Source organism: Rhizobium sp. CIAT894 (genome assembly GCF_000172795.2).
GTDB lineage: Bacteria > Pseudomonadota > Alphaproteobacteria > Rhizobiales > Rhizobiaceae > Rhizobium.
In genome coordinates this window covers 173,015-273,667 of sequence record NZ_CP020949.1, presented here as the reverse complement: position 1 = coordinate 273,667, position 100,653 = coordinate 173,015, and the positions used below count along the sequence as shown (strand labels likewise).

Below are 100,653 nucleotides of genomic sequence, written 5' to 3'. Positions count from 1 at the left end.
TCAGCTCACCTTGCGATATCCTTGGTCGTTTGCCTTTAGCAACGACATCAGCATTGGCCCAAGCGAAAACTCCCCCCGATCCGAGCGTTTCGTCAGGTCGCGCAGATAGCCACCGGCGGAATTGATAAAGTTTGAGCGTTCCAAAATGCACGCCATCGCCGCTGCGGCATTTTCCGGTCCCATGGCATTGCAGGCCTCCTCGTAGGCCGATGGGCTGACACCCAACATTGAGCGGACTACGACGGCCGCCGCCATTAACTCCCGCCAATTCGAAATGCCGCCGACCGGCCCATAGTCAGTAATCTGCGGGCAGGCTCGAAGCACCATTCCCAACGGGAACGCCCTGATCTGTTCGAGTTTAGCCTTGGTGTCTCGGGGCGTCACGCTCTTTGGGTGCGGCTGTTCCGCCAAGTTTTCGCCCTGAGCCTTTCCAGTGCAAGGTTCAAATTCATTTATAGATTCGGTATTTGAATTCTGTATGTGGCGGTCATTTTGAATGGCATTGCCCTTCAAATTATCGGTATTTAGTTGAATTTCCAATATATTGAGTACCTCTTCGCGCAGGAGCTCCATTTCATCAAGCGCCGCTTCGACTTGTGTCCTGCCGGGATAGCGCGGAAGCCGCGCGAGGATACCAATATACGCCGTTTCAACCTTCCCCCAGTTGCCTGACGCACCCTCCTCGATCGCAGCCGAGATTAGCTTGCGGACATCGCGTCTGCAGATCGTGAGAGCTTCCTTTGCTCTCCGAAAGCGCATACGTTCTGCGGCGACGTCTTGTGCTAACATTGCAAGCTCCTTGGCGCGAGCCAAGAGTGGCGTTAGATCAAAACCATATGCCTGCTCGATTTCACCATCGCGATTGCGGTGTGCGTACCGCTTACCATTTGGACTGTCGCGGCGCTGGATGAGCCCGGCATCGACGAGTGCGCCGAGCTGCCGGCGGAGTGTGGTTTCCGTAATCCCGTGAGCGCGTACGGACAGCTGTGCATTGGACGGAAACACTACAAGGCCGTGTTCAGCGTCAAGCTCCCCATTGGGATAGAACGTCAAGAGCGCATCGAGAACCGCTAGCGCTCTGTCCTGAAGGCCGAAGCGTTCCCGCGCCTCGCAAACGTCGCGAAATACTTTCCACTTTTCAATACGCGCGCCTGGACTTGAATCTGCGATCGCCATCTGGCCTTTGACCAGGGCAAGCGACATCGGCCGCCGCCCAAAGGGCGTCGTTACATGTCCCGTCTGCATTTTTCTCTCACCTTTCGTTAGGCAAAAGAAATCCGCTCACCAAATCGGCGCCAAGACTCTTGACTGTGATTCCGGGAAATGCGATTCTCGATCCTGCTAGAGATGACGAGAGAGGCTTCCACGGTTTACCGTTTGGGGGCCTTTTTCTTTTGCGGCTTAGTCTCCGTCGGTTTTTTGTTTCGATCCTCTGTACTCGTCGTACAAACGATCCATGTGGGCGGAAAGCCAGTCGCTGAAGGGCTTCGCCTCGACATTCGAAAGCTCAATGGCAACCTTCTTCGACTTCGCGTTCATCACGAAATTCAGCGACCGATCGCTCGACGTCCAATCCTTCGCGGGCGCAGCTGTCTTCGGCGTCTTTGCAGCCGATTTGACCTTGTATCGCTTCAGGTAGTCATGAAGTTCATCGAACCGCTCGTCTTCATCGAGCTTCAGGAACTCAGCGGATCCCGAATGCTCCACTGCGACCTTCGACAGGGCAGGGGCAAGAACCAATTGCCGAAGGCTCAGCCATCTGTCGCGGCCGATCTTCTTGGATGCGCCCAATGCTTGGATAATTGAGGCCGGGACCGTCTCGACAACTCCGAGCATCTTGGAGAGCATCGCCTCATCGATTGCGAGCGACGATCGAACCACATCCTTGGTCATTCCCGACGCAAGCAGGTTCTGGGCGAAGTAGGCGCGCTCTATGAACGACAGGTTCGAACGGGCTGCGTTCTCCTGCCCTTGGACAATCGCCGAGGTGATGTCGTCGAGCTTCTTGACGATGGCTTTGACGGGTAGGCCCAGTTCCCGAGCGACCTTGAGGCGACGATGGCCGAAGACGACCATATATCGCTTACTGTCCGTAGAGCTGGGTCGAACCAGGATAGGCGTTGTTTGACCAGATTCCTTGATAGCTTGAAGGAGTTCCTGAAACTCCTCCCCATCGTCCGAAAGACGGTCGGCAATAAAGGAAGCGTCAATCAGCCGTGGATCCAGATCCACGATCACCTCGCCCTCCATAAGCTTCTTGGTGTTCTCCGCCATATCTTCAATGGAACGAACAACCGTCTTTGCTGCTCCTGTCATGCCGTAGCCGGGCTTCGTCGGCGTCTGATTAGCCGTAATCGAAGCCATGTCTAATTTTGCAAAAGGATTCTCACGAGACATAACCGCCCTCCAAGCCTGTGCTCAACCATGATAAGGCGTTGGCACCAATAGGAAAAATGCCGGAAAAAACGGCTGACAAGCGTGTCATTTCCGTCCCCAAGCGCCATGAATGAGATCGACGATTTCACCGTTAGCCGCATTCAAGCTTTCCATCGCTCGATCGTAGGTGGACCTTACGAAATCACCTCGCTCGACCTCGTACAACGTCTGCTTCTTGATGGAAGCATCGGAAATCGCCGTCGATTTCAGAACGTGGTTTCGCAACATTTGCTGAGCAAACATGGATTGCATAAACCCGACCATCTGGGCCTGCGGGATATCCGTCGGCTCGAAACGCGTGATGAGGTAGCGGAACCATTGTACCCGCATCTCAGCACCCGCCTCCGCAACCGGACCCATAATGCCGCCCAGCATCATCAAGAACTGGCTCATTGACATGATGTCCAACATCTGGGGATGGATCGTGATGAGAATCCCGGTCGATGCCATAAGGGCGGTGATGGTCAAGTAACCCAGTTGTGGGGGGCAATCGATGACGACCACGTCATATCTCTCATCTACCTGCTTCAAAGCGCTGGCTATTCGCATGTAGAAGAGGCGCCCATCCTCTCCCTTTTTCGAAGAGATCGCGAGCGGCACATCGTACTCGTACTCCTGGAGAACCAAGCTCGCCGGCACGACGTCGAGGCCCGGAATGTTTGTTGACTGAATGACATCCGCAATCGACTTGCGCTCGTCATCGAAACGAAGCGCCTCGTATAGGGACGCCGTATCGTCCAGTTCTGGCTGGATACCGAACAGAGAGGTCAGGGATGCCTGAGGATCGAGATCGACCGCCAGCACGCGATGGCCAGTAAGAGCCAGATATTGTGCGAGGTGTGCGGCGGTCGTGGTCTTACCGCTCCCACCCTTGAAATTTACGACTGAGACGACCTGCATGGGTTCGCCCTCACGGCGCCTGGGAACGTAGTACCTCTTGTCGGATTTCTTATTGGCTTCAAGATAGTCTCGGAGTTCCAACATCTGGTCAGCCGTATAATATCGGCGTCCACTGACCGACTCTATCTCTGGTCCCTTTCCGTCAGAATGAATCTGTCGAAGGTGAGTCTGGGTGACCCCCATGAACTCCGCGACTTCCCCCAATTGAAATTTCCGCAGGCCTTTGCGAGCGTCAGGGGGATACTGCTGGCTGCGCAGCATATGCAATGCGCTTGAGATCTTTGCCCCTTGTTGGGCAATCTCGATATCGAAACGATTCGGCTGCGAACTGCTCATTTTGCGAACTATATCCTGGAGGTCTTCACTTTCGAAAAAATGGCCACAATGCCATCATTTGCGAAACTATCTCCCGATTCCCACAGTGTCGCAAGAGGTTTAAAGTTAACAACAGGTTAACAATATTCGCCCGACTTAGCTCTCTCTGCCGAATCTGCAATAACTTTCGGTTAGTTAGGCAGAATTCACTTGCGGCGTACAGCCGACCGAAACTGCAGATCTGCAGACGTTGACGTGGGTTTTACACACTATTTGGAGCGTTCAGACTCTCAAACCCAAACCAGGCGATAGAATCAGCCTCTGCAGATCTGCAGATAGCCACGCAGCTCCTCAGATGGTCTTTCTCCCCGCATGTCTACATCATGCGGAGATTGATATGCAGATTTTGACCGTTTCCCCTAATCGATACGTCGATCATATGGATCTCCTGAAGCAGATGCATCGTCTGCGCGCGGCAGTTTTCCGCGAGCGCCTTGCATGGGATGTCACCATCACTGAAACCGGCGAGCGTGACGAGTACGACGACTTCGATCCGACCTATATCCTTGCGGTCACAGACGGCCAAAGGGTCGTCGGCTGCGCGCGCCTGCTGCCGGCATTGGGGCCAACAATGCTGGAGCAGACATTCCCGCAATTGCTGGCGTCCGGTTCGCTCGGTGCGTCGGCCAGCATTGCCGAGAGCTCGCGCTTTTGCGTCGATACGTCCGTGGCTGAGCGAAGGGGAGGGGGTCAGCTCCATCTCGCGACGCTCACCATGTTTGCCGGGATCATCGAATGGGCGATGGCAAACGGCTACGACGAGATCGTCACGGCCACTGACCTGCGCTTCGAGCGCATCCTGAACCGGGCCGGATGGCCTATGAAGCGGCTTGGCTATCCTGTGGCGATCGGCAATACCGTGGCCGTCGCCGGAACCCTGCCAGCCAATCAGGAAAGTTTTGAACGCGTTTGCCCGCAGGGTTACCACTCGATCGCCGAACATCACGACCGTCAGATCCGGAGCGCTGCGTGACCCTGCTCCGTTCCCATCCCCGCCTGGTCCGCAAACTGCAGGACGCCCTTGGCGACCAGCTCTGCGTCGCGCTCGATGACACGACCGTGGTCGAAATCATGCTCAATCCCGACGGCCGTTTGTTTATCGAACGGCTCGGGCACGGCGTGGCACCAGCCGGCGCGATGACCTCTGCCGCCGCTGAAGTCGTCATTGGCAGTGTTGCCCACGCCCTGCAGTCGGAAGCCGACGACGAACGGCCGATCATCTCCGGCGAACTGCCGATCGGTGGACACCGCTTTGAGGGGCTGTTGCCACCGGTCGTTTCAAGTCCGGCATTCACCATCCGCCGTCGTGCCTCGCGTCTGATCCCGCTCACGGAATATGTAAAGTCAAAGGCGATGACTGAAGCACAGGCTTCCGCCATTCGAAGCGCCATCGACGCGCGAATGAACATCGTCATTTCCGGGGGCACCGGGTCGGGCAAGACCACTCTCGCCAACGCCATCATCGCGGAGATCGTGACTGCCGCCCCGGACGATCGGATGGTTATCCTCGAAGACACCGCCGAGATTCAATGCGCCGCCGAAAATGCCGTGTCTCTGCATACAAGCGACACCATCGACATGGCGCGCCTGCTGAAGAGCACGATGCGCCTGCGGCCCGACCGCATCATTGTCGGCGAGGTCCGCGACGGCGCGGCCCTTACCCTGCTCAAAGCCTGGAACACGGGACATCCCGGCGGTGTCACCACAATTCACTCCAACACGGCGATGTCGGCCTTGCGCCGGCTGGAGCAACTGACGGCGGAAGCCAGTCAGCAGCCGATGCAGGAGGTGATCGGCGAGGCCGTCGATCTCGTCGTCTCCATTGAGCGAACGGGGAAGGGGAGGCGGGTCCGCGAGGTCATCCACATCGAGGGATACCGCAACGGCCGCTATCAGACCGAACACTATGCCCAGATCGATGAGGACAGCCATGTCGCGTAGAATCAATATTCTTCTCACCTGTGCGGCACTGGCCGCCGTTGCAATTTGCCTTCCAGATTCAGCACTTGCCTCTTCCGGCGGTGGCAGTCTCCCGTGGGAGGCGCCGCTCGAGCAGATCCAGCAATCGATCACCGGGCCTGTCGCGGGGTTCATCGCGCTCGCCGCCGTTGCCATTGCCGGCGCCATGCTGATCTTCGGGGGCGAGCTGAATGATTTCGCGAGGCGGCTTTGCTATGTGGCGCTGGTGGGTGGCGTCCTGCTTGGGGCCACCCAGATCGTCGCCCTTTTCGGCGCGACCGGCGCATCAATCGGCGAGGCTCATACACAGGCCGAGCAAAACACTCCCGAATCGACGATGACGCCGGCCACAGTGGGGGAGGGGGCTCATGGCTGAGGTGGGCTCTTCTCTCGAACGCTCGCGGGTACACCGGGCGCTATCGCGGCCGAACCTGTTGATGGGTGCCGACCGCGAGCTGGTGCTATTGACGGCGCTTGCGGCCATCATCCTGATCTTCGTCGTCTTGACCTGGTATGCGGCCCTGTTCGGCATCGCGATTTGGCTGGTCGCGGTCGCGGCGCTGCGTATGATGGCGAAAGCTGATCCCCTGATGCGGCGCGTTTATCTCCGCCATATCTCCTACAAGACGTTCTATCGCGCGACCTCGTCGCCGTGGCGCAAGTTCTGAGGGGCTGCAGATGGTCGCCCTCAAATCATTCCGGCATTCCGGACCGTCCTTTGCCGATCTGGTGCCGTATGCCGGCCTGGTCGATAACGGCGTCATCCTGTTGAAGGATGGCTCGCTGATGGCCGGCTGGTATTTCGCGGGGCCGGACAGCGAAAGTTCGACCGACGCCGAGCGCAACGAGGTGTCGCGACAGATCAACGCGATCCTGTCGCGGCTGGGCTCCGGATGGATGATCCAGGTGGAGGCTCTGCGGGTGCCGACTGGTGATTACCCAACTGAAATCAATTCCCACTTCCTCGATCCAGTGACGCGCGCCATCGACGACGAGCGGAGGACGCATTTCCAGAAGGAGAAGGGGCATTTTGAGAGCCGCCATGCGCTGATCCTGACGTGGCGTCCGCCCGAGCCGCGCCGCTCCGGGCTGACCCGGTATATCTATTCGGATGCGGCCAGCCGTTCAGCCACCTATGCCAACACGGTGCTGCAAAGCTTTTTGACCTCGATCCGGGAGGTGGAACAGTACCTCGCCAACGTAGTTTCGATCCGCCGGATGATGACACGGGAAACGCCGGATCGCGGTGGGTTCCGTGTCGCGCGATACGACGAGCTCTTCCAGTTCATCCGTTTCTGCGTCACCGGTGAAAACCATCCGGTTCGCCTGCCGGACATCCCCATGTATCTCGACTGGCTGGTAACGGCCGAGTTGCAGCATGGACTGACCCCACTGGTCGAGAACCGCTTTCTGGGCGTGGTCGCCATCGATGGGCTGCCAGCCGAAAGCTGGCCGGGCATTCTCAATACGCTCGACCGGATGCCGCTCACCTATCGCTGGTCCTCCCGCTTCGTCTTCCTCGACGCTGAAGAGGCACGGGCACGCCTGGAACGCACGCGCAAGAAATGGCAGCAGAAGGTGCGCCCATTCTTCGACCAGCTTTTCCAGACACAAAGCCGCTCGGTCGATCAGGATGCCCTGCTGATGGTGGCGGAGACAGAGGACGCCATCGCGGAAGCCTCATCGCAGCTCGTCGCTTATGGCTATTACACACCGGTCATCGTGGTCTTCGAAGAAGCCCCGGGCCAGTTGCAGGAAAAGTGCGAGGCGATCCGTCGCCTGATCCAGGCAGAAGGTTTTGGCGCACGCATCGAGACACTAAACGCGACGGATGCCTTTCTCGGTAGCCTGCCCGGCGTCTCCTATGCCAACATTCGCGAGCCGCTGATCAACACCCGCAATCTCGCCGATCTTATTCCGCTGAACTCGGTCTGGTCGGGCAGTCCGACCGCGCCTTGTCCGTTTTATCCGCCGGCCTCGCCACCGCTGATGCAGGTGGCCTCTGGATCGACGCCGTTCCGGCTTAACCTGCATGTCGACGATGTGGGACATACGCTTATCTTCGGCCCAACCGGTTCCGGGAAATCGACCCTGCTGGCGCTGATTGCCGCGCAGTTCCGGCGTTATGCAAATGCTCAGGTGTTCGCCTTCGACAAGGGCGGCTCAATGCTACCTCTGACGCTCGGTCTCAATGGGGATCACTACCAAGTCGGCGGGGATATCGGCCCGTCAGCGGACGGTGAGTTGAGGCCGCTTGCCTTTTGTCCGTTGGTAGAACTGTCGACCGATGGGGACCGTGCCTGGGCAGCCGAGTGGATCGAGACACTTGTGGCGTTGCAGGGTGTGACCATCACGCCGGACTATCGCAATGCCATCTCCAGGCAGTTGGCGTTGATGGCCGAATCCCGCGGCCGCTCGCTTTCCGATTTTGTCTCCGGCGTCCAGATGCGTGAGATCAAGGACGCGCTGCATCACTACACCGTTGATGGTCCGATGGGCCAGCTGCTCGATGCCGAAATGGACGGTCTTGCGCTCGGCGCCTTCCAGTGCTTCGAGATCGAGGAATTGATGAACATGGGCGAGCGCAATCTCGTTCCGGTTCTCACCTACCTTTTTCGCCGCATCGAGAAACGCCTGACCGGAGCGCCTAGCCTGATCATTCTCGACGAGGCCTGGTTGATGCTCGGCCATCCGGTGTTCCGCGAAAAGGTCCGGGAATGGCTGAAGGTCTTGCGCAAGGCCAATTGCGCTGTCGTGCTCGCCACCCAATCGATCTCGGACGCCGAACGATCCGGGATCATCGACGTGCTCAAGGAGAGCTGCCCGACAAAAATCTGCCTGCCAAACGGCGCGGCACGCGAGCCGGGCACACGAGAGTTCTATGAGCGCATCGGCTTCAACGAACGGCAAATCGAGATCGTCGCAACCGCCATTCCCAAGCGCGAATACTACGTCGTCTCTCCCGAAGGTCGTCGTTTGTTCAACATGGCGCTCGGCCCGGTCGCGCTCTCGTTTGTCGGGGCGACTGGCAAGGACGATCTGAAGCAAATTCGCGCGCTTCACTCCGAACATGGGGCCACGTGGCCTCTTCACTGGCTCCAGCAAAGGGGGATCGCCCATGCCGAGACACTTTTCCCGACATCATGAGACCGTACCCATGGTCGTCGTCGTTGCCACCGCGCTTGCGATCGCCTTGCCGCTTCAGGCTTCTGCCGGCGGTGTGACGGGGGAGGCAACCGAATGGACGCAGCTTGCCAACAATGCCGAGCTGATCTCGCTCGTCGGCAAGTCGGCTGAGCAGGTCAACAACCAGATTACCCAGATCTCGCAGCTGGCCGAGCAGATCCAGAACCAGATCAATATCTACAACAATATGCTGCAGAACACGGCGCAATTGCCAAACCACATCTGGGGCCAGGTCGAAAGCGATCTCCAGAACCTGCAGAGCGTTGTGGCCCAGGGGCAGGGGGTCGCCTTCTCGATGGGCAATATCGACGACGTGCTCAAGCAGCGTTTCCAGAGCTTTGCCGAGATGAAGAGCAACCTGCCTGATGGCGCAAGCTTCTCGTCCACCTATCAGAACTGGTCCGACACCAACCGCGATACGATTGCAGGATCCTTGAAGGCCGCGAACCTGACGGCCGAGCAATTCTCGAGCGAAGAAAGCACGATGTCATCGCTGCGCTCGATGTCGGAGACGGCAGACGGGCAGATGAAGGCGCTGCAGGTTGGACACCAGATCGCCGCCCAGCAGGTCGCACAGATGCAGAAACTGCGTGGCCTCGTATCCCAGCAAATGACGATGATGGGCACCTGGTTCCAGTCGGAGCAGGCGCAAAAGGATCTCGCCCAGGCGCGCCGTGAACAGTTTTTTAGCGGAACCGAGCATGACATCCGCGGCGGGCAGACGATGGAGCCCCGCTGGTGAGCCCGCGTGTCGTCATCATCCTCACGGTTGTTGCCGCGTTTGCGGTTAGTGCCGGCATCATCACGTGGATCGTGCAGCCACATCCGGTCGCAATGTTCGGTGCGGGCGAAGCTTCGACGCAGCCCGCCTCTGCTGCGGACCGCCTCGAACACCGAGAAAAATTCTTCGGCGGTGACACCACCCGCGACATCCGCGGCGGCCAGGAGATGAAGCCGCGATGGTGATTGTTCCTCCTTCCCGGCGCCTCGAACTCGCCTTCGCGACGATTTGCATCCTCCTCATCGTGAGCGCGCCGGCAGTGGCGCAACAGGGTGAGGTGCTCACCACTCTGGAGAACTCCGTGGTCGCTGCCGCCAAGGGCTGGGAGACCACGGTTATGAACGCGGCGCGCTCGCTGTTCTGGATCCTTGCCGGAATCGAGGTTGGCATCGCCGCCGTATGGCTGGCGATCAACGCAGCCTCGCTCGACAGCTGGTTTGCCGAGCTCGTGAAACGCATCATGTTCATCGGGCTCTTCGCCTTCATCCTCGACCAGGGGCCGGCCTTTGCAAAAGCCGTGGTCGATAGCCTTTACCAGATCGGCGCCGGCGGCGGGTCGGCCTCCCCGGCCAACATATTCGATGCCGGCATCCGTATCGCGACCAAGATGTCCGAGCAGGCGAAGTTCGGGCTCTGGGAAGACAATGCGCTGGCGATTGCCGCCGTTTTCGCAATGGTCGTGGTCGTTGTCTGCTTTTCGCTCGTTGCCGCCATCTTCGTCTCGGTCATGGTCGAGATGTATGTCGGCCTGCTCGCCGGCATGATCATGCTCGGATTGGGCGGCACGTCCTATACCAAGGACTTTGCCATCAAATATCTGGTCTACGCCTTCTCGGTCGGCATGAAGCTGATGGCGCTGGTCATGATCGCCAAGATCGGCTCGGACATCCTGCTGGGCCTCGCCGAGGCACCGACAGCCACCTCGGAGCAGTTCATCACCACGCTCGCGATCGCCGGCATCTCGGTCGTCGTCTTCGTCATCGCCATGTATGTGCCGCCCATCCTGCAGGGCGTGGTTCAAGGTGCCTCGGTCTCAGGCGGCATGGAAGCGATCCGCCACGGCGGACAGGCTGCATCCTTCGCCGCAGGTGCCGGCTTCCTCGCCGCAGGGGCAGCGAGCAGAGGCTTCCAGGCTGCAAGTTCGGCGAGGGCAGGGGGTGCATCCCTTGGCAGTGCGGCCATGCGCGGAATGGAGGCCGGGATTGGCGGTGCGGCTGGTGCCGTCGGCTCGGCCGCCAAGGATAAGGCGGTCGGTTCACCCGGCGCCTATGCCGGATCGCTGCTCGGGCTCGCCAATGCCAAACTCGACCAGCAATCGGGTCGGGCCGCACCGACTCTTCCAACACCGCCGATCAACGAGACTAAATAACTGGAGGCCGATCATCGATGGCCGGACACATCCCGCTTGATAATCCCTATCTCGCCGCGCGCAACGAATGGAACGAGCGCTACGGCTCCTACGTGAAGGCTGCTGCCGCCTGGCGCATCGTCGGCATCGCCGGCATGACCATGGCCGTGATCGGCTTTGGCTACGCGCTCTACCAAAGCACCCAGGTAAAGCTCGTTCCCTATATCGTCGAGGTCGACAAGCTCGGCACGGCTGTCAATGCCGGCTTCCCGCAGCAGATCGAATATGCCGATCCGCGGGTGGTGCGCGCCACACTCGGCAGCTTCGTCTCGAATTTTCGGAGTGTGACGCCGGATGCGGTCGTGCAGAAGCAGTATATCGACCGAACCTATGGCTTGCTCAGGATATCCGATCCGGCGACCGAGAAGGTCAATGCCTGGTTCCGCTCGAACTCTCCCTTCGAGAAAGCGAAGAGCTCGACCGTTGCCATCGAGGTCAACAATATCGTCGCGCTCTCGAACCAGAGCTACCAGATGGACTGGACCGAATTCGAGCGCGACCGGCGCGGCAAGGAAACCGCCGTTCGCCGCTTCCGTGGCATCGCCACCGTGACCCTGACCCCACCGCAGGACGAGGGCGTCATCCGCGTGAACCCCATCGGTCTCTATCTACGCGACTTCGACTGGACAGCACAACTTTGAAAGGCATGGCCCGAACATGATCATCCCACTCAGAAGAACACGGACCATCCTGACAGGCGCTCTCGCCTCGGGGACGTTGGCGTCTTCACTGTTCATTCCCTTCCATGCTTCTGCAGCCGATGGCGTCACCGCCAACGAGGCGAAAGGCATGGGCATCTCCACCCAGTGGCGCGGGTCGCGCGGCTTGGTGACCAAGGGTGCCGACGGAAAGGTGATTTTTCTGTATGGCGAGGTCCAACCATCCGTTGTTTGCTCGCCGCTGCAGGTCTGCGATATCGAGCTGCAGGGCGGCGAGGTGGTCCGCGACGTGCTCGTCGGCGACACGGTGCGCTGGAAGGTCGAACCGGCGACCTCGGGCGCTGCCGGCGGTCAGGCCATCCATCTGATCGTCAAGCCTTCGGAGCCAGGTCTTGTAACCTCAATGGTGGTGACGACATCCAGGCGGACCTACCATATTCAGCTCAAGTCCCATTCGACGCAGTATATGGCGCGTGTCGGCTTCGAATATCCCGAGGATGTTTCGACAAAGCTTGCCGACATCAATGCCCGGCTGGAGGCCAGCACCATCCCGGGTGCAGGGATACCCGCCGAGCAGTTGAACTTCAGCTACTCCGTTTCGGGCAGGGCCGGCTGGCGGCCGACCCGGGTCTATTCCGACGGGCTCAAAACCTACATCCAGTTTCCGCGCTCGATTTCCGGTCAGGATGCACCTGTTCTGTTCGTGACCTCCGGTGGGCAGAACCGCATCGTCAACTACCGGATGAAGGGCGACATGATGGTCGTCGACTACCATGTCGATCGCGCGGTGCTTGTCTCCGGCGTCGGCTGGAGACAGGAGAAAGTGACGATCAGAAGGGGAGGGAGGTAATGAACGTCGTGCTCTCCCGTTCGCGCCCCTTGCGAGCCATTCGCAGTTTTACTGCAGCCTGCAGCCTCGCCATGCTTCTTTCCGGATGCCAGTCGATCGGAACCGATGGCATCGTGGCCAGCAGCGCACCGTCAGAAATCTCCGGCCCCGCGGCAAGCGCCATCGCCGGCGACATGGTGAGCCGCCTTGCCGAACAAATCGGGCCGGGAAAGGCGACCGTCGCACTGAAAGTAGATACCTCGGCTTTCGGCCAAGCACTGGAAGCGGCGCTGAAGGGATGGGGCTATGCCGTCGTCACCGATCAGGAAACCGATAGCAGTACGAAAGTCATACAACTCGCCTATGTGATCCTGCCGTTCGACGGTCAAGTGCTGGCACGTCTTTCGACAAACAACGTCCAGATCGGCCGCGCCTACACGGTAACGGCAAACGGTGCGACGCCAGCGAGCGCGCTCTCGCTGATGCGGCGCGGGTGAGGGAGGATCCTATGGTGCATTCTCTCAATCTCGGCGGCACGCAAAATAGCCAAGCCGGGTCCGCCATGCGCCGGATCAACCGGCTGCCGATCATCGTCATTATCGTTCTGGCGGTCGCGTTTCTTGGCGTGATCTTTTATGGCCTTGCCTCCCGCGGGCTCTACTTCGGCAAGGACAACGGTCTGGACACGACTTCGGGCAACCCCGCCTCAACCTTCGCCGACCAGATCAAGCGCGGCGTCACCGATGGTATTATCGGAGAGCCGCAGCAGCAGACCACCTTCCAGCCGACGCCGGTCGAGACAAAACAAGCCGATGAAAAGGACAACGATCCCTTCACGCCGCAGCCGGTACAACGCAAGGTACAGCAGCGAGGTCGAGACCTCGAAGCGGAAGAGGTTTGGCGTGCCCGGCTTAAGCGGGAACAGCAAGAACAGTACTTGCGGGAGCAGCAGCGCCAGCGCATGGCTCGCTTGCAGGCGAACAACGCGGCCTACGACGCGCCGCTTGCCATTGATCGGAGCAAGCTGGAAGCGCGGGCGGAGAGGAATGATGCCACTGCGGACGCGGAAGAAAGGGCGACGACAAAATCGACAAACACGGGAAACACACCCGATCTTTATGCGGCCGCGCTGCGTGCAGGGCTCGGTGCTCAAAACGTCGATCCCAATGCGCAAGGCTCGAAGGAAGACTTCTTCAACGCCGACCTGAAGGAGCTTGGCTATCTGCCCAACAGTGTCGTTCCCCAACAATCGCCCTTCGAGCTGAAACGCGGGTCGGTCATTCCCGCGACACTGATTACTGGCATCAATTCCGAACTTCCCGGCCGGATTACCGCTCAGGTGAGCCAGAACGTCTACGATAGCGCCACCGGACATCGGCTCTTGATCCCGCAGGGAACGAGACTCTTCGGTCGTTACGACAGCAAGGTGTCCTTCGGACAGAAACGCGTTCTGGTCGTGTGGACCGACATCATCTTCCCCAACGGCTCGACACTGCAGATCGCCGGCATGTCGGGGACGGATGCGCAAGGGTATGGCGGCTTCAACGACAAGGTGAACAACCATTATTTCCGAACCTTCGGCTCAGCCGTGCTCATCGCCCTGATTGGAACGGGCATCGACATGGCTGTTCCACAGAGTTCGACGCTCGCCACCCAGGGCACCGCCTCGGATGCGACACGACGGAATTTTGCCGAAACGTTCGGCCGGGTTGCTGACCAGACGATTCAGCGGAACATGGATGTTCAGCCGACGCTTGAAATACGGCCCGGATACAAGTTCAATGTGCTGGTCGATCAGGACATCGTTTTTCCAGGCAACTATCGGTTTTGATTTCTGGCTGGCTCCTTGACACGATGCGACTCAGTTCCCCGTGGAAATCAACAAGATAACGACCGTTTAGGCTTGAGAAAATGTCGTCTTTCGATTTGCACTTAGGTTGGATGCACTCTGTCGGCGTGCACCCCGAGTACAATCCAATTGGCTATCCCACGAACGCAATTTTTCGGCGGTACGAAGCTCAATGGCACGCTCGTGTGCGGCTTTAACACATTGACTTAACAAATGTGGCAGGCCGTGATCCGCCTCCAAGACCGACAAACCCGCCGCTGTCGTGCCATTCGGACTGGTGACCGCCTCCTTTTATTTCTCATGGTGACCGAACATCTTCCTCAAGAAGACGGCCCGGGGCCAACGACGGTTTGGCGCGCAAGCTCTGAAGCCGCCTCAGCACCCAGCCGAGGCTAATTGCAACAGCTTCCAAATAGACTGTGAAGGCGAAGACATAACCTGGCCCGCTGCCCGCGACGGCAGTCATTCTGAGTATATCCCCCTCGCGCTCAAACCATCGGAACCGACCCGGCACTGAACACCCGATCCACATCGCTTCGGACGACACCCGGTTCTTCAGGCTGCATATCCGGTGATCATCCCAGCCCCGACTGCAGCAGGGAGGTTATCCACAACCGCACTTTCATCAACAGTACCGTACCGTTGTCTTTCCTTCGAGCCCCGACTCATACGCGTCCGAGCGCATGGGCCAACTTGCGCGGTGTGACATCTATCTGCCAGCCCGCGCGTGCGCCGGCTCTCGAAGCATTACTGATTCACCGAGAGATCATCCTGATCGCCATCTGACCGGCGCACGCGGCCGATTGCCTGAGATCTACCACGCTGAAATTTAAATGTGTTATCTGGCCGCCATGCTTGCGACCAGATCGCTGAACCTCTCGCCCTGAATGCCGACATGCCCCCGCAGCAGGCGGCGGGCTTCCTCTCCGTCTCCGACAAAGATCGCATCTACGATCGCGCAATGTTCCGAGAAGGACGTCGACAAACGGTTGCGGACGCGCAACTGCAGGCGGCGGTAGGGGCGCAGCCGCCGGTGCAGCTGCGCGCATTGCTCCTCGAGAAATTCGCTTCGGCTCGCGGCATAGATCGCCTTATGAAATTCCTCGTTGTCGTAATAGTAGGCGTCGCTGTCGCCGGCACCGGCCGATTGCTCGCAGCGGTTATGCGTGGCGGTGATCGCCTCGCGGGATGCCTTGTCCAGCCGGCGTGCGGCGAGCGATCCGGCAAGGCCCTCGAGTTCGGCCATCACCTCGAACATCTCATAGACCCGATGCGGCCCAGGATCGATGACCACGGCACCTCGGCGGGGCCGGATTTCGATGAGGCCGATCGCATCGAGCTGCATTAGCGCCTCGCGCACTGGCGTTCGGGAGACCCCGAAACGCGTCGCAAGCACCATTTCGTCGAGTTTTTCCCCGGGTCGGAACTCGTTGGAAAGAATGGAATTTTCAATCTCATCCCGGAGCCATCGGCCGACATTTTCGGACATTCAGGTCGCTTTCCAAATACACAAATTGAATTCTTGTATACACGATAGTTGACCTCGTGTACGAAGAGTGGCAATCTACATACTAGCGATGAAGCCGGCCGTTGGGAAGCAGCGTACCCACGAAACCCGGTCGCCGTCGGAAGAGAGGAGAATGGTATGTCTGAGGCTTCTTTCTTCACCGATATGCTGCAAAGCATCACGGATCGCGGGCGCCAGTTGCTGTTTTCCGGCTCACGCACCCCTCAGGTCGTTGCCGAGGTGGACTTGCGGGAGCTTTGCGAAATGCTCCTATCAAGTCGCGGCGAAGCCTCGGGCATGGCCCTTGCGGCAGAGATCCTCGATCGCTGGGGCGCGCTCGAAAGCGTGTGCGCCCAGTCCTTCCTCAGCATGCTCCATGAACAATTCGGACCCGATACGGCCAGGCTTGAGCAGACGATCGAACACTACCGCACCGACAAGAGTTCTGCCGCGGTCATTGCGCTGCATCAGGCCGCGGAGCCGCGCCGACAGGAGCTCCTACGCCGTTTGAATCACGCACCGAACGGCACCGCCCGGCTTGTCCGGATGCGCGAGCAACTTCTTGCCTCCAAGGATCGGTCGGCAGAATATCACGCGCTTGACGCCGACTTCACGCATCTGTTTGGCTCCTGGTTCAATCGTGGCTTCCTAACGCTGCGCCCCATCGACTGGTCGACGCCGGCTTACATTCTTGAAAAGATCATCAAATACGAGGCCGTGCACGAGATCGCCGGCTGGGAAGAGTTGCGCCGTCGCCTGGCACCGGCCGACCGTCGATGCTTTGCATTCTTCCACCCGCGCCTGGCCGACGAGCCGCTTGTGTTTGTCGAGGTGGCGCTGACACGATCCGTGCCGAGCGCGATCGCCGATGTCCTCGACGAGGGCCGGGCGCAGATCAGTCCCGACGAGGCGACCACGGCCGTCTTCTACTCGATCTCCAACTGCCAGGACGGCCTGCGGGGAATCTCGTTCGGCAATTTCCTGATCAAGCAGGTTGTCGATGATCTGCGCAGGGATCTGCCCGGCCTGAAGAATTTTGTGACGCTTTCCCCCGTTCCGGGCTTTGCCCGCTGGCTTGCCAAGGCGCGTTCTTCCGCCCCCGACAGCCTGCTGTCTGAAGCGGCCCGCGAAACGCTGATGCGGCTGGACGATCCGAACTGGGCTGACGACGATGATGCGGCAGCCGAGGTGGAGCGCGTGTTGCTGCCGCTCGCGGTGCGCTACTTCCTCGCGGAAAGGACGCCGGAGGGACGCCCGGTCGATCCGGTCGCCCGGTTCCATCTCGGCAACGGTGCCCGGCTCGAGAGACTGAACTTTCTCGGCGACCGCTCGGCCAAGGCGATGGAGCAGGCGCATGGGCTGATGGTCAACTATCTCTACAAGCTTGACGACATCGTCGCCAATCACGAGGCCCTGGCGCAACGCGGCGAAGTGATCGCCTCGACGGAGGTCAGGAGCTTTCTCAACCAGAACGGCGACGGTCGGCGCGCAGATAATCGCCAGCAAGGCTCCCGGCCGTTTGCGAACATCATGAACTCAACGCTTGGAGGAGGGCGAAAGTGAGCAACCATCTTTTCGACGCCATAAGGGCCGCCGCGCCCGGGGACGCACCGTTCATCCGCATCGATAGCACGCGCACATGGACATACGATGACGCGCTCGCACTTTCCGGCCGCATTGCCAGCGCGATGGACACGCTCGGCGTTCGCCCCGGTGACCGGGTTGCGGTGCAAGTCGAGAAAAGTGCCGAGGCATTGATCCTCTATCTCGCCTGTCTTCGTAGCGGCGCGGTCTACCTGCCGCTCAATACCGCCTATACGCTGGCTGAGCTCGATTACTTTATCGGAGATGCGGAACCGCGTTTGGTGGTTGTCGCACCCTCCGCCAAGGCGGGCATCGAGGACATCGCCAAGACCCATGGTGCGATCGTCGAAACGCTCGACGCCGATGGTAGTGGCTCGCTGCTTGATCTTGCGCGCGACGAGCCGGCGGATTTCGTCGACGCCTCGCGCTCCGCCGACGATCTTGCTGCGATCCTTTACACGTCGGGAACGACGGGACGCTCGAAGGGGGCGATGCTCACCCATGGAAACCTGCTCTCGAACGCTCTGACCTTGCGCGACTACTGGCGCGTCACCGCAGCCGATCGGCTGATCCATGCCTTGCCGATCTTCCACACGCATGGGCTGTTCGTCGCCACCAACGTCACACTGCTTGCCGGCGCATCGATGTTCCTTCTGTCGAAATTCGACGCCGACGAGGTGGTTTCATTGATGCCGCGGGCAACGATGCTGATGGGCGTGCCGACCTTCTACGTGCGCCTCCTGCAAAGCCCGCGCCTTAACCGGGAGGCGGTCGCCAACATCCGCCTGTTCATTTCCGGTTCGGCTCCACTGCTCGCAGAAACACATACCGAGTTCCAGGCCCGCACCGGTCACGCGATCCTTGAGCGCTATGGCATGACGGAAACCAATATGAACACGTCGAACCCCTATGACGGCAAACGGATCGCCGGAACGGTCGGTTTCCCGCTGCCGGGCGTGACGGTGCGTGTCACCGATCCCGCCACCGGCCTGACGCTGGCTCCTGAAGAAACCGGCATGATCGAGATCAAGGGGCCGAACGTCTTCAAGGGCTACTGGCGAATGCCGGAGAAGACGGCGGCCGAATTCACCGCCGACGGTTTCTTCATCAGCGGCGATCTTGGCAAGATCGACCAGGACGGATATGTCCACATTGTCGGTCGCGGAAAGGACCTCGTGATTTCGGGTGGATACAACATCTATCCGAAAGAGGTCGAGGGCGAGATCGACCAGATCGACGGCGTGATCGAAAGCGCAGTGATCGGCGTGCCGCATCCCGACTTCGGCGAAGGCGTGACCGCCATCGTCGTGTGCAAGCCCGGCGCGGCCGTCGATGAAAAGGCGATCGTCTGGGCACTCCAGAATCGTCTGGCCCGCTACAAGCAGCCGAAGCGCATCATTTTTGCCGACGACCTGCCGCGCAACACGATGGGCAAGGTCCAGAAAAACGTCCTGCGGCAGCAATACGCTGATCTGTACGCCAGGACGTAATGCGAACGTGCCCTCTGGGAGGAGGTTGCGCGACATCCCGTATCAATCTTGCAAACAACAACTACGGCGCTGGAGGCGTCGGAGGGAGGGGAATCATGGGTATTGAAATACTGTCTATAGGCCTGCTCGTCGCTATGTTCATTATAGCGACGATCCAGCCGATCAACATGGGAGCCCTGGCATTTGCCGGCGCCTTCGTGCTCGGCTCCCTGATCATCGGGATGAAGACCAGCGATATTTTCGCCGGCTTCCCGAGTGATCTGTTCCTGACGCTTGTCGCCGTCACCTATCTGTTTGCCATCGCGCAGATCAACGGCACCATCGACTGGCTGGTCGAAGGCGCGGTCCGGCTGGTGCGCGGGCGGATCGGTTTGATCCCCTGGGTGATGTTTCTTGTTGCCGCTGTGATCACCGGTTTCGGCGCTCTGGGCCCCGCAGCGGTCGCTATCCTTGCACCCGTGGCGTTGAGTTTTGCCGTGCAGTACCGCATCCACCCGGTGATGATGGGTCTGATGGTGATCCACGGCGCGCAGGCAGGTGGCTTTTCGCCGATCAGCATCTATGGCGGCATCACCAACCAGATCGTCGAAAAGGCCGGCCTGCCTTTCGCTCCGACATCGCTGTTCCTCTCCAGTTTCTTCTTCAACCTGGCGATTGCGGTGTTGGTCTTCTTCGTTTTCGGTGGCGCAAAGGTGATGAAGCACGGTACCGCATCATTCGGCCCATTGCCCGAACTGCATCCCGAGGGCGTATCGGCCTCGATCAGAGGCCATGGCGGCACGCCTGCAAAGCCGATCAGGGAGCATGCCTACGGTACGGCGGCCGATACAGCTTCGACGTTGCGCCTGAACAACGAGAGAATCATCACCTTGATCGGCCTGACGGCCCTCGGTCTCGGCGCCCTGGTGTTCAAGTTCAACGTCGGCCTCGTCGCCATGACCGTGGCCGTCGTCCTTGCGCTGTTGTCACCAACGACGCAGAAGGCGGCGATCGACAAGGTGAGCTGGTCGACCGTGCTGCTGATCGCCGGCATCATCACCTATGTCGGCGTCATGGAAAAAGCCGGGACGGTGGATTACGTCGCAAACGCCATCTCCAGCCTCGGCATGCCGCTCCTCGTCGCGCTCCTGCTCTGCTTTACGGGTGCCATCGTCTCGGCCTTCGCATCCTCGACCGCGCTGCTCGGCGCCATCATCCCCCTCGCCGTCCCCTTTCTGCTGCAGGGCCATGTCAGCGCGATTGGCGTGGTGGCGGCCATCGCGATCTCGACCACGATCGTCGACACCAGCCCGTTCTCAACCAATGGCGCGCTTGTCGTCGCTAATGCGCCGGATGACAGGCGAGAGCAGGTTCTGCGGCAGTTACTGATCTACAGCGCGTTAATTGCCATCATTGGACCGATCGTTGCCTGGCTGGTGTTCGTTGTGCCTGGACTGGTGTGAAACCGAGCTACATCCCGAAAGCATGCCGATTACCCTTCGGCATGCTTGCACCGGTTGAGAACGACTTCGGAGTTTTGAGGGACGTCGGATTTTTCTATCGGCTGGTCACGCCGTCTCGATTCTCGTTCGCCGTAGAGAGGGGCCTAAGCAGGAACTTGAACTTGGACGGAGTGCACTGCGTTTCTTGCGGCCGATGGCGGCTGTCCTTCGCCAACCTTGTTGGTGCAGCGACATAGCACGACATGCTGGCCGGATGCTGGGGTCCACGGCAACTCGAACCGCTGCCAACTTCTATCCTCGCGCGGACCTACAGTGGCCCGCTGCCACGAGCCTCCTCCGTCAACGCTAACTTCCACGGTTGAGATCTCAAGATCTCCCCAAGCCCAACCCCATATTTTCGTCGGCACGTCAGCCAACAGCAGATCACTCGGGGACGGCGACACGATAACGGACTCCGGGGCGACGCTCCAAACTGGTTTCACCCCAGATGGCGTGGGATCGTTATAGAAGCGCGTCGTATAGGCGCCGCTCGCCCGCCGGTTCGCGGCCGTGATCGAACCAACCCACTTTACGGAGTTGGTGCCGTACCAACCCGGCACAACCAGTCGAACCGGACCTCCGCGCTCCGGAGTGAGCGGCCGGCCGTTGATCTCAAGTGCAAGAAGAACCTCTTCTGCGAGTGCTTTCTCGATAGGCAGGTCTTTTTGATAGGCTTCTTCAATTTCGGCGTATTCGCCACACTCGAGGCCGGACGTCCATACATATGACGCATCGGTGCTGATCTTTGCACGTTCCAGAACAAGCGACAGCGGCACGCCTTTCCAAACCACGTTTCCGATCCTGCGCTTGGCGACTGTCGGGGCAAGCGGGCTTCCAGCGCATTCGTGAAATGACATGTACTCGCGCTGCGGCATGGCTTGAAGATCCGAGAGACGCAACCTCATCGCGTTGCCTACGAGGCCATCGACATCGAGATGCCAATGGTCGGGGTCGATGTTCAGGAACCCCATATGCGTGACCAGAAAAAGATCATCCTCCGGGGTGATCCAGGAGTTGAGGGCATGAACCCCTTCAGCCGGACCTTGGAAGGAGAAGCCCTTCTTTATCATGTGCATACCCGTCCGCGTCATCGCGTTACTCCTCTAGGGCCGGTGCATCGAAGCGGGTTCCATATTCCTCCCGGCCTTCTTGGAACCGGATCGGTTTGCGGCGTGTCCGGTTGACAGTGACGTCGAATATATCGAAACGGTTGTAACCAGCAACGACGTCATGAAATCGTTTCGGTTCAACACACTCGTCAAGATCGATATGGGCATAGCCGACACCTTCATCGATCATTTCATCTCCGATTTGCGTGCCAGTTGGTCCAAGGAAAAAGCTGCTCGCCCGCGGACTGGCATCTATGATCGCCGCGATTTTAGGGTCATCCAAAGCAATAGATCTGCGTGCGCTTTCATCGAACCGACCGGCGACAACGATGCCGAAGCACTTGGCCTCGAAACAATGGGCTGAGGCCCGGATGCGGTTGGCTGCCCGGTTGTCGTAGTTGTCGCTTTCTGTGGGGACGCGAGTGGGCCAGATCGGCGGATAGCTGCTTATATGAACCTGCTCGGCCTGCGTCATCAGACTGTAGCGCGCGAGTGGATTTGTGTTTTCCCCGCAGATGAGACCACCAATACGGCCAATTCTTGTATTTGCGACGACCAGACCTGCGCCGTCGCCGGGATCCCAGACCAGTTTCTCGAAGAAAGTTGCGACCAGCTTTCGATGGTGAATCAGGATCTCACCCGTATCGGAAATCAGGACGTTGCTATTCCACAGACCTGCGACACTTGCCGGGTTGCGCTCGGAGAAACCGACTGAAACGAAAACACCGTTGTCGGACGCAGCTTTCCGCACACGCTCGATTTCAGGTCCATCCACGTATACGGAAGCATTCAAGAAGCGCTTGAAATGTTCGTGCGATTGAATGGGTGAGTAAAGTGCTGCCCAGACAGGGAAGCCGGGAAGAAAGCTTTCTGAAAAGACTACGAGCGATGCGCCATTTCGGGCAGCCTCCGCGATTACCGAACAAGCTTTCTCCGCGCTCGCCACTGGATCAAGATAAACCGGGGCGACGTGAGCAGCGGCGGCCTTGAAGTTCATGTTTCCCATCGACATTCGTCTCCTCATGAAGTTTTGGCGATTGGCCATTTCGACAAGGTCGACGCGATGACCGGGTCACGAGTGCCGTTTTGCCGTTAGTCCGATTTCAATGCGTGCACCAAGGGGCAAGCTGGCGCAGCCGATTGTGGTGCGGGCAGGATAGGGCGATGAAAATCGCGTCGCGTAAATCTCGTTCATCTGAGCGAAGTCGTCCATGTCGGTGAGATAGACGTTGACAGATACGACATCATCCGGCCCGAGGCCTGCTGCCTCCAGGACCTGAAACAAATTATCGAAACACTGGCGGGTCTGATCAGCAACATTTCCGTCGACAAGTTTGCCGGTGCTCGGATCAAGCGGTGTTTGCCCGGAGCAGAACAATAGGTCGCCGGCCCATGTCGCGTGCGAATATGGTCCGACTGCCGAAGCGTTCGAAGCATTCACAGTTCGTCTTGTCATGGTTCCTCCATAGGCGGGTTCAAGGGGATCGAACCTGCTGACAATCAGCATGTCTCCCGGGTATTTTGCTCACTGTACGCTGCACGTACGGCTTACAGGCCAGTTCGAAACTAACAGAAAGAATTTGCGCGCCAATCCGAATAGAATGGACTACGCTGTGCAAAAATAGACGGGGATACTATGGCGACTGCAATCGATCATCTTGATTGGGACGATCTCAAGCTCTTCCTCATCGTCGTCCGGTGCAAGAGCGTGACCGGAGCAGCCCGTGAACTGAAAGTCAGCCACTCCACCGTATCGCGTCGGCTTGCTCGTCTGGAATATACGGTTGGCGGCGCACTCGTCGAACGGACGAAGGACGGACTTTTGCTGACACCGGCCGGGCTGGTTACAATGCGGCGAGCGGAGGAAATCGAGAACGGCGTGAATGCTCTTCGAAGCGACGTGAGCAATCGTGACGAAATTCGCGGCACAGTCAGATTGGCCACCATGGAAGGCATCGCAACGCTTTATCTCTCCGAGCGCCTCGTTGAACTCAGTAGCCGGTACCCTGATCTTGACCTTGAGCTGGTAACATCGCCGCAAACGGTTCGGGTCGCTCGCCGGGAAGCGGATCTGTTCTTAAGCTTCTTCAAGCCCCACGGAACTTCCCTCGACAGTCAGCTGATCGGACGTTTCAAGACTGGCCTGTTCGCTTCGCAGGCCTATCTGGAGCGCAATGGAGTTCCCGCTCAAGCGGCGGATCTTAGCGATCACCGCTTTGTTGGCTATATCGAGGAGTTGGTCCAGCTCGAAAGCGTTCTCTGGCTTGAGGAACTGGTACCCGCCCCGAAAATCGCGTTCAGCTCAAACAGCATGATGTCGCAGATGTTTGCCGCGTCTGCGGGCGCAGGTATTGTAGCCCTTCCCGAATTCGCGCGCAGTCTGAACCTCGGTCTCGTTCCAGTGCTGGACAAGTTGAGCGGCGAACGTGAGATCTGGATGTCGGCACATCAGGACTTGGCTTATCTCCCGAGAGTGAGAGCCGTAAAGCAATTCGTCAAAGAGCAAGTTCGTCGAGACGAACAACGCTTGCTGAGAAACGTACCCTGGTCACGGTGAAATTGCGTAAGTTGGTGCGAGCGGAGCAGTTCTACCCTGCTGAATTAGCAGCCAGTCGCACATAACGAGCAATTTTGCACAGCGGCTTGCGAAAGTATCGGCTGCCGCGACAATGCAAATTGAGTCAACAAGATAACTGGCTCGATCAAAGGAGGAAACCCTCATGTCACAAATCACGAGCGATGCTCGCAAGACTTTGGATCTCCTTCGTCTGCGTGCGGATACCCCCGGCACAAAGAACAGAAATCACCTCAATAACGCTGGCGCTGCGTTGATGCCGAGCGCGGTGATCGATGCAGTGACTGGGTACTTGAATCGGGAAGGCGAAATCGGAGGTTACGAGGCGGCAGCGGAGGCCAACTCCTTGTTAGAGGGAGCCTATGACAGCTTGGCCACATTGGTAAATTGCGCTCGTGACGAGATAGCGATAGCTGAAAACGCGACGATTGCTTGGCAGCGCGCCTTCTATTCGCTTTCTTTTGGACCCGGGGACCGGATCCTGACGGCAAGTGCTGAATTTGCGGCCAACTACGTAGCCTTTCTGCAGGTTGCCAAGCGCACCGGTGTATCGATCGAGGTCATTCCGAATGACGCTTCTGGCGTCCTTGATCCGGACGCGCTGGTGAAAATGATTGATGATCGCGTTCGGTTGATTGCCGTCACCTGGATTCCGACCAACGGCGGGCTTGTCAATCCAGCAGCAGCTATCGGTCGAATTGCACGCGAGAATGGCATTCTCTATCTGCTCGACGCATGCCAGGCTGCCGGTCAAATCCCGATCGATGTTAACGCTCTTGGCTGTGACATCCTTACTGCGACTGGCAGGAAGTTTCTCCGTGCGCCGCGGGGAACGGGTTTCATGTACATGCGCAAATCAGTCCTGGAAACAATCGAGCCAGCGATGATCGACCTTTATGGCGCGCCCTGGACTGCGCCCGGCCGATACGAATTGCGACCTGATGCTAGACGCTTTGAAACGTGGGAGAAGAACTATTCCGTTCGTCTCGGCCTGCGGGCAGCAGTCGATTACGCCCTCGGCATTGGGCTCGAGAACATCGAAGAGCGTTGCAAACACCTTTCGACAAAGCTTCGCGAAGGCCTGAGGGGGATGCCTGCGGTGTCCGTACATGATCTCGGAGCGCCACTTGCGTCCATCATCTCATTCACGGTTAAGGGCTGGGACTCTTCAGCCGTCTTGGCCTACCTGACCAACAAGGGAATCAACGTCTCGGTTTCGCCTCCCTCCAGCACTCCCGTTGACGCCTACACACGACAACTTCCGCCTGTCGTGAGAGCGTCGCCGCACTACTATAATTCGGAGGAAGAGATTGACGCGTTCCTCCAGGCGATCGCCAGTCTCGCCTCGTAGCTCATCTGCCGCAGTGGTTTCGCAAAAAGGACAAGCGAGAATTTGTGTCAACAGGTCGCTGACGGACTGGTCTCGACCTCGGCTGCAGCTAGAGTGGCGGCGGCTATGCGCATTGGTGAAGGCATAACTCGCTAGTTGCCCGTACCGATACTTGCACTTTACCCAACGAGATGTTGCTCGGCGGCATGGGAAACAAGGTCGGTGAGAATGGCGAACCGGTCTGCAGCGAGCTTGTTGACCTGCCAAAACAACGAGACGTCGAGCGGCTGATCAGGGATCAACTCCACGAGCGCTCCTGCCTGCAGGTGGTGGCGGATCAGGTACTCAGGGTTCATACCCCAGCCCATGCCTGCGATACTGGCGTCAACGAACGCCTGCGTCGACGGGAGAAAGTGCGTGGGACAGGCGACGTCGTCTCGGAAGAGCTGCGCGATCCACCGGTTTTGAAGCTTGTCTTTCTGATTGAACGTTAACGCTGGGGCGGTTCGCAAGGTCTCGGAATTGACGCCAGCGGAAAAATGTCTCTTGACGAATTCAGGGCTTGCGGTGGCGCGATAGCGCATGGAGCCAAGTGCGATGCGCCGGCATCCCTGAACCTGTTTTTCAATGCCCGTTAGAGCGGCGATCACTCGGCCACGTTGGAGCCATTCCGACGTATGATTTTCGTCGTCGATGACAACGTCTATGAGATTGTTTGACATTCTCGCGTAAGTCGATAGCGCCGTCATAAACCACGTTCCGAGGCTGTCCGCGTTGGTGGCGACGTGGACCGTTAGGCGTTCAATCAGTTCCCTGGAGGGCGCGAGCGATGGCAAATGTTCATATAAATCTCGCTCCAGAAGCCCGACATTTTCCACATGGCGGCAAACCCATCCGCCACAATCGTGCGGTGTGTACGCTGCGCTTCGTTCAGTGACCACGAACTCCCCGCGCCACATGAATGCGCGGGCGACTGTTTCAACGGTGATTAAGCGAGCATCGACGACGTGGGCTTTTCCGTGGATGACCACCAAGGCGTGGCTGCCACAGCGCTTCAGCACATGATGAATTCGGAACCGAACCCTCACTTCCGAATAACAGAGGAAAGCGCAAATGCCGTGAGCGTATCCCTCACGCCGGGCAGTTCCGAAATCAATTGCCAAATCTGGCGAATGCGGTCGGCTTGAGGCGATTCAACACGCACCAGCAGATCAAAATCACCCGTCATCACGTCACAGGCGACGACCTCCGGAATTTTTCGCAAAGCTTGAATGACTTCGCCGCCCCTCATGCGATCCTGGCGGTAGACGAACATGAGTGCAGTGGTGATGTGACCGGGATCTCCGCCATCGCCGGTGACGATCGTGTAGCCCTTGATGAAGCCTTCGCGTTCAAGCCGTTCGATCCGAACGCGAACAGCATTTCGCGACAGGTTCACCTTAGCTGACAGCTCAGCGTGAGATGCGCGCGCGTTCAACTTCAAGGCGGCAAGGATCTGGTCGTCGACGCGGTCGAGAAGATACTTCATGCCGGGGAGGGCTCCGTTTTCCCGACAACTGCACCAAATCTCACAGATTCAAAGGCGCGAATCGCAGCATCAAGGAGGTAAGTCTTGTCGTTTGCACGGGCATAGCGACTGGCGGCGGACGCCAGGACAAAGGCGGGAAGAGCCGCTGTCTCTGCCTCAGTTAGCAGCCTCACACTTTCATAGCCGGCCAAAATGGCCTGAGCTTTTTGTTCCTCCAACGCTCCGCTCGGCAGGCTCGTCCAGCCAACAAGCACGTCCGCAATCTCGGAAATCAGCACGTCATCATGCCGAAGCCGGAAATTGATAACGCCACTGACTTCGTCACCGAGGAAAAAGACGTTGGAACGGACCAAGGCGCCATGGAGGGCACCAGTTGGCAATTCATCTAGAAAACGCTTTTGGCCACCCTGCAGGATCACGTGGATCCGTGCCATGACGCGGCCGAGGCTTACGCATTTTCCCAGCGTCGGATCATTTGTTGACGATCCTGACACGAAACTCACGATGGCGACAAGGCGGCCGGCCGCCTGGAAGGTGGCATTCCCATCATTCGTCCGCGTCGGTTTAGGACATGGAATACCGCTGTTGTTTAGCATCTCCATCGTGGCAAAGGCGCGTTCCAGATCCAGTGGCTCGGCGCCATTTTCGAACAGCGTGACAATGAATTCACCGTCCGCTGTCCGGAAAAGATAGGTCGTTTCCCTGTCCCCGTCGGCGATACCGATCACCGACGACAACGATGTCATACCGTAGGCTGCGGCGATCGAGTTTCGGTCTTCATCGGATATCTCAGTGAAAACAGCCATCTTTCCCCTCCGTTCAACCACGTGCACTTTTTGAGAAATTCGCAAATTCCGCGGTATCTCCAAAAATCTGATGAGCCTGGCTTTCGGTCAGAACTCTTTCTTCTTCTACGACGTCTCGCAAGTTTCTCTTCTCGACCAGCGCCTTTTTGGACAGATATGCCGCTTTGCTGTATCCGATCAACTTCGCCAGCGGCGTAGCAAGAACAAGAGATTGGTCGAGCAACGCCTTGCAACGATCAACGTCGACTTCGATGCCATCGATGCAGCGTTCCTTCAAGACCACCATGCCTCTGGTCGGCATGCGCATCGATTGGAGGATGTTCAAAACGATGACCGGCTCCATGGCGTTCAGCTGCAACTGACCGGCACTTGCGGCGAGCGTCACCGTCAGATCATTGCCGATGACCTGGAAGCTGATCTGGTTCATCATTTCCGGTATGACAGGATTGACCTTACCCGGCATGATCGATGAGCGGGCTTGAACAGGCGGCAAGCGGATCTCACCCAGACCGCCGCGGGGACCGCTACTCAACAGCCGAAGGTCATTGCAAATCTTCGTCAGCTTGACGGCAATGCGTTTCAGCACGCCTGAAAAGGAGACGAAAACACCTGCGTCCGATGTCGGTTCGATGAAGTTGCGGGCAGGGATTAACGGATAGCCAGATATTCGGGACAGGTGACCGCAGGCCAATTGCGCGAAGCCTGAGGGTACGTTGATTGCCGTGCCGATCGCCGAGCCGCCGAGGTTTATCTCTTTAAGAAGCTTACAGGCGTACTGGACCTGAATGATATCCTCGTCAATGAGTTCAGCGAACGCTTCGAATTCCCGTCCCGCGGTTATCAGCACAGCGTCTTGCAACTGTGTCCGGCCGACTTTCACAGCACTCGAGTATTGCACGGCCTTGGCTCGAAATGCATCGCGAAGCGCGACCTCAGCCGCGATAAGCCCTTCGCATGCCCGTAAGATCGTCAGCCGGATAGCCGTAGGGTAGACGTCGTTTGTCGATTGAGACAGATTGACGTCGTCGTTGGGATGCAACTTGGAATAATCGCCAACGTCAACGCCCATTTTCAAAAGGGCGAGGTTTGCAAGAACCTCGTTGACATTCATGTTTGTGGACGTGCCGGCTCCCCCCTGCATCATGTCCACGGGAAAGTTCTCATCAATATCATTGAGCTCGATAAGCTCTTCGCACGCTTGCGAAATCGCCTCAGCCTTTTCTGGAGAGAGAAGCCCAAGCTCCATATTCGCAATAGAGGCGGCCTTTTTCACCATTGCCATCGACTGGATGAGCTCGGGAAAATCCCTCAAACGCAGCCCGGAGACGTCGAAATTCTGTTCCGCGCGCCGCGTATGGACGCCGTAGAGGACGTGTCGCGGAATGGGGAGCGGCCCGATAAGATCTGACTCGATGCGCTCAGTAAGCATTGTCTTGTCCATCAAACCAGGATTCCCGCATGACGCATGGCGCTGTCAATCTCTTCCTGAACGGAAGGACTGATCGTAACGAGTGGCAGCCGCAGATCACCACGTATGCGACCGAGACGCTGCAAGGCATATTTCGGTCCAGCAGGGTTGGTTTCAAGAAAAAGCGCCCGGTGTAGTGGCATCAGGCGGTCCTGCAGCTTCAAAGCCGAGGCAAAGTCGCCGTTTAGGCAAGCCTGCTGGAAGTCAGCGCAGAGACCCGGCGCGACATTCGCCGTCACCGAAATGCAGCCATGTCCACCATGGGCCATGTAGCCAAGGGCCGTGCCATCTTCACCCGTCAAAAGATTGAACTTTTCCCCGCAGGCCATACGCTCGAGGGACGGGCGCAACAGGTTGCCGGTTGCATCCTTGACGCCTTTCACATTCGCGGAGTCCTCAAAAATGCGGGCCAGCGTTTCGACCTGGATATCGATGACGCTGCGGCCGGGGATATTGTAGACAATGATCGGAACAGTGGCGGCGGCATCGATCGCCTTGAAGTGCTGATAGATCCCCTCCTGGGTCGGCTTGTTGTAATAGGGTGCGACAATAAGAACCCCGTCGGCGCCGGCGTTCTGCGCATGGCGGACGAAGTCGATTGCTTCCGCCGTGCTATTTGATCCTGCGCCCGCAATGACGGGCACACGGCCCTTGGCCGTCGCGATCGTGATCTCGACCACTTGCTTATGCTCGGCATGGCTGAGCGTCGGACTTTCCCCCGTCGTTCCACAGGGAACGAGACCGAAGGACCCTTCCTCGATTTGCCATTCGATGAGGTCGCGCAAGGCGACCTCATCGACATTGCCATCCGCAAACGGTGTGACGAGCGCTGTGATAGAACCCTTGAACATTGAAACACTCCTAAAGTGCACTGATGGATGACCTTAACCTCGGCCGTCAGGTCTTCAGGCGGTTGATGCACACGACCTTCGGCTGCGTCATGTCCTCATAGGCAAACCGGACGCCTTCGCGGCCCATGCTGCCATATTTGAAGCCGCCAAACGGCATTGCATCGAACCGGTAGTCGGAGGAGTCGTTGATCATGACACCACCGGCCTCGATCTTGCTTGCAGCTTCGAGCGCCCCTTCCAGGTCGTTTGTAAAAATGCCGGCGTGAAGGCTGTAGTCGGGGCTGTTTGCAAGATCGATTGCATCCGCCAGCCCATCGAAGGGCTGAAGAATGACGATCGGCGCGAATACTTCTTCGCCCCACACGTCACAGGATGTGGGAACACTCTCCAGTACCGTCGGCGGGTAGAGATTGCCGGCCGGCTTATGACCGCAAAGCAATGTTGCACCGGCAGCGAGCGCCCGTTCGACCATTGCGACCGCTCTGCCGACGGCCTTTTCGGAGATCATCGGGCCAACATCGGTGTCATCATCCAAGGGATTGCCGGTCTTGAGTTTACTGGTGTCTGCGACGAACTTCGCCTTGAATTGCTCGTAGATCGGCCGCTGGATCAGAATTCGCTGCGTGCCAATGCAGTTCTGACCGGCCGCCCAGTAGGCTCCGGATACGCAAGCCTCGACGGCAGCATCGAAATTGCAATTTTCCATGACGATGACGGGTGCATTGCCGCCGAGATCCATGGCAAGTTTCTTGAGGCCCGCAGTCTTGGCAATCGCCTCGCCAGTGGCAAAGCCACCGGTGAAGGAGATCATGCGAACGTCTCTCGCCGCAACAAGGGCTTTTCCAAGCTCAGGGCCGCCAATCGCAACCGTTATGATTCCCTCGGGTAGACCGCTTTCGACCAGGACTTCGACGAGTTTGATGGCGGAGAGAGGGGTAAGTTCGGACGGCTTCAAAAGCACGGCATTGCCGCCGGCAATTGCGGGGCCAAGTTTGTGGGCGACGAGATTGAGGGGATCATTATAGGGCGTGATGGCGGCAATGATGCCCAGCGGTTCTCTCGTGTACCACCCCTGGCGAGACTCCGAGCCTGCGTAAGAATCGAACGGGATAACTTCGCCGGCATTGCGTTTGGCCTCGTCGGCGGAGAGCTTGAGCGTATTGACGCACCGGGTTGTCTCTTTGCGGGCCTGCGTAATCGTCTTGCCCGCTTCTTTGACAATCAGGAGCGCGAACTCCTCGCGCGCGGCCTCGATTGCTGCTGCGGCCTTTTCAAGGATCGCCGACCGTCTGTGACGCGGCAAGGTCCTGGCAATTTGCGCGCCCCGTCTGGCTCGCCCAAGGAGCGCGTCCACGCTTGCAGCACAGGTTTCCACAACCGTTCCGACCAGCGTACCGTCGAACGGGCTGGTGACGGCAATTTCTTCGAGGACGGTCGTTTGGGTGAGTGCAAGGTTGTGCATCATGCAGCCTCCTTGGCGATGGGAGAAGTGCCCGCGGAATGAATGGCGACGATATCGGAAAGAAGCGCATATGCCGTTTCGATGCGGCCAGCGCCAGGTCCGGTGATCGTCACGGCGCCCAGCAGTTCGGTGTCGAGCGATACTGCATTGGTGGCACCGTTGACACCCGCGAGTGGATGATCGAGGCCAAGCCGTTTGGGGGAAACACTGCCGGTCACGCTGCCGTCGTCATTGCGGACCGCAGCCCCGATGAGCTTCCAGCGGCTGTTTGCATTGGCGGCTTCCTGGATGTCGGAAGGCGAAAGGCCGGAAATGCCCTTGCAGCTTACATCCTCAGGCTTGAGATTTGCGCCAAGCAGCTCGTTTGCCAGGATCACGACCTTCAGACGAACGTCGAAACCTTCCACATCTGCGGTCGGGTCGGCTTCGGCGTAACCGAGTTCCTGCGCTTCCTTAACGGCGGACTCGAAATCCAGGCCGCTTTCCATGCGACCGAGGACGAAGTTGGATGTGCCGTTGAGAATCCCCTCGAAGCCCTTCAATTCGGCGCCGGAAAGGGTTTTCTCAGCCATGCGAATGACCGGAGTACCGCTCATCACGGCACCCTCGTACTCGAAGCGTACACCGTTGGCCTTTGCCAGCGCCTTGAGCGCCTGGGCCTCAATGGCGACCGGGCCCTTGTTGGTGGTAACCACGTGTTTGCCGGTCTCAAGCGCCCAGCGGCAATGCGAGACAGCAGGTTCGCCGTCCTTGGGATTGGTGAACGTGGCCTCGACGACAATATCTGCGGGTGCGGTCTTGATAATAGTCTCATTGTCGGCTTCGGCACTTCCCCCGGAAAGCTGTCCAAAGCCGCCCTTTTCGAACTTCGCCTCGACCAGGGTCCTCGCATCAAGACCGTTCGGCGAAATCACCGAGCCAAGATAGAGATCGCTTACGGCGACGATATTCAGGCGGAATCCAAGATCGCGCTCCCAGAGCTGGTTCTTGGCGGCAATGAGTTCGGCCAGAGCGCGATTGACGCCACCAAATCCGATAAGTGCGATATTGTAAACTGTCATAACGATCCTCCAGTAAAGTCTATGAGGGTAAGCATGGGATGCGGATTGCTCTGCAGGAACCACGCAGACAGACCAAAGAGCAGCGCACTTTGCTCAATCTGCTGCCGGACGTAGGTCAGGTGCTGGCGAGCTTCATCATGAGAATTCCCGACACGATCAAGGCACCCGCTGCCAGACGCATGGGTGACGCGGGTTCTCCGAGCAGAAAGGAGCCAACTGCACCGATCCCTGTCCAAACCGTGTAGGCGGTACCGAGCGGCAGCACCTTCATCGAAAAGGACAGCAGCACGCCGCTGGCAATCATCGCAATGACAGTGATTGCCGACGGTAGCGTGAAACCGTCGGATCTCTTCATGTAGAACGCCCAGACGACCTCAAGCAGGCCGGCGACGAACAGGATTATCCAGTGCATAATATCCTTCCTGGCGGACCTCCGGGTCTACCGCGCATCAGGCTTTGACGGCGACATGAATTGCCCGGCGAGGGGCAATTCATGTCCAACTCGACTACGTGTTCAGCTTCGCTCGAACGTCTCGTCGAGGGCGTTGTTGATGTCAGCAATCAGATCCTCGGTGTCTTCCAGACCGATGGAGAGCCGCAGATGGCCGTATTTCTGGAAATCCGGCGGATAACGATCGGAGCCGCCGCGCCCACTGCCACCGACATGGACGATCAGGCTCTCGTCATGACCAAGGGAGACGGCGGACGTGATGACCCTGAGATGTGCGACGAACCGGTTCTGCGCATCAGGATCGCCATCGACGGCAAAAGCCATTACCGCGCCATAGCCCTTGCCAGCGAACTGACCCTTCGCAAGAGCGTGCTGGTCATGGCTGTCGAGACCGGGATAGGTGACATAGGCGACGCGCTTGTCGGCTGCGAGGGACCGGGCGACGATCTCTGCGGATGAAAACTGCTGCTTCAGGCGCAGCGGCAAAGTCACAGAGCCGCGCATGATCAGCCAGGCGTTGGACGGGGAAATCGTGCCGCCGCGATCGACGAGCGCGTCTGCCTTGATGTGATGGATAAGCGGCTTCGAGCCGATGACGACCCCGCCCATCGCGTCGCCATGACCGTTGATGTATTTCGTCAGCGAGTGGATGACGAGATCTGCACCAACTGCGAGCGGGCGGAAGAACGGGGGAGGGGTGAAGGTCGAGTCCACCGACAGGAGCGCGCCCGCTTGTTTTGCGATTGAGGCCAGCGTCGCGATATCGGCAACCTTGGTCGTTGGATTGGCGATGGTCTCTGTATGGATCAGCTTGGTGTTCGGGCGCACGGCGGCTCGGACGGCATCCATGTTGCCCATATCAACGAAGGTGGCTTCGATATTGTAACGCTGCGGCAAAAGCTCTGAAAACAGTCGCCAAACGGCCTCATAGGTGACGTCACCGACAATTACGTGGTCGCCACTCTTCAAAAACGTAAAGAACACGACATGAAGCGCCGCGACGCCCGTTGCGAAGACGGCTGCATCCTCGCCGCCCTCTATGGCCGCGAGCTTGCGCTGCAGGCCGATCTGATTGTGGCCGGAATTGCGCGTATAGGAGGGGCTCTCGGTGTCCGACCAGTCCATTGTAGAAGGGTCGTAAGGAAGTTCGTACGAATTCGCCATCACGATCGGTGTGGGAATCGCGCCCGATGTCTTGTCGATTTCGTTGCCGCCGTGCACCGACAGCGTATTGAAGGAGAGCGTCGATAGATCGTGTTTGTCTGGTCTCGACATAATTAACCTCTTTGTTGAAGTGAGTGGTTGGGCAGTGCCTCAGCGCCTGACCGGGATGGCGTTTTCCAGTTTCTGGAACCCTTGCGTGATCAGGAAAGTCAGGCTGACGTAAAAGACGGTAACGAGGAGGAGGGGCTCGTAGACGAGGAGCGTATCCTGGCGGATTTTGTAGGCAGCACCGTAGAGATCCATCACGGTCACCGAAAATACGATCGGTGTCGCCTTGAGTTGCAGGACGACCTCGCCGGCAAATGTTCAGGTCAGACGGTGGGATCGACCCAGTCGGAAGCAAAGGCGGTGCTACGAGGCTACCAGGCAGAAAGAGCATTGACCGACGCCGAGAAAGACGCTCTATCAGGTTTCGTACTGGCGTCCGCAGCTAGGTATTACGCTGGCAACGGCGACGAGAATCTATTGGCAGAGTTCTCCATGGCAGCATACAGTTCGATATCGCCCGACATGTTCCAATAGACCTTAACCCGACAGCTTCATGAAATCTCTTGATCGCATCGATGAGCAACTGCTGACGGAACTGAAGGCCAACTCCCGGATTTCGCATGCGGAGCTATCCTCGAAGATAAACCTGTCGCGGAACGCTGTCAGGGTGCGGATCGAGCGCCTGGAGCGAGACGGCTATATCAAAGGATACACAATCATCACTGGCGATGGGGACGCCAGCCATAACCGCACTACCGCTCTGATGTTTGTATACCGCCACGACCGGATGCGCGGCGGCGAAGTGCTTCACGCTCTGAGAAAGATACCCGAGGTGGTCGCGTGTGACGTCATGACGGGAGATTTCGACCTTCTGGTGCGCGTTGAGGCTGAAAAGGCGGACCGAATTCGGCAGATTTGGCAACAAATCGCGGAAATGCCGGGAGTACGTGATACCTTGACAGCATTCGCGCTCTCTTCCGTCATCCGGAAGTAAGAGTGGCGGACGTTCCATCCGTATAACCAGGCGTACCCAATCCGAACCGCCTGCAGTTCAACGCCAGATCGGCCATTTGTCACAGCCTCCGGCACCTCCCTCTCCCGCCATTGCACGCGCTTGAAGCTTCGGCGCGTGCCGGTATCGGGTACATCTGTGCAATGGCAATTACGACTTTTGCTGCGGCAATGGAGGAATTCCGAAAAGCTCGTGATTTTGCCGCTCTTCTCGACCGTCTCACCCACCGTTGTCATATCCTGGAAACTGGAAATGACAGCTTCCGCTTCAAAGCCAGCTCGGCCGCCGCAGCCCAGAAGAAAGGAGAAAAAGCCAATCTCTTGACCAAACCCTGATCAGAAAACCATACTTAGAGGTGGCTCACTTCTCGGTGAAAAAACCGGGGATGCGGATAAAAAGTTGGACTGCTTTATAAGTTAAGGCCGAGGCTCTTGCGATATTCGACCGGGCTGAGTGATCCCAGCGATATCTTGATACGCTTCTCATTGTACCAGCGGATGTAAGCGTCTACCTCGGCAACGAACTGTTCGATTGTGATGGCCTTCCAATCTCGTGGATAAAAGAGTTCCGTTTTCAATCGGCCGAAGAAGCCTTCGCATGCGGCGTTATCTTGTGAGCAGCCCTTTCGGGACATCGAGCGAACCAGTTTCGCTTCGCTGATCCGCGTTAGCCAGCCTGGCCAGCGATAATGGGCTCCGCGATCGGAATGGACGATTGGCCGTTCCTCGGCGTCGGTCACGGTCTCAATAGCTGCATCCAGCATAGTATTGACCAGCCCCGCATCTGGTTGCGTTCCAATCGACCAACTGATGACCATTCCGTCGAAGCAATCGATGATGGGCGAGAGATACACCTTCCCGGCCGGGATATGGAACTCGGTGATGTCTGTCAGCCATTTCTCGTTCGGCGCTTTCGCATGGAAGTCGCGATTGATCAGGTTCTCGGGTGCCGGACTTATTTCTCCCAAGTATGATCCGAAACGCCGTCGGCGCGGTCTGGCCACGATCAAGTGCTCCTGCTTCATCAAGCGCTGGACAACCTTTTCCGAGATGATCACGCTCTTCCGGGCCAGTGACGCCTGTAGTCTGCGGTAGCCGTAACAACGACGGTTCGCTTCAAAGATTTCCGCAAGGCTGTGCCGGACGGCGGCATACTTGTCTGCCAGACACATGCGCGTGCGATGATAAAAGTAGGAGCTTCGCGCAATTTGCAGCTGGGCGAGCAGTTCTGGCAAGCGATAGGTGTCTTTAAGGGCGTCAACCAGCTGTGTCTTTTCCCGATTACTCAGGATCTGCAGATCGACGCCCAGTTCTTTTTTTAGGAGTTCATTGGCCTTCTTCAGGAGGTCATGCTCGAGTTGCAACTGGCGAACATCACGTTGGAGGGCTTCAAGCTGTCGCTCGAGTTCCTCGCGTTCCGGCGTCTGCGGGGTGGTTTTGCGGCGTTTCATGGAGGAAGGAGCCTCATGACCGAGTAGCTGGTCTTTCCAGTTGTACAACGTCGGCCTGCAGACGCCCAGCCGGTCAGCCACCTGTTGGGCGCTTTCATCTCCACTACATAGTCCGATGACACCAGCTTGCTTCACCGCTGCGGGATAGGCAGGGCGCCACGATCGACCGACCATCGATGTTCGCGTCTCTGGAAAGGCCTCCCGTACCCATGCGGTCAGAGTTCCTCGACCAGGATAGCCGAGCGCCCTCATCGTCGCAGAGATGCAACGATCATGGGTGCGGTAATGCTCAAGCGCCGCCTGCTTCTGACTCTCGGAATACTTTGGCGCTCGAGCTACCGGCTGAATACGCAGGTCGAGATGCTGTATGTACTCGCGGTACCAACCCCTCAGCGCATTCTTTGTGGGATAACCCAACTGGCGAATGGTCCCGTTAAGTCGCTTGCCAAGCCTGATATAAAGCTCAACGGCTCGACGTCTGTCTGCGTAGGAATACATGAACTACCTCCTGGTGGTCCAAGTTTTCGTCCGCACCCCCACCGGCTCAGTTCCGCGTGGAACGTATGGCCCGCCCTGCTTGCAAGTGTTTTTTTGATCCCTGCCAGTCTGCTTCAACGTATTCGGTCTCACGGGCATGCCGTGGCCAAGATGGATATCCGCACGTCCAGAGCCACGATAACCAACACGGTTTCAAAGAACCATTTCCACGCCTGGGCTATCTGAACGCCGATCAACTGTCAGGCCATCTCCATTCCACTCGCAAACATCGTAGGCTGCGCTCCCGGCAGCCAGTGACTCAGATTGCCGCTACGCCATAGGCCCGTTCATAGGGCTGCCCCTTGCGCAACACCGCCCAGGCGATACGCGCGAGCTTGTTTGCCAGGGCCACGATCACGACATTGCGGTGGACGCCTCGGGACAACATCGTCTGGAGCCATTGCCCGACTGGCGTGTCACTTTGACTGAGCGTGTGCATTGCCGCTCGAGCGCCGTGGACCAGCAAAGTTCGCAGATAGGTGTTGCCGCGCTTTGTTATCCCAAGCAGACGTGCCTTGCCTCCGGTGGTGAACTGTCGCGGCACAAGCCCCAACCATGCTCCGAGGTCTCGGGCATGCTTAAAACTACCGGCGTCACCAATTGCTGCAACGAGTGCCGTAGCGTTGAGCACGCCGATGCCGGGAATCGATGTCAGGCGGCGCATCGCGCTGTTCTGCCTGGCGAGTGCTACGAACTCAGCGTTCAATGCCTCGATCTTCTTGTCAAGCATTCGCCATTCGTCCCGCAATTCGATGACCAGGCTGCGGATGCGCGGTGACAGGATCTCATCAGCTTCGGCAAGGAGACCGTCCAGAGCGCTCTCGAACTTCACGCGGCCCGCGGCGAATATGACACCTCTCTCAAGAAGAACCGCACGGAGCTGATTGATCAAGGTCGTTCGCTCCGCAACCAGCCGGGATCGAACCCGATGCAACGTCTGGATATCCAACTGCTCCTGGCTCTTCAGTTCGACAAACCGCATCGTCGGTCGAGATGCCGCCTCGGCAATGCCCTCGGCATCTCTGTCATCATTCTTCTGCGCCTTTACATATGGGCGGACGTATTCCGGCGACATCAGCCTGATCTCATGGCCTCTCGCGGCAAAGAGCCGGCCAAGATGGTGTGCACCACAGCAGGCCTCCATCGCGATAACGCAGGCTGGCAACTTCTCAACGAATTCAATCAATGTGTGTCGCCGCATCGTCCGGCGGACAACTACAGCGCCGCGGTCATCTACCCCAACAACGCTGCAGCTGTTCTTCCCGATGTCGATGCCCAAGATAGAAATCTGCATGGCTCTGCTCCTTTCCCTTCAAGAAAAGGACATCATACTCGATGTCCTCGGAAGGGCGGGCCATCCCATAACCAACACCCGTGCAAGCCGCAACCCCAAGAGCGTCGGCGACGAGCGCCAGGCATTCGCGGGTGAAGTCGTCAACGACAGCCAGGACCAGAAAGCGACGACCATCCGTGAAAGCGTCGCTGACGACGTCGAGGCTACAGCGGGACGCGACGGCCAAAGGTCCTCTCGTTCCAAAGGCACGCTTGCGACCGCCCCTTTTGCGCGCGGTCAGCTTTTCTTCCCGGTAGAGATGCCGGGAGCTTCTTCAGGTTCATGACGATCCCCTTCCGACCCAGCATGACGTGTATGCGCCGATAACCGAAACGACGGCGCTCGGACGCCACGTCCTCATAGCTCGCCATGAGGAGTGTTCCTCTGTGGGTGTTTATTTACCCCTTGTGGCTTGACGATTCTGCTCTGGTCATTGTTTGAAGACCCAGTTGCGCCGCAGGGCTCATACCGGCGACGCTACGCGGACCTCGCGAAACGACTACTTGCCTGACGGCGAGAAGTAAGCCAGTTGACCTCAGGTCGTTGATCTGTGCATGATCAGCGTGGTGTAAGAACGTGGTAATCGCGGTTGGTCAAGGGTCCATGAATCTAAGGCAGATCCGATATTTCTTGCAAATAGCCGAACTTGGCAATTTCACCCGGGCTTCTGAAATACTTGGCATTGCTCAGCCGGCGCTTTCCAGACAGATCAGGCTTTTGGAGGAAGATCTAGGAGAGGCGCTTTTCATCCGCTCGGGTCAAGGTGTCGCACTCACGGCTGCGGGAAAAGCTTTGAGGGAAAAAGCCACGGCGCTTGTCTACCAGTTTGATAAGCTTCGCGACGAAATAACGGACCAGTCATCACCCCGGGGGCACCTGACCGTCGGACTCCCGCCCGCAATAGCTCACTTGCTGAGCATCGACCTCATAGACAGCTATTGCCGCGAATACCGGGATGTTCACCTCCACATCCGCGAGGGAATAAGCCTCGACCTAATTGCAGGGATTCAGCAGAGCAAGATTGATTGCGCAGTCGTTGTTTCCGATGGAAACCACGCTCTATGTTCAGAGCCTCTCTTCAGAGAGACGTTATTTTTGGTTGCTCCTTCATCTGACAAGTACGATATCACGCGCTTCCTCTCACTCAAAGATGTTGCAGGAAAACCGCTGGTTCTGACTAACCGGATGAACAATTTTCGAGTGGCTGTCGAGGACGCGTTTGGTCGTGAAGATATTCCGATGCACGTGCTGGCGGACAGCAATTCGACGAGCATGATCTCAGGTTTGGTTGCGAAGGGTACTGCTTATAGTATCCTGCCATATTGCGCCATTTATCCCGCGCTCAAACAAGGATTGATTTCCGCAAGCCCAATAGAAGGACTGTATGTCGATTGGGCTCTAGTCCGCCCTACGCAGACTGAGCTAACGACGCCCGCGAGGCTATTTCGAGACATGCTGATGAGACTGCTACGCGACAAAATCCAGGGCGACAACTGGTTAGGGGCGGTTATAACCGCCCATCCAACATGACTTCCGCAATTCAGCCACCAAGATAAAGCTGGCTGATTAGTGCGCTGTCTTGAAGTTCAACGGCCGAGTCAGCGGAAAACGCCACCTTGCCGTGCACGAGAACGTAGCCCCTGTCAGCAACACGCAGAGCTTCTTGAAAGTTTTGCTCGGCCATCAAAACTGTCAGACCGAACTCATCTTTGAGTTCGCGAATTTTAGAAATAGCTTGCGACACCATGATGGGTGCAAGTCCGACCGAGGGCTCGTCAACGAGAAGTATTTTTGGGGAAGACATAATCGCACGTGCCAGGGCAAGCATCTGTTGCTGGCCACCCGACATTGAACCAGAGAGCTGCCGACGTCTTTCCTTGAGAAAGGGAAAGGCCCCATAGCAAAAGTCGAGATTTTTCAATATATCGCGCCTGGCAGCTTTCCTATATGCCCCGAGAAGCAGGTTTTCTTCAACAGATAGCTGTGGGAAAAGGCGCCGCCCCTCAGGCACAATGCTGATGCCAAGTTCCACAACTTCGTGCGTCCGGAGTTTAGTCAGGTCGACTACTCGCCCGTCTATTTCAAGAGTGATCGATCCATGCGTCGGCCGGACGTCGCCAATCAGGCACTTCATCAACGTACTCTTGCCGTTTCCGTTTGTCCCCAATAGAGCTACGGTCTCGCCGCTCCGAACTTCCATCGACAAACCGTGCAGAACCTGCACAGCACCGTAGCCGGCGTAAAGATCACGCACCGTAATCTTAGCTTCCAAGATAGGCCCTCCGTACTTCGGGATTTGCCATAACATCTACAGGGGCACCATCACTGATGATGCGACCCGCTGTAAGACAGACAATCCGCTGCGAGAAACGCATCACGGCTTGCAGAATATGTTCCACCATGATGATTGTGATACCAGAGGCATTTAGCTCCATCAGTATATCCAGGATCTCATGGACCTCCTTAGTAGCGAGGCCAGCCATCGCCTCGTCGCATATAAGCAGCCTCGGCCGGGCCGCAACCGCCCGCGCAAGCTCGAGTTTTCTCAGCTCGACTTGAGAGAGTTGGCCTGCCGGAGCGTTGGTGCGGTCCGACAGCCTCATACGATGAAGTAACTCGCTAGCCTCCGCATGTACCGCGTTCCGGTTGCTCCCATCGACGAGACCGTGAACGATGTACTCGAGAGGAACCATCAGATTCTCGATGACAGACATCGAATGGAATGGCCGCGGTATTTGGAAGGTACGCGCAATACCCTTCTTGGCTCTTTTATAGGCAGCAAGTGCCGAAATGTCCCTGTTTTCGAAAGCGATCGCGCCCTGGTCGATCTGTACAACGCCGGAGATGCAGTTGATCAGTGTTGTCTTGCCAGATCCATTGGGACCGATCAGCCCTAGCCGTTCGCCTTTTGCAACGTTCAGGTTGACGTCAGACAGTGCGGTAAAGCCACCGAACCGCTTCGTAAGAGTCTCGACTCTCAGGAGAGTTGTCATGCCCTCTCGCTCCCTCTCGCAAGTTTGACTTCTTTTCTTCCTGAGCCAACCATCTTACGCGCCCACTGGATCAGTCCTACTAGACCATCAGGGGCCACGATCACGAAAATGACCATCAGTAATCCCACGACAAGCAGATGAAGCTCGGGACTGGCTGAGGCGGCGAGTTGCTGGGTGCTAGCTATCAAAATGGCTCCCAGTACAGGTCCCCACCAACGTGACATGCCCCCGACGACAGCCATCGAAAGCGCCATAACGGAGTAGTTCAAGCTGAAAGTCGAATGGGGTTCGATGAAACTGGTATAGAGAGGGAAGGGGGCGCCGGCAGCCGCCATGAGCGCGCCCGAGAGCGCGCAGGCTAAGAGTTTTAACCGTAGGGTCGGAACTCCGGAACATTCGGCTGCCGATTCAGCATCCCTCAGTGCGTGAAGACCCCGTCCCACCCAGGATTTCTCGATATAGCGAGCGACGATGATTGCAACCACGGTCAGTATCGTCATCACGAAAAACAAGAGCCGCGTATAGGTTTCGAAGCCGAGCGGAACCTCTGGACGAATGACTTGCATCCCTGACGCACCCCCGACGAAGCGCCAATTGAGAATGAATGTCTCGATGACGATAGCCGCTGCTATCGTGGCAATTGAAAAAAATATGCCCTTCAGCCGAAGAGTTAGGAGTCCGGCTCCTATTCCAAGCAACGCGCCGACGATTGCAGCGGCGGCGATCTGTACGAAGAGCGGTGCACCGAATGCCTTCATAGCAACCAGCGCGGTGTAGGCACCGAGCCCAAAGAAAGCCCCTGTACCGAAATTCACATAACCTGCGTAGCCCCCCAGGATATTCCACGCGGTTGCCAGTACTACATACTGTAGTACGACATAAGCGACGTAGAAGTAGTATTCGTTGAGACCAACTTTTGGCAAAACAAATGCGAGGATCGGAAGCGCCAAAGCGAAGGCCCAAAATGAAGTGGAGTTGTTTCTCATCGTCCAAAAAGTCCTTGAGGGCGCAGGCCCAACACGAGCAGCAGTAATCCGAACGCGACCGCGGGTGCCCAGGAAGCTCCAAAAGCAGTGAGAACGAGCGACTCTATAACCCCCAGCATTATGCCCGCGATTAGGGTACCGCTCATGCTTCCAAGTCCGGCCAAAACAACCACGCAAAAGGTCCTGCCTATGTAAACCCTGTCGAGACTTGGTTCGACTGGGCTCACGATTATGAGCAGCGCGCCTCCTATCGCGGTTGCGGCGGTGGCAAGACCAAACGCCCATTGCTTGGTCATAACGGGGTTGGCACCTATTACTTTGAGAGCCCACGGATCCTGCGCAACCGCCCGAATGGCACGCCCCTGGAAGGTCCTTGAAAGATAGAGATTCAAAATCACAACAAGGCCAATCGCTACAAGTAATGCAACAATCAAACGCCACGGGATTCTCATTTCCCCCAGCCCTAAACTGCTGCCGATATAAGACGCGCCCACGCTGCGTTGGTCGAGGCCAAATACTAACGAAAGTATAACTTGCACGATGAAGGCAACCCCAAAGAAGAACGCGATGCCACGCACGCCTGCATCAGTACCGCGTTTCTCGAACGCTTCGTAGTAGAAGCGGTAGACGACAGCTCCAAGCGCGAAGAACGGTATCAGTATGATCAGGCCCGCCAGAAGCGGATCTATACCGTAAGATCCAAGGAGGAACGTCATATAGGCAGCAAGCACAAGAAACGACGCATGCGCTATATGCGGAACGTCCAGAAGTCCGAACGCGATCGAAAGACCAATGCTGACCGCGGCATAGAAGCAGCCAACAAACACACCGAAGATCAATCCCTCGAGCAGAAGATCTATTGACATTTTTCATCCCTCCTAATTCAGACGAAGCTCAATTGCGTTGTGCTTCGCTAAGTGGCGAAATGAGGTCACCAGTGCGGAAGCGGTCTGGATCTACGACGACCTGCTTTCCTTCCTGGCGGAATTGCTCGGCATCTCCGTCCTTGATTGTCCTGAATTGGATCATTACCACGCGCGGCTCCGCCCATTCGCCGTCGGCACTCCAGCGAATGGGGCCGACAATGGTCTGGACCTCGTTAGAACGGAGATATTTGGCGAGTTCGACGCTATCCACGCTGCCAGTTGCCTTTACTGCCTGTTCCAGGATCTGGCCTGCGGCATAGGAAAATGGAGCTACATAAAAACCCAGTGTATCAACGTTCTCGGCCTTTGCTCTCTCGGTATAGCGATCCAAGAACTCACGAACGCCAGGAAACGCCATTGTTTTTTCCGGGACGTAGGTGTGATAGTTGACGATGCCGTTTAGCTGAGAACCTAAAGTGTTCATCACTGCTTCGTATTGAAGCCCGACCATTCCACCGCCGAACAGTTTGACGGACGAACCAATGCCAATTTCACCAACTGCGCGGATGATCGCCGTTGAATCCGCAGGATAAGATGCAACAAAGACCATATCGGGGGCAGCAGCCCTGATCGCGCGTATCATCGCGGAAAAATCGACCGTTGTCGGGGGATAGGTTTGTTCATATACAGTCTCAAAGCCGGACTTTGTAGCGAGCGTCTTGGCACCTGCCAGAATATTCTGGGAAAATTCTTGATCAGCCGCTAGAAATGCGACCTTTTTTACGCCCACCTTTTGGCCAAGTTTGAAGTAGCCGCCCACCCAACTATCCGCGTCGCTCCACGGTGAGTTGTTGAACCACATATCATGATGAGTTTTTGAGTTGATTTGAAATCCGATTTGACCAATCAGAAGACGCTGACGTTCCTTCATCATTGGCATTACCGCTGCCGCCGGTACTGTTCCGTAGGGTGCTATCAAAAGATCGACTTGATCTAGATCGATGAGCTTTGAGAATATGCCTGGACTTTGGGCAGGACTTCCCTGGTCGTCGTAGGTAATAAGCTCAACCTTTCGTCCAAGAAGACCACCTCTCGAGTTGATGTCTTCCACCCACATTTGCAGCGCGAGTCGCGATTGGCGCCCCCCACCGGCAAGCGGACCCGACAACGCCATGCTCGTTCCTACCTTGATGGGATTATCCTGCGCCCATATTGGTTGGGCAATAGTGGCTAATCCCAGGCCAAGCAGCATCGTGCGAAGAACACTTCGCTTCGTAAAATTGGACATATTTTCCTCCCGTTATGTCAGTTCAATTCTCTGTATTCAGCTGGTCGAGCGCCTCCAGCACCCTTTCCGGTGTCATGGGCATGTGGCGGAGACGCACGCCGACAGCGTCGAAAATCGCGTTGGCGATCGCTGGGGCCGTCGGCGATGTTGTTGCTTCTGAAAAGCCTTTCGCTTGATAGGGGCCGTCAAATTGGGGTATCTCGACGATGTGGGTAGAAACGTGCTCGTTTGAAGGTGCGTCCTTTGCCGTCAAAAACCGATAGGATGAGAAATCGCCATTCAGGATACTTCCCTCGCTGATCTGCAACTCCTCCGAGATTGCCTGACCGAGCCCCATGGAAATTGCGGCATGCATTTGCCCTTCACATGACATTGGGTTAATCGCTTTGCCGAGATCATTCGCAATAGCGATTTTCTCAAGCTTGACCTGGCCCGTTTCTATGTTGACTGCCACCTCCACCGCCTGTGCCGCCCTGGTACAGAAGGAAAATATCTTACGCAGACCGTCATTGGCGGCATGCCCAGTTTCAGGGTCGATCTTGCTCGACGGGACCGTGAAGGTCGCCTTGCCTAACAATTCGCCTCCGGCAGGAAGAAACGAACCCGTGAAAAAGACGGTACGGAAGAGGTCTCGGACCCGCATCAAACGTGCGGGGTTGTCTCTCACGAAGACATTCATGTCGGCCAGTTCGAGCTCTTCCGGGGTTGCCTGCATGAGCTCCGAAGCCATCTTTATCACTTGTCTTTTGACATCTTCGCACGCCATTAAGACGGCATTGCCGGCAGCGAAGGTAAGGCGGCTTGATCCCGTTAGCTGATCGTACGGAGTCACCCAAGTGTCGACCTCCGCAGTCCTCACCCGCTCCGGCGTCACCTTGAAGAACTCCGCTGCAATCTGGATGAGAGTCGTTGAGCTCCCTTGACCGATATTGCCGGCGCTGTGGCGAATTTCCACAGTTTCGTCGTTATGAATCTTCACGATGGCGGAGGAGGCTGAGGGCGCGACGCTGTCCTTGTTCGCAAATGCGATACCTCTCCCGCGTCGCCAGGGGCCGTCAACCCGTTCAAGAGGCCCATGGCGCTCCAGACCGGACTTTATTTCATCGAGCAATTCCGCGCCCGCCACGGAATGTTGTATCTCGCCTGCCGCGTTGATCTCGTTCTCGTGGAGGACGTTTCTCCGTCGGATTTCGTAGGGGTCCATGCCGATTGCATGAGCCAACTCGTCAATGTGGGATTCAAGCGCGAAATGGATCTGAGTGTTGCCAAAGCCTCGATACGCCACACCCGGAGGATTGTTTGTGTAGACGACATAATTGTCGAGCTTGAAGTGCGGAAAGCGATAAGAACCGAGCGGGCCGTAACTTGCCTGGCGTGTCACGAGGAAACCGTGTTGCGCGTAGGCTCCTCCATTGACTAGGACGAACATCTCGCACGCAGTGATAACTCCGTCTTTCCGGACGCCAGACTTGATGCGCATTTCAAACGGATGTTGAACTCCAGCCCAGCAAAGCGATTCCTCGCGAGTGTAGACGATTTTGATTGGGCGATAACCTGCGGCGCGCGAAAGCACTGCGCACAAGCCCTCAGCCTTCATCTCAATCTTTCCGCCGAAGCCGCCGCCGACATACTTCGGAATGATGACGCGAATGCGCGAGTGAGGGACGTCAAGGGCCTCACTGATTTGATTGAGCAGGGGATAGGCGGCCTGGGAGGAAGACCATACTGTAATGTTGTCATCCGCACCCCAATGAGAAATGCAGTTGTGTCGCTCCATTGTCGCATGAGCCATCATCGCGTTTGAGTATGTCTTCTCGATGATCGCGTCCGCTTCCTCGAAGCCTTTTGAGACTTCGCCAGTGCGGATACGGTAATAGCCGAATGCGTTAGGGTGCTTCGCGTCGTACTGAACGGGACCAATAGGAACCCGCCGATAATTTGCCTGGTTTTCGTGAATCAGCGTCTTGGGATTAGCCCCAAACGCCTCCCAAGGATCGAAAATTGCAGGCAAATCCTCATAGTCGACCTCAATGAGGTCGCACGCCATTTCTGCAATGGCCTCGCTATCAGCAGCGACGGCTGCCACTGGTTCTCCGATATAGCGAACTTTATCTCTGGCAAGCAGGGGTTCGTCATAGCAGCCGAAGCCGAACAGCGTCTGAGGGCAGTCCTTGTCGACGACCACCGCATGCACACCCGGCAGGGCCTGAGCTCGGCTGATATCCACGTTTAGAATTTTGGCATGTGGCCGAGTGCTCCGCTTGACCTTCGCCCAAAGCATTCGCGGAAACTCGATGTCAATTGCATACTTACCGAATCCCGTGACCTTTCCGGGACCCTCTTCGCGTATAACGTTCTTGCCAACAACGCTGAATTCTTCGGTCGGATTATTCATGAGCGTTGCTCCGCATCTCGCTTGCTGCTGCCAGAACGGCTTCGATGATCTTAACGTACCCGGTACAACGACAGAAATTACCTCTGAGCGCGTCACGGACCTCGGCTTCACTGGGGTTCGGATTTGCTGCCAGGAGAGCGTTCGCGGTAACGATCAGGCCCGGTGAACAGAACCCGCACTGAACAGCACCATGCTCCAAGAATTTCCGTTGAAGCGGGTGCAACTTCTCGCCATTTGCCATTCCTTCGATCGTTGTAACTGACTTTCCTGCAACTTGAACCGCAAGCGTTAAACAGGATCTGACTAATTCCCCATCTACATCGACTGTGCAGGAACCACAGACGCCCTCGCCACAACCTTCCTTCGTTCCGGTCAGGCCGACCTCCCACCTGAGGAAATCGAGCAGCAGAGTGTTGGGCTCGATCTCCGATGTGTGCCGCCGCCCGTTTATCTGAAGCGCTATATGGCTACGCATTCTTTTTCCTCCCTTACAACTTACTGCACGCGACTTGCCGCCGTTCGCAGGGCGTCGCGCACGTAGACTGCAACGAGCCTGCGACGATATTCGCCGGACGCGTAAACGTCGGTGTCCGGCGAACAGTCTTCTGCTGCGATGGACGAGGCCTGGAGAATCGTGCGATCATCGATCCTGGTTCCGACAAGCGCCTCCTCCGCGCGACCAACGCGGATAGGGGTCTCATCGGCTCCCGCCAGGGCAATGGTCGCCCCCGTACACACCCCATCCCGGACCGACAGAATTGCTCCTGCCGCGACTAGCGGGGTTTCCATCGCAGCTCTCCCGGCATGAGCCAGATAGGCCATACCCAGATTGCCCTTGCGCCGAGGTATACGGATCTCACGAACCAGCTCCGTCGCATCCAGCGATGTTGTCATATGCCCGACGAAGAACTCGCTGATGGGCACGACGCGCTCACCGGTGGTGCCAACCACAACAAGGATTGCGTCGAGCGCGAGCAAGGCTGCTGACGGGTCACTCGCCGTGTGACCCACGCAGATGTTGCCGACGATGGTTGCTGTATTTCTGACCGCTGTCGTTGCAATTCGCGAGATGGCCTCGAACAATAGAGGAAATTCGGTCCGAACAATCTCCGAACGCAAGACGTCGGTCTGGGTCGCAGTAGCGCCGATACGCAGGACGTCCGGTTCTTCTTCAACATAACGCAGCCCGGGTATCGCTTTCACGTCCACTAGAAGCTCAGGGGCCATGATCCGGAATTTCATAACGCGCAATACGGATTGCCCCCCCGCTATCAATTTCGATGTGTCGGGTTTGGACTGCAGTGCTGCGCAGGCCTCTTCGATACTTTTAGGAGCGAGGTAGTCAAAAACGGGTAGCGCCATGGTAATACCTCCCTATGCGACTTCTGCGATGCGTTTCACCTTCGTCTTTAGGTGCATGTCATACCAAGCAATGGTTTCAGCGATCACTTTCTCGAAGACATCCGGGTTTACGAACTGATACACATCATAGTGGTCCGCGTTCGGTATAGTGATAAGCTTCTTCGGTTCTTGGGCCTTTGCGTACAGCGCATAGCACTCGTCAATTGGAACGAGCCCGTCGCATTCGGTGTGCATAAAGAGGATGGGGCGAGGAGCTACCGCTTGAACGAAATCCTCAGGCCGCCAGCGGATCGTAGCTTCAGCGTTTTCAAGAGGGTAGCCCTGCGTGTAGGTTTCGGCGGCCTTCACCTTCTCCTGGATAACTTGCCGTGAGTGGGGGTCTCCGGGCATCAGCTCGGTGACGTCAACCCGGCGTGACTCGCCGGTGAGCACTCTCTGGCGACGATCCTCCGCGAGAACGTCCTGGAACTTCAACCATTCCCAATGTTTACGCAAGCTTTTCATCCAACGCTCGCCATTGCCAACAGGGACCACGGAGACAACGCACTGAACGCGATCATCGGTCGCGGTCGCCGCGATGACATTTCCTCCGCCAAATGATGTGCCATAGAGCGCGATACGGTCGGTATCCACAGAGGGCAACGTCGATACGAACGTTATCGCATTGCGAATGTCTTCGACTTGCTCAGGAGGTATCAGCCGAGCACGCACACCGTCGCTCTTTCCAAAGCCTCGGTGGTCAAATGCGAAAGCGACGTAGCCGTGAAGGGCCAGGCGTTCCGGGACGGGAAGGAGATATACATCCTTCATTCCGGTGTACCCGTGGCAGCACACTACCGTAGCGCGCTTCTCCCCTGGTTTCAGGTCGTCGGGCTCGTAGAGGAGACCTTTGAGCTTTAAACCCTCGCTGAAGAAAGTCAGTTCCGTTATTTTTGGCATTTCACATTACCTTTCGATTCAGAGTTTTGACTGGGTCGAAGATCTCGTTATTGGGATTCAGCGGTGCGGGGATTAGGTTGCAGACGGTTGGTCAGGCTTTCAAAGAAGCGGTCTGCAATTTTTTTGCTTGTGCTGGTAATCAATCGCTGCCCAAGCTGAGCAATCTTGCCGTTGATATTGGCTTCAGCTTCATAAGACAGAAGCGTACCCCCCTCGTCGTCCGGGACCAGTTTTAGCGCGGCGCCACCTTTTGCGAAGCCTGCTATTCCACCATCACCCTCACCAGAAATTCGATAGGAGTTCGGCGGGTCCAAGTCCTCCAGCCGGACCTTTCCCCGAAAGCGAGTCTTCAGAGGACCAAGTTCCAGTCGCACGACTGCTGCGAATATACCGTCGGAGCGCACTTCCAGCTCTTCGCACCCTGGGATACATTCACGCAGGACGTCTGGATCGTTCAGCGCCGCGTAGACGACTTCCCGGCTTACGGGTAACGAATACTGTCCGGATAGTAAGACCGCCATTAGAATTCCTCCCTAGATGCTTTCTGTAGGCAAATGCTAGCGCACTAATCTAGTCTTTGGCTCTGCGATCACTCTACGCCAAAACTAAGCTGCCTTCGGCAGCGGACCTCTTCGCGCGGCTTGGGCCGCTTCGATGGCTAGAAACTGAGCAGTCAACATTATCGTTAAAGCTGACACCTGGCGGTAGCGACGTTATCGATTGCAACGGGCACCTCAAACATAGAAAGCTTGGGCGGAGCACCATAGCGTTCGGTCAAGGCTTCACGCCAGGTTGCGTCGAAAAACGATTCTGCTGTTGCACGGGTCGACCAGAGGTAGAAGGCGCCGCCCTGAGTGTCTCCATCGAAAAGATAATATTTGCTTAGAAGCTCGCTGACGTCTCGGAATCGAGGTGCTGAGAGCTCATATGCTTCCCTCATCTGGTCCAAAGTCGTCCCACTAGGAACAGGAAATAAAACCAACGCCGCTATCAAGAATCCCTCCCATTATTTGCTCGCGAACTAAGTCGAGCCCTCCGTCGATTGCGTCCATCGACAATTCTTAGGCTAGTTGAAGTTCTCCGCCGCTTCCAATATCATTTTCCGAATGTGCGATAACAAGCCGCTATAGGGAGGTGATCTCCTTGCGTTCTCTAATACCCTGCACCTCTCATCGACGCTCGTAGAGAGAATCTACTCTACCGTTGCCTGTATGCGGGCAGAAGCTCTACCGTAATCGAAGCGGAAAGCGCTAAATGAATGGGCCTGGTTTGCCAGAGAATTACCGGTTCACCTGGTGTTCCGCGGAGGCAGATGTTCGATGAGCGGCGATGTGAAACCGCCGATGAATTCAGGGGAGAAAATGCCTCCCGGCTTTGTGGCGAGGATAATGATCTTCATGTTCATAGCGAGTAGAGGGAAATGTGCAGCGGTTGACGTTTCGCGTTTCCTGTTCAGAGTGCGCAGGTGACTGGCCGACACGCTCCTTTTCAGCAGGGCTGAGTCGAGCATGGTGGGACCCCGATGCGGCCGGACCGCGGTTATGCCCACGAATCGCAGTGGGAGGAAATCCGAATCGCGTCCGGAACCGGATAGCAAATTTGCTTTGCGACGCAAAACCCGAGCTCGCGGCGATGGATGAAATCGGTAGCCTAGATGATTGCAGGAGGCTCATCGCATGAATCATTCTGACGTCAGTAACGAGCTCACGAAGCTTGATGCTCTCATCGTGCAATCGACGACGCAAAGTCGCCTCGCTAAGGCCCAACAGAGAACAGATCTCCGCTCCAGACCAGCCATGGTCCGGCCGCTCGGCTACGAGCGTGCGAATGCGCGCCGCATAGCTTTGGGCCTGAGCCAGTGGGAAGCAGAGGCCGCTCGATCGCATCCAGGCAAGCAGCTCGGTTACACGATGCTCGACGATAGCGTCCGGCAATTCGTCCTCGTTGCCGAGCGCCGTAATAGCCGCCTCGAAAGCGTCGGACAAACCCTTGCTCATGCGTCCGAGAAGGCGCGCGGGCGCGACGGGATCGCTGCCCTTTACGACACCGAACGTGGCAATGAGCTTGCTGTCGACGGTCAGCCACCGCGCTTCATAATCTCCGTCCTCAGAAGGGGCATTCTCGAAGTCGAAGATATGGCCTTGCGCAATGGCGATCGCTTCGCCCGGATCAACAACGAAACGATGACCCGGGCATTGAATGACCTTGCGGCCCCGATGGACGACGACGATCATAGGAAGCGCGGTGGTGATCGAGGTAAACCCCAGGCGCGTGGCTTGGGTGACGTGGCCGGTCGCGCCGATACCAGTCCGTGCCGCGATCATCTGCCGAGCTTTGTTATCCATGAGAGGCACTGTCCTTCTTAAGCTTAGCGGCCGCCTTTGGCGACGACACTTGCCTCGGCGAGCTTGCTCATATTGGAGACGAAACCGGTCAGTGCACCCGTTGCATTGTCTGGTACCTGCAGCTTGTCAACTTTGAGCGCCTTGACCGCGATCCGATACTCATGAGTTTCGCCGGCTGGCGGGCAAGAACCAAGAAAGCCTGCCTGGGTTGCATCGTTGTTAACCATCCGGGCGCCTTTGGGAAGCTTGGATGCGTCGGAACCGACGCCTGCCGCAAGCGAGGTCACGTCCGCTGGAATATCGACAACCACCCAGTGCCAGAACCCCGAGCCGCTCGGAGCATCCTTGTCGTAGATCGTCACGACAAAGCTTTTAGTCCCCTTCGGTGCGTCCGACCAGCTGATTGCCGGTGAAATATTTTCACCGCTGCAGCCAAAGACATTTGCGAACTGTGCCTGCTTGACCTTGCCATCGGCAAATTCTGGGCTTTCGGCCTTAAAATCTGCAGCCTGCGTAAAGCCTGCCGCGAATAAGGCCGCCCCAGCGATCCAACCAAATTTCATAACGAATGATATCCTTTCTCCGGATGTGATGAAAGGACCCTACGAACTCGACAGTTCGGCTTATATGCCTGCTCTGGTCAACGTTAGTCCCGAACCGATCATTCAGTACTGCGTGCCGGCGGTGTTCATCAACTTTGGAAGGCGGACACGAGATACAGTAATGCGGTACTGTTTCAAAGAGCGGAGATTCGAGCCTGCGGCTTTGTAACGAAGCGCGTTGGAAGTGTTTGCTAGTCTAAGCCGCACTGTTTTTGCATCAGCCGAGGGAAAGGCCAGAGAATTCTCGATCTTGGGGGCCACGAATGCGTTCAGCGATTGGCGTCTGAGCACTCGTTCGTGAATTGGACGTTTAGAATCCGCAGGCGGCGGAAGCACACGAGCAAAGAGTTCGTGCGACGTTGGGTTTGGACAGCAACGCCGTCGTCGATGCCGCATCCGGTGCTGGCCTTACACCGACACGGCTGAGCCGCATCTAGGGACCGGAACACTGTCGTGCCGAACTCGCCGTAGGACCGGCCAACCTTTTCTGTAATGTTTCCACCACGGAAACCTAAGATACCTAAGGTTCGGGCTTTTGCCCACTTTTTCGCGTAGACACCCGATCCTCATCGCTGTTCCCCCAATTTTTCCGCTTTTATAGGTTCTCCGGACACCAAGCAGGAACACCGCCGGCGACCGTCGGCGGTACTCGTGTTTGGTTGTTTTAGGAGAGACTTGTCCGAGCTTCGGATCCTTCGGATCCTATGGAAACGAGCTGCGACATCCCCGAGAACCGCTGCATCATTTTGGTTATTCTGCCGCCGTTCCGTAAGGAATATATCGCCTCCCGTATCGGCGCACGCGGAGGTTCGCCTGCTCGGCGTGACCGACAAAACCTTCGAGGATGCAAAGCCGGGAGCAGTATGCCCCAATCTCTGCTGCGGCCTCGTCCGTCACGACCTTTTGATAGGAATGGGTCTTCAGGAACTTGCCGACCCACAGTCCGCCAGTGTAGCGGCCGGCCTTTTTCGTGGGCAAGGTGTGGTTCGTGCCAATGACCTTGTCGCCGTTTGCCACGTTGGTTCGTGGTCCAAGGAATAGAGCTCCGTACGAGTGCATGTTTTCCAGAAACCAATCGTCCCTGTCGGTCATCACCTGCACATGCTCCGAAGCGATGTCGTTTGCGACCTGGAGCATTTCGTCGTAGGTGTCACAGACGATGATTTCGCCATAGTCGGCCCAGCTCTTGGAGGCTGTGTCTGCAGTGGGTAGAATCGCCAGGATGCGGTCAATTTCGACCAGTGTCTCTTCAGCGAGCGTTTTAGAATTAGTGAGCAGCACGGCTGGCGAGTTGTACCCGTGCTCGGCCTGTCCAAGAAGGTCGGTGGCGCAGATTTCCGCATCGACAGTCTCGTCTGCAATGACCATTGTTTCCGTCGGGCCTGCAAAGAGGTCGATACCTACGCGACCGTAAAGTTGCCGTTTCGCTTCGGCGACGAAAGCATTGCCTGGACCGACCAGCATATGGACCGGTTGGATTGTTTCGGTGCCAATGGCCATGGCACCGATGGCCTGAACCCCGCCCAGGACATAGATTTCGTGCGCTCCACCGAGATGCATCGCTGCGATGACAGCTGGGTTCGGAGCGCCCTTAAAAGCTGGGGTCGCTGCGATGATGCGGGGGACCTTAGCAACGGAGGCCGTCGCCACTGACATGTGCGCCGATGCGACCATCGGAAACTTGCCGCCAGGAATGTAGCATCCGACGGACTGAACAGGGACGTTCTTATGACCGAGAATGACGCCGGGCAATGTCTCGACTTCAATGTCGAGCATCGAGTCGCGCTGCGCCTGCGCAAAATTGCGCACCTGGGTCTGAGCAAACTTGATGTCTTCCATGTCCCTTTTGGAGACCTGGTTCATCAATGCTTCGATCTCACCGGCTGAGAGTTTGAATGATTGCGGAGTGTATCTGTCGAATTTTTCAGAAAGTTCGCGGACGGCTTCATCACCACGCGTTTCGATATCCTTGAGAATAGTTTCAACGATCGTTTTGACCTTTTGGTCGTCCTCCGAACGTTCCGCTTCGGGCTTTCCGTGTTTGATGTGGATGATTGTCATGGCCTTCTCCCTTTCTAAAGGAACGATATGCTGCTAAATTCCCAGTGCAAGTTTTCAATAGCATATTGAAAAAGTTTCAGGAGCTGACAGCAATGAAGCCAACCGCGAAGCAGGTTGCACACGCAGTAGGGGTTTCGATTGCAGCCGTATCACGCGCCTTCACGCCGGGAGCGCCGATCGACCAGGAAAAAAGAAAGAGGATATTGGCGGCGGCGGAGCAGATTGGATACATCAGTCCAGCGAGGCGAACAGCGAAAGTTGTGTCGGCTGGGACAGTAACACTGGTCGCCGGAAGCCTTCACAATCCGTTCTATCCGCTGGTCGTCGACACGCTTGCCCGGCACCTGCAGGAGAGTGATCGACGGTTGCTTGTCTATGCGTTGCCGGCAGATAGCAATGTCGACACGATTACCGAACAGATCCTAGCCGCACGACCTTCGGCGATCATCATAACATCGGCATACCTGACCTCGAACATGGCGCGCGCATGCCGACAGCATCAAATCAAAGTAGTTCTGCTCAATCGCATTCAGCGGGATATTCGCGTCAATGCCGTTTCATGTGACAATTACCAGGGCGGCAGAGATGCTGGGAGGCTTTTGCTGGACCGGGGATTTCAGCGGATTGGGCTGATTGGAGGAATATCCAACACTTCAACGCACACCGAGCGCATTCGCGGTTTTCGGGACGTGCTCACAGAAGCTGGAAAGACCATTCATATTCAGGCATCGGGCGAGTATAACTATGAAGTTGCGAAAACGGCTGCCGTGAAAATTCTGTCAGCATCCGATAGTCCGAACGCAATCTTCTGCTGCAATGACATTATGGCGCTTGGAACGATCGATGCGGCTAGAGAACGAGGGCTTCGCATCCCCGACGATCTTGCCGTCATTGGTTTTGACGATATTCCGATGGCCAGTTGGAGCTCATATCGCTTGACAACGATCCGGCAGCCGGTGGAGCGAATGGTGCAAGAGGCGGTCAATCTGATTGATGACCCGAACGTCAAGGCAGGTGACGATGGTTCAACGCGAATGCTCTCGGGAAATTTGATTATCCGCCACAGCGTATGAACCGAGGACGGTATACTCATGTAAAAACACAGACCTTGGTTTTGAGGTATGCATGAACCCTCAAGAGAGTGATGGGCGATTTGGAACGTGGCCCCGCTAAGCTTTAGCGCCGAGGCACGCGATTGCTTCCAGACCGGGCCTCTGTGTGCTGCCGGTGCGCGACGACTGGAAATGAGGACGAGCGCGTTACCTTATCTCGCGTCGAGAGATCGATGGCTTGGGTTCAGGTCTGATATCCTCGACCGCATCATGAACACAGTATGCAGATCCGAGCTGCGCCAGACAGTCCCTAATCACAGACAGCACATGTTGAAGATGGTATTTCAATTTGTTTGTCATGTCATGTCTCCTTGGAGCAAGAAATAAGTAAGTAATCCGACTAGCTGAACAATCCAACTTTGCTGGGAGTTGAGAGATCCGCCGAGTTCGCGACGATTGAAAGCACTTCGGCTAAGACGGATACTGCAAGTGCTCGTGGATCACGGGAAGATGGGATCAAGCCGATAGGACCCCGGACGCGCTGGAGCTCGCTTTGGTGCACGCCTGCCTCCTCAAGCCGCTTCAGGCGGGATCGTTGCGTTGCTCGGCTTCCCTGCGCACCGATGTAAAAAGCTGGGGTCGCGAGCATTCGCCTGATGATCTCTGGCTCATAGTCGTGATCATGATAAAACAGCACAGCAGCAGTTCGAGAATCTACCTCGACGTCATTGAGCTGCGACAGATGCGATAGTTCGCGCGACGTATTACCAGAAGCTCGCGTGCAGGCCACTGTAGTCGCGTCATGCGAGATGAGAGTTTGTCCGTAACCCAGGCCTTCTACCAGGCCTGCGAAAATGGATGCTTCCGGGCCTGCGCCGAAGGTTACAAACCGAAGTGGCGGCTCGAAGCCAAGGGAAAAGCTATCAAAATTCCGTGCGGTCTTCTTGTAGATGCCAAGGCTTAGGCGGCCCTCACGTCCGATAACCAAGCTCACTGGCTGGCGCAGTTTCCTAACTTTAGTGAGCTGCTCAAGGATGTTGCGATCTTGCAAACGAAAAAGCATCACATCGATGCCACCACCACAGGGAAGCTGGATGTCCTTGAAAGGCGATCCTTCGCCATAACGGAGGACGCGGACGCCACTTGTCGCCCGAATGTCGTCGGCGTTTAAAATCAGATCTGCTTCAATGCATCCTGACGTAATTGCGCCGGCGTATCTACGGTCAGGCAGAATCGCCATCGCTGCGCCGGGAAGACGATAGGCTGGCCCGACCGTCTCAATTAACACTGCCATGACAGCATCTTCGTCGGCCGAAACTGCGAAATCCCATGGGTCCGCTATGGCGGGATGTGCCCCGGAGAGTAAGACTGGTGCTTGCCATTCGCACTGCATTTGTAACTCCTCCCAAATAAAGCCGGACGACCGAGACCTGGTCTGACATTAGAAAAGACCGAGAATCCCCTTCCTTCCAAGAAAACTTATTTATCAAGCGAAAATTAATCTGCTGCTTTGTCAAGCGAAACAAGAATCAGCATCGGAAGACATGTCTAACCATCAAGCGGTCGTACCACCTTAGAGGCTGGCCGAACGGCGAGTCTCCTGTCTTGGTGAACGTTTCCCCTAGTCGGCAGTCCATCCGCCATCGACGAGGACGGCAGTTCCGGTGACTAATGCCGCCGCGTCCGTTGAAAGATAGAGAACTGCGCCGACCACATCCTCAGGCGTACCTAACCGGCCAAGCTTAATCTTCGAAACGATCGCGTCGCGTACCACAGGATCGTCAAGAAACGGCTTCGTCATAGGCGTTTGGATGAATGTCGGACCTACCGTGTTGACGCGTATGCCCGCTGGGCCTAACTCGACCGCAAGGGCTTTCGTGAAGCCCTCCAAAGCCCACTTCGATGCGCAATAGATCGTTCTGTTGGCGGCCCCGACGTGACCCATCTGTGACGACATGTTGATGATGGACCCACGGAGATTCGCTGATGTCATGCGACAACTGACCGCCTGAGCTGCGAAAATTGCCGCGCGAAGGTTGAGCCCTATGACCGCATCGAAATCGTCCAGTGTCACTTCGGAGAGGGGCTTAGGACGGTTCATGCCAGCGTTGTTGACGAAAACGTCGAACGGCTGCAACTCGTCGATCTTCTGCCTGAAGTCTTCAACGTCGCTGACATCCGCAACGAGTGTCAGGGCTTTTAATCCCCTCGCTCGTATTTCGGCGGCACCTTCCTCAATCTCACTTTCGGTGCGCGCGCAGAGTGTTACTTCTGCGCCCGCAGCCGCCAAACCCTGCGCGATTGACCGCCCTAAGCCACGACCGGCCCCGGTGACCAAGGCCCGCCGACCTGAGAGTGAGAACCTTTCAAGAATGTCGAAACCGGACATCGTGTTCGTCACTTGATGGCTTGCGGATTTATCGGCGAACCAGCGCCACCGGGCAGGTGTAGGGGGGGAGCGAGGAAAAAGAACTCGTAGACTTTGTCTTGTGCGCAGTCTTCGGCCAACTCCTTCAAGTAAAAGATCTCGCCCATGGCAATTCCCATCGCAGGAATTACAACCCAGTGCCAAGGCTGGTTTGCTTCGTTTGTCTCGTTTGGCCGCACCTCGCAGCCCCAAGTATCGGTGCAAATGCCGGCAACATCCTTTGCCCTGAGCCAAAAACAGGTGCTGAAGGCCATGCCGGGAGCATCGCCTCCAGCGTATCCGTCCCAGCTTCCTTTCGCCAGGCATCGCTCCTGGTGACCTGTGCGGACAATGACGAAATCGCCTTTGCGGATTTCGACACCCTGTGCTGTTGCGCAGCCGTCAAGGTCCTCTGGGCTGATCCCGTAACCGTCATCCAGCGAGTCAACGCCCTTCCAGCGCGCGATATCTAACAAAACTCCGCGCCCGACCATTTTATCACGATAGTGCTCAATGCCGAGCTTCTTCGCACCCTTCACATCAACGAGCTTTGCGTCGTAGCCGTTGTACATCTTGTCGTCCAAGAAGATGTGGCAGAGAGCATCCCATTGGGTCGAGGCCTGACACGGCATATTGATCGCGTCATCCGCGTAGCGCAGGTAGGGTGCCGGTTCGTCCTGGTTGCCGGCAGCCGCATCTGTGCCTGTCGCAAGCATCGTATGGATCGGGTTCCAGCGCCCGCCGAAGAGGCCCGACTGAATCTGTTCCTTTAGTGATAGGCCGAGAGCAAAGGTCTTGCCCTTCCTGACCAAGCCAGCAGCCGCAACGATGTCTGCAGGTTCGACGTTATTCAAGGTCCCAATTTGGTCGTCCTCGCCCCACCGGCCCCAGTTGGAGACCTGCTTCGCGGCATCGTAAATTGCTTGACGATTAAACGTCATAGTCGTCTCCTCCCGACAATTATCGACTGATAAATAAATCCTCTTCGCCATCGTAGTCAAGTGGTCTTTTTCCATGCTAGGGAATAGGAGCGATTTCTTCCGACACACAGTTTACAGGCCTATGACACCAAAGCAGCCCCCCAAGCGAAGGCGCCTGCCACCGACCGAGCGGCGTGACGAGATACTCCAAAAGGCACTGAACCTGTTTGCGGAACACGGGTTTGAAAGCAGCACGCGCGAGTTGGCCAGGCAACTTGGCATCACCCAGCCCCTGCTTTATCGGTATTTCCCCAGCAAAGACGATTTGATCCGCGAGGCTTACCGGGCCGTCTATCTGGATCGCTGGAACATAGAATGGGATCGCTTGCTGTGTGATCGCAATGTCCCTTTGGAGGAACGGCTCAAGTCCTTTTATGCAAGCTACACGAAGGCGATTTTCACCCGCGAGTGGATGCGTATCTACCTTTTCGCGGGTCTAAAAGGTGCAGATATAAACCGTTGGTATATAGGGCTGCTCGAAGAGCGCATTCTGCAACGCATCGTGAAGGAGTACCGTCATCTTGCCGGCCTCGATGATCAGACCAAACCTTCGTTTGAGGAAATTGAACTCGCTTGGGCACTTCACAGCGGGATTTTCTATCTTGGTGTCCGTGAGCACATCTTCAGCCTACCTCCTTCAGAGGACCGTGACCGGACCATATCGGCGGTGGTCGGTGTTTTCCACAACGGCATCCAGACGTATTTCGCGAAAGCAGCTGTTCCGAAGCCAACCTAAATCAAAGCTCACGCCTAGACCTGCGCACTAATCAACGTTGATGATTCGATCGTTTATCCGGCAGCCCGACGGCATGGTCGCGCGGTTGATCGTGCATTTCACAAAAAATTTTGTCTCTACCCACCCCAGTTGACAAATTAACTTATCAACCGATAACTATAGCGACTGGTGCTTCCTCCCCCGCTGCTCCGGGCGTCATGTTTGACGTTCGAGAGCAGCAGGAGAGAGGACTCTAGCTTTCAACAATACGGTTTCGTCAAGCAGTTCCACTATTTGCCGACCAGCGTAGTCCGTGACCAAGATCGCGGCGCAGGGGTAAGTTCTACAGGATTTTAAGAGGAGGACCCACGCCGCCCGCGCGACAAGCGGATGGCGCGGAACACGCTTTGCCAGGTTTAGCCTGGATTAGGGAGGATAAATGTTTGAGGCGCTCGACCGTCAGCAACTGCTCACGCGCAATCAAAAGGGTTTGATGTTTGCGGGAGCTTTCGGATCGGTCCTGACTACTTTCTCATTGGCTTCATTTTGAGTTCGTGTCCAAGCCTTGGGGCTTAAGCTTTGGTCAATCTTCGATCATTATGCTTTCTTCCGGCGTTGGGGCAATGTTTGGCGCTGCATGGTTTGGACGGATGGCTGACCGGGTAGGGCGTCGATGTCCCCCTTATCCAGGAATTCGTTTCCGCCAAAAAGCGGGGTTTGGTGACTGGCCTGGTAACATGTGCGGTGCCACTCGGTTTCCTTATCGGATCGGCGATGGTTGCTTTCCTGGCTCCCGCGGTCGGGTGGCGAGGGCTCATTGCCGTTTGATTATGTTGAACCTGGGCGTGCTGTGGTGAGGCGTTGGGTGCCGGAATCACCCAGATGGCTCATGCGTCAAGGGCGCGTCTCAGGAGGCTCGCCAGTCAATCGGGTCCTTTAATTGCGGGTGTTAGTCAACCTTTTAGTGGGATACTTGCCGAAGTCATGGTCCTTTTCGAGGTCAGCGCCTCATGATGGTGTTCGGGTCGGGTGCTTCAACGTATGCAAGGGGGTGCCCTAAGATGGGCCGCCAGCCGATTGACCGAAGTCACCTGCGTAGCGGCAATCTAGGTGAGATTCAGCGTCAATCAGGATGAGACTCGCGCCGGGGTGTGACGGAGTGAGGGCGTAGCCCGATCGTAGTCATACCCCGGCGTGGCGCAGATTTTCGGCGTCTCAAGATCGCGGTCGGTTCGGTACATTTGCGGTTTTCTGGATTGGAGAACCAGTTTGTGCCGGGTCGCCATGTAACCGATCATCAGATGAGACTCTTCATGAAGTACCGACAAACGCATTCCGTAGAGGTCGCCGCGGCAAAAGCTTCGATCAGCCGGGCTACGGCCTACCGTCTCGACAAGGAGACGCAGCTTCCATCTCAGAGCAAGGCGCCCCGCGGTCGTCGCCGCCCCGATCCTCTGGAGCCGATATTCGAGACAGAAGTCATCCCGCTCCTGAAGACCGCACCCGGCATCCGTGCCGTCGCTGTCTACAACGAGATGCTGCGCCGACATCCAGAACTCTCTGAAGGTATCCGCCGTACGCTTGAACGACGCATCCGGTCGTGGCGTGCTGTCCATGGCGAAGCGCAGGAGGTCATCTTCCGCCAGATGCACGAGCCAGGCCGGCTGGGCCTTTCGGATTTTACCGATGCCAGCGGTCTTGGTGTGACGGTCGCCGGCCAGCCAATTGATCACCTTTTCTATCACTTCCGGCTCGTCTGGTCGGGCTTCGAGCATGCCCATGTCATTCTCGGCGGGGAAAGCTTTGTCGCGCTGGCCGAAGGGCTTCAAAATGCCCTTTGGTCCGTGGGCGGTACGCCGCTCTATCATCGGAGCGACAGCCTGTCGGCGGCATTCCGCAACCTCGACGCCGATGCCAAGGTCGATCTCACCCACCGATACGATCAGCTTTGCTCCCATTATCGAATGACGCCGACGCGCAACAACAAAGGCGTCGCGCATGAGAATGGCTCGATCGAAAGCTCCCATGGCCATCTCAAGAACGCTGTTCATGATGCCCTGCTGATGCGGGGGACCAAGGAATTCGACGATCTCAGTTCTTACCGCGCCTTTGTCGACGAGATCGTCAGCCGTCGCAACGCTGCCCATGGCAAACGCATTGATGCAGAACGATCCCATCTGCAGGCGCTGCCCGAGCGCCGGACCACGGACTTCGAAGAGATTGTCGTCACGGTGTCTCGGACGGGCGGCTTCACCTTGCGCAAGGTCTTCTACACCGTGCCATCCCGCCTGATCGGCCACAGGTTACGAGTTCGCCTGTTCGACGATCGGCTGGATGTCTTTGTCGGCGGCACGCATCTGATGACGTTGCGCCGCGGACGCGGCCAGCCCGACGGGCGGCACGATCAGGTCGTCAACTACCACCACGTCATCCATTCCCTGCGCAAAAAGCCGATGGCGCTCCGCGGCCTCGTTTATCGCGACAAGCTCTTCCCGCGTCAGGAATATCGCAAGGCCTTCGAAGCCCTCATCGAACATCTTCCCGACAAGCAGGCTTGCAAGATCACCGTTGAGCTTCTGGCATTGGCGCATGACCGCGGTTGCGAGCGTGAGCTTGCCGAAGAATTGGCCAGGACACTCGATGCCGGCGATTTACCGGATCTGGTCGCCATGCGAACGCTCTTCGGCCCGGATCCAGCCAAGCTGCCGACAGTCCATGTGCAACTCGCATCGCTCAACGGTTATGAGGCCTTGATCGGGACGGGAGAAGCCGCATGAAGAACGCCCACATCATCGATGAAGCACGCCTCGGCATCATGCTCAACGAGCTCCGGCTGCCGACGATCAAAACGCTGTGGCCACGATTTGCCGAGCAGGCGGACCGGGAAGGATGGCCAGCAGCTCGCTTCCTGTCGGCTATTGCTGAGCACGAGCTGGCAGAGCGTGCCAATCGCAGGGTTGAGCGGCATCTCGCCGAAGCGCACCTGCCGCCCGGAAAGACCTTGGACAGCTTCGCCTTCGACGCTGTACCCATGATCTCGAAGGCGCAGGTCATGGCAATTACCGCCGGTGACAGTTGGCTCGCCAAGGGAGCTAACATCCTCATGTTCGGTCCGCCCGGCGGAGGAAAGAGCCATCTTGCTGCTGCCATCGGCCTTGCGCTGATCGAGAACGGATGGCGTGTCCTGTTCACCCGGACCACCGATCTCGTCCAAAAGCTCCAGGTCGCCCGCCGGGAGCTGCAGCTTGAGTCCGCCATCGAAAAACTCAACAAGTACGACCTGCTCATCCTCGATGATCTCGCCTACGTCACCAAGGACCAGGCGGAAACAAGCGTGCTCTTCGAGCTGATCTCGGCACGATACGAGCATCGATCGATTCTGATCACTGCCAACCAGCCATTTGGAGAGTGGAACCGGGTCTTTCCCGATCCTGCCATGACACTCGCCGCAGTCGACCGGCTCGTGCACCATGCCACGATCTTCGAGATGAACGTCGAAAGCTATCGCCGCAGAACAGCCCTTGAGGAAAAGCGCCAGCGAGGCCGACCGGCTTCGTTTGCGACAATCAGAACCTCAACGCTGTCTGTCGCGGAGCGGCAATCAGAAAACGACGAAGAACTTGTCAGCGGCAATCAGCATGATAACTTGATCCCGACCGCGACCTAAGAATCTCATCCAGATTGTCGCCACCGTCTCATCCTGATTGCCGCGCTATAGTCACCGCAACCGCCGTCCCGGCGGGGACATCACAGGTTCCGCAGGGCGGGCCAGTAAGCGGTAGATGCCGACTATGCCATTTGTTCGCTTCCCACTCGAACGTCGTGCCGTCGACCCAGATGCAGTCCGGGTAGGGAAGGGCGCACCCCGAAAGGGTCGAGCGCCCTCCGTTTTGCGCCCTTTGGGCACTATTCGCTGAGTTTGTAGATCGCGGCATTATCCTGCTGTTCTCGCAGACCCTTGTATGAGGCATGCCGCAATTTGCCATCGTCGGTTCCTTGCCTCTCGGTTGGCGAGGTCGCAGTTCTCACTTCTCAATCCGCACTCCAATCGCCGGAAACATGAACTTCAGAAAGGGCAGCGTCTCGGAATCGGGTAGAAACCCCTCATCTCCGTCCAGTATTGCCTGTCGTATAACCCGCGATCGCTTCGCCCATTGTCCCTTTTTATCCTGGCTTTCGGTCAGGTCCTCGCATCCATATTCTCGGAGGGCGAAGCCCATAGTCAGCGCATGCTCTGGGTACTGATCGAGTGTTCTATAAGGGGCTATTCCCGAACGCTTGGTGGTGAAGCTCCTGGCTGCGCGCGTTATAGAATCTCGGAGCCTGCCGGCTGCGTTACGCGAAGTTGGAAGGATCTGCTTTTTTGCACTGGCTTTCTCAGCTGGCCCGTTGCGTTCCTGGGCTTGGTTCACTGCCACAGCCTGCTGGGATCAAAATCGAGTTTGGCTGCCTTCAGCTCTTTCAGGAGGGCGGTCTTCCATCCATCGGTGGGGTCCATATCCGTGTAAATGATCCCAAACAGGTCGGAGGGGATCTCAACTTCGCCTTTGCGTAACAGGCAGACACGTCCACGCCCCAACTTCCCCGCAAAATAGCCACGTTCAAAGATGACGTTTTGGCGGGCGCGCTGTCCCCTGACTGGTCGCCGCAGCTGATGAACCGACATCATCGGGTGTCAAAAGCACCACGGCGAAACCGACTTGTTCGGCGCTGGCTTCATACTTCTCAATGATGGTGCGTCGCTGATTCGGTTGCTCCTTGAGGATGACGACCTCAAGGTTCAATTTCTCTAGAAACCGGGCCAGACTCCGTAAAGCTCCCTCATCGTGACCGTGCACGATGAATACCTTGTTCGATTTGGGCATGATTAGCCTCGGTTCTCCTCCGCAATTCCGGGGGTATTTTTCGCTATCGGGAATATAATTCCCGGTTTAGAGATCACTATTTAATTTAGCAACGGAGCGATCCATGTCCGAAAGACTAGGAGACAAGATAGCCCTCATCACTGGAAGTTCGCGCGGTATCGGCCGGGCGGTTGCTCTTGCGTTTGCAAAGGAGGGTGCGGCGCTGAGTGGCGTGTACTACACCGCCAACGCGGATGCGGCCAATGCCACCGTACGCGACATCGAGGCGCTTGGTGTCAAGGCCATCGGTGTGAAGGCCGATCTCAGACAGGGCAAAGACGCGGCCGACAGCCTCTGGGCGCAGTTCAGCGAAGCCGCGCGTACCGAAACGGGCTCGTCCGCTCTCGATATTCTGGTGAACAATGCTGGCATCGCGCCCGCACTGCCGTTGAAGCAGACGAGCGAAGCTGCTTTCGACGAGGTGATGACGATCAACTACAAGGCGCCGTTCTTCCTGATCCAGGCAGCGGCCGACCACATTCGTGACAACGGCCGCGTCATCAATGTCTCCACTGGGTTTACGCGGATCGCGGCGCCGAGCCATCCCGCCTATGCGGCCTCCAAGGGGGCGCTGGAGACATTGACACTGGCGCTGGCACCTGAATTTGCAGCTCGCGGGATTACGGTCAATGCCGTGCTGCCGGGTGTAACGGAGACGAATATGAATGCCGAGTGGCTGGCATCGCCGGATGCGCGCGCCGGCGCCGAAGCCCTCTCGGTCTTCTCACGTGTCGGACAGGCGGAGGACGTCGCCGACGTCATCGCCTTCCTCGCATCGAACGATGCACGTTGGACGACGGGCCAGATGATTGATGCGACGGGTGGCGCCCGGATCTGATTGATCCCGACGCCCCGCTATATTTGCAGCCGTTCAAACGGCGGGAGGATGAATGGTTGACGAGGAGCCGGTTGAGGTCCGGTTCCCCGTCACTCCACCGGACAGAATCGCGCTCGCCGAGCGTGATCTTGCATTCATTCGGTGCGGCGTCTGATCGTTTCGTATGAAAGGCCTTAGGCGGCGGCGAGCTGCATTTCCTTCTGCACCATCGTGCGCAACGTCCCGAGATCTTTGGCGAAGGCGCGGATGCCTTCGGCGAGTTTTTCCGTCGCCATCGCATCCTCGTTCATCATCCATCGGAAGGTCTTCTCGTCGACCGAAACCTTCGGATCCGGGTTGCGGCTATCAGGCAAGAGCTTGCGCTCCAGCTTGCCTTCATCTTTGGCGAGTTCATCGAGCAAGTTCGGGCTGATGGTCAGGCGGTCGCAGCCGGCAAGTGCTTCGATTTCGCCGGCGCTGCGGAACGAGGCGCCCATGACGATCGTCTTGATGTCGTTCGCCTTGTAGTAGTTGTAGATCTCACAGACGGAGATGACGCCCGGATCTTCCTCGGCAGTGTAGTCCTTGCCGGTCGACTTCTTGTACCAGTCGAGGATGCGGCCAACGAAGGGCGAGATCAGAAATACTTTGGCGTCGGCGCAAGCGATCGCCTGGGCCTTGCTGAAAAGAAGCGTCAGATTGCAGTCGATGCCTTCCTTCTGCAGGACTTCCGCGGCACGGATGCCTTCCCAGGTGGAGGCGAGCTTGATGAGGATGCGGTCCTGGTCGATGCCGCGATCCTTGTAGGCGGCGATGATTGCGCGCGCCTTGGCAAGCGAAGCCTCGGTATCGAAGGAAAGATCGGCGTCGACTTCAGTCGAGACGCGGCCCGGGACGAGCTTCACCAGGGCTGCGCCGACGGAAACGGCGAGACGATCGGCGACGGCTGATGAAACGGCTTCGGGATTGCCGCCCTGCTTCTTGCCCCAGGCGACGGCTTCCTTGATCGCGTCAGCGAACATCGGTGTGCCGAGAGCCTTGAGCACGATGCTCGGGTTCGTCGTGCAATCCACCGGCTTGAGGCGTTCGACGGCCTCCATGTCGCCGGTATCGGCGACGACCGTGGTCATGTCGCGGAGTTGGTCAAGCTGGGATGTCATGGTAAAAATCCCTTGTAAACTCGAACTTATCTGCTGATCGGTGCGCGTCGGCGGCCCGGCAATGGGGCAATCTGCAAACAGGTGACTTGCGTGCTTTGGGCGAAAAGGCGCACCTCGGCCACGCAACGAAACAAACATGCACGCTGCTCGGTCGATGCTGCCTGCGGCTCAAAAAGGCGGCTCCAACTTTCCTGTGACGACAAAGTTGTGCTTTCCAAACCACAAGAACGGCTGTGTTGGGCCGACTATCGCCGCTGCACAGAGCGAAAGTCAAGGACATTTGTATATCTAGATTGCCAAAAGTTCCAAGGCCGTCACCATCAACCCTAAACAAGGCAATTGCCGACTTTGGACTTCTGGTGCAAGCAGGGTGAAATTCACATGGGAGAAGACATGGCCAAGCTAAGACGCGGCACGCACACGGCTTACTCCGAAGCCTCCTCGCTGAGGCTGCGCGCGGCCTGGCTCTATTACAATCAGGGCCTGACGCAGAAGGATGTCGCCGAGCAGCTTGGCATCAGCCGCACCACTGTCATCCGCCTGCTCGACGAGGCGATGAAGCGCAGCGAAGTACAGATCTGGATTAACGATTCAATCGGAGACTGTGTCGAGCTCTCAGTTAAATTGGAACGCGCCTACGGGCTTGACGAGGCGATTGTTGTCCCTGCGCCCGTTAAGTGCGACGTCGATAGTCTGGCAAAGAGTGTTGGCCTTGCCCTCGGCCAGTTTCTGTCCGAAGCAATTCCCGACGACTATACGATCGGGGTCGGGTGGGGCCGCACGATGACGGCGTCGCTTTCGAGCTTCCGCCCGCCGCGGCGCACCAATTGCAAGGTCGTCTCGCTTCTTGGCAGTATCGTCGCCGTACACCAGACGAACCCGATCGACTATACGTGGCGGCTCGCAAATCAGCTTGGCGCCGAGTGCTACATGTTTCTGTCGCCGCTGCTCGTGGACTCGATCGAGACCAAGCGCAATCTGATCGACAAATGCGGATTGGATACGATCTACCGCCTGGCGGAAGACCTCGATCTTGCGATCGTCAGCTGCGGCGACATCGGCCCGCATTCGACGTCGCTCTCCGAAGGCTGGATATCAAAGGTGGAATTGCAGCAGTTGATTGATGCCGGCTGCGTGTGCGACACGATGTTCAACTTCCTCGACAAGGACGGCAATAGCGTCGATCACTCGATTAACAGCCGCGTCATGTCGGTTGATCTGGACACCCTGAAGAAGGCAAGGCACATCGTGCTTTCCTCGGGAGGCGCACATCGCGCCGTGGCGATCCGCGCCACGATAAAGCGCATAGGCTGCAACACGCTGATCACCGAGGAAAGCGCCGCTAAGGCGCTGCTGGAATTGGCCGAGAGCTAGGGTGAGGACCTATTATTTGTTTGAGATGCACCATTTTGAGTTCGCCTGGCAGAAACAATCACCTATCCAAACCGCAACTGATGGCAAAGGCCCCGCGATGGGGCGCCTTCGCCAGTTAAGGCTGATTCACCGAGATTTGACGTCAGCCGGCTTCGTTATCAGGAATTCATGCAATGGCTTCAATTTTGCGAGAAGCTCATCGAAGGTGATGACGAGCACGTCGCGCGATTGCCGCGGTAAATTTCGAATGACCGCTGCAGGACGAGTTCGCTTGGATTCGTACCGGCGATAAGGATGCAGGGCGTCGACCACGCCTGAACGTGGTAGCTGCCTTCGTCTTTCATCTTGTGGGCGATACTCTTAATCAGCTTCAGTCGTTGGTCGAGCAATTGACTAACGCCACCGGCGAGCTCAACGGACGGGCCATAGAGAAGGCGGGCGATACGCCTGCTTCGTCAACAATGGTGTCTCAGTCGTCTTGATCTCGGGCCTCTAGCAGGTAGTCGGCATATTTCTCGCCGGTGCTCTCCATACCCGTGCCGCCAACAGAGGCCTGCGAGGGGTACATAACCACGGGGAGCCCGAAGAGGATCTTGAGCACGAACGGATTCTCAAGGAAATAGGCCTGCCAAAACTCTTCCCTATGCCGCTTGGCCATCTCCCTCGTCATGCTCTCGATCAGCATTTCCAACGAGACAACGATCTTCTCGCACAGTTGGAATAGTTCGACGGGATTATCGTGTGCAAGTTCAGCGACCGACCGCATGACGGTGCGAACCGCGGCAGAGGTATTTGAGTTGCGCGACCGTGGCGTTCCTTTTCTTGCCAGTGCCGTACGGACGGTGTCCTGAAGGTCTATAAGATGATGGATAGTTGCTCCTCTCGACACAGCGAAAGCGGCGATCCTATTTGATCGCTCACGGGTCAAGGAGGAGCGCGTTCGGATCATCAAATACTAGGAGTGGCGCGACGCATCCGGATGGGACGATCCCGTCGACGCCGCAATTGCTTGATGTTCTTCAGGACCCCGATCCGCCGCTCTGGCGGCGGTTTTTTTGCGCGCTGCCGTCAGCCCTTCTTTCCCTCCGGCCCCAGAACCTCTACCCCAATCGATTTCGGTGTACTGACAGCACTTCTTGCTGTCCAGGATCGCCGGAATCATGTTGGTTGGCCGGAATGCGACAAATGCAGCATGCGCACTATCGAAGAGTCTTGTTCAAGCGAGTGGCGTGTTACAGATTGGCTCGGGACGCTGCTTCGCGTAATACCTCGGAGACCAGCGCGAGCTCATCGTCATTGCTGTAGTAGTGAGGCGAGAAACGAACGGCGTCGTTCCTGACGCTGCATTTCACGTCGGCAGCATCCAAGTCTGCAAACAGGACGCTGGTGGCCATCTTTGGATTCTTCAGCAGGATGATGCCTGACTGGGATTCTTCCGGCCAATCACTCTTGATTTCGTACCCTGCGGATTTAGCCTGCGTCCGAATCCGTGCTCCGAGTTCCATAACATAACTCTCGATCTTCTCCATGCCGATGGAATCGATCTCTTCAAGCCTTTTGGCCAACCCAAAGATGCCTGCGCCGTTCTCGGTGCCAGGTTCAAAACGCCTAGCGTCCGGTAGATAGTCGAGCACGCGATGGAAGGAGAAGGCGTCGTTCACGCTCAACCAGCCGACGATGCGCGGTTTGATGCGTTCGAAGGCCTTCTCGGAAAATGCGACAAACCCGACCCCGACTGGCCCGAGCATCCATTTATGTGCGCTCACGACTAGGACATCGACGCCGTCGGCGCCCATGTCGGTGCTCAGCACGCCGACCGACTGGGTGCCGTCAACGACCAGCAAAGCGTCATGGTCGGCGCAGATTTCCGAGAATTTGGCGAGATCGACCCGGAACCCGCTGTAGAACTGGACATGGCTTACTGCGACCAGTTTTGTCCTGCTGTCGACCAGCAAGCGAAGATCATCTGGCGCAAGCGCCCCGTCACGCGCCTTCATCTTCCTGACTTCCACACCCTGCTGGGTAAGCGACTCCCAGATGAGAAAGTTCGAGGGAAACTCAAGCTCGGGGACCACTAGGTTGTCACCGGGCTGCCAGTCGATTCCCAGGGCTACGATCGACAGGCCATGCGAGGTGTTCTGGATATAGGCGATCCGTTCCGCGGAGGAACCAACGAGCTTGGCGGCGAGACTGCGTCCTTTGTCGCGTGTCGGCGCGCTCGCCGCCATGATCCCGGACGTGTCCGAAGCATGGAGTGCCGCCTGCCGGGCGATCGCATCCCGTACGCCGATCGAGATCGGAGAGACCGCGGCATTATTCCAGTAGATGCATTCTTCGACTATCGGATACTGGGTGCGGATATCTGCGAGTTCGGCCGCGTTCAGACAGGTCTCGTGTTTCATTGAAGCGTGGGCGTCCATGAGTGGCCTCGGTCAATAGATGGCGCAGTTTCCATACCGGCTCCCGTCGCTCGTGAACGCGGTCGCGGTAAAGAAGCTGAGATGGGCGTGGAAGCGAGCGGATGGCGCTAATCCGCTCGCCAGGTGCTTATTCGGCAATCTGATCGACAGAGGTGATGATACGAGATTTTTTTACCGCCGCAAGCGACATGCCATACTTGTTGAGGATGGTCTTGTACGTCCCGTTGGCGATCAGTTCCTGAAAAATTGCCTGCATCATTTCAGCTGAGGCCTTGTCCCCTTTCTGGACGGCGACGCCCAAAGGTAGAACATCGTAGACTCCTGGAGCAACGACGAGCTTTCCATTACTGGTCTGCTCGTAATATCCAGCCGCGGTGGAGTCGTCGAAACGAGCGTCGGCTCGACCCGTTAACACCGCTTGGATCGTGTCTTTCTGCTCGGGATAGATGACCTTGTCGATCTTCGGGAGGTTGGACTTCGCGCAGTTCTCGCTCAGCGTGTCCGCAGTGAAATCGGCCGCCGAGCCGGTCTGGACCGCCACCCGCTTGCCACACAGGCTCTTCGCATCAGCGATGGAATCCTTCTTGTCCGGGAGAACCATAGCCGCGGTTCCGGACTGGAGAAACGTGACGAAATCGACCTGCTTTAGACGATCTTCCTTCACCGTGAACGTTGCCCATGCCACCTTGACCCTTCCGGCGGCGAGCGAGGGAATCTGAGATGCGAAGGGTATGCGCTGAAGGTCGAGTTTCGCCGAGATGAGCTTTGCTGCCTCCTTCGCCAAATCCACATCCAGGCCAGCCGGTTGGCCGTTTGCATCGACGAACTCGAATGGCGCATAGTCGAGCCCGTTGGCGATTGTGAGTGTACCCGAAGATTCGACGAAGTCAGTGACCGGAATTTCTGCTCCGATCGCGTTATGTGCGAGCGACAGGGCGACGAGAATACCCAGATGCGTGGCCTTCATGATGATCCCCTTTTATTGAACGTTGGCGTTTGCAGGAGTAAGGAAGCACGTCCTTCGCAGTGAATCGAATTGAAAAGATGCATTGACAATATGAGCCGCATTCATGATCTCTAGAGGACGTCGATGGGTTTGACGGCCGACGAAAGTGTCCGAGGATTGCCACATGACCGAGTTCTCTTTGACCCAGATCGATCTCAACCTCCTGAGGACCTTTGACGTCCTAATGCGAGAGCGGAGTGTGACGAGGGCTGCCGACAGGCTCGGACGAACACAGTCGGCCATAAGCCATTCACTGGGCAGACTTCGAGACGTGTTTCAGGACGAACTCTTCACGCGGGAAGCCGGGATCATGGAGCCGACAGCCCGCGCGAAGGAATTGGCGGAGGTTATTTCCCGGGCGCTGCATCAAATCCGGGTGGCGGTCGACCGTCACCTAAATTTCGATCCGGCGACTACCTCCAGAAATTTTCGGATCGGCCTCTCGGACTATACGGCCGTCACCTATTTGCCCGCACTGATCGAGAATTTCTCGAAGTTCGCGCCCCACGCTTCGTTGAACGTGGTCCACGCCAGGGAACCCGACGCGCTCGGCTCATTAAAAAACCGCGAAGTCGAATGCGCGCTCCTTGGAAACCCGAAACTCGATGCCGAGCATTTCGAGGTCGTGGAGCTTTCGAGGGATCGGATGGTTTGTGCCGGATGGACCGGGAACCCGGCCATGGCCGATATGTCGCTCGATCGTTACCTCTCCTCGCGGCATCTTCAGATATCTGCGGACGGCATAGCAGCCGGCGTCGCCGACATAACCTTGCGAAAGCTCGGGCTTCATCGAAAAGTGGTCGCGACGATACCGCACTACCTCGTTGCTCCATGGGTCATCAAAGGCACGGAGCTGATTTCGGTGTTCGGCGACGGCGTGTTGTTGGCGCTCGCTGACGAAAGCGAGACGGCGATAGTTCCTCCGCCCCTCGATCTTCCTGATGTCACGATTTCGATGATCTTCGACAGGTCGAATGAACTCGACCCCGGGCACGTGTGGTTTCGGAACCTGATCAGAGACGTGTCCGAGAAGCAGAGAATGCTCAAACAAGGCGTCTATGATCGACTGGAGCTTTGAACATGCCCGCGGCCTAAAGCCCCGTTCACGGATGACCGCGAACCGGGCAGCTGGCATTGTCAGTTTAGCTCGAACAGGGCTTCCACCTCGACTGCGGCCTGCAAAGGCAGGGAAGAAACCCCGATGGTGCTCCGCGTGTGCCGCCCCTGCTCGCCGAAAATCTCGACGATGACGTCCGAGGCGCCGTTCATGACGCGTGCGTGTTCCGAAAACGAAGGCGTCGCGGCGATGAACCCGCCAAGCCGGACGACCCGCTTGATTTTGTCCAGGTTTCCTAAGCTAGCTTTAGCTTGTGCGACGACATTGATCGCTGCGGCCCGGGCAGCCTGTATTCCGTCTTCGACAGAGATGTTTGCCCCGAGCGATCCCGTCGCCACGAGTGTGCCACCGGGAGACATGCAGAGCTGCCCAGAGACGAAAAGAAGGTTGCCGACTTGGTGCGCGGCGACATAGTTCGCGACCGATCCGTGCGGTTTAGGGAGACCGATGGCCAGTTCTATGATGCGTTGTTCGAAAGAGGGGTTCATTGGCGTGTCCTGTCATACAGCCTCTGCGGCTGTGGGTGGATGAATTGGGGCGGTCCGGCAACCTTGCCACGCATCACAGCACGCGCGCCAGAAACTCTCGTGTTCGGGGAGACTGCGGGTGGGCGATCATCTCTCTCGGGTTGCCGGATTCGACGACAACGCCACCGTCCATGAAGACGAGCTGATCGGCCACCTCGCGGGCGAATCCGATCTCATGGGTCACGACCACCATGGTTATCCCCTCGCGCGCCAAGCGCTTCATCACCTCGAGCACCTCGCCCACGAGTTCCGGATCGAGCGCGGACGTGGGCTCGTCAAAAAGCAAGACCTTAGGATTCATCGCCAGCGCCCGTGCGATAGCCACCCGCTGTTGTTGCCCACCCGATAATTGCCTTGGGTAGGAGTCCCGTTTCTCGGCAAGACCCACCCGTTGGAGAAGGTCAATCGCCTTTGCCGTTGCCTGGGCGACTGGCTCCCGCTTAACGCGCATAGGAGCCTCTATGAGGTTTTCGAGCACGGTCATATGGGGAAACAAATTGAACTGCTGGAAAACCATCCCGATCTCGGCCCGGCGCTGACAAATTGCGCTCGGCGACAGTTCGTAGAGTTTGTTGCCTTCCAGGCGATAGCCGACGAAGTCTCCGTCGACGAGCATCAGACCGCCATTGATTTCCTCGAGATGGTTGATGCAGCGCAGGAACGTGCTCTTTCCCGATCCCGAGGGTCCGATGATACAAGCGACCGAGCCAGAGGGCACCGTGAGGTCCACGCCTTTGAGCACCTCGAGATGGCCGTAGGATTTACGAATGCCCTTGGCATGCACCATCGTCGTCGATGCGATCCCGAAGCGTCCGTGATGTGTGCGGGGTGCAGTCATGCTAGCGCCTCCTTCCGACCGATCTTGGCCAGGTTCCCGAGTATTGCCTTCGTGAGTCCAATTTTGTTGCGATGCTCGTCGCGGCTGAAGTGTCTTTCCAGATAGAACTGACCGACAGACATGATCGAAACCACTGCGAGGTACCAGAACGACACGACAAGGAGTAGTGGGATCGTCTCGAACGTCCGGGCATAGATCGACTGGGCGGAGTAGAGCAGATCACCCACCGCAATGATGCTGACCAGCGAGGTCGTCTTGAGTAGGTTGATCGTCTCGTTTCCGGTCGGCGGGATGATAATCCTCATCGCTTGGGGAAGCACAATCCTTCTCAGCGCCAGGCTGGGCTTCATCCCGAGACATGCAGATGCCTCGTACTGACCCTTGTTAACTGACCTCAGTCCGCTTCTGACGATTTCGGCCATGTAGCCCGCTTCATGAAGTGACAGCGCCACGATGGCCGAGACCAGCGGGGTCATGATGTCGTTCGTCGACACTGAATACAATGTTCCGATCCCCGGAAGCCAAAGGGTAAAATCTTTGACCACGATTGATAGATTGTACCAAATAATCAACTGGACGAGAGCCGGCGTGCCCCGGAAGAACCAGACGAAAACCGCAGCGGGCACAGATAGGAGCTTGCTCGGAGACAGCATCATCAAAGCGGCAATGGTTCCACCGAGAGTCGCTAGTATCATCACGACCACTGTGATGAGGAGGGTTTGCCAAAGGCCATCGAGGATGAGGGAGTTGAATAGATATTGCGCGACGATGGGCCACTGGAATTCGGGATTTGAAATCGCAGACCTAATCATGGCGGCGACCGACACCAGGACCAAGGCGACGGCCACCCACCTCCAAGGGTGTCGCATTGGAACGATGGTCAGTTGGTCCGGGTCGATCTTGTCGGCCGATCCCCTTTTGGGTTGACTACCAGTCATACTCGCCTCCGCTTTGACTAGACGGGCGCATTCAGTTCCCGATATCTGGGTTGTCCCCCGATTTAGCGTGGTCACCCACGTCTCGAAAACTGCGTCTCCCACCTCTGCCTTCGTTGTGAGGCCTGAAGGTGCATTCAATCAAATTAATAATTTGCATCGTGAAAATGCACGCGGTTCATGACGATTAGAAACATGGCGGGACGGCCCGCGGGCTAATTCCTTGAAGGCAAACGAACTCGCCCAGTACAGCCGCCTTAAATGGTAAAAGCTACGACGCCGTGTCTTGCGCGTCCGTTACGATCCCGGATATTTCGTCCACGTTCGTTGATGGGCGAAATGGCGAAAGCTGACCAGTTCGGTTTGTAAATCTCGACCGACCACGGATCACGCTCGGTGAGCGTCGAACGTGCCGCTTTGGGAGCTCGCGGACAGCAATCAGTCGATGCGAATCTGATTTTCGAGAAATCGTCGAAATGGCGGGCCGTCAGACACGCAGTATGTGCCGGGGAGCGGAGACAGACAAGCGCACTGGCCGGCACAGTTCGCCAAACGATCGGCGGATGATGCCGATGAGAGTGAATTCCTCGGCCTGTTTCCGTTGTCGGTAGAGGAGTGGTCATGCGGAATATCGCCATCTGAAGCCGGCGTATCGACAGCATGCTGACCTGGTGACCGAAGAGCGGGTCGCCTGGATCCGCGCAAATCATTGGTAGGAACGGCCGATGCGAAGGCAGCGCGGGCGAGGCTTGAGAATTTGCTCTCCTCCCCGCCGCGAGACCGAATGCCATGCCGTCAGGTGGATTTGGAGCGATTCGGCCCAGCCGTCGTTGTTGGCGGCGAACTGGAAAAACGGCGACGGAATTATCAATCAGCCCTTGGACTTCTGAGCAAGCTGAGCATCTGACGCGCAGCGCTTTCATCAGTCACCAAAGTATTGCAGCCTACTCGCCTGATAGCTGCCAAGATTGCGGCGGCTCGCTGTTCTCCCCCCGATGCGATAACCACGTGCCGTGCGCGTCTCACTGTATCGAGATCGACTGACATCACCCGATCGTTTACCGGATGGTCCACCGTGCGGCCGTCTCGATCTAGGAAATTGCACAGAACATCGCACATAGCCCCCATGCCGATGAGCGTTTCCAACTCCTCTGGCGCAAGGGATGCGACCGACAGCGATGTTGAATGGGTGCCGATATCGCCGACGCTCACCAGCGCAATGTCCAGATCGGCGGACAGCTTCATGATCCGATTCAAGCCGCACTTTTCGATTAAGCGTTCTTTGGTATCGGGAGAGTCAACCAGCAGCGGCGCCATCAAAAGAAAACATTGCGCCCCGAGTTGATTGGCGAGCTGCCAGGTAAAATCGATCGGATTTTCATGCTGGGCTTCCACCGTACCTCCAAGCAGAGACACGATTTTTACCCCTTCGCGCCGCAGCGGGCGAAAACTCGAAAGCGCGGCACTGAGTGTTCGTCCCCAGCCAACCCCGATCGTCGCATTGCTGGGAATGGTGTCGGAGAGAAACTGACCCAGCGCTTGCCCAACGGCCCGGGCCGTTCCGTCGACATCTTTCGCCGGCGGCGTGACGATCACTTCATCGAGATTGAGCGCGGCTTCCAGCTCGGATGCCAGTTCCAACTCGCTTGCGGCCTGCTTCACCCAGATCTGGATTTCGCCCCGCTTCAGCGCCTCATCGAGGAGCTTAACGATTGTGCTGCGGCTGACACCCAGTTTTGCGGCGACTTCGTTTTGGGTAAGCTTCTGATTGTAATAAAGAAAAGCTGCCTTCAACCTGAGGCTTTCAGCGTCCAGCAAGCTGGTGTGGGGCATCCTCGTCAGTTTTGTCATCCAATCCGCCCCTGGATAGTCGTTGCGCCCACGATTGGAACGGCGTCCAAATCCGTTCGCAGATCTTCGAGTAAAACATCTCTAGACGTGGCGTTTCACCCTTAACTGGCACGGCAAGCCTCCGCAATAGCTTGCGGTGCTTGGCGTCACACTTGACTGCCTTCGTCGTATCCAGCCAGGCTGATTTCTCTGCGCCACGGCGGGTCACTTCCGCGATGCTCGCAGGCAAGACTTGCAACATGTGCGGCAAACTCGAGAGCTTTGCGAGCCCGGTCATCCGTCAAAGCGGCGATGCTATGGCGATGCAAGTCGCCGCTCTGCTGGAGATGGGTGAGAAAGCCTGCAATGAGTGCGTCTCCAGCTCCCACGGTATCAACAACCCTTGCAGGGCGTGCTGGAACTTCAACGACTCCGCCACCCGCAAGATAAACCGTTGCGCCCAGCGCACCCCGGCTGACGAGGACGATCTTGGCCCGGTTTGAAAGCCAACTCTCCGCTGCCGAATGCGGCCCGACACCCGGCTGCATGAATTCGAGATCCGTCACCGATAGCTTTACGATGTCAGCCATACCGCAGAGGCGATTGAGACGCTGGCGATATGCCTCTGGATCCTGCGCTAGACCGGGCCGGCAGTTTGGATCGATCGAAAGCACGCGCTTACCCTGTTCGTTCTCGAACAGTGACTCGCAAGCGCTTGAGACAGGGGGGTGAATCAACGTGACCGAACCGATGTGCAGGACGTCAACCTCGCTGCCCAAAGCTGGTGCCCCTTTCAGCGTCCAGTGCCGTGCCGCACTACCGCTGTCATAGAACGCGTACTCAGGCTCGTCGCCTCCCAGACGCACAAAGGCCAGCGTCGTGTCGAAAGGCAGGCGGGTTGCGTAGCGAAGATCAATCCCCGCTTCGTTGAACTGCTGAACCAGCATGGCGCCAAAAAAATCCTCGGACAGCCCTCCCATGAATCCGACTTTACCGCCTAACCTGCCAATCGCGGTCGCAATGTTGCAGCAGGATCCACCACAGACAGGGATGTAGCCACCGCCACCTTCCGGGAGCGCGACCGGCAAGAAGTCAATCAAGGCATCACCGCAGACAACGATCATGAACTCATCCCCCCCAATTCCAATGCGGCACTCTTCAGAAATTCACAAACATACCGGCTTACGGCTCTGCTTGCCTCAACGTGAGGAAGATGCCCGGTATCCGGCAGAGTCAGCACTTGAGCGTTGAACCTCGACAGTTTCCGACGGTCGATCGGATTTATCGTGTCGTCCTCTCCCCAAATGACGATCCGCGGAACTCTGCTGACGGCTATGGAGGCCACATGGGGTTCAATCGAGGTCTCGACATGGCTTAACTCCGAAGCCAGGGCTCTGAGAGCGGCACGAATGCCAGGTCGTTCCAGGTGATCGAGGAGCCGTTGAGCGATCGGTGGCGTTATCAGGCGCGGGCGCGAGACCAATCGCTGAAGTAGCGCCAACGCAGAGTCCAATTCGCTAAGTTCAGGCAGTTCGCTCAGAAAATCTCGACCGACCTCTTTGCCCAGACCAGCCGGTGCGATCAGGCCCAGGCCGGCGACCAAATCCGGTCGGCGGGCTGCCAGTTCTATGGCGATTGCGCCGCCCAGTGAATGCCCCACCACGACAAAGGGATCGTTCTGTCGCGCGAGTGCGTCAATCAGTTCATCGGCGATCTCCGAGATTTTCATGCCAGTCCTGCCAGGCGGTTGATCGCCATGCGCAGGCAGGTCGCAGCTAAAAACCGCATACGACTGCATGAGCGCGTCCTGATTGGCTATCCAGGTCATTCGGTCAGCTCCGAACCCGTGGAGAAGCAGAAGGTTCGGCCCCGAACCCCCCAAGCGAAAGACTGGAAGCGGTAAGTGTGCGGTCGCGTTTGTCACGTCTCGATGATCCCAAGTGTGGAGCCCACTGCCGCAAGCTCGTCTGCGGGAACCAGGATTTTCTTCAGAATGCCTGTCGCTGGGGCTTCGATTTCCATGGTGACCTTGGGTGTCGTGATCAGGACAACTTGTTCACCTTCGGTGACCATGTCGCCTTCCGTCTTGAACCACTCGTCGATTTGGGCCTCGTCGATTTCGTTTCCGAGATTCGGCATGAGGATCGGGGTATCCATATGTGTTCCTCGCTCAAAGGTATGTTGGTTTATAGACCGAGACGGGCAAGTTCCCGATCGTCCCAGTCACGTACGCTGCGGCGGTTGCTGCGCTGGCTTGGAAACAACTCGCTGGTGATGACATCAAGGATATCATCTTTCTGGGGAAAGTAGGTTGATTCCATCTCAGCGCCGGGCACGATCCAATTCGGAGAGCCGATTACACGAGGCGCGGCGTGAAGAGTTTCATAGCCGAAGCGCGTAATGTTTGCGGCGAGCGTCATCAGGAAGCTGCCGCGCTCCGAAGCCTCGGATACCAGTACGATGCGTCCGGTTTTCCTTATCGAGGCGAGCACCGGTTCATAGTTAAATGGAACAAGCGAACGCGCATCAATCACTTCGGCCGAGATGCCGAAGGTGCTTTCGAGTTCTTCAGCAGCAGCGAGCGCGGAGTAAAGCGAAGGTCCCACCGTGAGAATTGTGACGTCTTCTCCAGCGCGCTTACAATCGGGTTCACCGATGGGAAGTTGATAGTAGCCGGTCGGCACGCCTTCGTTGCGGAACTGTTCCACGGTGTCGTAGAGGCGCTGGCTTTCAAAAAAAACCACCGGATCGTTGCCTGACAATGCGGAAGCCAACAGCCCTTTCGCATCATACGGCGTTGCCGGGTAGACAACTTTGAGGCCCGGAATATGGGCGCATAATGCCGTCCAGTCTTGACTATGCTGAGCGCCGTACTTCGAACCGATAGAGCAACGCAAAACGACGGGAACCTTCAGCTCACCCCCGGACATCGATTGCCATTTTGCCATCTGATTGAAGACTTCGTCGCCCGCCCGGCCTAGAAAGTCGCCATACATCAGTTCGACCAGCGCGCGGCCGCCCTCGAGCGCAAAGCCCACCGCCGTCGCAACAATCGCAGCTTCGGAGATCGGTGAATTGAACAACCGATCGTGGGGTAGGATTTCGGCAAGCCCCCGGTAAACGCCGAATGCGCCACCCCATTCCCGGCATTCTTCCCCATAGGCGACAAGACTGTCGTCGTGCGTCATGTGGTGCAAGACGGTCTCGAACAAGGCGTCACGCATTGTGATAGCTCGCATTGGTGACAGCTTGGCTCCGTCCTCGGCAAAGCCGTATCGACTTTTCTTCGCGTCCTGACGCACCCGGCTAACCGCGTCGACAGGCTTCAGGAGCAAAACTTCTTGCGAGGGCAGCTCTATGCTGGTGTTCGAGAACATAAGCTTGCCGATCAGCGTTGGATCTGCATGAATATCTACGGGGGGAGTGAGTGCCGGATCGACCGCGATCGCAGTAATCGAGCGCATGCGATCCGTCGTCTGTTCGCGCAATTCGGCGACCTGGCCAGCGGTCACAATCCCGGCCTCCTGAAGGCGATTGGAGAACAGAATAATAGGATCGTGCTGTTCCCACGCCTGCATCTCGTCCTTCGTCCGATAAGAGTTGATATCTGTCGTTGAATGACCCGAGCTACGGTAACATTCGACGTCCAGCAAGGCTGGCCCGCGGCCTTGAACCAAAAGCTCGCGCTTGCGTGCGACGGCGTCAGCAACGGCGAGCGGATTTGTTCCGTCGACGGTTTCCGCGTGTATGGCTTGCTGGTTGACCGCCAGCCCTATGCGAGATAGGCGGTCCCATCCCATTGTTTCACCGATGGTCTGACCGCCCATCGCATAAAAGTTGTTGGTGAAGAAAAACAGGACCGGCAAACCGCCTTTGAAAGCATCTGCCCACAGCGTCTCGAATTGTGCCATAGCGGCGAAATTCATCGCTTCCCAGACCGGCCCGCAGCCAGTAGAGCCATCGCCCGCGTTGGCCACAGTGATGCCGCTGGCCCCCGTAAGCTTCTTTCGCAATGCGGCCCCCGTGGCTATTCCGGCAGACGCGCCGACAATCGCATTGTTCGGATAAGTCCCAAAAGGCGGGAAAAAGGCATGCATTGACCCGCCCATGCCCCGGTTGAAACCGGTTGAGCGCATGAAGATCTCTGCAAGCAGGCCGAGCAGTAGAAAATTCTCCGCGGTCTCGCTTGTTTTCGGACTCCGCAGAGAGGTCTCCACGGTCCTGAGAAGCGTACCACGCTCATGGCTCTCCATGATCAGACGCAAGGCATCATCCGGGAGCTTTCGGATCGCCGAAAGCCCCTTCGCGATGAACTCGCCATGGCTGCGATGACTGCCGAAAATATGGTCATGCGGCTCGAGTGAGGCCGCCGCTCCGACGGCAGCAGCCTCTTGCCCGATCGAAAGGTGAGCCGGCCCTTTGTAGTTAAACTCAATGCCGCAATATGCTCCCTTTCCCTTTAGCGAAGCCAAAATTGTCTCAAATTCGCGTATGATCATCATATCGCGCAGAATTTGCAGCAATCCTTCGTCGCCATACTGGGCACGTTCCGCCTCGATATTCTCATCGTACGCGTGGATAGGAATTGGTGGTGCATTCAGGGTGCTGCGCACCTTGAAGGTCCTGGGGTCGATGTGGATTTCCTTGGGCATTCTGACCTCCGATGGGATTTGCCGGGGTCAATCCCCTTAGCCATCAGACATATACCGTTACGGCAAATGTATTTCAAGAAAGATATTTGTGTTCGACGATTTTTAGCGATTATCGTACAAATACAACGGAATTGCCGTGCCGTGGTGGGGCTCGGCGTTAGATTGCTGCGACAAATGTGTTTTTAAATAGATATATGCGTTGACGTTTGAGAATTTTTCGATAACCATCTTCATAATGATCAGCGGCGAACAAACGTCGCGAAGAGGGCCATTTGCCGACGTCGCGCTGACGCTGTCCGGGTGCAGCGTTCTTGTTGGCTCTGCAGCGGATTACGGGAGGATAAACGCAATGACAAAATTTGGAATGCACTTCAGTCTGTGGGCGCCCGAGTGGACGACAGAGGCGGCCAACGCCGCGATCCCTGAGGCGGCGCGATATGGGCTGGAAATAATCGAGATCCCTTTGTTCGAGCCGGCCAAAATCGATTTGGATCACGCAAAGTCGATAATCCGAGATCATGGTCTTCAGGCAACCGCGTCCCTTTGCCTGCCCGAAGACAAGATGGCGCACCTGGCTCCGGAAGCCTGTTCGCAATATCTGTTTCAAGTTCTCGACGCCGCTCACCACATTGGGTGCTCCATGCTGACTGGCGTCACCTACTCGGCGCTCGGCTACAAGACCGGTGTTCCCCCAACAAGTCGCGAGTACGAAGCGGTGGTTCGGGCACTGAAGCCGGTAGCCCGGCGCGCTGCTGAACTCGGCATGACGTTCGGTGTCGAACCTTGCACCCGCTTCGACACCCACATCCTCAATACGGCCGCGCAAGGAATGTGGCTGCTTGAGCAAATCGATGAACCGAATACCTTCGTCCACCTCGACACCTATCACATGAACGTAGAGGAGAATGGTTTCGACGACGGCATCCGCCGGGCCGCGGGACGCTCTCCCTATATTCACCTTTCCGAAAGTCATCGCGGTGTACCAGGCACCGGTACCGTAGATTGGGAACTGGTCTTCCGGACATTGCGCGACACCGGATTCGATGGCGATCTTGTCATTGAAAGCTTTGTCTCGGTACCGCCACAGCTTGCTTCGGCACTCTGCATGTGGCGGCCGGCCGCGCCCAATGCTGGCGCTGTACTTGATCAAGGGCTGCCGTATTTGCGCGGCTTGGCGACACGCTACGGCCTCTGAGGCGACAGCTGGCGGTGACTGGCCGCAGACGCAATTCCAAAAATCTAGAGTCCACAACGCTCACAGGAGGAGAAGAGCATGAAACGTCGTGACATTTTGAAGTTTTCTTTGGCCGCAGGCGTGGCATGGCTGGTTGCCACGCCAAACCTCGCGATGGCGGCCAACCCAGTCATGGTGACTGTCGTCAAGATTGCCGGCATACCGTACTTCGGTGCCCTTGAGCGCGGCCTGCAGGAGGCAGGGAAGCAATTCAACATCGACGTTTCTATGACCGGTCCGGCAAACATCGATCCGGCTCAGCAGGTCAAGCTGCTGGAAGATCTGATCGCCAGGAAGGTGGACGTGATCGGCCTTGTGCCCTTGGACGTCAAGGCGTGCGAGCCTGTGCTCAAGCGGGCTCAGGCAGCAGGCATCAAGGTAATTGTCCACGAGGGGCCGGAACAGGAGGGCCGCGACTGGGACGTCGAACTCATTGACTCGACCAAGTTCGGCGAAGTCCAAATGCAGAGCCTCGCCAAGGAAATGGGCGAGGAAGGGGACTATGTCGTCTATGTCGGCACCCTGACTACCCCGCTGCACAACAAGTGGGCCGACGCGGCCATCGCCTATCAAAAGGCACATTATCCCAAGATGAACCTGGTGGCCGATCGCTTCCCTGGCGCCGACGAAATCGACAGCGCCTACCGCACGACTATCGACGTGCTGAAGGCCTATCCGAAGCTCAAGGGTATACTGGCGTTTGGCTCGAACGGTCCGATCGCCGCCGGCAACGCCGTGAAGGAAAAGCACCTGAGCAAGCGGGTTGCCGTCATAGGCACGGTGCTGCCGTCGCAGGCCAAGGACCTGATCATGGACGGCGTCATTCGGGAAGGCTTCATGTGGAACCCGAGAGAAGCTGGCTATGCGATGGCTGCCGTCGCCAGATTGGTCCTCGATGGAACGAAAATCGAGGACGGGATGGATGTTCCCGGTCTCGGCAAGGCTACGGTGGATGTTCCCGGAAAGCTCATCAAGGTCGACAAGATCACCCACATCAACAAAGAAACCGTGGATGGCCTGATCGCCCAGGGTCTCTAGCTGTCCTTGCAGGAAATACCGCAGGCGGGCCCTGGCTCGCCTGCAGCAGGACCGATGCCAGCTACTAAGGGTAAAGCCCACTATGACCGCATTCCTTGAATTGGCCCATATCTCCAAGCACTTCGGCGGAGTTCGTGCGCTTCGAGATGTCGATCTGTCGCTGGAGGCCGGCGAAGTTCACTGTCTTGTTGGCGAAAATGGTTCGGGCAAATCCACCCTGATCAAGATTATTGCTGGCGTGCAGGTGCCCGATCCGGGTGGTCGCATCGTTCTTGAGGGTCGCGAACATTCTCGTTTGGACCCCATTCTCTCCACCAAGAGTGGCATCCAGGTCATCTATCAGGATCTCTCCCTCTTTCCCAATTTGTCCGTGGCGGAGAACATCGCCATCGGCAGCCACATGGGCTTGCCTCGGCCCGCGAATTGGAACCGCATAAGTGACATTGCGGCGAAAGCGATGACCCGCATCAACGTCAATCTCGACCTGGAGACGATGGTGTCGGACCTCTCTATCGCAAACCGGCAACTGGTTGCGATTTGCCGCGCCATGGCCGCGGACGCAAAGCTGGTCATCATGGACGAGCCCACCGCCTCGTTGACCCGGCATGAGGTGGATTCTCTGCTGCGTGTCGTCAACGACCTTAAGAGCAGAGACATTTGCACGGTGTTCGTATCCCACCGTCTCGATGAAGTAATGGAGATAGCCGAGCGCGTAACGGTTCTGCGTGACGGCGGTAAGGTGGGGACCTTCGATGCCAGCGAAATCACTTCGCGGCGGCTAGAGACCTTGATGACCGGTCATGAGTTCGACTATGCGCCTCCGCGGCCCGGAGGCGAGGCTGCGGAGGTTGTGCTGGCGGTTCGAAACCTGACTCGACCAGGCCACTACGAGGATATCAGCTTCGACATTCGCAAAGGAGAGATCGTCGGCCTTACCGGGCTTTTAGGCTGCGGACGGACGGAACTCGCACTCAGCATCTTCGGTATGAATCCACCATCCCGCGGTACGATCGAAGTCTCCGGGAAGCCGCTGATAGCCAGCTCCAATCGTGTCGCAATAGCCCGCGGCGTGGCTTACGTCCCGGAAGACAGGTTGATGCTCGGCCTGGCGCTGGGGCAGCCCATTTCTGCAAACATCCTCGCGACGGTCCTTGACAGCTTGGCCGGCAAATTCGGTCTCATCGACCCCGCCAAACGTGTAGCCGCAGCCGGTGATTGGATCGTTCGCCTGAACACGAAAGTGTCCGACCTCGAAAATCCTGTCGGAACTCTGTCAGGAGGCAACCAGCAACGGGTGGTGTTGGGCAAATGGATGGCCACCAAACCCCGCGTGCTGATACTCGATAGCCCAACCGTCGGCGTGGACATCAAGGCCAAGGACGGAATCTATGAGATAGTGCACCGATTGGCGGCAGAAGGCGTCGGGGTACTGCTCATTTCCGACGAAGCCCAGGAGGTCTTCTACCACACCCATCGTGTCCTGGTCATGCGGCAAGGCAAGCTCGTCAACGAAGTCCATCCGCTTTCATCGACCGAGAGAAATCTGCAAGAGGTTATCTATGCCTAAGACAATTCAACGCTGGACACGAAGTCACGAATTTTGGCTGCTTGCGGTCGTCGTCGTATTATCCATGTTTCTCACGGCAGCGACGGACAGTTTTCTGACGCTGCAAAACCTTTTCGACCTTCTCACTTCCACCTCGTTTGCAGGCATTCTTGCAGCCGGTCTGCTTGTGGTCTTGGTGTTCGGTGGGATCGACATCTCCTTTACTGCCATAGCCAGCGTCGCCCAATATGTGGCTCTCACGATTGCCAAGACCTATCCAATTGGGTGGTTCGGAGTGTTCTTCGTCGCCTGCTGCACTGGTATACTATGTGGGCTGTTCAATGCGGCTATCATTCATAAGGTTCGCATCTCTTCTGTTATTGTGACTATATCCACTCTCAATATTTTTTTTGGATTACTCATATATATCACCCGCGGCGACTATATCACCTCTCTTCCCAGCTATTTTCGCGAAGGGATCTGGTGGTTCGAATTCAGCGACAGTAATGGATTTCCTTATGCAATCAATTTCCAGGCGCTGTTGCTAGTGGTCGCATTCTTTATGACCTGGGTCTTGCTCAACAAGACAAACATCGGTCGTCAAATATATGCCATGGGGGGGAATGAGATAGCCGCCGAACGCCTTGGTTTTCATGTTTTCGGCCTGAGGTGCCTTGTCTACGGCTATATGGGGTTCATGGCCGCGATCGCATCAATATCGCAAGCCCAACTGGCCCAATCGGTTACCCCGACGACGCTTATCGGCAAGGAACTCGAAGTGCTTGCGGCTGTCATTCTTGGCGGCGCGAGTCTGACCGGTGGCAACGGCTCCGTGTTTGGCGCCGTATTGGGCGTGATGCTCATCGCAATTTTGCAGAACGGACTAATATTGCTGGGCGTGTCCTCATACTGGAATCAGTTCTTTGTCGGCTGCGTTATTCTGCTTGCGGTCTCGGCGACTGCGCTGTCTCAGCGGCGTCGGCATGCTTGACTCGCGTCTTAGGAAAGAGATCACCATGAAGCCGTCTGCCAATCGACCTCTCATATCCCGTTTCGTTCGAGAGAACGCCACGACGGTGACGCTTGCTTCCATTTTCATGGCTCTTCTAGCGGTGTTTGGCCTCATTCTCGGCGATCGGCTACTGAGTGTGGGAACATTTCAGTCGATAGCCTTTCAGACCCCGGAACTTGGCATTCTTGCTCTTGCGATGATGCTTGCGCTCCTTTCCGGCGGGCTGAATTTGTCGATCATTTCGACCGCCAATCTCTGCGCTTTGACGATAGCGTCGGTATTGCAGTTCACAATTCCATGGGGCGCTTCCGGAAGCGTGCTTTGGCTCACCTGGCAAGTCGGTGCGGTTGCCGCGGGCCTCGCCGTCGCAATCCTGGTAGGCCTGCTGAACGGCTTCATCATCGCCTATTTCGGTGTATCCCCCATTCTGGCCACACTGGGGACCATGATCGCCTGTAAGGGTCTTGCCATTGGACTGACGCGTGGAAATGTCTTGTCAGGCTTTCCAGATCCAATCGTTGCGATTGGAAATGGAACCTTTCTGGGCGTACCGCTTGCGTTCCTGCTGTTTGGTGTCCTTTGCGTGTTCGTGTCGGTGGTTCTTCGGCGATCATCCTTCGGTCAGAAGCTCTACCTTGTCGGCGCCAACGAGAAAGCTGCCCAGTTCTCGGGCATACATGTCAAACGAGTTTTGCTTTTGACGTATGCCTTATCGGGCGCGCTTGCAGGATGCGGCGGGCTTGTAATGATGGCCCGATTCAATTCTGCCAACGCGTCCTATGGCGAGAGTTTCCTTCTCATCAGCATCTTGGCGGCGGTTCTGGGGGGCATCAATCCATATGGCGGCACCGGAAAAGTATCAGGGTTGTTTGCTGCGTTGCTGCTCTTGCAGCTGATCTCCTCCGCGTTCAATTTGATGAACTTTAGCCAGTTCCTGACAATTGCCATCTGGGGGGCACTTCTGATCGGCGTTTCCGCGCTCCGCGCAGGCACGGGCATATTCGGTCGGTTGCTCCTTTTCGAATTCTGGAGAGCAAAGAGCGCCGTGTCCGAAAAAGCCTGATCTGTTCGTTCTGGAAAGCGGACGGAGGATGCCTTAACGACTGTGGCGCTCGAAAATGTCCGCACCAAATCACGGAGCTGAGCCGGCGTGGAGCACCATCGATGTGCGGAATTGCTGTGCGATTGTCACTTGCCGAATAGATATGAGAGAGAAATTCAGTTCATGGACAAGCTTGTGCAATTGCGTCAAATGACGAAGGTAGTCGCCGACACCGCTGACGTTGAAGCCGTCAAGCGCCTCAAGCCAATGGATTGTACCACCAATCCCACCATTGTGCTCCAGGCGCTAAAAACTCCTATCTTCCATGAAGATTTCGAGGAAGCACTCGAGTGAGGGAGAAAGGCCTCCGCCGAAGGTGCGCTGTATCTTCGTCGCGCTGTGGATGTGAAGAATATCTGGATCCCCTACGGAGAATAAGGGATCCAGCTCTGGTCACCTGAGCGGTAGGAGAACCGCTCCGAAAGACGAGAGCAAACGGAACTTGAGGAAACCGCAAGGCGTAGAGGCCTGGCGGTTGTGGGGTCCATTCTGCGGCGCAGCGTCGCTGTGAAATAGTGCAATTAAGGGAGGACTTCCATGCTGAAGAATATCGATCCGGCTCTGAACGCGGACGTGCTGCACGCGCTCCGCTCCATGGGGCATGGCGACACGGTCGTCGTTTCCGACACCAATTTCCCTTCGGATTCCATTGCCCGTCAAACGGTGCTCGGCAAGCTGCTGCGGATCGACAATGTCTCCACCACCCGCGCCATCAAAGCCATTCTTTCGGTGATGCCGCTGGATACGCCGCTGCAGCCATCTGCCGGACGCATGGAAATCACGGGCGCGCCGGACGAGATTCCGCCGGTGCAGCAGGAAGTCCAGGCCGAAGTCGACGCTGCAGAGGGTAAGCCGGCGCAGATGTATGGCATCGAGCGTTTCGCCTTTTATGAGGAAGCCAAAAACGCGTATTGCGTCATCGCCACCGGCGAAACCCGCTTCTACGGCTGCTTTCTGTTCACCAAAGGCGTGATTCCGCCGGAAACCGTTTGAAGGGAACGATCATGAAGGCGGGTGTTTCGATCCTCGGGATTTTCGTCGCCGACACGGCCTATCTGGCCAGGCGCATGCCCAACGTCGGTGAAACCATCACCGGGACGGGTTTTTCCGTAGGTCCTGGCGGCAAGGGTTCCAATCAGGCGGTTGCCGCTGCTCGCGCCGGTGGTGCAGTCTCCTTCATCTCAAAGATTGGCCGCGACACGTTCGGCGATATGGCGCTGAAGACCTACGCGGAAGAAGGGGTGACGCCGAAAGTCGTGCAGATGGACGATATGCCGACCGGCGCGGCCTTCATCTACGTCAATGACGGTGACGGCGACAATGCGATTATTGTCTATCCAGGTGCCGCAGGCACCATCGGCGTTGGTGATGTCGAGGCGGCACGCGAGACCATCGAGCAATCGGCTGTTTTCGTGACCCAGCTCGAACAACCGGCCGAAGCGGCGCAGCGTGCCCTCGAAATCGCCCATGCGGCCGGCGTCACCACTGTTTTCAATCCTGCGCCGGCCGAGCCGTTTCCAGACACGATCTATCCGCTCTGTGACTATATCGTGCCAAACGAAACCGAAGCAGCCGCCATCGTCGGTTTTCCGCTCGACACGCTCGACGACGCCAGACGGGCTGGCGACGCCTTTCTTGCCAAGGGCGCGAAAGCCGCGCTGATCACCCTGGGTGGTCGCGGTGTGCTCTATCATACGGCCGGGCAATCGGTTCATGTTCCGGCGATCTCGTCGGGAGCCGTCATCGATACCACCGGCGCCGGCGACGCATTTGTCGGTGGCTTCTCGGCAGCGCTCTCGCGGGGCGCTAGTCCGGTCGAGGCCGTGCGCTTTGGCTGCGCGACCGCCGGTATTGCTGTGACGCGGCGGGGTACCGCGCCTGCGATGCCGAAGATCGAGGAAATCGAGGCGCTTCTCCAGGAAAGGGGCGCCGCATGACCCGCAACGATCCGGTCAAACATTTCTTCATCTGGCCTGCCCTGCTGATCGTCCTGGTGATCTCGATCTTTCCGCTGATCTATTCGCTGACGACCAGCTTCATGAGCCTAAGGCTCGTGCCGCCGATCCCCGCGCATTTCGTCGGCTTCGGCAACTATGCGGAACTGCTCCAGAACCCGCGCTTCTGGAATGTCGCCTGGACGACGACGATCATCGCTTTTATCGCCGTGACGCTGCAGTATGTCATCGGTTTTTCCGTGGCGCTGGCGCTCAACCGTCGCGTGCCCGGCGAAGGTTTGTTCCGGGTCAGCTTCCTGGTGCCAATGCTCGTGGCGCCCGTTGCCGTCGCGCTCATTGCCCGCCAGATCCTCAATCCCACGATGGGTCCGCTCAACGAGTTGATGACCGCCTTCGGCTTTCCCAATCTGCCGTTCCTGACGCAAACCAGATGGGCTATCGGCGCCATTATTTCCGTCGAAGTGTGGCAGTGGACACCCTTCGTCATCCTGATGCTTCTTGCCGGGCTGCAAACCCTGCCGGACGATGTCTACGAGGCTGCCGCGCTTGAAAATGCCAGTCCCTGGCAGCAGTTCTGGGGGATCACTTTCCCGATGATGCTACCGATTTCGGTGGCGGTGGTCTTCATTCGCCTCATCGAGAGTTACAAGATCATCGATACGGTGTTTGTGATGACCGGCGGAGGACCTGGCATTTCGACCGAAACGCTCACCTTGTTCGCGTATCAGGAGGGCTTCAAGAAGTTCAACCTCGGCTACACGTCCGCCCTGTCCTTCCTGTTCCTGATCGTCATTACCGTGATCGGGCTCGTCTATCTTGCCATCCTGAAGCCATATCTGGAGAAGCACAAATGAGCGTGCGCAACCTCAAAGGATCCGGCCGCTGGTGGGCGCTCGCAGGCTGCCTGCTGTGGCTCGCCTTCACCTTCTTTCCGCTTTACTGGGTGGCGATCACCTCGTTCAAATCGCCGCTCGGCGTCGTCGGCGGGCCGACCTATATTCCGTTCGTCGATTTCGACCCGACGCTGACGGCCTGGAGCGAGCTTCTGTCGGGCGCGCGCGGCCAGTTCTACAACACCTTCATCGCCTCGACGATCATCGGGCTTTCGGCATCGGTGCTGGCCACCTTCATCGGATCAATGGCAGCCTATGCGCTGGTGCGCTTTACCTTCGAGGTCAAGCTGCTGTCCGGCGTGATTTTCGTCGTCATCGCCTTCGGCGGATATCTGCTTGGCCGCCATGTGCTGGGCTATGGACAGGCTATTTCGCTGATCTACGCCTTTGTGGCAGCGCTTACGCTCGCCATCGGTTCCAGCCGGATCAAGCTTCCTGGGCCGGTCCTCGGCAATGACGATATCGTCTTCTGGTTCGTGAGCCAGCGCATGTTTCCACCGATCGTTGCCGCCTTCGCCCTGTTCCTGATGTATACGGAAATGGGCAAGATGGGGTTCAAGCTGGTGGATACCTATATAGGCCTCACCTTCGCCTATGTCGCTTTCTCGCTGCCGATCGTGATCTGGCTAATGCGCGATTTCTTCGCGGCACTGCCGGTTGAAGTCGAGGAGGCGGCGATGGTCGACAATGTGCCGTCGTGGAGAATTTTCTTCGGTATCGTCCTGCCGATGTCCAAGCCAGGCCTGATCGCGACATTCATGATCACGCTGGCCTTCGTCTGGAACGAATTCCTGTTCGCACTCTTCCTGACCAATGCCAAATGGCAGACCCTTCCCATTCTCGTCGCAGGCCAGAACAGCCAGCGCGGCGACGAATGGTGGGCGATATCGGCAGCCGCCCTGGTCGCGATCATACCCATGGTCGTCATGGCGGGCATTTTGAGCAGGCTGATGCGGTCTGGCCTGCTTTTAGGAGCGATAAAGTGACCGTTCAACAACCCTAGTCATTGTTCAATTCCGGGGAGGAAAACATGAGAAGTTTGCTATTGAGTTCGACGGCCGCGGCCCTGCTTGCTGCGGCGGGCACCACAACCGCGCTTGCGTGCGAACCGGATTATACCGGTGTCACGCTCACCGCCACGACGCAGACGGGGCCATATATCGCCTCTGCGCTGCAACTCGCGGCCAAGGGCTGGGAAGAAAAGACCTGCGGCAAGGTTAATGTCGTCGAATTTCCGTGGTCGGAACTCTATCCGAAGATCGTAACCTCGCTGACCTCGGGCGAAGACACGTTCGACGTGGTCGCCTTCGCACCGGCCTGGGCACCGGACTTCACCGACTATCTCTCGGAAATGCCGAAAACGATGCAATCGGGTGCCGACTGGGAGGACATTGCCCCGGTTTACCGCGAGCAACTGATGGTCTGGAACGGCAAGGTCCTGTCGCAGACCATGGATGGTGACGCGCATACCTATACCTACCGCATCGACCTTTTCGAGAACGCCGACAACCAGAAGGCCTTCAAGGAAAAGTACGGCCATGATCTCGCGCCGCCGAAGACCTGGAAGGAATATCTCGATATCGCCGAGTTCTTCCAGCAGCCGGACAAGGGCCTCTGGGGCACGGCGGAAGCCTTCCGCCGTGGTGGCCAGCAGTTCTGGTTCCTGTTCAGTCACGTGGCGGGATACACCAGCCATCCCGACAATCCCGGCGGCATGTTCTTCGATCCTGACACGATGGATGCGCAGGTCAACAATCCGGGCTGGGTCCGCGGCCTGGAGGAATATATTCGCGCCTCGAAACTGGCACCGCCAAATGCGCTGAACTTCTCCTTCGGCGAAGTCAATGCCGCCTTTGCCGGTGGCCAGGTCGCGGAATCGATTGGCTGGGGCGATACCGGCGTCATCGCCGCCGACCCGAAGCAGTCCAAGGTCGCCGGCAACGTCGGTTCGGCATCCCTGCCGGGATCCGACGAGATCTGGAACTACAAGACCAAAAAGTGGGACAAGCAGCCCGAGGTCGTCCAGACTTCCTTCATGGCCTTCGGCGGTTGGCAGGCAGCCGTACCGTCGTCTTCCAAGAACCAGGAGGCCGCTTGGAACTATATCCAGTTCCTGACGAGCCCGGCGGTTTCCGGTCAGGCGGCCATCACCGGCGGCACAGGCGTCAACCCGTACCGTCTGTCGCACACGACAAATACGGCGTTGTGGTCGAAGATCTTTTCCGAGCGTGAGGCCAAGGAATATCTTGGAAGCCAGAAGGACGCGGTGACCGCCAAAAACACGGCACTCGACATGCGCCTGCCGGGCTACTTCTCCTATACGGAAATTCTCGAGATCGAGCTTTCCAAGGCGTTAGCTGGAGAAGTGACGCCGCAGCAGGCGCTCGATACCGTGGCAGACGGATGGAACAAGCTGACGGACGAGTTTGGTCGTGACAAGCAATTGGCAGCCTATCGCTCGTCGATGGGCCTTCCTGCGAAGTAGGCGTCCCCAATAAATCCCATCCCCGCGGTGCCGGGATGGGATCAGACATCGTGGAAGGAAGAAAGAACCATCACCGCTTAGGGCAGGCGATGGAGTTCTCATGAAAAGGTTACAGCATGTCGCAGGTGCGTTTGGATCAGGTCACCAAGTCTTTTGGCAGCGTAGCGGTCATTCCTCCGCTCGATCTGGTGATTGCCGACAAGGAATTCGTGGTTCTCGTCGGGCCTTCCGGCTGCGGTAAGACAACCACGCTGCGGATGATTGCGGGGCTAGAACAGGCGACATCCGGAGAAATCCGCATCGGCGAGCGGGACGTTACGACGTTGCGTCCAGGTCTGCGCAATTGCTCGATGGTGTTTCAGAATTATGCGCTCTATCCACATATGACAGTTGCCGAAAACATCGGCTACGGCATGAAGGTGCGTGGAACGCCAAAGGAGGACATCAATGCCGCAGTTGCGAATGCCGCACGCATTCTCAATCTCGGTGCCTATCTCAACCGCAAACCGAGCGCGCTTTCGGGCGGTCAACGTCAGCGCGTCGCCATCGGCCGGGCCATCGTGCGTCAGCCGGATGTCTTTCTGTTCGACGAGCCTCTGTCCAATCTGGACGCCAAGCTGCGTATCGAGATGCGCACCGAGATCAAACTGCTGCATCGTCGTCTGCAGACGACAATAGTCTATGTCACTCATGACCAGGTGGAAGCGATGACCATGGCCGATCGCGTCGTGGTCATGAACCAGGGACGCATCGAGCAGGCGGCCGATCCGATCACGCTGTATGAGTCTCCCAAAAATCTCTTCGTCGCGGCCTTCATCGGCGCCCCCAGTATGAATTTTGTCGAAGGGAGGCTGGAGGCTGACGGCGGCGGCGTTGTTTTCCGGGCGGACGGCGATGTAGCCATTACCGTTCCCGCGCGCATGGTGAAGCATCTCTCGGCGGGTATTGGCCAGGCAGTCGTTCTCGGTATTCGGCCGGAGCATACGATGACTGCGGACCCGGCCTTTCCGACGATTCGCGTGCACGTCGCGGACATCGAACCTCTCGGCCCTCACACACTTGCCATCGGGAAAGCTGGTGCGAGTGCCTTTACCGCTCAGATCCACGCCGCATCCCGGGTCAGGCCCGAAGACATGATCGATGTCCCGATTGATCCGGAAAAGATGCATTTCTTCCTGAAAAGCACCGGCGAGGCATTAAGGCTAGACTGATAGACGACCATTCGCCTGGCAGTTGCCATGATGGCGTTCCGACACCTTAACCAAGGGCAACAAGAGCCTCGGCGGCGTCTCCGTCGATAACAAGCCCGTTGACGACACCGCTCTTCAGCAGCCCTCTTGCTGCAGCTGATTTCTCCTGTCCAGCGATCAGCAGGATCACGGGAATCTTCATCAGTTCGTCGAAGCCGAGGGCAATCGTTCTTCTGTTGAGATCGTGGTCAACCTGCTTTCCTTCGCTGTCGAAGAAAATTCCGTTGGTGTCACCGACTGCCCCACATCGTCTGAGGCTTTCCAGTTCGGCGCGCGAGATCATGCCTTGACGGCGCAACAGAGAGGTCTCCGTCAGTTCACCTGCGCTGATGAAGCACACCGCTGCCGAGCGGGCGATCTCCAGCGCTTTGACGACTGAGCGTTGCGACAAAAGGACCATTCTGTCTTCGATCGTATCCGCAATGAACGGGACCGGCAGAAAAAAACCCTCGCCACCCGTTCGCCGTGCCAGCGCATGTACCACCTCAAACGGATTGTAAGCGCTGTTTGCGGTCAGCGACCCCATGATGGAAATGAAGCGGGCATGGGGCGCGCGAACGCCAGCAAGCTGCAGCGTCATTTGCTCGATGGTGCGACCCCATCCGGTGCCGATGGTCACCGATTCGCTTTCTGATAGAAGCGATTTCAAATGGTTGGCAGCGGCAACGCCGACCGCCCGGAAGGCGATCTGCTTTCGCACCTCGATCTCCACATCCTTGGCTTCCTTGAAGCCGAAGGCCGGTGTGGAAATGCAGAAATCAAGCCGGAAGCGCTCCCGCAGAAGGTCCTCGACCGGCAGCATGCCAACGCGCTGATGGTCGATGGAAATGCTGACCAATCCGCTGTCGCGGGCTTCCGAGAGCATTTTGTTGACACGCGCGCGCGTGACCCCGAGCCGTGTGGCTGTCTGCTCCTGGTTGAGGCCACCAACATAATAAAACCATGCGGCGCGCACCATCAGGGCTTCTTCTGTATCGGACATGCTTCCTCCCAAATTACAAATGTATTTTTGTTTGACATTTGTAACTAAGTCAAATTACATCATGTCATTCGCTGTTAATGACCGCGAATTGTGAAGCGGGTCAATGTGGACGACCCGTATGCGGAGGAGAACGCAATGACCAAATTCCTGAAGCGGATGGCTGCGGCCACCGCTATGACAATTCTTATGGGCGCTGCCAGTGCGAGCGCCATGGACATCGCATGGGTCCATGCCAACGCTGCGGCGCAGTCAGAGCAGCGGGTGAAGGCCGGTTTCGACGGCTGGCTGAAGGAAAAGGGCAAGGACTGGAAGATCAGCCTGCTCGACAGCGGCGGATCGGGCGAGCGGACGGCGTCAAACCTGCAGGACGCGGCCTCGCGTGGCGTGGACGCCATCGTCATCACCATGGCCGATCTGCGCGCATCGCGGGCAGCCCTGGATGCGGCCATTGCCGCCAAGATCCCGGTCTTTACAGTCGATAGCGGTTATATCACCGGTGTGATGGTCGATATCACTACCAACAACTGGGCCATGTCCTCAAGCGTGTCTCCGTACCTTCTCAATGAGCTGGGCGGCAAGGGCAACATCATTTTCCTGCGCATGGCCGAGCATCACGGAACGCGCAAGCGCGGCGACGTGATGGAGACCATCCTCAAGGAATATCCCGACATCAAGGTTCTGGCCGAACACAATATCGACTACACCGCCTTCTTCGAAGACACGACATCGACGATGCAGGATTACGCAGCCCGCTTCGGCGATCAGATCAATGCCGTCTGGGCGCCGTGGGACGAGCCGGCACAGGCTGCTATCAACGCGCTGACCGCTGCGGGCCTGAAAAACGTCAAGGTCATCGGCATCGACGGACATCCGCAAGCGGTCGAAGAAGTCTGCAAGCCGGACAGTCTGATGATCGCCACCGTCAGCCAGCCCTTCGAGAAGATGGGCGTACAGGTCGGCGACTGGATCGAGGCCATCGTCGAGAAAAAGGAAGACCCGGCAAAGGTCATCCCGTCGAAGACCGTCTATCTCGACGCGCCGCTCGTGACGAACCAGAACTGCAAGGATTTCCTCCCCAAGTGACTGCTAGGCCGGTCCCGGCGCAGGTCGGGACCGGCAGTCACCGGACCATATGTGAGGAGAGACCCATGTCGGTCAGGCTATCCGAAATTGTCATGCAATATCCCGGCACCCGCGCGCTCGATAACGTCTCGATCGATTTCCGGTTCACGGAGGTCCATGGGCTGATCGGTGAAAACGGTGCGGGCAAGACGACGCTTGTCAGTATCCTCGGCGGTAGCAAACAGCCGACTGGCGGGGCCATCGCCATCGACAGCCAGCCGGTCACGCTGCACAATCCGGGAGACGCGCTGCGCAAAGGCATCGCCCATGTCTCGCAGGAAGGCAGCCTCGTACCGGGTCTCAGCGGCGCGCAGAACATTCTGCTCGGCGATGAGCCGAAACTTGGTTTCGGCATCATTAATAAGGCGAAGTTGCGCCAGCGCGCCCGTGATCTGCTTACCCGCTGGTTCCCGCAACTGGATATAGACCTCGACGCATCCGTTGAGAGCTTGCCCATGGCCGACCAGAAGGTGATCGAGATCGTCCGGGCATTGCGCGGCGATATCCGCCTGCTCATTCTGGACGAACCGACCGCCACACTTCCCGCCCGCGAGAAGGAAAGCCTCTGGAGCATCATCAGGACGCTTCCGTCAAACGGCGTCGGCATCGTGCTGATCAGCCACTTTCTCTCCGAAATCAAGGCGCTCAGCGACCGTGTTACCGTGCTGCGCGACGGGCGGCATATCGCCACCCTTGCGGCAGACGAGACCAGCGAGGCGCAACTGATCGACATGATGCTGCAGCGCTCCGGCAAGACAGACTCCACTGCCGCAGATTCCGCAAAATCGCCCGTCGCAGGCGAGACTGTGCTGGAGATCCGTGACTGGAAGACAGGCAACGTGCGGGTGAATGCGTTTTCGGTCCGCGCTGGTGAAATCGTTGGTCTCATCGGCCTGACCGGAGCCGGGCATTTCGGCTTTGCCCGCACGGTTTATACCGGAACGGGCGCTGTGGCCGGAACCTACCGGTTATGTGGCGAGGATCTGAAGACCGTAGATGCGCGCACCATGCAGCGCAAGGGCGTCGCCTTCATCCCGGACCAGCGCATGGAAAATTCGCTTATCGGTGAGTGGGACGTGGGTGAAAACCTCGCCATGGTGCATCCCGATCACGGGGCGTTCGGCACCACAGGCGTTATCTCGCTTGCCCGCGAAGCGCGGGAAGCCAATACTATCATGGCACTCCTCAATGTGAAGGCGCATTCGCACAGCCAGATGATCAAGGATCTGAGTGGCGGCAACAAGCAGAAGGTCTCGATCGGCAAATGGCTCTACGGGGCCGGGGACCGCTACCGCCTGATGATTTTCGTCGAGCCGACCGAAGGCGTCGATATCGGCGCCAAACGCGAGATCCATGCGCAGTTGCGCAGGCTTTCTGCGCAAGGAGCGGCGATCGTCGTCGCCTCGTCGGACCTGCTCGAAATTGCCGATATCGCCCACCGCGTCGTTCCCTTCGTCAATGGCGAGGCAGCACCCGGCCTTGATCGCCCGGGCTTTTCCGAGGCCCGTTTCATTTCCGCCATGGCAGGAGTTTCCCCATGATCGCCGAATCCCCAGCCTCATCCAAGGCGGCCCGTACAGGCGCTGCGTCTTCCAGCCCCGTGCGCCGCGACTGGATGCTGAAATACAGCACGCTCTTTGCACTCATCCTGCTCTTTCTCGGCTTCGCGCTGACGGTCGACCGGTTTCTGACCACGTCCAATCTACTCAACATCATCCAGCAGATCTCGATGCTGACCATCGTCGGGGCAGGGTTGACCTTTGGCTTTGCGGCCCGCGAGATGGACCTGTCCGTCGGCTACATGGTCGGCCTCGCCGGCATTCTGGTGCCGCTGCTTTTGATCTCCGGCGTGCCGCTGCCCTTGGCGCTTCTGGCTGGTATCGCTGCAGGCTTCGCTGTCGGCGCAGTCAATTCGGCGCTGGTCACGCTTGTCGGCGTGCCGTCGTTGATCGCCACGCTTGCCACCGGCTCGATCCTGTACGGCATCAACTTCTTGATGACCGGTGGCCGCGCCATCTATGGCGGTTTGCCGGAGGAATATCTGTTTCTCGGCCAGGGCCAGCTTTTCGGCATTCCGGTGCTTGCCTATTTCATGGTCGCGTTCGTGGTGCTTGCCTGGTTCCTGATGGAGCGCACGATTTTCGGCCGCTACATCTATGCGGTTGGCGGCAATCTGAAAGCGGCTGAACTCTCCGGCGTTAACGGCCGCTTCTACCGCGCGGCCGCCATGATCGTCTGCAGCGTGTTTGCGGGCATTGCCGGCGCGCTTCTGGCCGCCCGTCTGGGCTCCGGCCAGCCCAATGCGGGCGAACGTTACCTGCTGGATGGCCTTGCCACCGTGTTCATCGGCATGACGATGTTCCGGCCGGGCACGGCGACGATTGCCGGCACCTTCTTCGGCGCGCTGTTCATCGGCGTCATCAACAACGGCCTGAACCTGATCGGCATGGACACCTACATCCAGAGCATCGTCAAGGGCCTCATCATCCTGATTGCGGTGGCCATCGTTTCCCGCACCACCAAGCTCAAGCTTCTCTGAGATCGAGGACGGTATTTCCATGACCATCAAAACCGAACTGTCAGGCGAGGGGAGGGCCACGCAAGGCCCCGCCAACTCCAATCTTCTGGATCTCTATCGCACCATGCGACGCATCCGCACCTTCGAGGAGCGTGTCGGCGAACTCTTCGTTCGCGGCCAGTCGGCCGGCTCAATGTTGCATCTGTCCATCGGCGAGGAATCGACCGCCGCCGGGGTCTGTGACGCCATGCAGCCGCAGGATACCTTCACCACACATCACCGCGGCCACGGCATCTTCCTGGCGCGCGGCGCCGATCCCAAGCAGATGATGGCGGAAATCGGCGGCAAGGAAACCGGCTATTGCAAGGGCAAGGGCGGATCGATGCACATCGCTGATATGGCGCTCGGGCATCTGGGCGCCAATGCCATCGTAGGCGGCGGCATTCCAGCTGTGGTCGGGGCGGGCCTGTCCTCCAAATATTTTAAGAAGGGGTCCGTCTCCATCGCCTTCTTCGGTGACGGCGCGATGCAGCAGGGCATTCTCTATGAGAGCATGAACATGGCGGCCCTTTGGGATCTGCCTGTCCTGTTCGTGTGCATCAACAACCAGTATGGCATGGGCACCCGCGTCGATCAGGCCACCCGCAACACGGCCTTCGATCAGCGCGCCAAGGCCTTTGGGCTGAACGGCGCGGTCGTGGACGGTCTCGACGTCGAGGCCGTGCAATCCGCCGCCCGGTGGCTGGTGGACGATGCGCGCGCGGGCAAGCCCGGATTTCTTTCCATCGACGTCTACCGTTTCTTCGGCCACGCCCGCATGGACAAAAGCCCCTACCGGAACGAAGAGGAAGAGCTGGAAGGCCGCAAGAAGGATCCGGTGCGCTTTGCCCGCGACCGCCTGATCGAGACCGGTCTGGAAAAGGAAGCCGCCCTCGACGATCTCGATAAAACCATCGCGGCCGAAATGGACGCCACCATCGACTTCTCTGTCGACTCCAAGGCGCCCCCGCTCAGCTCGATGTTCCGCGACGTCTATGCGGTCGGCGAGCCAGAACCGGAGCCCGTCAGAACCCGTATCGACCGCGTACTTGCCAGGGATGAAGCATAATGACCGCGATGACCTACAGAGACGCGCTGCGCAAGGCGCTGGACGATGCAATGACGGAAGACAAGTCCATCGTCGTCATCGGCGAGGAAGTCGGTCGCTACGGCGGCGCGTATGGTGTCACCAAGGATCTCATCAAGATCCACGGCGCGGACCGGCTGATCGATACGCCGATTTCGGAACCTGCCATCATCGGCACCGCCGTCGGCGCGGCCATGACGGGTCTGCGCCCCGTGGCCGAGCTGATGTATATCGACTTTCTCGGCATGACCATGGACCAGCTCGCCAACCAAGCAGCGAAAATCCGCTATATGTTCGGCGGCCAGACGGGCGTACCGATGGTGCTGCGCACGCAGGGCGGCACGGGCCGGTCGGCCGGCGCTCAGCATTCCCAGAGCCTTGAGGCCTGGGTAATGCACACGCCGGGCCTGCGGCTCGCCATGCCGGCGACTGTGGCCGATGCCTATCATCTGCTGCGCCAAAGCCTGACCAAACCCGATCCGGTCGTCTTCATTGAGCACAAGGCGCTCTACACCCATAAGGAAGACGTGGATCTCGACGCTGAGCCTCTGCCGTGGGGCAAGGCCGCCGTGCGCCGCGAAGGTAAGGATCTCGTCATCGTCACCTATTCGCGTCAGGTGCATTATGCGATGGAGGCAGCAGAAGCCCTGTCAAACAAGGGCATAGAAGTGACCGTGATCGACCTTCGTACGCTCAATCCGCTCGATTTCGATACGGTGCGCGAGCATGTGGAGCGCGTCGGCAAGGCGATGGTGGTGACGGAGGCCGTCATGACATCCGGCGTTGCCGCTGAGCTTTCGGCCCGTATCACCGAGGAATGCTTCGATTTCCTCGAACAGCCGGTCGTGCGCGTGGCGGGCGAGGATATCCCGATCTCCGTATCGCAGGACCTTGAGACCAACAGCGTTCCCACCGCCGCCCTGATCGCCAGCACTGCCGAGAGAATGGTGAGATGACAGAACGAATTCTGAAGATGCCTCGCCTCGGCGAGACCATGGACGAGGGAAAGGTCGTCGGTTGGCTCATCCAGCCGGGCGATGCCTTCAAGCGTGGCGATCCGATCGTCGAAATCGAAACCGACAAGACCGTCGCCGAATATCCAGCGCTTGGCGACGGCACATTGCATGATATCATCGCCCTTGTCGGCGATATGGTGGAAGTCGGCCAGCCGCTCGCCCGCGTTGATATAG

At 57.5% G+C, this 100,653-nt stretch carries 92 protein-coding genes and 5 pseudogenes (1 of these 97 running past the window's edge); 45 read left to right on the top strand and 52 right to left on the bottom strand.

Annotated elements, in window-relative coordinates:
• The 3 genes from repC to repA form a co-directional block, all read right to left on the bottom strand.
• Nucleotides 1-1,245 carry a plasmid replication protein RepC gene (repC, locus tag RHEC894_RS24020; RefSeq protein ID WP_085739492.1) on the bottom strand — a complete coding sequence of 415 codons (1,245 nt, stop codon included), beginning with the start codon at nucleotides 1,243-1,245 and terminating at the stop codon, nucleotides 1-3.
• A 156-nt stretch (nucleotides 1,246-1,401) separates the two neighbouring features.
• Nucleotides 1,402-2,397 (bottom strand): plasmid partitioning protein RepB, encoded by a 996-nt coding sequence (repB, locus tag RHEC894_RS24015; RefSeq protein ID WP_085739491.1) that lies wholly within the window; start codon nucleotides 2,395-2,397, stop codon nucleotides 1,402-1,404.
• An 84-nt stretch (nucleotides 2,398-2,481) separates the two neighbouring features.
• Complete coding sequence (gene repA / locus RHEC894_RS24010) at nucleotides 2,482-3,672, bottom strand: plasmid partitioning protein RepA (protein WP_064694993.1); 1,191 nt, start codon at nucleotides 3,670-3,672, stop codon at nucleotides 2,482-2,484.
• A 376-nt stretch (nucleotides 3,673-4,048) separates the two neighbouring features.
• On the opposite strand from repA, the gene traI reads away from it, so the two are divergent.
• The 12 genes from traI to trbI are packed head-to-tail and all read left to right on the top strand — an operon-like array spanning nucleotide 4,049 to nucleotide 14,364.
• On the top strand, nucleotides 4,049-4,684 hold the full coding sequence (gene traI, locus RHEC894_RS24005) for an acyl-homoserine-lactone synthase TraI (RefSeq protein WP_085739490.1): 636 nt from the start codon (nucleotides 4,049-4,051) through the stop codon (nucleotides 4,682-4,684).
• On the top strand, nucleotides 4,681-5,652 hold the full coding sequence (gene trbB, locus RHEC894_RS24000) for a P-type conjugative transfer ATPase TrbB (RefSeq protein WP_085739489.1): 972 nt from the start codon (nucleotides 4,681-4,683) through the stop codon (nucleotides 5,650-5,652). The genes traI and trbB overlap by 4 nt, the downstream gene beginning before the upstream one ends.
• A complete protein-coding gene (gene trbC, locus RHEC894_RS23995) occupies nucleotides 5,642-6,046 on the top strand; it encodes a conjugal transfer pilin TrbC (RefSeq protein WP_085739488.1) in 405 nt (134 codons plus the stop codon). The genes trbB and trbC overlap by 11 nt, the downstream gene beginning before the upstream one ends.
• Nucleotides 6,039-6,338 (top strand): conjugal transfer protein TrbD, encoded by a 300-nt coding sequence (locus tag RHEC894_RS23990; RefSeq protein WP_085739487.1) that lies wholly within the window; start codon nucleotides 6,039-6,041, stop codon nucleotides 6,336-6,338. The genes trbC and RHEC894_RS23990 overlap by 8 nt, the downstream gene beginning before the upstream one ends.
• Before the next feature lie 10 nt (nucleotides 6,339-6,348).
• Nucleotides 6,349-8,817: a conjugal transfer protein TrbE gene (locus RHEC894_RS23985; RefSeq protein ID WP_085739486.1), complete on the top strand. Its 2,469-nt coding sequence runs from the start codon at nucleotides 6,349-6,351 to the stop codon at nucleotides 8,815-8,817.
• Between the two features lie 10 nt (nucleotides 8,818-8,827).
• Nucleotides 8,828-9,598, top strand: a complete 771-nt coding sequence (trbJ, locus tag RHEC894_RS23980) for a P-type conjugative transfer protein TrbJ (RefSeq protein ID WP_245339541.1) — start codon at nucleotides 8,828-8,830, stop codon at nucleotides 9,596-9,598.
• Nucleotides 9,595-9,822, top strand: a complete 228-nt coding sequence (gene trbK / locus RHEC894_RS23975; RefSeq protein ID WP_010067986.1) for an entry exclusion protein TrbK — start codon at nucleotides 9,595-9,597, stop codon at nucleotides 9,820-9,822. Before trbJ ends, trbK begins: the two co-directional genes overlap by 4 nt.
• Nucleotides 9,816-11,006, top strand: coding sequence for a P-type conjugative transfer protein TrbL (gene trbL / locus RHEC894_RS23970; protein WP_085739484.1), 1,191 nt, complete (start codon nucleotides 9,816-9,818; stop codon nucleotides 11,004-11,006). The genes trbK and trbL overlap by 7 nt, the downstream gene beginning before the upstream one ends.
• A 17-nt stretch (nucleotides 11,007-11,023) precedes the next feature.
• A complete protein-coding gene (locus RHEC894_RS23965; RefSeq protein WP_010065931.1) occupies nucleotides 11,024-11,686 on the top strand; it encodes a conjugal transfer protein TrbF in 663 nt (220 codons plus the stop codon).
• Nucleotides 11,687-11,708: 22 nt separating this feature from the next.
• The gene (gene trbG, locus RHEC894_RS23960) at nucleotides 11,709-12,554 is read left to right on the top strand and encodes a P-type conjugative transfer protein TrbG (RefSeq protein ID WP_085739514.1); all 846 of its coding nucleotides are present in this window, start codon (nucleotides 11,709-11,711) and stop codon (nucleotides 12,552-12,554) included.
• Nucleotides 12,554-13,030, top strand: a complete 477-nt coding sequence (gene trbH, locus RHEC894_RS23955; RefSeq protein WP_085739483.1) for a conjugal transfer protein TrbH — start codon at nucleotides 12,554-12,556, stop codon at nucleotides 13,028-13,030. Before trbG ends, trbH begins: the two co-directional genes overlap by 1 nt.
• An 11-nt stretch (nucleotides 13,031-13,041) precedes the next feature.
• Nucleotides 13,042-14,364 (top strand): IncP-type conjugal transfer protein TrbI, encoded by a 1,323-nt coding sequence (gene trbI / locus RHEC894_RS23950; RefSeq protein WP_085739482.1) that lies wholly within the window; start codon nucleotides 13,042-13,044, stop codon nucleotides 14,362-14,364.
• Nucleotides 14,365-15,220: 856 nt separating this feature from the next.
• Here trbI and RHEC894_RS23940 read toward each other — a convergent pair.
• Nucleotides 15,221-15,871 carry a GntR family transcriptional regulator gene (locus RHEC894_RS23940; protein ID WP_085739480.1) on the bottom strand — a complete coding sequence of 217 codons (651 nt, stop codon included), beginning with the start codon at nucleotides 15,869-15,871 and terminating at the stop codon, nucleotides 15,221-15,223.
• 156 nt (nucleotides 15,872-16,027) lie between these two features.
• Here RHEC894_RS23940 and RHEC894_RS23935 point away from each other — a divergent pair, with 156 nt between their 5' ends.
• The 3 genes from RHEC894_RS23935 to RHEC894_RS23925 all read left to right on the top strand — a co-directional run bounded on the left by RHEC894_RS23935 (nucleotide 16,028) and on the right by RHEC894_RS23925 (nucleotide 20,405).
• The gene (locus tag RHEC894_RS23935) at nucleotides 16,028-17,452 is read left to right on the top strand and encodes a malonyl-CoA decarboxylase (protein ID WP_085739479.1); all 1,425 of its coding nucleotides are present in this window, start codon (nucleotides 16,028-16,030) and stop codon (nucleotides 17,450-17,452) included.
• Nucleotides 17,449-18,963, top strand: coding sequence for a malonyl-CoA synthase (locus RHEC894_RS23930; protein WP_085739478.1), 1,515 nt, complete (start codon nucleotides 17,449-17,451; stop codon nucleotides 18,961-18,963). Before RHEC894_RS23935 ends, RHEC894_RS23930 begins: the two co-directional genes overlap by 4 nt.
• A gap of 95 nt (nucleotides 18,964-19,058) precedes the next feature.
• Nucleotides 19,059-20,405 carry an SLC13 family permease gene (locus RHEC894_RS23925; protein ID WP_085739477.1) on the top strand — a complete coding sequence of 449 codons (1,347 nt, stop codon included), beginning with the start codon at nucleotides 19,059-19,061 and terminating at the stop codon, nucleotides 20,403-20,405.
• A gap of 143 nt (nucleotides 20,406-20,548) precedes the next feature.
• On the opposite strand, the gene RHEC894_RS23920 is transcribed toward RHEC894_RS23925, so the two are convergent.
• The 3 genes from RHEC894_RS23920 to RHEC894_RS23910 all read right to left on the bottom strand — a co-directional run bounded on the left by RHEC894_RS23920 (nucleotide 20,549) and on the right by RHEC894_RS23910 (nucleotide 23,009).
• Nucleotides 20,549-21,535 (bottom strand): molybdopterin-dependent oxidoreductase, encoded by a 987-nt coding sequence (locus tag RHEC894_RS23920; RefSeq protein ID WP_085739476.1) that lies wholly within the window; start codon nucleotides 21,533-21,535, stop codon nucleotides 20,549-20,551.
• Between the two features lie 4 nt (nucleotides 21,536-21,539).
• Nucleotides 21,540-22,559, bottom strand: coding sequence for a carbon-nitrogen hydrolase family protein (locus tag RHEC894_RS23915; RefSeq protein ID WP_085739513.1), 1,020 nt, complete (start codon nucleotides 22,557-22,559; stop codon nucleotides 21,540-21,542).
• A 66-nt stretch (nucleotides 22,560-22,625) separates the two neighbouring features.
• Nucleotides 22,626-23,009: a Rid family detoxifying hydrolase gene (locus RHEC894_RS23910; protein ID WP_085739512.1), complete on the bottom strand. Its 384-nt coding sequence runs from the start codon at nucleotides 23,007-23,009 to the stop codon at nucleotides 22,626-22,628.
• Between the two features lie 180 nt (nucleotides 23,010-23,189).
• Here RHEC894_RS23910 and RHEC894_RS23905 point away from each other — a divergent pair, with 180 nt between their 5' ends.
• Nucleotides 23,190-24,110, top strand: coding sequence for a LysR family transcriptional regulator (locus RHEC894_RS23905; RefSeq protein ID WP_085739475.1), 921 nt, complete (start codon nucleotides 23,190-23,192; stop codon nucleotides 24,108-24,110).
• Nucleotides 24,111-24,273: 163 nt separating this feature from the next.
• Nucleotides 24,274-25,479, top strand: coding sequence for an aminotransferase class V-fold PLP-dependent enzyme (locus RHEC894_RS23900; RefSeq protein ID WP_085739474.1), 1,206 nt, complete (start codon nucleotides 24,274-24,276; stop codon nucleotides 25,477-25,479).
• 158 nt (nucleotides 25,480-25,637) lie between these two features.
• On the opposite strand, the gene RHEC894_RS23895 is transcribed toward RHEC894_RS23900, so the two are convergent.
• The 10 genes and pseudogenes from RHEC894_RS23895 to RHEC894_RS23850 all read right to left on the bottom strand — a co-directional run.
• The gene (locus tag RHEC894_RS23895; protein WP_245339540.1) at nucleotides 25,638-26,492 is read right to left on the bottom strand and encodes an ArgP/LysG family DNA-binding transcriptional regulator; all 855 of its coding nucleotides are present in this window, start codon (nucleotides 26,490-26,492) and stop codon (nucleotides 25,638-25,640) included.
• Between the two features lie 50 nt (nucleotides 26,493-26,542).
• Nucleotides 26,543-26,986, bottom strand: a complete 444-nt coding sequence (locus RHEC894_RS23890; protein WP_085739473.1) for an Lrp/AsnC ligand binding domain-containing protein — start codon at nucleotides 26,984-26,986, stop codon at nucleotides 26,543-26,545.
• Nucleotides 26,983-27,792: a phosphotransferase gene (locus tag RHEC894_RS23885; protein WP_010066719.1), complete on the bottom strand. Its 810-nt coding sequence runs from the start codon at nucleotides 27,790-27,792 to the stop codon at nucleotides 26,983-26,985. The genes RHEC894_RS23890 and RHEC894_RS23885 overlap by 4 nt, the downstream gene beginning before the upstream one ends.
• A 13-nt stretch (nucleotides 27,793-27,805) precedes the next feature.
• Nucleotides 27,806-29,221 (bottom strand): aspartate ammonia-lyase, encoded by a 1,416-nt coding sequence (locus tag RHEC894_RS23880; protein WP_085739510.1) that lies wholly within the window; start codon nucleotides 29,219-29,221, stop codon nucleotides 27,806-27,808.
• Between the two features lie 11 nt (nucleotides 29,222-29,232).
• Nucleotides 29,233-30,111, bottom strand: coding sequence for a 4-hydroxy-tetrahydrodipicolinate synthase (dapA, locus tag RHEC894_RS23875; protein WP_085739472.1), 879 nt, complete (start codon nucleotides 30,109-30,111; stop codon nucleotides 29,233-29,235).
• A gap of 46 nt (nucleotides 30,112-30,157) precedes the next feature.
• Nucleotides 30,158-31,576: an aldehyde dehydrogenase family protein gene (locus tag RHEC894_RS23870; protein WP_085739471.1), complete on the bottom strand. Its 1,419-nt coding sequence runs from the start codon at nucleotides 31,574-31,576 to the stop codon at nucleotides 30,158-30,160.
• A complete protein-coding gene (locus RHEC894_RS23865; RefSeq protein WP_085739470.1) occupies nucleotides 31,573-32,634 on the bottom strand; it encodes a homoserine dehydrogenase in 1,062 nt (353 codons plus the stop codon). The genes RHEC894_RS23870 and RHEC894_RS23865 overlap by 4 nt, the downstream gene beginning before the upstream one ends.
• A gap of 115 nt (nucleotides 32,635-32,749) precedes the next feature.
• Nucleotides 32,750-33,046 carry an SMR family transporter gene (locus tag RHEC894_RS23860; RefSeq protein ID WP_085739469.1) on the bottom strand — a complete coding sequence of 99 codons (297 nt, stop codon included), beginning with the start codon at nucleotides 33,044-33,046 and terminating at the stop codon, nucleotides 32,750-32,752.
• Nucleotides 33,047-33,148: 102 nt separating this feature from the next.
• Nucleotides 33,149-34,360 carry an aminotransferase class I/II-fold pyridoxal phosphate-dependent enzyme gene (locus tag RHEC894_RS23855; RefSeq protein WP_183610237.1) on the bottom strand — a complete coding sequence of 404 codons (1,212 nt, stop codon included), beginning with the start codon at nucleotides 34,358-34,360 and terminating at the stop codon, nucleotides 33,149-33,151.
• Nucleotides 34,361-34,399: 39 nt separating this feature from the next.
• Nucleotides 34,400-34,609 (bottom strand): annotated as a pseudogene (locus RHEC894_RS23850) (nickel permease); the annotation flags it as partial.
• A gap of 241 nt (nucleotides 34,610-34,850) precedes the next feature.
• On the opposite strand from RHEC894_RS23850, the gene RHEC894_RS23840 reads away from it, so the two are divergent.
• Entirely contained in the window at nucleotides 34,851-35,291 is a 441-nt protein-coding gene (locus RHEC894_RS23840) for an Lrp/AsnC family transcriptional regulator (protein WP_010067288.1), read from the top strand.
• Nucleotides 35,292-35,512: 221 nt separating this feature from the next.
• A pseudogene (locus tag RHEC894_RS32610) lies at nucleotides 35,513-35,644 on the top strand (ATP-binding protein); the annotation flags it as partial.
• A 74-nt stretch (nucleotides 35,645-35,718) separates the two neighbouring features.
• On the opposite strand, the gene RHEC894_RS23830 reads toward RHEC894_RS32610, so the two are convergent.
• The 3 genes and pseudogenes from RHEC894_RS23830 to RHEC894_RS33500 all read right to left on the bottom strand — a co-directional run.
• Nucleotides 35,719-37,257, bottom strand: a complete 1,539-nt coding sequence (locus tag RHEC894_RS23830) for an IS3 family transposase (protein ID WP_085739467.1) — start codon at nucleotides 37,255-37,257, stop codon at nucleotides 35,719-35,721.
• A gap of 298 nt (nucleotides 37,258-37,555) precedes the next feature.
• Complete coding sequence (locus tag RHEC894_RS23825) at nucleotides 37,556-38,590, bottom strand: IS110 family transposase (RefSeq protein ID WP_085739466.1); 1,035 nt, start codon at nucleotides 38,588-38,590, stop codon at nucleotides 37,556-37,558.
• Nucleotides 38,591-38,693: 103 nt separating this feature from the next.
• Nucleotides 38,694-38,988: pseudogene (locus RHEC894_RS33500) on the bottom strand (IS3 family transposase); the annotation flags it as partial.
• A 244-nt stretch (nucleotides 38,989-39,232) separates the two neighbouring features.
• On the opposite strand from RHEC894_RS33500, the gene RHEC894_RS23815 reads away from it, so the two are divergent.
• Nucleotides 39,233-40,159 carry a LysR family transcriptional regulator gene (locus tag RHEC894_RS23815; protein ID WP_085739464.1) on the top strand — a complete coding sequence of 309 codons (927 nt, stop codon included), beginning with the start codon at nucleotides 39,233-39,235 and terminating at the stop codon, nucleotides 40,157-40,159.
• A gap of 10 nt (nucleotides 40,160-40,169) precedes the next feature.
• Here RHEC894_RS23815 and RHEC894_RS23810 read toward each other — a convergent pair whose 3' ends face one another.
• From RHEC894_RS23810 to hisD, 13 genes are all read right to left on the bottom strand, one after another.
• Complete coding sequence (locus RHEC894_RS23810; protein WP_245339538.1) at nucleotides 40,170-40,901, bottom strand: ABC transporter ATP-binding protein; 732 nt, start codon at nucleotides 40,899-40,901, stop codon at nucleotides 40,170-40,172.
• The gene (locus RHEC894_RS23805; RefSeq protein WP_085739462.1) at nucleotides 40,891-41,622 is read right to left on the bottom strand and encodes an ABC transporter ATP-binding protein; all 732 of its coding nucleotides are present in this window, start codon (nucleotides 41,620-41,622) and stop codon (nucleotides 40,891-40,893) included. Before RHEC894_RS23805 ends, RHEC894_RS23810 begins: the two co-directional genes overlap by 11 nt.
• A complete protein-coding gene (locus RHEC894_RS23800) occupies nucleotides 41,619-42,608 on the bottom strand; it encodes a branched-chain amino acid ABC transporter permease (RefSeq protein WP_085739461.1) in 990 nt (329 codons plus the stop codon). The genes RHEC894_RS23805 and RHEC894_RS23800 overlap by 4 nt, the downstream gene beginning before the upstream one ends.
• On the bottom strand, nucleotides 42,605-43,474 hold the full coding sequence (locus RHEC894_RS23795) for a branched-chain amino acid ABC transporter permease (protein ID WP_085739460.1): 870 nt from the start codon (nucleotides 43,472-43,474) through the stop codon (nucleotides 42,605-42,607). The genes RHEC894_RS23800 and RHEC894_RS23795 overlap by 4 nt, the downstream gene beginning before the upstream one ends.
• Nucleotides 43,475-43,502: 28 nt before the next feature.
• On the bottom strand, nucleotides 43,503-44,762 hold the full coding sequence (locus RHEC894_RS23790) for an amino acid ABC transporter substrate-binding protein (RefSeq protein WP_085739459.1): 1,260 nt from the start codon (nucleotides 44,760-44,762) through the stop codon (nucleotides 43,503-43,505).
• A gap of 22 nt (nucleotides 44,763-44,784) precedes the next feature.
• The gene (locus RHEC894_RS23785; RefSeq protein WP_085739458.1) at nucleotides 44,785-47,157 is read right to left on the bottom strand and encodes a xanthine dehydrogenase family protein molybdopterin-binding subunit; all 2,373 of its coding nucleotides are present in this window, start codon (nucleotides 47,155-47,157) and stop codon (nucleotides 44,785-44,787) included.
• Complete coding sequence (locus RHEC894_RS23780) at nucleotides 47,150-47,632, bottom strand: (2Fe-2S)-binding protein (protein ID WP_085739457.1); 483 nt, start codon at nucleotides 47,630-47,632, stop codon at nucleotides 47,150-47,152. The genes RHEC894_RS23785 and RHEC894_RS23780 overlap by 8 nt, the downstream gene beginning before the upstream one ends.
• A 20-nt stretch (nucleotides 47,633-47,652) precedes the next feature.
• Nucleotides 47,653-48,519, bottom strand: coding sequence for a xanthine dehydrogenase family protein subunit M (locus RHEC894_RS23775; protein WP_085739456.1), 867 nt, complete (start codon nucleotides 48,517-48,519; stop codon nucleotides 47,653-47,655).
• A 12-nt stretch (nucleotides 48,520-48,531) separates the two neighbouring features.
• On the bottom strand, nucleotides 48,532-49,458 hold the full coding sequence (locus RHEC894_RS23770) for an alpha/beta fold hydrolase (RefSeq protein WP_085739455.1): 927 nt from the start codon (nucleotides 49,456-49,458) through the stop codon (nucleotides 48,532-48,534).
• Nucleotides 49,459-49,505: 47 nt separating this feature from the next.
• Nucleotides 49,506-49,979, bottom strand: coding sequence for a carbon monoxide dehydrogenase subunit G (locus tag RHEC894_RS23765; RefSeq protein ID WP_085739454.1), 474 nt, complete (start codon nucleotides 49,977-49,979; stop codon nucleotides 49,506-49,508).
• Between the two features lie 828 nt (nucleotides 49,980-50,807).
• The gene (locus tag RHEC894_RS23755; protein WP_085739452.1) at nucleotides 50,808-51,803 is read right to left on the bottom strand and encodes an AraC family transcriptional regulator; all 996 of its coding nucleotides are present in this window, start codon (nucleotides 51,801-51,803) and stop codon (nucleotides 50,808-50,810) included.
• A 23-nt stretch (nucleotides 51,804-51,826) separates the two neighbouring features.
• Entirely contained in the window at nucleotides 51,827-52,366 is a 540-nt protein-coding gene (locus RHEC894_RS23750) for a YbhB/YbcL family Raf kinase inhibitor-like protein (RefSeq protein ID WP_085739451.1), read from the bottom strand.
• Nucleotides 52,367-53,155: 789 nt separating this feature from the next.
• The gene (gene hisD, locus RHEC894_RS23745; protein ID WP_085739450.1) at nucleotides 53,156-54,466 is read right to left on the bottom strand and encodes a histidinol dehydrogenase; all 1,311 of its coding nucleotides are present in this window, start codon (nucleotides 54,464-54,466) and stop codon (nucleotides 53,156-53,158) included.
• 92 nt (nucleotides 54,467-54,558) lie between these two features.
• On the opposite strand from hisD, the gene RHEC894_RS23740 reads away from it, so the two are divergent.
• Nucleotides 54,559-55,539, top strand: coding sequence for a substrate-binding domain-containing protein (locus RHEC894_RS23740; RefSeq protein ID WP_085739449.1), 981 nt, complete (start codon nucleotides 54,559-54,561; stop codon nucleotides 55,537-55,539).
• A 379-nt stretch (nucleotides 55,540-55,918) separates the two neighbouring features.
• On the opposite strand, the gene RHEC894_RS23735 is transcribed toward RHEC894_RS23740, so the two are convergent.
• From RHEC894_RS23735 to RHEC894_RS23725, 3 genes are all read right to left on the bottom strand, one after another.
• Nucleotides 55,919-56,911, bottom strand: coding sequence for an XdhC family protein (locus RHEC894_RS23735; RefSeq protein ID WP_085739448.1), 993 nt, complete (start codon nucleotides 56,909-56,911; stop codon nucleotides 55,919-55,921).
• A gap of 228 nt (nucleotides 56,912-57,139) precedes the next feature.
• Complete coding sequence (locus tag RHEC894_RS23730; protein WP_085739447.1) at nucleotides 57,140-57,907, bottom strand: SDR family NAD(P)-dependent oxidoreductase; 768 nt, start codon at nucleotides 57,905-57,907, stop codon at nucleotides 57,140-57,142.
• Between the two features lie 8 nt (nucleotides 57,908-57,915).
• Nucleotides 57,916-58,866, bottom strand: a complete 951-nt coding sequence (locus RHEC894_RS23725) for a cyclase family protein (protein ID WP_085739509.1) — start codon at nucleotides 58,864-58,866, stop codon at nucleotides 57,916-57,918.
• Between the two features lie 121 nt (nucleotides 58,867-58,987).
• On the opposite strand from RHEC894_RS23725, the gene RHEC894_RS23720 reads away from it, so the two are divergent.
• The 3 genes from RHEC894_RS23720 to istB all read left to right on the top strand — a co-directional run bounded on the left by RHEC894_RS23720 (nucleotide 58,988) and on the right by istB (nucleotide 63,287).
• Nucleotides 58,988-59,641, top strand: a complete 654-nt coding sequence (locus RHEC894_RS23720) for a TetR/AcrR family transcriptional regulator (RefSeq protein ID WP_085739446.1) — start codon at nucleotides 58,988-58,990, stop codon at nucleotides 59,639-59,641.
• Between the two features lie 1,280 nt (nucleotides 59,642-60,921).
• On the top strand, nucleotides 60,922-62,397 hold the full coding sequence (gene istA / locus RHEC894_RS23715) for an IS21 family transposase (protein ID WP_085739508.1): 1,476 nt from the start codon (nucleotides 60,922-60,924) through the stop codon (nucleotides 62,395-62,397).
• Nucleotides 62,394-63,287, top strand: coding sequence for an IS21-like element ISRel5 family helper ATPase IstB (gene istB, locus RHEC894_RS23710; RefSeq protein WP_085739445.1), 894 nt, complete (start codon nucleotides 62,394-62,396; stop codon nucleotides 63,285-63,287). Before istA ends, istB begins: the two co-directional genes overlap by 4 nt.
• 239 nt (nucleotides 63,288-63,526) lie before the next feature.
• Here istB and RHEC894_RS33495 read toward each other — a convergent pair.
• From RHEC894_RS33495 to RHEC894_RS33930, 3 genes and pseudogenes are all read right to left on the bottom strand, one after another.
• Nucleotides 63,527-63,613, bottom strand: a pseudogene (locus RHEC894_RS33495) (ATP-dependent DNA ligase); the annotation flags it as partial.
• Between the two features lie 415 nt (nucleotides 63,614-64,028).
• Nucleotides 64,029-64,286, bottom strand: a complete 258-nt coding sequence (locus tag RHEC894_RS33935) for a TIR domain-containing protein (protein WP_246798588.1) — start codon at nucleotides 64,284-64,286, stop codon at nucleotides 64,029-64,031.
• Complete coding sequence (locus RHEC894_RS33930; protein ID WP_246798589.1) at nucleotides 64,222-64,485, bottom strand: nucleotide-binding protein; 264 nt, start codon at nucleotides 64,483-64,485, stop codon at nucleotides 64,222-64,224. Before RHEC894_RS33930 ends, RHEC894_RS33935 begins: the two co-directional genes overlap by 65 nt.
• Nucleotides 64,486-64,588: 103 nt before the next feature.
• Between RHEC894_RS33930 and RHEC894_RS23690 the strand changes: the two genes are divergently transcribed.
• Nucleotides 64,589-65,362 (top strand): SDR family oxidoreductase, encoded by a 774-nt coding sequence (locus RHEC894_RS23690; protein WP_085739443.1) that lies wholly within the window; start codon nucleotides 64,589-64,591, stop codon nucleotides 65,360-65,362.
• Between the two features lie 173 nt (nucleotides 65,363-65,535).
• On the opposite strand, the gene tal is transcribed toward RHEC894_RS23690, so the two are convergent.
• Nucleotides 65,536-66,501, bottom strand: coding sequence for a transaldolase (gene tal, locus RHEC894_RS23685; protein WP_010066224.1), 966 nt, complete (start codon nucleotides 66,499-66,501; stop codon nucleotides 65,536-65,538).
• Between the two features lie 393 nt (nucleotides 66,502-66,894).
• On the opposite strand from tal, the gene RHEC894_RS23680 reads away from it, so the two are divergent.
• The gene (locus RHEC894_RS23680; protein WP_085739442.1) at nucleotides 66,895-67,875 is read left to right on the top strand and encodes a sugar-binding transcriptional regulator; all 981 of its coding nucleotides are present in this window, start codon (nucleotides 66,895-66,897) and stop codon (nucleotides 67,873-67,875) included.
• A 469-nt stretch (nucleotides 67,876-68,344) separates the two neighbouring features.
• Here the strand turns inward: RHEC894_RS23680 and RHEC894_RS23675 are convergent, their stop codons facing one another.
• The 3 genes from RHEC894_RS23675 to RHEC894_RS23665 all read right to left on the bottom strand — a co-directional run bounded on the left by RHEC894_RS23675 (nucleotide 68,345) and on the right by RHEC894_RS23665 (nucleotide 71,262).
• Complete coding sequence (locus RHEC894_RS23675) at nucleotides 68,345-68,566, bottom strand: hypothetical protein (RefSeq protein WP_125460990.1); 222 nt, start codon at nucleotides 68,564-68,566, stop codon at nucleotides 68,345-68,347.
• Between the two features lie 541 nt (nucleotides 68,567-69,107).
• Complete coding sequence (locus tag RHEC894_RS23670) at nucleotides 69,108-70,277, bottom strand: aminotransferase class V-fold PLP-dependent enzyme (RefSeq protein ID WP_245339536.1); 1,170 nt, start codon at nucleotides 70,275-70,277, stop codon at nucleotides 69,108-69,110.
• A 145-nt stretch (nucleotides 70,278-70,422) separates the two neighbouring features.
• Complete coding sequence (locus RHEC894_RS23665; RefSeq protein WP_085739439.1) at nucleotides 70,423-71,262, bottom strand: ABC transporter substrate-binding protein; 840 nt, start codon at nucleotides 71,260-71,262, stop codon at nucleotides 70,423-70,425.
• Between the two features lie 163 nt (nucleotides 71,263-71,425).
• On the opposite strand from RHEC894_RS23665, the gene RHEC894_RS23660 reads away from it, so the two are divergent.
• The gene (locus tag RHEC894_RS23660) at nucleotides 71,426-72,379 is read left to right on the top strand and encodes a LysR family transcriptional regulator (protein ID WP_085739438.1); all 954 of its coding nucleotides are present in this window, start codon (nucleotides 71,426-71,428) and stop codon (nucleotides 72,377-72,379) included.
• A 59-nt stretch (nucleotides 72,380-72,438) separates the two neighbouring features.
• Here the strand turns inward: RHEC894_RS23660 and RHEC894_RS23655 are convergent, their stop codons facing one another.
• The 8 genes from RHEC894_RS23655 to RHEC894_RS23620 form a co-directional block, all read right to left on the bottom strand.
• Nucleotides 72,439-72,906, bottom strand: coding sequence for a RidA family protein (locus tag RHEC894_RS23655; RefSeq protein WP_085739437.1), 468 nt, complete (start codon nucleotides 72,904-72,906; stop codon nucleotides 72,439-72,441).
• A gap of 73 nt (nucleotides 72,907-72,979) precedes the next feature.
• A complete protein-coding gene (locus RHEC894_RS23650) occupies nucleotides 72,980-73,783 on the bottom strand; it encodes an amino acid ABC transporter ATP-binding protein (protein WP_085739436.1) in 804 nt (267 codons plus the stop codon).
• Nucleotides 73,780-74,721 (bottom strand): amino acid ABC transporter permease, encoded by a 942-nt coding sequence (locus RHEC894_RS23645; protein WP_085739435.1) that lies wholly within the window; start codon nucleotides 74,719-74,721, stop codon nucleotides 73,780-73,782. The genes RHEC894_RS23650 and RHEC894_RS23645 overlap by 4 nt, the downstream gene beginning before the upstream one ends.
• Before the next feature lie 864 nt (nucleotides 74,722-75,585).
• Entirely contained in the window at nucleotides 75,586-76,569 is a 984-nt protein-coding gene (locus tag RHEC894_RS23640; protein ID WP_085739434.1) for a sugar-binding transcriptional regulator, read from the bottom strand.
• Between the two features lie 146 nt (nucleotides 76,570-76,715).
• A complete protein-coding gene (locus RHEC894_RS23635; RefSeq protein ID WP_085739433.1) occupies nucleotides 76,716-77,672 on the bottom strand; it encodes a carbohydrate kinase in 957 nt (318 codons plus the stop codon).
• Nucleotides 77,669-78,472 (bottom strand): alpha/beta fold hydrolase, encoded by an 804-nt coding sequence (locus tag RHEC894_RS23630; protein ID WP_085739432.1) that lies wholly within the window; start codon nucleotides 78,470-78,472, stop codon nucleotides 77,669-77,671. Before RHEC894_RS23630 ends, RHEC894_RS23635 begins: the two co-directional genes overlap by 4 nt.
• Entirely contained in the window at nucleotides 78,469-78,705 is a 237-nt protein-coding gene (locus RHEC894_RS23625) for a lipoyl domain-containing protein (RefSeq protein ID WP_085739431.1), read from the bottom strand. The genes RHEC894_RS23630 and RHEC894_RS23625 overlap by 4 nt, the downstream gene beginning before the upstream one ends.
• 29 nt (nucleotides 78,706-78,734) lie before the next feature.
• The gene (locus tag RHEC894_RS23620) at nucleotides 78,735-81,200 is read right to left on the bottom strand and encodes an alpha-ketoacid dehydrogenase subunit alpha/beta (RefSeq protein WP_085739430.1); all 2,466 of its coding nucleotides are present in this window, start codon (nucleotides 81,198-81,200) and stop codon (nucleotides 78,735-78,737) included.
• Between the two features lie 349 nt (nucleotides 81,201-81,549).
• Here RHEC894_RS23620 and RHEC894_RS23615 point away from each other — a divergent pair, with 349 nt between their 5' ends.
• From RHEC894_RS23615 to ugpC, 12 genes and pseudogenes are all read left to right on the top strand, one after another.
• Nucleotides 81,550-82,395, top strand: coding sequence for a sugar phosphate isomerase/epimerase (locus RHEC894_RS23615; protein ID WP_085739507.1), 846 nt, complete (start codon nucleotides 81,550-81,552; stop codon nucleotides 82,393-82,395).
• Nucleotides 82,396-82,473: 78 nt separating this feature from the next.
• Nucleotides 82,474-83,472 carry a substrate-binding domain-containing protein gene (locus RHEC894_RS23610; protein WP_085739429.1) on the top strand — a complete coding sequence of 333 codons (999 nt, stop codon included), beginning with the start codon at nucleotides 82,474-82,476 and terminating at the stop codon, nucleotides 83,470-83,472.
• Nucleotides 83,473-83,554: 82 nt separating this feature from the next.
• Nucleotides 83,555-85,039, top strand: coding sequence for a sugar ABC transporter ATP-binding protein (locus RHEC894_RS23605; RefSeq protein ID WP_085739428.1), 1,485 nt, complete (start codon nucleotides 83,555-83,557; stop codon nucleotides 85,037-85,039).
• The gene (locus tag RHEC894_RS23600; RefSeq protein WP_085739427.1) at nucleotides 85,032-86,009 is read left to right on the top strand and encodes an ABC transporter permease; all 978 of its coding nucleotides are present in this window, start codon (nucleotides 85,032-85,034) and stop codon (nucleotides 86,007-86,009) included. Before RHEC894_RS23605 ends, RHEC894_RS23600 begins: the two co-directional genes overlap by 8 nt.
• Nucleotides 86,010-86,034: 25 nt before the next feature.
• The gene (locus RHEC894_RS23595) at nucleotides 86,035-87,093 is read left to right on the top strand and encodes an ABC transporter permease (protein WP_085739426.1); all 1,059 of its coding nucleotides are present in this window, start codon (nucleotides 86,035-86,037) and stop codon (nucleotides 87,091-87,093) included.
• Nucleotides 87,094-87,255: 162 nt separating this feature from the next.
• A pseudogene (locus tag RHEC894_RS23590) lies at nucleotides 87,256-87,423 on the top strand (transaldolase family protein); the annotation flags it as partial.
• 246 nt (nucleotides 87,424-87,669) lie between these two features.
• Nucleotides 87,670-88,125: an RbsD/FucU family protein gene (locus tag RHEC894_RS23585; protein ID WP_085739425.1), complete on the top strand. Its 456-nt coding sequence runs from the start codon at nucleotides 87,670-87,672 to the stop codon at nucleotides 88,123-88,125.
• An 11-nt stretch (nucleotides 88,126-88,136) separates the two neighbouring features.
• Nucleotides 88,137-89,069 (top strand): ribokinase, encoded by a 933-nt coding sequence (gene rbsK / locus RHEC894_RS23580; RefSeq protein ID WP_085739506.1) that lies wholly within the window; start codon nucleotides 88,137-88,139, stop codon nucleotides 89,067-89,069.
• Nucleotides 89,066-89,941, top strand: coding sequence for a sugar ABC transporter permease (locus tag RHEC894_RS23575; RefSeq protein ID WP_085739424.1), 876 nt, complete (start codon nucleotides 89,066-89,068; stop codon nucleotides 89,939-89,941). Before rbsK ends, RHEC894_RS23575 begins: the two co-directional genes overlap by 4 nt.
• Nucleotides 89,938-90,966 (top strand): carbohydrate ABC transporter permease, encoded by a 1,029-nt coding sequence (locus tag RHEC894_RS23570; RefSeq protein WP_085739423.1) that lies wholly within the window; start codon nucleotides 89,938-89,940, stop codon nucleotides 90,964-90,966. The genes RHEC894_RS23575 and RHEC894_RS23570 overlap by 4 nt, the downstream gene beginning before the upstream one ends.
• Nucleotides 90,967-91,010: 44 nt before the next feature.
• Nucleotides 91,011-92,465 carry an extracellular solute-binding protein gene (locus tag RHEC894_RS23565; protein ID WP_085739422.1) on the top strand — a complete coding sequence of 485 codons (1,455 nt, stop codon included), beginning with the start codon at nucleotides 91,011-91,013 and terminating at the stop codon, nucleotides 92,463-92,465.
• 116 nt (nucleotides 92,466-92,581) lie between these two features.
• A complete protein-coding gene (ugpC, locus tag RHEC894_RS23560; RefSeq protein WP_085739421.1) occupies nucleotides 92,582-93,676 on the top strand; it encodes a sn-glycerol-3-phosphate ABC transporter ATP-binding protein UgpC in 1,095 nt (364 codons plus the stop codon).
• Nucleotides 93,677-93,722: 46 nt separating this feature from the next.
• On the opposite strand, the gene RHEC894_RS23555 is transcribed toward ugpC, so the two are convergent.
• Complete coding sequence (locus RHEC894_RS23555) at nucleotides 93,723-94,697, bottom strand: sugar-binding domain-containing protein (protein WP_085739420.1); 975 nt, start codon at nucleotides 94,695-94,697, stop codon at nucleotides 93,723-93,725.
• A gap of 135 nt (nucleotides 94,698-94,832) precedes the next feature.
• Here RHEC894_RS23555 and RHEC894_RS23550 point away from each other — a divergent pair, with 135 nt between their 5' ends.
• From RHEC894_RS23550 to RHEC894_RS23525, 6 genes are all read left to right on the top strand, one after another.
• The gene (locus tag RHEC894_RS23550) at nucleotides 94,833-95,780 is read left to right on the top strand and encodes a substrate-binding domain-containing protein (RefSeq protein ID WP_085739419.1); all 948 of its coding nucleotides are present in this window, start codon (nucleotides 94,833-94,835) and stop codon (nucleotides 95,778-95,780) included.
• A gap of 65 nt (nucleotides 95,781-95,845) precedes the next feature.
• The gene (locus tag RHEC894_RS23545) at nucleotides 95,846-97,360 is read left to right on the top strand and encodes a sugar ABC transporter ATP-binding protein (RefSeq protein WP_085739418.1); all 1,515 of its coding nucleotides are present in this window, start codon (nucleotides 95,846-95,848) and stop codon (nucleotides 97,358-97,360) included.
• Nucleotides 97,357-98,358, top strand: a complete 1,002-nt coding sequence (locus RHEC894_RS23540; protein ID WP_085739417.1) for an ABC transporter permease — start codon at nucleotides 97,357-97,359, stop codon at nucleotides 98,356-98,358. The genes RHEC894_RS23545 and RHEC894_RS23540 overlap by 4 nt, the downstream gene beginning before the upstream one ends.
• A 19-nt stretch (nucleotides 98,359-98,377) precedes the next feature.
• The gene (locus RHEC894_RS23535) at nucleotides 98,378-99,445 is read left to right on the top strand and encodes a thiamine pyrophosphate-dependent dehydrogenase E1 component subunit alpha (RefSeq protein ID WP_085739416.1); all 1,068 of its coding nucleotides are present in this window, start codon (nucleotides 98,378-98,380) and stop codon (nucleotides 99,443-99,445) included.
• The gene (locus RHEC894_RS23530) at nucleotides 99,445-100,419 is read left to right on the top strand and encodes an alpha-ketoacid dehydrogenase subunit beta (RefSeq protein WP_085739415.1); all 975 of its coding nucleotides are present in this window, start codon (nucleotides 99,445-99,447) and stop codon (nucleotides 100,417-100,419) included. Before RHEC894_RS23535 ends, RHEC894_RS23530 begins: the two co-directional genes overlap by 1 nt.
• A protein-coding gene (locus RHEC894_RS23525) for an acetoin dehydrogenase dihydrolipoyllysine-residue acetyltransferase subunit (protein ID WP_085739414.1) crosses the window boundary here: on the top strand, nucleotides 100,416-100,653 show its beginning. Its footprint extends 1,355 nt past the window's final position; only the first 238 of its 1,593 coding nucleotides appear in the window; the start codon lies at nucleotides 100,416-100,418; the stop codon falls past the right edge of the window. Before RHEC894_RS23530 ends, RHEC894_RS23525 begins: the two co-directional genes overlap by 4 nt.

Excerpts from the sequence above, each read along its gene's own strand:
- repC (WP_085739492.1), bottom strand. The coding sequence starts at position 1,245 with ATGCAGACGGGACATGTAACGACGCCCTTTGGGCGGCGGCCGATGTCG.
- repB (WP_085739491.1), bottom strand. The coding sequence starts at position 2,397 with ATGTCTCGTGAGAATCCTTTTGCAAAATTAGACATGGCTTCGATTACG.
- repA (WP_064694993.1), bottom strand. The coding sequence starts at position 3,672 with ATGAGCAGTTCGCAGCCGAATCGTTTCGATATCGAGATTGCCCAACAA.
- traI (WP_085739490.1), top strand. The coding sequence starts at position 4,049 with ATGCAGATTTTGACCGTTTCCCCTAATCGATACGTCGATCATATGGAT.
- trbC (WP_085739488.1), top strand. The coding sequence starts at position 5,642 with ATGTCGCGTAGAATCAATATTCTTCTCACCTGTGCGGCACTGGCCGCC.
- RHEC894_RS23990 (WP_085739487.1), top strand. The coding sequence starts at position 6,039 with ATGGCTGAGGTGGGCTCTTCTCTCGAACGCTCGCGGGTACACCGGGCG.
- RHEC894_RS23985 (WP_085739486.1), top strand. The coding sequence starts at position 6,349 with ATGGTCGCCCTCAAATCATTCCGGCATTCCGGACCGTCCTTTGCCGAT.
- trbJ (WP_245339541.1), top strand. The coding sequence starts at position 8,828 with ATGGTCGTCGTCGTTGCCACCGCGCTTGCGATCGCCTTGCCGCTTCAG.
- trbL (WP_085739484.1), top strand. The coding sequence starts at position 9,816 with ATGGTGATTGTTCCTCCTTCCCGGCGCCTCGAACTCGCCTTCGCGACG.
- RHEC894_RS23965 (WP_010065931.1), top strand. The coding sequence starts at position 11,024 with ATGGCCGGACACATCCCGCTTGATAATCCCTATCTCGCCGCGCGCAAC.
- trbH (WP_085739483.1), top strand. The coding sequence starts at position 12,554 with ATGAACGTCGTGCTCTCCCGTTCGCGCCCCTTGCGAGCCATTCGCAGT.
- trbI (WP_085739482.1), top strand. The coding sequence starts at position 13,042 with ATGGTGCATTCTCTCAATCTCGGCGGCACGCAAAATAGCCAAGCCGGG.
- RHEC894_RS23940 (WP_085739480.1), bottom strand. The coding sequence starts at position 15,871 with ATGTCCGAAAATGTCGGCCGATGGCTCCGGGATGAGATTGAAAATTCC.
- RHEC894_RS23935 (WP_085739479.1), top strand. The coding sequence starts at position 16,028 with ATGTCTGAGGCTTCTTTCTTCACCGATATGCTGCAAAGCATCACGGAT.
- RHEC894_RS23925 (WP_085739477.1), top strand. The coding sequence starts at position 19,059 with ATGGGTATTGAAATACTGTCTATAGGCCTGCTCGTCGCTATGTTCATT.
- RHEC894_RS23920 (WP_085739476.1), bottom strand. The coding sequence starts at position 21,535 with ATGACGCGGACGGGTATGCACATGATAAAGAAGGGCTTCTCCTTCCAA.
- RHEC894_RS23915 (WP_085739513.1), bottom strand. The coding sequence starts at position 22,559 with ATGGGAAACATGAACTTCAAGGCCGCCGCTGCTCACGTCGCCCCGGTT.
- RHEC894_RS23910 (WP_085739512.1), bottom strand. The coding sequence starts at position 23,009 with ATGACAAGACGAACTGTGAATGCTTCGAACGCTTCGGCAGTCGGACCA.
- RHEC894_RS23905 (WP_085739475.1), top strand. The coding sequence starts at position 23,190 with ATGGCGACTGCAATCGATCATCTTGATTGGGACGATCTCAAGCTCTTC.
- RHEC894_RS23900 (WP_085739474.1), top strand. The coding sequence starts at position 24,274 with ATGTCACAAATCACGAGCGATGCTCGCAAGACTTTGGATCTCCTTCGT.
- RHEC894_RS23890 (WP_085739473.1), bottom strand. The coding sequence starts at position 26,986 with ATGAAGTATCTTCTCGACCGCGTCGACGACCAGATCCTTGCCGCCTTG.
- RHEC894_RS23885 (WP_010066719.1), bottom strand. The coding sequence starts at position 27,792 with ATGGCTGTTTTCACTGAGATATCCGATGAAGACCGAAACTCGATCGCC.
- RHEC894_RS23880 (WP_085739510.1), bottom strand. The coding sequence starts at position 29,221 with ATGCTTACTGAGCGCATCGAGTCAGATCTTATCGGGCCGCTCCCCATT.
- dapA (WP_085739472.1), bottom strand. The coding sequence starts at position 30,111 with ATGTTCAAGGGTTCTATCACAGCGCTCGTCACACCGTTTGCGGATGGC.
- RHEC894_RS23870 (WP_085739471.1), bottom strand. The coding sequence starts at position 31,576 with ATGATGCACAACCTTGCACTCACCCAAACGACCGTCCTCGAAGAAATT.
- RHEC894_RS23865 (WP_085739470.1), bottom strand. The coding sequence starts at position 32,634 with ATGACAGTTTACAATATCGCACTTATCGGATTTGGTGGCGTCAATCGC.
- RHEC894_RS23860 (WP_085739469.1), bottom strand. The coding sequence starts at position 33,046 with ATGCACTGGATAATCCTGTTCGTCGCCGGCCTGCTTGAGGTCGTCTGG.
- RHEC894_RS23855 (WP_183610237.1), bottom strand. The coding sequence starts at position 34,360 with ATGTCGAGACCAGACAAACACGATCTATCGACGCTCTCCTTCAATACG.
- RHEC894_RS23840 (WP_010067288.1), top strand. The coding sequence starts at position 34,851 with ATGAAATCTCTTGATCGCATCGATGAGCAACTGCTGACGGAACTGAAG.
- RHEC894_RS23830 (WP_085739467.1), bottom strand. The coding sequence starts at position 37,257 with ATGTATTCCTACGCAGACAGACGTCGAGCCGTTGAGCTTTATATCAGG.
- RHEC894_RS23825 (WP_085739466.1), bottom strand. The coding sequence starts at position 38,590 with ATGCAGATTTCTATCTTGGGCATCGACATCGGGAAGAACAGCTGCAGC.
- RHEC894_RS23815 (WP_085739464.1), top strand. The coding sequence starts at position 39,233 with ATGAATCTAAGGCAGATCCGATATTTCTTGCAAATAGCCGAACTTGGC.
- RHEC894_RS23805 (WP_085739462.1), bottom strand. The coding sequence starts at position 41,622 with ATGACAACTCTCCTGAGAGTCGAGACTCTTACGAAGCGGTTCGGTGGC.
- RHEC894_RS23800 (WP_085739461.1), bottom strand. The coding sequence starts at position 42,608 with ATGAGAAACAACTCCACTTCATTTTGGGCCTTCGCTTTGGCGCTTCCG.
- RHEC894_RS23795 (WP_085739460.1), bottom strand. The coding sequence starts at position 43,474 with ATGTCAATAGATCTTCTGCTCGAGGGATTGATCTTCGGTGTGTTTGTT.
- RHEC894_RS23790 (WP_085739459.1), bottom strand. The coding sequence starts at position 44,762 with ATGTCCAATTTTACGAAGCGAAGTGTTCTTCGCACGATGCTGCTTGGC.
- RHEC894_RS23785 (WP_085739458.1), bottom strand. The coding sequence starts at position 47,157 with ATGAATAATCCGACCGAAGAATTCAGCGTTGTTGGCAAGAACGTTATA.
- RHEC894_RS23780 (WP_085739457.1), bottom strand. The coding sequence starts at position 47,632 with ATGCGTAGCCATATAGCGCTTCAGATAAACGGGCGGCGGCACACATCG.
- RHEC894_RS23775 (WP_085739456.1), bottom strand. The coding sequence starts at position 48,519 with ATGGCGCTACCCGTTTTTGACTACCTCGCTCCTAAAAGTATCGAAGAG.
- RHEC894_RS23770 (WP_085739455.1), bottom strand. The coding sequence starts at position 49,458 with ATGCCAAAAATAACGGAACTGACTTTCTTCAGCGAGGGTTTAAAGCTC.
- RHEC894_RS23765 (WP_085739454.1), bottom strand. The coding sequence starts at position 49,979 with ATGGCGGTCTTACTATCCGGACAGTATTCGTTACCCGTAAGCCGGGAA.
- RHEC894_RS23755 (WP_085739452.1), bottom strand. The coding sequence starts at position 51,803 with ATGGATAACAAAGCTCGGCAGATGATCGCGGCACGGACTGGTATCGGC.
- RHEC894_RS23750 (WP_085739451.1), bottom strand. The coding sequence starts at position 52,366 with ATGAAATTTGGTTGGATCGCTGGGGCGGCCTTATTCGCGGCAGGCTTT.
- hisD (WP_085739450.1), bottom strand. The coding sequence starts at position 54,466 with ATGACAATCATCCACATCAAACACGGAAAGCCCGAAGCGGAACGTTCG.
- RHEC894_RS23740 (WP_085739449.1), top strand. The coding sequence starts at position 54,559 with ATGAAGCCAACCGCGAAGCAGGTTGCACACGCAGTAGGGGTTTCGATT.
- RHEC894_RS23735 (WP_085739448.1), bottom strand. The coding sequence starts at position 56,911 with ATGCAGTGCGAATGGCAAGCACCAGTCTTACTCTCCGGGGCACATCCC.
- RHEC894_RS23730 (WP_085739447.1), bottom strand. The coding sequence starts at position 57,907 with ATGTCCGGTTTCGACATTCTTGAAAGGTTCTCACTCTCAGGTCGGCGG.
- RHEC894_RS23725 (WP_085739509.1), bottom strand. The coding sequence starts at position 58,866 with ATGACGTTTAATCGTCAAGCAATTTACGATGCCGCGAAGCAGGTCTCC.
- RHEC894_RS23720 (WP_085739446.1), top strand. The coding sequence starts at position 58,988 with ATGACACCAAAGCAGCCCCCCAAGCGAAGGCGCCTGCCACCGACCGAG.
- istA (WP_085739508.1), top strand. The coding sequence starts at position 60,922 with ATGAGACTCTTCATGAAGTACCGACAAACGCATTCCGTAGAGGTCGCC.
- istB (WP_085739445.1), top strand. The coding sequence starts at position 62,394 with ATGAAGAACGCCCACATCATCGATGAAGCACGCCTCGGCATCATGCTC.
- RHEC894_RS33935 (WP_246798588.1), bottom strand. The coding sequence starts at position 64,286 with ATGTCGGTTCATCAGCTGCGGCGACCAGTCAGGGGACAGCGCGCCCGC.
- RHEC894_RS33930 (WP_246798589.1), bottom strand. The coding sequence starts at position 64,485 with ATGCCCAAATCGAACAAGGTATTCATCGTGCACGGTCACGATGAGGGA.
- RHEC894_RS23690 (WP_085739443.1), top strand. The coding sequence starts at position 64,589 with ATGTCCGAAAGACTAGGAGACAAGATAGCCCTCATCACTGGAAGTTCG.
- tal (WP_010066224.1), bottom strand. The coding sequence starts at position 66,501 with ATGACATCCCAGCTTGACCAACTCCGCGACATGACCACGGTCGTCGCC.
- RHEC894_RS23680 (WP_085739442.1), top strand. The coding sequence starts at position 66,895 with ATGGCCAAGCTAAGACGCGGCACGCACACGGCTTACTCCGAAGCCTCC.
- RHEC894_RS23670 (WP_245339536.1), bottom strand. The coding sequence starts at position 70,277 with ATGAAACACGAGACCTGTCTGAACGCGGCCGAACTCGCAGATATCCGC.
- RHEC894_RS23665 (WP_085739439.1), bottom strand. The coding sequence starts at position 71,262 with ATGAAGGCCACGCATCTGGGTATTCTCGTCGCCCTGTCGCTCGCACAT.
- RHEC894_RS23660 (WP_085739438.1), top strand. The coding sequence starts at position 71,426 with ATGACCGAGTTCTCTTTGACCCAGATCGATCTCAACCTCCTGAGGACC.
- RHEC894_RS23655 (WP_085739437.1), bottom strand. The coding sequence starts at position 72,906 with ATGAACCCCTCTTTCGAACAACGCATCATAGAACTGGCCATCGGTCTC.
- RHEC894_RS23650 (WP_085739436.1), bottom strand. The coding sequence starts at position 73,783 with ATGACTGCACCCCGCACACATCACGGACGCTTCGGGATCGCATCGACG.
- RHEC894_RS23645 (WP_085739435.1), bottom strand. The coding sequence starts at position 74,721 with ATGACTGGTAGTCAACCCAAAAGGGGATCGGCCGACAAGATCGACCCG.
- RHEC894_RS23640 (WP_085739434.1), bottom strand. The coding sequence starts at position 76,569 with ATGACAAAACTGACGAGGATGCCCCACACCAGCTTGCTGGACGCTGAA.
- RHEC894_RS23635 (WP_085739433.1), bottom strand. The coding sequence starts at position 77,672 with ATGATCGTTGTCTGCGGTGATGCCTTGATTGACTTCTTGCCGGTCGCG.
- RHEC894_RS23625 (WP_085739431.1), bottom strand. The coding sequence starts at position 78,705 with ATGGATACCCCGATCCTCATGCCGAATCTCGGAAACGAAATCGACGAG.
- RHEC894_RS23620 (WP_085739430.1), bottom strand. The coding sequence starts at position 81,200 with ATGCCCAAGGAAATCCACATCGACCCCAGGACCTTCAAGGTGCGCAGC.
- RHEC894_RS23615 (WP_085739507.1), top strand. The coding sequence starts at position 81,550 with ATGACAAAATTTGGAATGCACTTCAGTCTGTGGGCGCCCGAGTGGACG.
- RHEC894_RS23610 (WP_085739429.1), top strand. The coding sequence starts at position 82,474 with ATGAAACGTCGTGACATTTTGAAGTTTTCTTTGGCCGCAGGCGTGGCA.
- RHEC894_RS23605 (WP_085739428.1), top strand. The coding sequence starts at position 83,555 with ATGACCGCATTCCTTGAATTGGCCCATATCTCCAAGCACTTCGGCGGA.
- RHEC894_RS23600 (WP_085739427.1), top strand. The coding sequence starts at position 85,032 with ATGCCTAAGACAATTCAACGCTGGACACGAAGTCACGAATTTTGGCTG.
- RHEC894_RS23595 (WP_085739426.1), top strand. The coding sequence starts at position 86,035 with ATGAAGCCGTCTGCCAATCGACCTCTCATATCCCGTTTCGTTCGAGAG.
- RHEC894_RS23585 (WP_085739425.1), top strand. The coding sequence starts at position 87,670 with ATGCTGAAGAATATCGATCCGGCTCTGAACGCGGACGTGCTGCACGCG.
- rbsK (WP_085739506.1), top strand. The coding sequence starts at position 88,137 with ATGAAGGCGGGTGTTTCGATCCTCGGGATTTTCGTCGCCGACACGGCC.
- RHEC894_RS23575 (WP_085739424.1), top strand. The coding sequence starts at position 89,066 with ATGACCCGCAACGATCCGGTCAAACATTTCTTCATCTGGCCTGCCCTG.
- RHEC894_RS23570 (WP_085739423.1), top strand. The coding sequence starts at position 89,938 with ATGAGCGTGCGCAACCTCAAAGGATCCGGCCGCTGGTGGGCGCTCGCA.
- RHEC894_RS23565 (WP_085739422.1), top strand. The coding sequence starts at position 91,011 with ATGAGAAGTTTGCTATTGAGTTCGACGGCCGCGGCCCTGCTTGCTGCG.
- ugpC (WP_085739421.1), top strand. The coding sequence starts at position 92,582 with ATGTCGCAGGTGCGTTTGGATCAGGTCACCAAGTCTTTTGGCAGCGTA.
- RHEC894_RS23555 (WP_085739420.1), bottom strand. The coding sequence starts at position 94,697 with ATGTCCGATACAGAAGAAGCCCTGATGGTGCGCGCCGCATGGTTTTAT.
- RHEC894_RS23550 (WP_085739419.1), top strand. The coding sequence starts at position 94,833 with ATGACCAAATTCCTGAAGCGGATGGCTGCGGCCACCGCTATGACAATT.
- RHEC894_RS23545 (WP_085739418.1), top strand. The coding sequence starts at position 95,846 with ATGTCGGTCAGGCTATCCGAAATTGTCATGCAATATCCCGGCACCCGC.
- RHEC894_RS23540 (WP_085739417.1), top strand. The coding sequence starts at position 97,357 with ATGATCGCCGAATCCCCAGCCTCATCCAAGGCGGCCCGTACAGGCGCT.
- RHEC894_RS23535 (WP_085739416.1), top strand. The coding sequence starts at position 98,378 with ATGACCATCAAAACCGAACTGTCAGGCGAGGGGAGGGCCACGCAAGGC.
- RHEC894_RS23530 (WP_085739415.1), top strand. The coding sequence starts at position 99,445 with ATGACCGCGATGACCTACAGAGACGCGCTGCGCAAGGCGCTGGACGAT.